The sequence below is a fragment of the Streptomyces sp. NPDC016459 genome (genome assembly GCF_040632845.1).
Classification (GTDB): domain Bacteria; phylum Actinomycetota; class Actinomycetes; order Streptomycetales; family Streptomycetaceae; genus Streptomyces.
This window is the reverse complement of record NZ_JBEYCR010000007.1, coordinates 227,194-336,558: the sequence shown is the minus strand read 5'-3', so window position 1 is coordinate 336,558 and position 109,365 is coordinate 227,194. Positions and strand designations below refer to the sequence as shown.

The 109,365-nt window shown below is 72.9% G+C and carries 104 protein-coding genes, 1 rRNA gene, 5 pseudogenes and 2 riboswitches (1 of these 112 only partly in view); of the genes and pseudogenes, 59 read left to right on the top strand and 51 right to left on the bottom strand.

Annotation, left to right across the window (positions count from 1 at the left end; genetic code table 11):
- From rrf to ABZ567_RS20105, 11 genes are all read left to right on the top strand, one after another.
- Window positions 1-92: ribosomal RNA gene (rrf, locus tag ABZ567_RS20155) — 5S ribosomal RNA — on the top strand; the annotation flags it as partial.
- Between the two features lie 147 nt (window positions 93-239).
- On the top strand, window positions 240-848 hold the full coding sequence (locus ABZ567_RS20150; RefSeq protein WP_360791677.1) for a CDP-alcohol phosphatidyltransferase family protein: 609 nt from the start codon (window positions 240-242) through the stop codon (window positions 846-848).
- A 116-nt stretch (window positions 849-964) separates the two neighbouring features.
- The gene (locus ABZ567_RS20145) at window positions 965-3,460 is read left to right on the top strand and encodes a mannose-1-phosphate guanyltransferase (protein ID WP_360791674.1); all 2,496 of its coding nucleotides are present in this window, start codon (window positions 965-967) and stop codon (window positions 3,458-3,460) included.
- A gap of 99 nt (window positions 3,461-3,559) precedes the next feature.
- A complete protein-coding gene (locus ABZ567_RS20140; protein WP_360791672.1) occupies window positions 3,560-4,489 on the top strand; it encodes a DUF881 domain-containing protein in 930 nt (309 codons plus the stop codon).
- Window positions 4,486-4,818, top strand: a complete 333-nt coding sequence (locus ABZ567_RS20135) for a small basic family protein (protein WP_015032176.1) — start codon at window positions 4,486-4,488, stop codon at window positions 4,816-4,818. The genes ABZ567_RS20140 and ABZ567_RS20135 overlap by 4 nt, the downstream gene beginning before the upstream one ends.
- A complete protein-coding gene (locus ABZ567_RS20130; protein WP_360791669.1) occupies window positions 4,815-5,780 on the top strand; it encodes a DUF881 domain-containing protein in 966 nt (321 codons plus the stop codon). The genes ABZ567_RS20135 and ABZ567_RS20130 overlap by 4 nt, the downstream gene beginning before the upstream one ends.
- Before the next feature lie 81 nt (window positions 5,781-5,861).
- Entirely contained in the window at window positions 5,862-6,803 is a 942-nt protein-coding gene (locus ABZ567_RS20125) for an FHA domain-containing protein (protein ID WP_360791724.1), read from the top strand.
- A gap of 31 nt (window positions 6,804-6,834) precedes the next feature.
- Window positions 6,835-7,578: a MerR family transcriptional regulator gene (locus tag ABZ567_RS20120; RefSeq protein WP_360791666.1), complete on the top strand. Its 744-nt coding sequence runs from the start codon at window positions 6,835-6,837 to the stop codon at window positions 7,576-7,578.
- A gap of 64 nt (window positions 7,579-7,642) precedes the next feature.
- On the top strand, window positions 7,643-8,116 hold the full coding sequence (locus tag ABZ567_RS20115; protein WP_017238433.1) for a bifunctional nuclease family protein: 474 nt from the start codon (window positions 7,643-7,645) through the stop codon (window positions 8,114-8,116).
- Window positions 8,117-8,308: 192 nt separating this feature from the next.
- On the top strand, window positions 8,309-8,965 hold the full coding sequence (locus ABZ567_RS20110) for a MerR family transcriptional regulator (protein ID WP_360791663.1): 657 nt from the start codon (window positions 8,309-8,311) through the stop codon (window positions 8,963-8,965).
- Between the two features lie 136 nt (window positions 8,966-9,101).
- Complete coding sequence (locus tag ABZ567_RS20105; protein ID WP_360791660.1) at window positions 9,102-10,463, top strand: DNA polymerase IV; 1,362 nt, start codon at window positions 9,102-9,104, stop codon at window positions 10,461-10,463.
- Between the two features lie 172 nt (window positions 10,464-10,635).
- Here the strand turns inward: ABZ567_RS20105 and ABZ567_RS20100 are convergent, their stop codons facing one another.
- Window positions 10,636-11,001, bottom strand: a complete 366-nt coding sequence (locus tag ABZ567_RS20100; RefSeq protein WP_360791657.1) for a PRC-barrel domain-containing protein — start codon at window positions 10,999-11,001, stop codon at window positions 10,636-10,638.
- Between the two features lie 113 nt (window positions 11,002-11,114).
- A riboswitch (glycine riboswitch) is annotated at window positions 11,115-11,214 on the top strand.
- A gap of 177 nt (window positions 11,215-11,391) precedes the next feature.
- Between ABZ567_RS20100 and gcvP the strand changes: the two genes are divergently transcribed.
- A complete protein-coding gene (gene gcvP / locus ABZ567_RS20095; RefSeq protein WP_360791654.1) occupies window positions 11,392-14,277 on the top strand; it encodes an aminomethyl-transferring glycine dehydrogenase in 2,886 nt (961 codons plus the stop codon).
- Window positions 14,278-14,410: 133 nt separating this feature from the next.
- Here the strand turns inward: gcvP and ABZ567_RS20090 are convergent, their stop codons facing one another.
- Both ABZ567_RS20090 and ABZ567_RS20085 read right to left on the bottom strand, forming a co-directional pair.
- Entirely contained in the window at window positions 14,411-14,617 is a 207-nt protein-coding gene (locus ABZ567_RS20090) for a DUF5999 family protein (RefSeq protein WP_360791651.1), read from the bottom strand.
- 331 nt (window positions 14,618-14,948) lie between these two features.
- Entirely contained in the window at window positions 14,949-15,539 is a 591-nt protein-coding gene (locus ABZ567_RS20085; protein WP_360791648.1) for a hypothetical protein, read from the bottom strand.
- A gap of 480 nt (window positions 15,540-16,019) precedes the next feature.
- On the opposite strand from ABZ567_RS20085, the gene ABZ567_RS20080 reads away from it, so the two are divergent.
- Both ABZ567_RS20080 and ABZ567_RS20075 read left to right on the top strand, forming a co-directional pair.
- Entirely contained in the window at window positions 16,020-17,519 is a 1,500-nt protein-coding gene (locus ABZ567_RS20080) for a glutamate--cysteine ligase (RefSeq protein WP_360791645.1), read from the top strand.
- Between the two features lie 99 nt (window positions 17,520-17,618).
- Entirely contained in the window at window positions 17,619-18,416 is a 798-nt protein-coding gene (locus ABZ567_RS20075) for a CPBP family intramembrane glutamic endopeptidase (protein ID WP_360791642.1), read from the top strand.
- Between the two features lie 80 nt (window positions 18,417-18,496).
- Here ABZ567_RS20075 and ABZ567_RS20070 read toward each other — a convergent pair whose 3' ends face one another.
- The gene (locus ABZ567_RS20070; RefSeq protein WP_360791640.1) at window positions 18,497-19,306 is read right to left on the bottom strand and encodes a PhzF family phenazine biosynthesis protein; all 810 of its coding nucleotides are present in this window, start codon (window positions 19,304-19,306) and stop codon (window positions 18,497-18,499) included.
- A 201-nt stretch (window positions 19,307-19,507) separates the two neighbouring features.
- Here ABZ567_RS20070 and ABZ567_RS20065 point away from each other — a divergent pair, with 201 nt between their 5' ends.
- Window positions 19,508-20,137 (top strand): PadR family transcriptional regulator, encoded by a 630-nt coding sequence (locus ABZ567_RS20065; protein WP_360791637.1) that lies wholly within the window; start codon window positions 19,508-19,510, stop codon window positions 20,135-20,137.
- Between the two features lie 160 nt (window positions 20,138-20,297).
- Here the strand turns inward: ABZ567_RS20065 and ABZ567_RS20060 are convergent.
- Both ABZ567_RS20060 and ABZ567_RS20055 read right to left on the bottom strand, forming a co-directional pair.
- Window positions 20,298-20,459, bottom strand: a pseudogene (locus tag ABZ567_RS20060) (SRPBCC family protein); the annotation flags it as partial.
- A 19-nt stretch (window positions 20,460-20,478) separates the two neighbouring features.
- Entirely contained in the window at window positions 20,479-20,703 is a 225-nt protein-coding gene (locus ABZ567_RS20055) for a hypothetical protein (protein WP_360791635.1), read from the bottom strand.
- Window positions 20,704-20,900: 197 nt separating this feature from the next.
- On the opposite strand from ABZ567_RS20055, the gene ABZ567_RS20050 reads away from it, so the two are divergent.
- From ABZ567_RS20050 to ABZ567_RS20040, 3 genes are all read left to right on the top strand, one after another.
- On the top strand, window positions 20,901-21,452 hold the full coding sequence (locus ABZ567_RS20050; protein ID WP_360791632.1) for a Clp protease N-terminal domain-containing protein: 552 nt from the start codon (window positions 20,901-20,903) through the stop codon (window positions 21,450-21,452).
- Window positions 21,453-21,547: 95 nt separating this feature from the next.
- Entirely contained in the window at window positions 21,548-22,651 is a 1,104-nt protein-coding gene (locus tag ABZ567_RS20045; protein WP_360791629.1) for a DMT family transporter, read from the top strand.
- Between the two features lie 175 nt (window positions 22,652-22,826).
- Window positions 22,827-23,801 carry an EamA family transporter gene (locus ABZ567_RS20040; protein ID WP_360791627.1) on the top strand — a complete coding sequence of 325 codons (975 nt, stop codon included), beginning with the start codon at window positions 22,827-22,829 and terminating at the stop codon, window positions 23,799-23,801.
- Between the two features lie 160 nt (window positions 23,802-23,961).
- Here ABZ567_RS20040 and ABZ567_RS20035 read toward each other — a convergent pair whose 3' ends face one another.
- Window positions 23,962-24,633: a pyridoxamine 5'-phosphate oxidase family protein gene (locus ABZ567_RS20035; RefSeq protein WP_360791624.1), complete on the bottom strand. Its 672-nt coding sequence runs from the start codon at window positions 24,631-24,633 to the stop codon at window positions 23,962-23,964.
- A gap of 35 nt (window positions 24,634-24,668) precedes the next feature.
- Between ABZ567_RS20035 and ABZ567_RS20030 the strand changes: the two genes are divergently transcribed.
- Window positions 24,669-26,003: an aminotransferase class I/II-fold pyridoxal phosphate-dependent enzyme gene (locus ABZ567_RS20030; protein ID WP_360791621.1), complete on the top strand. Its 1,335-nt coding sequence runs from the start codon at window positions 24,669-24,671 to the stop codon at window positions 26,001-26,003.
- Between the two features lie 117 nt (window positions 26,004-26,120).
- On the opposite strand, the gene ABZ567_RS20025 is transcribed toward ABZ567_RS20030, so the two are convergent.
- On the bottom strand, window positions 26,121-27,128 hold the full coding sequence (locus ABZ567_RS20025; RefSeq protein WP_360791618.1) for a DMT family transporter: 1,008 nt from the start codon (window positions 27,126-27,128) through the stop codon (window positions 26,121-26,123).
- A 73-nt stretch (window positions 27,129-27,201) separates the two neighbouring features.
- Between ABZ567_RS20025 and ABZ567_RS20020 the strand changes: the two genes are divergently transcribed.
- Window positions 27,202-28,104: a LysR family transcriptional regulator gene (locus ABZ567_RS20020; RefSeq protein WP_360791616.1), complete on the top strand. Its 903-nt coding sequence runs from the start codon at window positions 27,202-27,204 to the stop codon at window positions 28,102-28,104.
- Between the two features lie 159 nt (window positions 28,105-28,263).
- On the opposite strand, the gene ABZ567_RS20015 is transcribed toward ABZ567_RS20020, so the two are convergent.
- The gene (locus ABZ567_RS20015; protein ID WP_360791613.1) at window positions 28,264-28,734 is read right to left on the bottom strand and encodes a pyridoxamine 5'-phosphate oxidase family protein; all 471 of its coding nucleotides are present in this window, start codon (window positions 28,732-28,734) and stop codon (window positions 28,264-28,266) included.
- 144 nt (window positions 28,735-28,878) lie between these two features.
- Between ABZ567_RS20015 and ABZ567_RS20010 the strand changes: the two are divergent.
- Window positions 28,879-29,162 (top strand): annotated as a pseudogene (locus ABZ567_RS20010) (cysteine hydrolase); the annotation flags it as partial.
- 147 nt (window positions 29,163-29,309) lie between these two features.
- On the opposite strand, the gene ABZ567_RS20005 reads toward ABZ567_RS20010, so the two are convergent.
- From ABZ567_RS20005 to ABZ567_RS19995, 3 genes are all read right to left on the bottom strand, one after another.
- Window positions 29,310-29,726, bottom strand: a complete 417-nt coding sequence (locus ABZ567_RS20005) for a Rieske (2Fe-2S) protein (protein ID WP_360791610.1) — start codon at window positions 29,724-29,726, stop codon at window positions 29,310-29,312.
- Window positions 29,727-29,990: 264 nt separating this feature from the next.
- A complete protein-coding gene (locus ABZ567_RS20000; RefSeq protein ID WP_360791607.1) occupies window positions 29,991-32,180 on the bottom strand; it encodes an MMPL family transporter in 2,190 nt (729 codons plus the stop codon).
- 135 nt (window positions 32,181-32,315) lie between these two features.
- A complete protein-coding gene (locus tag ABZ567_RS19995; protein ID WP_360791605.1) occupies window positions 32,316-32,807 on the bottom strand; it encodes a MarR family winged helix-turn-helix transcriptional regulator in 492 nt (163 codons plus the stop codon).
- A 134-nt stretch (window positions 32,808-32,941) separates the two neighbouring features.
- Between ABZ567_RS19995 and ABZ567_RS19990 the strand changes: the two genes are divergently transcribed.
- From ABZ567_RS19990 to ABZ567_RS19970, 5 genes are all read left to right on the top strand, one after another.
- Window positions 32,942-34,645, top strand: a complete 1,704-nt coding sequence (locus ABZ567_RS19990; protein ID WP_360791603.1) for an SDR family oxidoreductase — start codon at window positions 32,942-32,944, stop codon at window positions 34,643-34,645.
- 102 nt (window positions 34,646-34,747) lie between these two features.
- A complete protein-coding gene (locus tag ABZ567_RS19985) occupies window positions 34,748-36,121 on the top strand; it encodes a deoxyribodipyrimidine photo-lyase (protein WP_360791601.1) in 1,374 nt (457 codons plus the stop codon).
- A gap of 118 nt (window positions 36,122-36,239) precedes the next feature.
- A complete protein-coding gene (locus ABZ567_RS19980; protein ID WP_360791598.1) occupies window positions 36,240-36,920 on the top strand; it encodes a sigma-70 family RNA polymerase sigma factor in 681 nt (226 codons plus the stop codon).
- Between the two features lie 280 nt (window positions 36,921-37,200).
- Window positions 37,201-37,857, top strand: coding sequence for an alpha/beta fold hydrolase (locus ABZ567_RS19975; RefSeq protein ID WP_360791595.1), 657 nt, complete (start codon window positions 37,201-37,203; stop codon window positions 37,855-37,857).
- A 114-nt stretch (window positions 37,858-37,971) separates the two neighbouring features.
- Window positions 37,972-38,736 (top strand): class E sortase, encoded by a 765-nt coding sequence (locus ABZ567_RS19970; RefSeq protein WP_360791592.1) that lies wholly within the window; start codon window positions 37,972-37,974, stop codon window positions 38,734-38,736.
- Window positions 38,737-38,791: 55 nt separating this feature from the next.
- Here the strand turns inward: ABZ567_RS19970 and ABZ567_RS19965 are convergent, their stop codons facing one another.
- Both ABZ567_RS19965 and ABZ567_RS19960 read right to left on the bottom strand, forming a co-directional pair.
- Window positions 38,792-39,958 carry a MerR family transcriptional regulator gene (locus ABZ567_RS19965; RefSeq protein WP_360791589.1) on the bottom strand — a complete coding sequence of 389 codons (1,167 nt, stop codon included), beginning with the start codon at window positions 39,956-39,958 and terminating at the stop codon, window positions 38,792-38,794.
- Window positions 39,959-40,034: 76 nt separating this feature from the next.
- Window positions 40,035-40,706, bottom strand: a complete 672-nt coding sequence (locus ABZ567_RS19960; protein ID WP_360791721.1) for an adenosylcobinamide amidohydrolase — start codon at window positions 40,704-40,706, stop codon at window positions 40,035-40,037.
- A gap of 349 nt (window positions 40,707-41,055) precedes the next feature.
- On the opposite strand from ABZ567_RS19960, the gene ABZ567_RS19955 reads away from it, so the two are divergent.
- The 3 genes from ABZ567_RS19955 to ABZ567_RS19945 all read left to right on the top strand — a co-directional run bounded on the left by ABZ567_RS19955 (window position 41,056) and on the right by ABZ567_RS19945 (window position 42,493).
- Window positions 41,056-41,670 carry a fasciclin domain-containing protein gene (locus tag ABZ567_RS19955; RefSeq protein ID WP_360791586.1) on the top strand — a complete coding sequence of 205 codons (615 nt, stop codon included), beginning with the start codon at window positions 41,056-41,058 and terminating at the stop codon, window positions 41,668-41,670.
- A 245-nt stretch (window positions 41,671-41,915) separates the two neighbouring features.
- Window positions 41,916-42,359 (top strand): STAS domain-containing protein, encoded by a 444-nt coding sequence (locus ABZ567_RS19950; protein ID WP_360791584.1) that lies wholly within the window; start codon window positions 41,916-41,918, stop codon window positions 42,357-42,359.
- Window positions 42,356-42,493: a hypothetical protein gene (locus tag ABZ567_RS19945; protein WP_360791581.1), complete on the top strand. Its 138-nt coding sequence runs from the start codon at window positions 42,356-42,358 to the stop codon at window positions 42,491-42,493. Before ABZ567_RS19950 ends, ABZ567_RS19945 begins: the two co-directional genes overlap by 4 nt.
- A 345-nt stretch (window positions 42,494-42,838) precedes the next feature.
- Here ABZ567_RS19945 and ABZ567_RS19940 read toward each other — a convergent pair whose 3' ends face one another.
- On the bottom strand, window positions 42,839-43,114 hold the full coding sequence (locus ABZ567_RS19940) for a hypothetical protein (protein ID WP_360791578.1): 276 nt from the start codon (window positions 43,112-43,114) through the stop codon (window positions 42,839-42,841).
- Window positions 43,115-43,173: 59 nt separating this feature from the next.
- On the bottom strand, window positions 43,174-45,048 hold the full coding sequence (locus ABZ567_RS19935; protein ID WP_360791575.1) for an ABC transporter ATP-binding protein: 1,875 nt from the start codon (window positions 45,046-45,048) through the stop codon (window positions 43,174-43,176).
- A gap of 488 nt (window positions 45,049-45,536) precedes the next feature.
- On the opposite strand from ABZ567_RS19935, the pseudogene ABZ567_RS19930 reads away from it, so the two are divergent.
- The 8 genes and pseudogenes from ABZ567_RS19930 to ABZ567_RS19895 all read left to right on the top strand — a co-directional run.
- Window positions 45,537-45,763: pseudogene (locus ABZ567_RS19930) on the top strand (site-specific integrase); the annotation flags it as partial.
- A 76-nt stretch (window positions 45,764-45,839) separates the two neighbouring features.
- Window positions 45,840-46,685, top strand: coding sequence for a HipA family kinase (locus ABZ567_RS19925; protein ID WP_360791572.1), 846 nt, complete (start codon window positions 45,840-45,842; stop codon window positions 46,683-46,685).
- Window positions 46,682-47,065 carry a DUF3037 domain-containing protein gene (locus ABZ567_RS19920; protein WP_360791569.1) on the top strand — a complete coding sequence of 128 codons (384 nt, stop codon included), beginning with the start codon at window positions 46,682-46,684 and terminating at the stop codon, window positions 47,063-47,065. Before ABZ567_RS19925 ends, ABZ567_RS19920 begins: the two co-directional genes overlap by 4 nt.
- Before the next feature lie 195 nt (window positions 47,066-47,260).
- Window positions 47,261-48,022 carry a 3-oxoacyl-ACP reductase FabG gene (gene fabG / locus ABZ567_RS19915; protein ID WP_360791566.1) on the top strand — a complete coding sequence of 254 codons (762 nt, stop codon included), beginning with the start codon at window positions 47,261-47,263 and terminating at the stop codon, window positions 48,020-48,022.
- Between the two features lie 29 nt (window positions 48,023-48,051).
- The gene (locus tag ABZ567_RS19910) at window positions 48,052-48,819 is read left to right on the top strand and encodes an SDR family oxidoreductase (protein WP_360791563.1); all 768 of its coding nucleotides are present in this window, start codon (window positions 48,052-48,054) and stop codon (window positions 48,817-48,819) included.
- 148 nt (window positions 48,820-48,967) lie between these two features.
- Window positions 48,968-50,545 (top strand): ABC transporter substrate-binding protein, encoded by a 1,578-nt coding sequence (locus ABZ567_RS19905; RefSeq protein ID WP_360791561.1) that lies wholly within the window; start codon window positions 48,968-48,970, stop codon window positions 50,543-50,545.
- Window positions 50,546-50,630: 85 nt separating this feature from the next.
- Window positions 50,631-51,314, top strand: a complete 684-nt coding sequence (ung, locus tag ABZ567_RS19900; protein ID WP_360791559.1) for a uracil-DNA glycosylase — start codon at window positions 50,631-50,633, stop codon at window positions 51,312-51,314.
- A gap of 68 nt (window positions 51,315-51,382) precedes the next feature.
- Entirely contained in the window at window positions 51,383-51,856 is a 474-nt protein-coding gene (locus tag ABZ567_RS19895) for a hypothetical protein (RefSeq protein WP_360791556.1), read from the top strand.
- Between the two features lie 65 nt (window positions 51,857-51,921).
- Here ABZ567_RS19895 and ABZ567_RS19890 read toward each other — a convergent pair whose 3' ends face one another.
- The 3 genes from ABZ567_RS19890 to ABZ567_RS19880 form a co-directional block, all read right to left on the bottom strand.
- Window positions 51,922-52,419 carry a hypothetical protein gene (locus ABZ567_RS19890; RefSeq protein WP_360791553.1) on the bottom strand — a complete coding sequence of 166 codons (498 nt, stop codon included), beginning with the start codon at window positions 52,417-52,419 and terminating at the stop codon, window positions 51,922-51,924.
- A 94-nt stretch (window positions 52,420-52,513) separates the two neighbouring features.
- Entirely contained in the window at window positions 52,514-53,041 is a 528-nt protein-coding gene (locus tag ABZ567_RS19885) for a DinB family protein (protein ID WP_360791550.1), read from the bottom strand.
- Between the two features lie 44 nt (window positions 53,042-53,085).
- Window positions 53,086-53,712 (bottom strand): TetR/AcrR family transcriptional regulator, encoded by a 627-nt coding sequence (locus ABZ567_RS19880; RefSeq protein ID WP_360791547.1) that lies wholly within the window; start codon window positions 53,710-53,712, stop codon window positions 53,086-53,088.
- A gap of 93 nt (window positions 53,713-53,805) precedes the next feature.
- Here ABZ567_RS19880 and ABZ567_RS19875 point away from each other — a divergent pair, with 93 nt between their 5' ends.
- Window positions 53,806-54,996 (top strand): FAD-dependent monooxygenase, encoded by a 1,191-nt coding sequence (locus tag ABZ567_RS19875; protein WP_360791546.1) that lies wholly within the window; start codon window positions 53,806-53,808, stop codon window positions 54,994-54,996.
- 53 nt (window positions 54,997-55,049) lie between these two features.
- On the top strand, window positions 55,050-55,955 hold the full coding sequence (locus ABZ567_RS19870; protein ID WP_360791544.1) for a Gfo/Idh/MocA family oxidoreductase: 906 nt from the start codon (window positions 55,050-55,052) through the stop codon (window positions 55,953-55,955).
- Here the strand turns inward: ABZ567_RS19870 and lnt are convergent.
- From lnt to ABZ567_RS19850, 4 genes are all read right to left on the bottom strand, one after another.
- Entirely contained in the window at window positions 55,900-57,573 is a 1,674-nt protein-coding gene (gene lnt, locus ABZ567_RS19865; RefSeq protein ID WP_360791541.1) for an apolipoprotein N-acyltransferase, read from the bottom strand. The two genes, ABZ567_RS19870 and lnt, sit on opposite strands and share 56 nt — an antisense overlap.
- A 108-nt stretch (window positions 57,574-57,681) precedes the next feature.
- Complete coding sequence (locus ABZ567_RS19860; protein ID WP_360791538.1) at window positions 57,682-58,128, bottom strand: nuclear transport factor 2 family protein; 447 nt, start codon at window positions 58,126-58,128, stop codon at window positions 57,682-57,684.
- Window positions 58,129-58,242: 114 nt separating this feature from the next.
- Window positions 58,243-59,115 (bottom strand): undecaprenyl-diphosphate phosphatase, encoded by an 873-nt coding sequence (locus ABZ567_RS19855; RefSeq protein ID WP_360791536.1) that lies wholly within the window; start codon window positions 59,113-59,115, stop codon window positions 58,243-58,245.
- A gap of 214 nt (window positions 59,116-59,329) precedes the next feature.
- Entirely contained in the window at window positions 59,330-60,103 is a 774-nt protein-coding gene (locus ABZ567_RS19850) for a TVP38/TMEM64 family protein (protein ID WP_360791533.1), read from the bottom strand.
- Between the two features lie 169 nt (window positions 60,104-60,272).
- Between ABZ567_RS19850 and ABZ567_RS19845 the strand changes: the two genes are divergently transcribed.
- Together ABZ567_RS19845 and ABZ567_RS19840 are read left to right on the top strand one after the other, a co-directional pair.
- Window positions 60,273-60,998: a DNA alkylation repair protein gene (locus ABZ567_RS19845; protein ID WP_360791530.1), complete on the top strand. Its 726-nt coding sequence runs from the start codon at window positions 60,273-60,275 to the stop codon at window positions 60,996-60,998.
- Between the two features lie 78 nt (window positions 60,999-61,076).
- Complete coding sequence (locus ABZ567_RS19840) at window positions 61,077-61,922, top strand: fused MFS/spermidine synthase (protein WP_360791528.1); 846 nt, start codon at window positions 61,077-61,079, stop codon at window positions 61,920-61,922.
- On the opposite strand, the gene ABZ567_RS19835 is transcribed toward ABZ567_RS19840, so the two are convergent.
- Together ABZ567_RS19835 and ABZ567_RS19830 are read right to left on the bottom strand one after the other, a co-directional pair.
- Window positions 61,884-63,266 (bottom strand): MFS transporter, encoded by a 1,383-nt coding sequence (locus ABZ567_RS19835; protein WP_360791526.1) that lies wholly within the window; start codon window positions 63,264-63,266, stop codon window positions 61,884-61,886. The genes ABZ567_RS19840 and ABZ567_RS19835 overlap by 39 nt on opposite strands.
- Before the next feature lie 183 nt (window positions 63,267-63,449).
- On the bottom strand, window positions 63,450-64,565 hold the full coding sequence (locus ABZ567_RS19830; RefSeq protein WP_360791524.1) for a hypothetical protein: 1,116 nt from the start codon (window positions 64,563-64,565) through the stop codon (window positions 63,450-63,452).
- Between the two features lie 106 nt (window positions 64,566-64,671).
- On the opposite strand from ABZ567_RS19830, the gene ABZ567_RS19825 reads away from it, so the two are divergent.
- Window positions 64,672-65,124, top strand: a complete 453-nt coding sequence (locus tag ABZ567_RS19825; protein ID WP_360791522.1) for a DUF4442 domain-containing protein — start codon at window positions 64,672-64,674, stop codon at window positions 65,122-65,124.
- A gap of 174 nt (window positions 65,125-65,298) precedes the next feature.
- Window positions 65,299-65,967 carry a DedA family protein gene (locus tag ABZ567_RS19820; protein ID WP_360791520.1) on the top strand — a complete coding sequence of 223 codons (669 nt, stop codon included), beginning with the start codon at window positions 65,299-65,301 and terminating at the stop codon, window positions 65,965-65,967.
- A gap of 159 nt (window positions 65,968-66,126) precedes the next feature.
- On the opposite strand, the gene ABZ567_RS19815 is transcribed toward ABZ567_RS19820, so the two are convergent.
- A complete protein-coding gene (locus tag ABZ567_RS19815; protein WP_360791517.1) occupies window positions 66,127-66,663 on the bottom strand; it encodes a gamma carbonic anhydrase family protein in 537 nt (178 codons plus the stop codon).
- 131 nt (window positions 66,664-66,794) lie between these two features.
- Between ABZ567_RS19815 and ABZ567_RS19810 the strand changes: the two genes are divergently transcribed.
- Window positions 66,795-67,562, top strand: a complete 768-nt coding sequence (locus ABZ567_RS19810) for an acyltransferase (protein ID WP_360791514.1) — start codon at window positions 66,795-66,797, stop codon at window positions 67,560-67,562.
- Between the two features lie 82 nt (window positions 67,563-67,644).
- Here the strand turns inward: ABZ567_RS19810 and ABZ567_RS19805 are convergent, their stop codons facing one another.
- Window positions 67,645-68,508, bottom strand: a complete 864-nt coding sequence (locus tag ABZ567_RS19805; protein ID WP_360791512.1) for a DMT family transporter — start codon at window positions 68,506-68,508, stop codon at window positions 67,645-67,647.
- Between the two features lie 106 nt (window positions 68,509-68,614).
- On the opposite strand from ABZ567_RS19805, the gene ABZ567_RS19800 reads away from it, so the two are divergent.
- Together ABZ567_RS19800 and ABZ567_RS19795 are read left to right on the top strand one after the other, a co-directional pair.
- Window positions 68,615-69,187, top strand: coding sequence for an XRE family transcriptional regulator (locus ABZ567_RS19800; protein ID WP_360791510.1), 573 nt, complete (start codon window positions 68,615-68,617; stop codon window positions 69,185-69,187).
- A 44-nt stretch (window positions 69,188-69,231) separates the two neighbouring features.
- Complete coding sequence (locus ABZ567_RS19795) at window positions 69,232-69,795, top strand: YbaK/EbsC family protein (RefSeq protein WP_360791507.1); 564 nt, start codon at window positions 69,232-69,234, stop codon at window positions 69,793-69,795.
- 72 nt (window positions 69,796-69,867) lie between these two features.
- Here ABZ567_RS19795 and ABZ567_RS19790 read toward each other — a convergent pair whose 3' ends face one another.
- The gene (locus tag ABZ567_RS19790; RefSeq protein ID WP_360791504.1) at window positions 69,868-70,314 is read right to left on the bottom strand and encodes a CoA-binding protein; all 447 of its coding nucleotides are present in this window, start codon (window positions 70,312-70,314) and stop codon (window positions 69,868-69,870) included.
- 231 nt (window positions 70,315-70,545) lie between these two features.
- Here ABZ567_RS19790 and ABZ567_RS19785 point away from each other — a divergent pair, with 231 nt between their 5' ends.
- The 4 genes from ABZ567_RS19785 to ABZ567_RS19770 all read left to right on the top strand — a co-directional run bounded on the left by ABZ567_RS19785 (window position 70,546) and on the right by ABZ567_RS19770 (window position 77,063).
- Window positions 70,546-71,868 carry a helix-turn-helix domain-containing protein gene (locus ABZ567_RS19785; RefSeq protein WP_360791501.1) on the top strand — a complete coding sequence of 441 codons (1,323 nt, stop codon included), beginning with the start codon at window positions 70,546-70,548 and terminating at the stop codon, window positions 71,866-71,868.
- A 9-nt stretch (window positions 71,869-71,877) separates the two neighbouring features.
- Window positions 71,878-72,504, top strand: a complete 627-nt coding sequence (locus ABZ567_RS19780) for a YigZ family protein (protein ID WP_360791498.1) — start codon at window positions 71,878-71,880, stop codon at window positions 72,502-72,504.
- Window positions 72,505-72,855: 351 nt separating this feature from the next.
- The gene (locus ABZ567_RS19775; protein ID WP_360791495.1) at window positions 72,856-74,025 is read left to right on the top strand and encodes an exonuclease SbcCD subunit D; all 1,170 of its coding nucleotides are present in this window, start codon (window positions 72,856-72,858) and stop codon (window positions 74,023-74,025) included.
- Window positions 74,022-77,063: an SMC family ATPase gene (locus ABZ567_RS19770; protein ID WP_360791492.1), complete on the top strand. Its 3,042-nt coding sequence runs from the start codon at window positions 74,022-74,024 to the stop codon at window positions 77,061-77,063. Before ABZ567_RS19775 ends, ABZ567_RS19770 begins: the two co-directional genes overlap by 4 nt.
- On the opposite strand, the gene ABZ567_RS19765 is transcribed toward ABZ567_RS19770, so the two are convergent.
- The 3 genes from ABZ567_RS19765 to ABZ567_RS19755 form a co-directional block, all read right to left on the bottom strand.
- Complete coding sequence (locus ABZ567_RS19765; protein WP_360791489.1) at window positions 77,053-77,502, bottom strand: Lrp/AsnC family transcriptional regulator; 450 nt, start codon at window positions 77,500-77,502, stop codon at window positions 77,053-77,055. The two genes, ABZ567_RS19770 and ABZ567_RS19765, sit on opposite strands and share 11 nt — an antisense overlap.
- A 114-nt stretch (window positions 77,503-77,616) precedes the next feature.
- Window positions 77,617-79,320 (bottom strand): DUF885 domain-containing protein, encoded by a 1,704-nt coding sequence (locus ABZ567_RS19760; RefSeq protein ID WP_360791486.1) that lies wholly within the window; start codon window positions 79,318-79,320, stop codon window positions 77,617-77,619.
- A gap of 49 nt (window positions 79,321-79,369) precedes the next feature.
- Entirely contained in the window at window positions 79,370-79,867 is a 498-nt protein-coding gene (locus tag ABZ567_RS19755) for an Lrp/AsnC family transcriptional regulator (protein WP_360791484.1), read from the bottom strand.
- Window positions 79,868-79,926: 59 nt separating this feature from the next.
- Between ABZ567_RS19755 and ABZ567_RS19750 the strand changes: the two genes are divergently transcribed.
- Window positions 79,927-81,180 (top strand): aminotransferase class I/II-fold pyridoxal phosphate-dependent enzyme, encoded by a 1,254-nt coding sequence (locus tag ABZ567_RS19750; RefSeq protein WP_360791480.1) that lies wholly within the window; start codon window positions 79,927-79,929, stop codon window positions 81,178-81,180.
- Here ABZ567_RS19750 and ABZ567_RS19745 read toward each other — a convergent pair.
- The 5 genes from ABZ567_RS19745 to ABZ567_RS19725 all read right to left on the bottom strand — a co-directional run bounded on the left by ABZ567_RS19745 (window position 81,065) and on the right by ABZ567_RS19725 (window position 89,669).
- Window positions 81,065-82,543 carry a GNAT family N-acetyltransferase gene (locus ABZ567_RS19745; RefSeq protein WP_360791477.1) on the bottom strand — a complete coding sequence of 493 codons (1,479 nt, stop codon included), beginning with the start codon at window positions 82,541-82,543 and terminating at the stop codon, window positions 81,065-81,067. The genes ABZ567_RS19750 and ABZ567_RS19745 overlap by 116 nt on opposite strands.
- A 76-nt stretch (window positions 82,544-82,619) precedes the next feature.
- Window positions 82,620-85,415 (bottom strand): DUF6493 family protein, encoded by a 2,796-nt coding sequence (locus ABZ567_RS19740; protein ID WP_360791474.1) that lies wholly within the window; start codon window positions 85,413-85,415, stop codon window positions 82,620-82,622.
- Window positions 85,412-86,905 carry an SWIM zinc finger family protein gene (locus ABZ567_RS19735; RefSeq protein ID WP_360791472.1) on the bottom strand — a complete coding sequence of 498 codons (1,494 nt, stop codon included), beginning with the start codon at window positions 86,903-86,905 and terminating at the stop codon, window positions 85,412-85,414. Before ABZ567_RS19735 ends, ABZ567_RS19740 begins: the two co-directional genes overlap by 4 nt.
- 105 nt (window positions 86,906-87,010) lie before the next feature.
- The gene (locus ABZ567_RS19730; protein ID WP_360791469.1) at window positions 87,011-88,603 is read right to left on the bottom strand and encodes an alkaline phosphatase D family protein; all 1,593 of its coding nucleotides are present in this window, start codon (window positions 88,601-88,603) and stop codon (window positions 87,011-87,013) included.
- Window positions 88,604-88,835: 232 nt separating this feature from the next.
- Entirely contained in the window at window positions 88,836-89,669 is an 834-nt protein-coding gene (locus tag ABZ567_RS19725) for an alpha/beta fold hydrolase (RefSeq protein WP_360791466.1), read from the bottom strand.
- Between the two features lie 134 nt (window positions 89,670-89,803).
- Between ABZ567_RS19725 and ABZ567_RS19720 the strand changes: the two genes are divergently transcribed.
- Together ABZ567_RS19720 and ABZ567_RS19715 are read left to right on the top strand one after the other, a co-directional pair.
- Window positions 89,804-90,697, top strand: a complete 894-nt coding sequence (locus ABZ567_RS19720) for an RNA polymerase sigma-70 factor (RefSeq protein ID WP_360791463.1) — start codon at window positions 89,804-89,806, stop codon at window positions 90,695-90,697.
- 246 nt (window positions 90,698-90,943) lie between these two features.
- Entirely contained in the window at window positions 90,944-91,684 is a 741-nt protein-coding gene (locus ABZ567_RS19715; RefSeq protein WP_360791460.1) for a GntR family transcriptional regulator, read from the top strand.
- Between the two features lie 153 nt (window positions 91,685-91,837).
- Here the strand turns inward: ABZ567_RS19715 and ABZ567_RS19710 are convergent, their stop codons facing one another.
- Entirely contained in the window at window positions 91,838-92,995 is a 1,158-nt protein-coding gene (locus ABZ567_RS19710) for an ROK family transcriptional regulator (RefSeq protein ID WP_360791458.1), read from the bottom strand.
- A gap of 152 nt (window positions 92,996-93,147) precedes the next feature.
- Here ABZ567_RS19710 and ABZ567_RS19705 point away from each other — a divergent pair, with 152 nt between their 5' ends.
- Window positions 93,148-93,585 (top strand): hypothetical protein, encoded by a 438-nt coding sequence (locus ABZ567_RS19705; protein ID WP_360791455.1) that lies wholly within the window; start codon window positions 93,148-93,150, stop codon window positions 93,583-93,585.
- 13 nt (window positions 93,586-93,598) lie between these two features.
- On the opposite strand, the gene mug is transcribed toward ABZ567_RS19705, so the two are convergent.
- The 11 genes from mug to bioB all read right to left on the bottom strand — a co-directional run bounded on the left by mug (window position 93,599) and on the right by bioB (window position 104,070).
- Window positions 93,599-94,147, bottom strand: coding sequence for a G/U mismatch-specific DNA glycosylase (gene mug / locus ABZ567_RS19700; protein ID WP_360791718.1), 549 nt, complete (start codon window positions 94,145-94,147; stop codon window positions 93,599-93,601).
- On the bottom strand, window positions 94,144-95,586 hold the full coding sequence (purB, locus tag ABZ567_RS19695) for an adenylosuccinate lyase (RefSeq protein ID WP_360791453.1): 1,443 nt from the start codon (window positions 95,584-95,586) through the stop codon (window positions 94,144-94,146). The genes mug and purB overlap by 4 nt, the downstream gene beginning before the upstream one ends.
- Before the next feature lie 108 nt (window positions 95,587-95,694).
- Window positions 95,695-96,477, bottom strand: a complete 783-nt coding sequence (locus tag ABZ567_RS19690; RefSeq protein WP_360791450.1) for an SGNH/GDSL hydrolase family protein — start codon at window positions 96,475-96,477, stop codon at window positions 95,695-95,697.
- Window positions 96,478-96,572: 95 nt separating this feature from the next.
- Window positions 96,573-97,592 carry a hemolysin family protein gene (locus ABZ567_RS19685; protein ID WP_360791447.1) on the bottom strand — a complete coding sequence of 340 codons (1,020 nt, stop codon included), beginning with the start codon at window positions 97,590-97,592 and terminating at the stop codon, window positions 96,573-96,575.
- Window positions 97,589-98,932, bottom strand: coding sequence for a hemolysin family protein (locus ABZ567_RS19680; protein WP_360791444.1), 1,344 nt, complete (start codon window positions 98,930-98,932; stop codon window positions 97,589-97,591). The genes ABZ567_RS19685 and ABZ567_RS19680 overlap by 4 nt, the downstream gene beginning before the upstream one ends.
- Window positions 98,933-99,149: 217 nt before the next feature.
- On the bottom strand, window positions 99,150-99,626 hold the full coding sequence (locus ABZ567_RS19675; protein WP_360791442.1) for a GNAT family N-acetyltransferase: 477 nt from the start codon (window positions 99,624-99,626) through the stop codon (window positions 99,150-99,152).
- Window positions 99,627-99,704: 78 nt separating this feature from the next.
- Window positions 99,705-100,376, bottom strand: coding sequence for a class I SAM-dependent methyltransferase (locus tag ABZ567_RS19670; protein ID WP_360791440.1), 672 nt, complete (start codon window positions 100,374-100,376; stop codon window positions 99,705-99,707).
- 10 nt (window positions 100,377-100,386) lie between these two features.
- Entirely contained in the window at window positions 100,387-100,731 is a 345-nt protein-coding gene (locus ABZ567_RS19665; protein ID WP_360791438.1) for a VOC family protein, read from the bottom strand.
- 17 nt (window positions 100,732-100,748) lie between these two features.
- Window positions 100,749-101,510: a dethiobiotin synthase gene (gene bioD / locus ABZ567_RS19660; protein ID WP_360791435.1), complete on the bottom strand. Its 762-nt coding sequence runs from the start codon at window positions 101,508-101,510 to the stop codon at window positions 100,749-100,751.
- A 20-nt stretch (window positions 101,511-101,530) separates the two neighbouring features.
- On the bottom strand, window positions 101,531-102,811 hold the full coding sequence (locus ABZ567_RS19655) for an adenosylmethionine--8-amino-7-oxononanoate transaminase (protein ID WP_360791715.1): 1,281 nt from the start codon (window positions 102,809-102,811) through the stop codon (window positions 101,531-101,533).
- Window positions 102,812-102,816: 5 nt separating this feature from the next.
- Complete coding sequence (gene bioB, locus ABZ567_RS19650; RefSeq protein ID WP_360791432.1) at window positions 102,817-104,070, bottom strand: biotin synthase BioB; 1,254 nt, start codon at window positions 104,068-104,070, stop codon at window positions 102,817-102,819.
- Between the two features lie 143 nt (window positions 104,071-104,213).
- Here bioB and ABZ567_RS19645 point away from each other — a divergent pair, with 143 nt between their 5' ends.
- The gene (locus ABZ567_RS19645; protein WP_360791430.1) at window positions 104,214-105,401 is read left to right on the top strand and encodes an 8-amino-7-oxononanoate synthase; all 1,188 of its coding nucleotides are present in this window, start codon (window positions 104,214-104,216) and stop codon (window positions 105,399-105,401) included.
- Between the two features lie 198 nt (window positions 105,402-105,599).
- Entirely contained in the window at window positions 105,600-106,055 is a 456-nt protein-coding gene (locus tag ABZ567_RS19640; protein WP_360791427.1) for an ATP-binding protein, read from the top strand.
- A gap of 90 nt (window positions 106,056-106,145) precedes the next feature.
- On the opposite strand, the gene ABZ567_RS19635 is transcribed toward ABZ567_RS19640, so the two are convergent.
- The 3 genes and pseudogenes from ABZ567_RS19635 to ABZ567_RS19625 all read right to left on the bottom strand — a co-directional run.
- Window positions 106,146-106,622 (bottom strand): C40 family peptidase, encoded by a 477-nt coding sequence (locus tag ABZ567_RS19635; RefSeq protein ID WP_360791424.1) that lies wholly within the window; start codon window positions 106,620-106,622, stop codon window positions 106,146-106,148.
- A gap of 3 nt (window positions 106,623-106,625) precedes the next feature.
- Window positions 106,626-106,832, bottom strand: a riboswitch (cyclic di-AMP (ydaO/yuaA leader).
- Between the two features lie 314 nt (window positions 106,833-107,146).
- Window positions 107,147-107,379 (bottom strand): annotated as a pseudogene (locus ABZ567_RS19630) (hypothetical protein); the annotation flags it as partial.
- Between the two features lie 23 nt (window positions 107,380-107,402).
- Window positions 107,403-107,817, bottom strand: a pseudogene (locus ABZ567_RS19625) (ATP-dependent Clp protease proteolytic subunit); the annotation flags it as partial.
- 363 nt (window positions 107,818-108,180) lie between these two features.
- On the opposite strand from ABZ567_RS19625, the gene ABZ567_RS19620 reads away from it, so the two are divergent.
- The 3 genes in view from ABZ567_RS19620 to ABZ567_RS19610 are tightly spaced (at most 11 nt apart) and all read left to right on the top strand, a layout consistent with a single transcriptional unit that may run on beyond the window.
- Window positions 108,181-108,483 carry an urease subunit gamma gene (locus ABZ567_RS19620; protein WP_360791421.1) on the top strand — a complete coding sequence of 101 codons (303 nt, stop codon included), beginning with the start codon at window positions 108,181-108,183 and terminating at the stop codon, window positions 108,481-108,483.
- 11 nt (window positions 108,484-108,494) lie between these two features.
- On the top strand, window positions 108,495-108,845 hold the full coding sequence (locus ABZ567_RS19615; RefSeq protein ID WP_360791418.1) for an urease subunit beta: 351 nt from the start codon (window positions 108,495-108,497) through the stop codon (window positions 108,843-108,845).
- Window positions 108,838-109,365, top strand: the start of a protein-coding gene (locus ABZ567_RS19610; RefSeq protein ID WP_360791415.1) for an urease subunit alpha. Its footprint extends 1,194 nt past the window's final position; the window shows 528 of its 1,722 coding nt (coding positions 1-528); the start codon lies at window positions 108,838-108,840; the stop codon falls past the right edge of the window. Before ABZ567_RS19615 ends, ABZ567_RS19610 begins: the two co-directional genes overlap by 8 nt.

Here is a 109,365-nt window from a genome sequence, read left to right as displayed (position 1 = left end):
CGCCCGGTTACATTCCGAACCCGGAAGCTAAGCCTTTCAGCGCCGATGGTACTGCAGGGGGGACCCTGTGGGAGAGTAGGACGCCGCCGAACAATTTTTAGCCTCAACCCCCGGACTCTGTCCGGGGGTTGAGGCATTTTTGCGTTCCGGCGACGGGAGAGCCCCTGTACGCCCGGCCTCGTGGCTGGGGGGTAAGGTCAGGGGGCATCGTCCGTACGTTCCCAGCAGGAGGCCCCCGGGTGGAGGTCCAGGAGACCCGTGTGCAGACCGACCGGGTCTTCACCATCCCCAACATTCTCAGCATGGCGCGTCTCCTCGGCGTGCCCCTGTTTCTGTGGCTGATTCTCCGGCCGGAGTTCGGCGGTCCCAAGAGTGACGGTTGGGCGCTCCTCGTGCTGATGCTCAGCGGCGTCAGTGACTATCTCGACGGCAAGCTGGCCCGGCGCTGGAACCAGATCAGCAAACTCGGCCGGCTGCTCGACCCCGCCGCCGACCGGCTGTACATCCTGTCCACTCTCGTGGGGCTCACCTGGCGGGAGATCCTGCCGTGGTGGCTGACCGCCGCTCTCCTGGCGCGCGAGGCCATGCTGCTGGTCATGGTGGGAATCCTCCGGCGACACGGCTACCCGCCGCCGCAGGTGAACTTCCTCGGCAAAGCTGCGACTTTCAACCTGATGTACGCGTTCCCCCTGCTGCTTCTCAGTGACGGAACGGGCTGGCTTTCGTCACTCGCTGAAGTTTTCGGATGGGCTTTCGCCGGATGGGGTACAACTCTGTATTGGTGGGCAGGGATCCTCTACGTGGTCCAGGTCCGTCGACTCGTGAAGACGGATACCGAGGCCGATTGAGCCCGTTCCCTCCGTGTCGAGCAGCGTCGCCGGCAACGACGAGGACGTCCGCGGTCTACTGAGCGGACAGGCGAAGTCGGCAGGACCGTCATCACTTGAAGGAGGACGTTTCCGACATGAAGGCCGTTGTGATGGCCGGTGGCGAGGGAACCCGTCTTCGCCCCATGACCTCTAGCATGCCCAAGCCTCTTCTGCCGGTGGTGAACCGGCCGATCATGGAGCACGTCCTACGACTGCTCAAGAGGCACGGTCTCAACGAGACCGTCGTCACCGTGCAATTCCTGGCCTCACTCGTCCGGAACTACTTCGGCGACGGCGAGGAGCTCGGGATGGAGCTCACGTATGCCAACGAGGAGAAGCCGCTCGGTACAGCGGGCAGTGTGAAGAATGCCGAGGAAGCGTTGAAGGACGACGCCTTCCTCGTCATTTCCGGGGACGCGCTCACCGACTTCGACCTCACCGATCTCATCGCCTTCCACAAGGAGAAGGGCGCCCTCGTCACGGTCTGCCTCACCCGGGTGCCGAACCCGCTGGAGTTCGGCATCACAATCGTGGACGAGGAAGGCAAGGTCGAGCGCTTCCTGGAGAAGCCCACCTGGGGACAGGTCTTCTCGGACACCGTCAACACGGGCATCTACGTGATGGAGCCCGAGGTCTTCGACTACGTCCAGGCGGACGTTCCTGTCGACTGGTCGGGTGATGTCTTCCCGCAGCTCATGAAGGAGGGCAAGCCCATCTACGGCTACATCGCCGAGGGCTACTGGGAAGACGTCGGCACCCACGAGAGCTATGTGAAGGCCCAGGCGGACGTCCTGGAGGGCAAGGTCCAGGTCGACGTCGACGGCTTCGAGATCTCGCCGGGGGTCTGGGTCGCCGAAGGCGCCGAGGTGCACCCCGACGCGGTGCTCCGCGGGCCGCTCTATATCGGTGACTACGCCAAGGTCGAAGCCGGCGCCGAGATCCGTGAGCACACGGTCGTCGGCTCGAACGTGGTCGTCAAGAGCGGCGCGTTCCTGCACAAGGCAGTCGTCCACGACAACGTCTACATCGGGCCGCAGAGCAATCTGCGCGGCTGTGTGATCGGGAAGAACACCGACATCATGCGGGCGGCCCGGATCGAGGACGGGGCCGTCATCGGGGACGAGTGCATGGTCGGTGAGGAATCGATCGTGCAGGGCAACGTGCGGGTCTACCCGTTCAAGACGATCGAGGCCGGCGCCTTCGTCAACACCTCGGTCATCTGGGAGTCCCGCGGGCAGGCCCACCTCTTCGGAGCCCGAGGGGTCTCCGGCATCCTCAACGTGGAGATCACGCCGGAGCTCGCCGTCCGTCTCGCGGGGGCGTACGCCACGACCCTGAAGAAGGGGGCGACCGTCACCACGGCGCGAGACCACTCCCGGGGCGCGCGAGCGCTGAAGCGGGCGGTGATCTCGGCACTGCAGGCGAGCGCCATCGACGTGCGCGACCTGGAGAACGTGCCGCTGCCGGTGGCGCGGCAGCAGACCGCGCGGGGAAGTGCCGGCGGAATCATGGTGCGGACCTCGCCGGGTGTGCCCGACTCCGTGGACATCATGTTCTTCGACGAACGTGGAGCGGACCTCTCCCAGGGCGGGCAGCGGAAGCTGGACCGGGTGTTCGCGCGCCAGGAGTACCGGCGGGCCTTCCCCGGGGAGATCGGCGACCTCTCCTTCCCGGCGAGCGTCTTCGACTCGTACACCGGCTCGCTGCTGCGGAACGTCGACACCTCCGGGATCGCGGAAGCCGGTCTGAAGGTCGTCGTGGACGCCTCCAACGGCAGTGCCGGGCTCGTGCTGCCCAGTCTGCTGGGGCGCCTCCAGGTCGACTCGCTGACCATCAACCCCGGCCTCGACGAGTCCCGGCCCACCGAGTCGGTGGAGAGTCGGCGGGCCGGGCTCGTACGACTCGGGGAGATCGTGGCCTCGGCGCGAGCGGCCTTCGGTGTGCGGTTCGACCCCGTCGGCGAACGGCTCTCGCTCGTGGACGAGCGGGGGCGGATCATCGAGGACGACCGGGCGCTCCTGGTCATGCTCGACCTGGTGGCGGCCGAGCGGCGCTCGGGGCGGGTCGCCCTGCCCGTGACCACCACCCGGATCGCCGAGCAGGTCGCCGCCTACCACGGTACGCAGGTGGAGTGGACGACCACCTCGCCCGACGACCTCACCCGGGTCGGGCGTGAGGAGTCGACGATCTTCGGTGGCGACGGGCGCGGCGGTTTCATCGTGCCCGAGTTCAGCAGCGTCTTCGACGGCGCTGCCGCCTTCGTCCGGCTGATCGGTCTCGTCGCGCGGACCCAGCTCACCCTGAGCCAGATCGACGCGCGGATCCCGCGGGCGCACGTCCTCAAGAAGGACATCGCGACCCCGTGGGCCGTCAAGGGCCTGGTGATGCGCCGGGTGGTGGAGGCGGCGGGGAATCGTTCCGTCGACACCACCGACGGCGTGCGGGTGGTCGAGGCCGACGGCCGGTGGGTGATGGTGCTGCCCGACCCCGCCGAGGCCGTCACCCATCTGTGGGCGGAAGGCCCGGACGACGCCTCCGCGCAGGCCCTGCTCGACGAATGGGCCGTGGTGGTCGACGGCGCCGGCAGCTGACGCAGCGGACCGGTCTGCGGGGAGGCGCCTCAGGGCGCCTCCCCGCAGGACGGAGGGGCCATTCGGTGGTAGGTCGTGCGACGTGCGACGATGTGCGGCATGTCGCAGCAGCCCCCCGTTCGGAGCACCGGATCACCGCCGCCGCGCCCGGACGCGTCCATGTCGCTGCTGAACAACGTGATCGACCACGCGCTCGACGACGGCTACGCCGAGGCGACCGCCCGGCGCGCGGCCGAGGGCGGGGGGCTGCCCCGTAGCCTGCGGGCCAAGATCGGCGTCGCCGCGGGCCTCCTGCTCGCCGCCGCCGTGGTGACCGTGGGCGCGGCCGAGGCGCGTATCTCCGCTCCGGTCGTGGCCAAGGAGCGGCAGGACCTGATCGCCCGTATCGACGCGGAGACGTCCACCGCCGACCAGCTGGAGCGGGACGTCGAGCGGATCCGTACCGAGGTCGGGGAGCGTCAGCGGCAGGCGCTGCAGCAGCACGGCGGCGACCAGGCCGAGCTCGTGGCGCTGCTCTCGGGCGCCACCGCGGTGCACGGCCCCGGGGTGAAGCTCGTCGTCGACGACGCCAAGGACACCGACTCCGGTGGCGGCGGGCCGCGGGAGAGCAGCGGTTTCTCCGACACGGGCCGGGTGCGCGACCGTGACATGCAGCGCGTGATCAACGGGCTGTGGGAGTCGGGCGCCGAAGCGGTCGCCGTCAACGGTCAGCGGTTGACCTCGCTGTCCGCGATCCGGGCCGCCGGCGACGCCATACTGGTCGACAACAAGCCGCTGGTGCCGCCATACACCGTCCTCGCGATCGGGGACGGGCAACGGCTGAGCACCGCGTTCCAGGACAGCGCCGACGGGCAGTATCTGCACGCGCTGGTGGAGAACTTCGGGATCAGGAGCGGTATCACGACCGAGGGCGACGTACGCCTGCCGGCCGCGCCGAGCCTGACCGTACGTACCGCAGAGCCGAGGGGGGCCGGGGCCGCGACGCCCTCCGGCCGGGCCACGGCCGACACAGGGAAGGGCACATCGTGATCGCCGTACTGGGCCTGATCGTCGGAGTCGTGGTGGGACTGCTGGTCCGCCCCGAAGTTCCGGCGGTGGTCGAGCCCTATCTTCCGATCGCCGTGGTCGCCGCCCTCGACGCGGTCTTCGGCGGGCTGCGGGCCATGCTCGACGGCATCTTCGTCGACAAGGTCTTCGTGGTCTCGTTCCTCTCCAACGTGGTCGTGGCCGCGCTGATCGTCTTCCTGGGCGACAAGCTGGGCGTCGGCGCCCAGCTGTCGACCGGCGTGGTCGTCGTGCTCGGCATCCGGATCTTCTCCAACGCGGCCGCCATCCGGCGCCACGTCTTCCGGGCGTGACGCCGATGAGCGAGAACCCCCAGAACCCGCAGGATCCGCAGAACCCACAGGATCCCCAGGACGCTCAGGACCCGGGAAACCGCGTCGGCACTCCGGGCCCGGTCAACGTACCGAAGGTCGACGGCGTCGGGATGCCGCCGGAGGTCGAGGCGCCCCGGGCCCCCGCCGATGCAGGTTCCGGCGGTCAGGACGCCCAGGCGCCCGTGGCTCCCGCCACTCCGGTCGCCCCGGCCGGCACCGACCCGAGCGGGCGTCGACGGCTGGCCTCCGCCCTGTGGCCGCTCCGGGTGACCCGGGCCCAACTCGTCGTCGCGCTGCTGCTCTTCGTCCTCGGTCTCGGCCTGGCCATCCAGGTCTCCTCGACCAGCGACAACAGCGCGCTGCGCGGGGCGCGCCAGGAGGACCTGGTGCGCATCCTCGACGAGCTCGACGACCGCACCCAGCGCCTGGAGGACGAGAAGGCCCGGCTCGAGAAGCAGCGCATGGAGCTGGAGTCCAGCTCCGACCAGGCCGAGGAGGCGCGCAAGCAGACGCAGGAGAAGGAACGGCAGCTCGGCATCCTGGCCGGCACCGTGGCCGCGGAGGGGCCGGGCATCACCCTGACCGTCGGCGATCCCACCGGGGCCGTCGAGTCGGACATGCTCCTCGACGCCATCCAGGAGCTGCGCGCCGCGGGCGCCGAGGCGATCCAGGTCAACGGCGTGCGGGTCGTCGCGGACAGTTATTTCACCGGGATCGGTGATGACATGCGAATCGATGGAACGAAGGTGGCCGCTCCGTACGTCTTCAAGGTCATCGGCAAGCCGGAGGATCTCGAGCCCGCGCTCAACATCCCCGGCGGTGTCGTGCAGACCCTGGAGAAGGAGCAGGCCACAGCCACGGTGGAGCGGTCGGCGAAGATCGTCGTCGACGCCTTGCGACCCGCGAAGCGGCCTGACTACGCTCAGTCGTCCTCCCCGTGAGAGGGGGGACGAGGGGGCCCCGCGACATGGGCAAGGCGTTGCGGGGGGTCGGCGCACCACAACGGTGGTGCGTGGTGGAAACTGTCCGGAGGATACGGACGTTGTGAAGGTGTCCGGGTCGGCAGGTGTGATGGATCTCGGTTCGTCCTGCCCCACGGGCGGGTCTGTTTCGGTCAAGGGGAATCGCCCGTGAAGTTGTTTGCGAAGTTGTTCGGCAAGAGCGCACGCGAGGACGGCGGCAACGCCAGGCACCGCGCGCCGCGCCACGCCCAGAGCGAGGAGCAGGGTGCCGAGCGCCCGCTCTTCCGTGACGAGGTCGGGGGCCAGGGCGGTGACATTCCGGGCACGCAGGGCGCGTCGTCCGTTGACCCCGCCGGTGCTGGCCGCATAGGTTTCGGAGAACCATCAACCTCAAGTGCGGGTGGAGGGTTCGCCCCCGATCCGTACGCGACACAGACCTCGGCGGGGCAGCCGCGGCAGGAGGATGCGTCCATGCCGGTGTGTACGAGGTGCGGTCACCGCAACGCGGCCGACAGCCGGTTCTGCTCCCACTGCGGTACGCCGCTGCGGGGCGGGGTCGCCGCCGAGCGTCCTTCGGAGACGACGTCCACGATCTCCATCTCGGGCCTCGAGGCCTACGAGTCGGAGGTCACCGGCCAGACCCAGCTGCCCTCCCTCTCGCCCGAGGCGCTGGCGGCCGTGGAGGCACTGCCGCTGGGCTCAGCGCTGCTCGTGGTGCGCCGCGGGCCGAACTCCGGCAGCCGGTTCCTGCTGGACGGGGAGCTGACGACGGCCGGCCGCCACCCCCAGAGCGACATCTTCCTGGACGACTTCACGGTCTCCCGGCGCCATGTCGAGTTCCGGCGGGGTCAGGACGGCAGCTTCACCGTGTCCGACGTCGGCAGTCTCAACGGCACGTACGTCAACCGTGAGCCGATCGACTCCGTCGTTCTGTCCAACGGCGACGAGGTGCAGATCGGCAAGTACCGGCTGGTCTTCCACTCGAGCCAGCGGGGCGTGTGACGCGCCTCGGAGAAGCCTTCAGGGAAGGTCCATGCTGCGAACACCGACGGGCGGCGCCGAATCCGGCGCCCCCACCGCGGGCGACCGGCTGGTGAGCATCGGCACGGTGCTGAGCCAGCTACGCGACGAATTTCCCGAAGTGACCATCTCCAAGATCCGGTTTCTGGAGGCCGAGGGGCTCGTGGAGCCCCGGCGTACGGCCTCCGGGTACCGGAAGTTCAGCCCGCAGGACGTGGAGCGGCTCGCTCAGATCCTGCGGATGCAGCGGGACCACTATCTTCCGCTGAAGGTCATCCGCGAGCACCTCGACGCCCTCGCCAGAGGGGAGCAGATCCCGCTCCCCGCCCCCGGGCGCCGGCGGGACCTGGCCGAGGGGGCCTGGGAGCAGGACGCGGAGACGCCCAGCCCCACCCGGCTCGGGCGGGCGGAGCTGCTGGCTGCCGCCGAGGTCTCCGAGGCCGAGCTCGTCGAGTGGGAGTTGTACGGTCTGATCACCCCGATGCAGGGCGGCGGATATCACGCCGAGACCGTCACCGTCGCGCGACTTGTCGCGAATCTGGGGAGATTCGGTCTGGAACCCCGGCACCTGAGGGCCGTGAAGGCGGCCGCGGACCGGGAGGCCGGACTGATCGAACAGGTCGTCGCGCCGCTGCGTCGGCACCGTAATCCGCAGACCAGAGCCCATGCGGAGACCACCGCACAGGACCTCGCCGCGCAGTCGGTACGGCTGCACGCGGCCCTCGTACAGACCGCTCTGGGGATCCGTCTGCAGTGAGCGGGGAGCGGCCCTGGCCGGGCCCGACTATCCAAACCGGTCGAGCACGTCCTAGGGTTGCTGTGTGAACGAGCTCGACGTTGTGGGTGTCCGGGTGGAAATGCCCTCCAACCAGCCGATCGTGCTCCTGCGTGAAGTGGGAGGCGATCGGTACCTCCCCATCTGGATCGGACCGGGTGAGGCGACCGCGATCGCCTTCGCCCAGCAGGGGATGGCCCCGCCGCGGCCTCTGACGCACGACCTGTTCAAGGACGTGCTGGAGGCCGTGGGACAGGAACTGACCGAGGTCCGCATCACGGATCTGCGGGACGGGGTCTTCTATGCCGAGCTGGTCTTCGCCAGCGGCGTGGAGGTGAGTGCGCGGCCGTCGGACGCGATAGCACTGGCCCTCCGTACCGGAACGCCGATCTTCGGCAGTGACGGTGTGCTGGACGATGCCGGCATCGCGATTCCGGACGAGCAGGAGGACGAGGTGGAGAAGTTCCGCGAGTTCCTCGACCAGATCTCACCGGAGGACTTCGGGACCAACAGCCAGTGACGCGGACCGACGTGGCCGAGGGCCGTTCGCGGGGTGCCGTGAGGGCATTCGAGTAGCCTTTCCCCGACGAGAGATACGGGAAACCACTCTCAGGGTGATTATCACTCGGCGTGCCGAGTGTGGCGATCGTTGACGCACCCCAGGTGACTGCCTACCTTCGAGTGGGCAGGTCAAGGACGGAGGGTCGGCGTGATGAGCAGCGCGGACGGTACGGCAGGGAGCTCGCTCGGACGCGCGTCCGGGGGGAGCGGTCCGTATCCGCTTCACGGCAGGGTCGGCGACTTCGGTACGGATGCCGGTGCGGGTGCGAAGGGGGCGGGCCTCGTTCCTGGAACCGGGCCCGGCGCGGCCGCTGAGACGGTCGGTTATCGCGGCCCGACGGCGTGCGCGGCAGCCGGGATCACCTACCGCCAATTGGACTACTGGGCGCGTACGGGGCTCGTGGAACCGAGCGTACGGCCCGCGTACGGGTCGGGGACACAGCGGCTCTACAGCTTCCGTGACGTCGTCGTCCTGAAGATCGTCAAGCGGTTCCTCGACACCGGGGTGGCCCTCCAGAACATCCGGGCCGCCGTCCAGCACCTGAGGGCGCGGGGCTTCCGGGACCTGGAGCGGATGACGCTCATGAGCGACGGGGCCACGGTGTACGAGTGCTCCTCGCCGGACGAGGTCGTCGACCTGCTCAAGGGCGGGCAGGGGGTCTTCGGGATCGCCGTGGGCGTGGTGTGGCGGGACGTCGAGTCGGCGCTCTCGCAGCTGCACGGGGAGCGCGTCGACACCGGCGAGACGCTCGTGGGGCACAACCCGGGGGACGAACTGGCCAGGCGGCGGAGGGACAGGGCGGTCTGAAGGGCGGTCCGAGGGGCCAGGCGGTCCGAAGGGGCGCCTTCGAGGCGGTTCCGCGCGGGCCGTGCGCCCTGGGCGGCTGTCGGTGGCGTGGGGTGGTGTGGCGGCGTTGTCAGTGGCGTGAGGCAGCATCGGTAGCGTGAGAGCCGCGCCGACGATCCTGCATCTCGACATGGATGCCTTCTTCGCCGCCGCCGAGCAGGCGGCGAAGCCCAGCCTGCGCGGAAAACCCGTGGTCGTCGGCGGTCTGGGGCCCCGGGGCGTCGTCGCCACCGCCTCGTACGAGGCGCGTCGGTTCGGCGTGCACTCGGCGATGCCCATGGGCCAGGCCCGGCGACTCGCTCCGAACGCCGCCTATCTCGTGCCGCGCTTCGCCTTCTACCGGTCGATCAGCGAGCAGGTCATGGAGCTGCTCGGACGGCTATCGCCGCTCGTGGAGCCGCTCAGCCTCGACGAGGCCTTCGTGGACCTGGAGGCCGGGGAGATCGCCGACGACAGCGCGAGCGCCCGCGCCGCCGGGGAGCGGCTGCGGGTCGACATCCTCGCGGCGACGGCGCTGACGGGGTCCGTGGGGCTCGCGGGGTCCAAGATGATCGCGAAGATCGCCTCGGAGGAGGCCAAGCCCGACGGGCTCGTCCTGATCGAGCCCGGGACCGAGCGCGAGCTCCTCGGGCCGCGTTCGGTCCGGATTCTTCCCGGTGTCGGTCCCGCGACCGGGGAGCACCTGCGGCGGGCCGGGATGACCACGGTGTCCGACCTCGCGGAGGCGGGGGAGGACGAGCTCGTACGGCTCCTCGGACGGGCGCACGGGGCCTCGCTGTACCGGATGGCCCGGGGACACGACGATCGGCCCGTGGTGGCCGAGAGGGACGCCAAGTCGGTGTCGGTCGAGGACACCTTCGACGTGGACCTGCACGACCGGGTGCGGATCCGGACGGAGGTGGAGCGGCTCGCGGAGCGGTGCGTGGGGCGGCTTCGGGCCTCGGGCCACTCCGGGCGGACCATCGTCCTCAAGGTGCGGCGGTACGACTTCTCGACCCTGACCCGGTCCGAGACGCTGCGGGGGCCGACGGACGACCCGGGCGTGGTGCGGGAGGCGGCGGGGCGGCTGCTCGAAGCGGTGGACACGACGGGGGGTGTGCGGTTGCTGGGCGTGGGCGTCAGTGGGCTCGCGGACTACACGCAGGAGGATCTGTTCGCCCAGGCCGAGGCGGAGGGCCTCACCGGCGGTGAGGCCCCCGCGGTGGACGCGGCCGAGGTCTCCGCCGTGTCCGAGCCCGAGCCCGAGGCCGAGGGGGCCGTGGAGCGGCGTTGGGCGCCGGGGCACGACGTGCGGCACGCCGTGTACGGGGCGGGGTGGGTGCAGGGGAGCGGGGTCGGACGGGTCACGGTGCGGTTCGAGGAGCCGTGGTCGGAGCCGGGACGGGTGCGGACCTTCGCGGTGGACGATCCGGAGCTCGTGCCGGGGGAGGCGTTGCCGCTGGTGCGAACCGAGGGGTGAGGGATGGTGGCCCGGCCTGGCGGGCGGGCCTGGGGTTCCCGCCGTACCACCCGCCCCTACCGCCCGTGCGAGTCGGAGGGGAGCTGCCGTGGGGCCCCGCTGTGGCTCGAGGGCGCGCGGGGGCGTGTCTCAGCGCCTCTGGGGCTCGGCAGGGGTGCCGGTGCCGGATCGGCTACTGGCCTGCCAGGCGGCCGAAGTCCGTGTCCGGGGTGTCCGTGGGGGATGGGGGGAGCGCCATGCCGTAGTGGCGGTAGAGCTGGAGTTCCTGTTCGGGGGAGAGGTGACGGCCCACGCCGAAGTCCGGGGCGTCCTTGATCAGGGCCCGCTCGTACGGGACATGGAGGCCGTCGTCGAGCAGGTCGCTCGGGTCCAGGGGGACGAACGCGTCCCGGCTGAACAGGCCGGTGCGGACGGCGGCCCACTCGGGGACGCCGGTCGCGTCGTCGAGGTACACCTCGTCCACGGTTCCTATCTTGTGTCCGTTGCGGTCGAACGCCTTGCGGCCGATCAGGCTGCGCGGATCGATATCGGTCTGCACGGTCCCTCCAACTGGTCGCAACTGCACGTACCCCCTACGAAAGTGCACATGTGGGATGTCGGCCACTTGAGCGAAAGGAGGCGGAACCTCGCTGGTAGGCTGGCTGTGGCTGTCGACCCTGTGCGGGAGAGTCCCCCGGAGAAATCTTCCGGAGGGCGCCGAAGGAGCAAATCCTCCCCGGAATCTCTCAGGCCCCTGTACCGCGCGGACGAGGTCACTCTGGAAAGCAGAGCGGTGTCCGACGGCATGCGCTCTCACCGACGGTGAAAGCCGGCGTGCCGCGAGGTGTGCCGGTGAAACTCTCAGGTTGAGATGACAGAGGGGGAGGCCGTCCGGGTACCCGCGCCGTGGTGCCCCTCGCAGGTCGTGACGACCAGGAGGCCTCCGCACATGACCGTCAACCGCATTTCGCTCTCCGAACTCGAACAGGGCATTCCGTTCGAGCAGCGGCACATCGGGCCCGACGTCGAGGCGCGCGCCAAGATGCTCGCCCAGGTCGGCTACGGCTCGCTCGACGAGCTCACGGCCGCCGCGGTGCCGGACGTCATCAAGAACACCGAGGCGCTGGCCCTGCCGGCCGCCCGCACGGAGGCCGAGGTGCTCGCCGAGCTGCGTACGCTCGCCGACCGCAACCAGGTCCTCGCGCCCATGATCGGCCTCGGCTACTACGGGACCTTCACGCCGCCGGTGATCCTGCGGAACGTGATGGAGAACCCCGCCTGGTACACCGCGTACACCCCGTACCAGCCGGAGATCTCCCAGGGCCGCCTGGAGGCCCTGCTGAACTTCCAGACCGTCGTGGCCGACCTGACGGGGCTGCCCACCTCCGGCGCCTCCCTGCTCGACGAGGGCACCGCCGCCGCCGAGGCCATGGCCCTGTCCCGGCGCGTCGGCAAGGTCAAGAACGGTGTCTTCCTCATCGACGCAGACGCCCTGCCGCAGACGATCGCCGTCATCGAGACCCGCGCCGAGCCGACCGGCGTCGAGGTCGTCGTCGCCGACCTGAGCGAGGGCATCCCCGCCGAGGTCGCCGAGCGCGGTGTCTTCGGCGTGCTGATCCAGTACCCCGGCGCGTCCGGTGCCGTCCGCGACATCAAGCCCCTGATCGACGCCGCCCACGAGCTCGGCGCCGTCGTCACCGTCGCCGCCGACCTGCTCGCGCTCACCCTGCTCACCTCGCCCGGCGAGCTCGGCGCGGACATCGCCGTGGGAACGACGCAGCGGTTCGGCGTGCCCATGGGCTTCGGCGGCCCCCACGCGGGCTACATGGCCGTCCAGGACAAGCACGCCCGTTCGCTGCCCGGCCGACTGGTGGGCGTGTCCGTCGACGCCGACGGCAACCGTGCGTACCGCTTGGCCCTGCAGACCCGCGAGCAGCACATCCGCCGCGAGAAGGCCACCAGCAACATCTGTACGGCCCAGGTGCTGCTCGCCGTCATGGCCGGCATGTACGCCGTGTACCACGGCCCCGAGGGCCTCAAGGGCATCGCGCGCCGCACCCACCGGTACGCCGCGATCCTCGCGGCCGGTCTGACGGCCGGTGGCGTGGAGCTCACCCAGGGCGCCTTCTTCGACACCCTCACCGCCCGTGTGCCCGGCAGGGCACACGAGGTCGTGGCCGCCGCCCGTGAGGCCGGCGTCAACCTGTACCGCGTCGACGCCGACCACGTGTCCATGTCGTGCGACGAGACCACCGGGCGGGCGCAGCTCGCCGCCGTGTGGGGCGCCTTCGGCGTCACCGCCGACGTCGAGACCCTGGACGCCGGCACGGAGGACGCGCTGCCCGCCGGTCTGCTGCGCTCCGACGCGTACCTGACCCACCCGGTCTTCCACGCGCACCGCTCCGAGACGTCGATGCTGCGCTACCTGCGCCGGCTCGCCGACCGCGACTACGCGCTCGACCGCGGCATGATCCCGCTCGGCTCCTGCACGATGAAGCTGAACGCGACGACCGAGATGGAGCCCGTCACCTGGCCCGAGTTCGGTCAGATGCACCCCTTCGCCCCGGTCGAGCAGGCGCAGGGCTACGTCACGCTCATCACCGAGCTGGAGGAGCGCCTCGCCGAGGTCACCGGCTACGACAAGGTGTCGATCCAGCCCAACGCCGGTTCGCAGGGCGAGCTGGCCGGTCTGCTCGCCGTCCGCGCCTACCACCGCGCCAACGGCGACCTCCAGCGCACGGTCTGCCTCATCCCGTCCTCCGCGCACGGCACCAACGCCGCCTCCGCGGTGATGGCCGGCATGAAGGTCGTCGTCGTCAAGACCGCCGACGACGGCGAGGTCGACGTCGCGGACCTGCGCGCCAAGATCGAGCAGTACCGCGACGAGCTGTCCGTGCTGATGATCACCTACCCGTCGACGCACGGCGTCTTCGAGGAGCACGTCGCCGACATCTGCGCCGAGGTGCACGACGCCGGCGGCCAGGTGTACGTCGACGGCGCCAACCTCAACGCGCTGGTCGGTCTGGCCAAGCCCGGCCACTTCGGCGGCGACGTGTCGCACCTGAACCTGCACAAGACGTTCTGCATCCCGCACGGGGGTGGCGGTCCCGGCGTCGGCCCGGTCGGCGTCCGCGCGCACCTCGCCCCGTACCTGCCGAACCACCCGCTCCAGCCCACCGCGGGCCCGGAGACCGGCGTCGGCCCGATCTCGGCCGCCCCCTGGGGCTCCGCCGGCATCCTGCCGATCTCGTGGTCGTACGTGCGCCTGATGGGCGGCGAAGGCCTCAAGCGGGCCACCCAGGTCGCCGTGCTCGCGGCGAACTACATCGCCAAGCGTCTCGAGCCGCACTTCCCGGTGCTCTACACCGGCCCCGCCGGTCTGGTCGCCCACGAGTGCATCGTGGACCTGCGCCCGCTGTCCAAGGCGACGGGCGTTACGGTCGACGACATCGCCAAGCGCCTCATCGACTACGGCTTCCACGCGCCCACGATGTCGTTCCCGGTGGCCGGCACGCTGATGATCGAGCCGACCGAGTCCGAGGACCTGAGCGAACTGGACCGTTTCTGCGACACGATGATCGCGATCCGGACCGAGATCGAGAAGGTCGCCTCGGGCGAGTGGCCCGCCGACGACAACCCGCTGCGCAACGCCCCGCACACCGCTGCCGCCCTGGGCGGAGAGTGGAACCACGCGTACGCGCGGGACGAGGCGGTCTTCCCGGCCGGGGTCTCGCCCGCCGACAAGTACTGGCCGCCGGTGCGCCGGATCGACGGTGCCTTCGGTGACCGGAACCTGGTCTGCTCGTGCCCGCCGCTCGACGAGTACAACCACTAGGCACACGGCATGACGTGAGGGCCGGTTCGGAGATTTCTCTCCGGGCCGGCCCTCGGCGTTCTCCTCGGTGTCGCTCGTACGGGTCGTCCGTACGGGGCCTCCGGATTGTTCGTACGGTGTCGGTGCCGCCGCTTCAGGCGGCGGTCGTCACCCGTCCCACCGTCAGCGGCCGGTGCGGGGCGATGATCTGCCCGTCCGGCAGCAGTTCACCGGTGTCCTCGAAGAGCAGGACGCCGTTGCACAGCAGGCTCCAGCCCTGCTCCGGGTGGTGTGCCGTCAGTCGGGCCGCCTCCCGGTCGGCGGAGTCGGCGGTGGGACAGGCAGGCTGGTGCTGGCACATGGGTGGGTTCTTTCGCTGCGTCGTGATGGATGTCCTGCGGCTCTTCGCGCTCATCGCCGCCCCCGTCGGTCGGTTCGGTTCCGGTCCCAGTCTTGCCCCCTGGACGGCCTTCCGCAGGTATTTCACGTCAGCTCGTCCTCTCCGGGGAAGACGCATCACCCGCAGGGGCGGTTCAGGTCAACGGCACCGTCTCTTCGGGTGGTTCTGGATGGCCCGAGCGGGCTAGTCCGTCCGGGCGGGGTGTTCGCCGGAGCGTTCGGGCGGGATGCTCGGACGGCAGTGCGCCCCGTGACCCGACCGGGTCACGGGGCGGCAGTGCGCGTGCGGTGGATCAGGCGGGCGCCGGCGAACCCATGAGGGGCGGCGGCGCGAGACGCGTACTGAGCACGGGCAGGAGGTCGGCGACCTGGTAGGCGCGGTGGGCCGCGATCCCCGGCGGCGCGGGCGCGAGCGGCACCATCAGATCGGCCGCGGCCGGGGCGGCGACGGCACCGTCCGCCTCCGGATCGGCGTGCAGCCACAGGGTCTGCATGTAGAGCTCCGGTACTGAGAGCAGCCGCGGCTGGTACGCGACGGGCAGGGCCTCGGCCTGGAGCAGCGCCCGCTCGGTGGCGGTGACGTACGGCCCTTCGAAGAAGTGCGAGAAGGACCAGCCGTCGGGGGTGAGCATGGTGTCCGCGGCGGCGATCGCCCGGCCCCCGCTCCTGATCAGGAAACGCCATCCGGCGAGCCGGATGCGGGGTGCCTGCCCCGGTGCTCCGGTCACGTCAAGGACGTGGACGGGCAGGGGGAGTTCGGGGCTCAGCGGTCCCTGCGCTGCCCGCAGGGCGGGAGTGCGTGCCTCGTGGACGGCGGTCGGGGAGCCGAGGGCCGCGAGGACACTGCGGAGGGCCGGCGCAGGGGCCGGGGAGGGTCGGAGCATGGTGGGTCGCCTCTCGCTCAGGAGACACGGTGACGCGTGGGCAGGTACGACGGCGCTGTCGACGGCGGGGCCGGAGGAGGCCATGAGGCCGTGGCCCGGGCGCCAACACTCTGCCTCGTCCGCGGAGTTTATACGACACGTGTTCACAGAGTGTTTCCGCTAGACGTCGCCGATATTCCTGGCAAGGCGTCATCAGGTCGTAAAACGCGGGCCGCGGAAGCGGAATCCGGGAGGGGTGCCGCTCTCACCTGCGTATTCCTCGCGGAGGGGGACGGCTGAATTTCGTCCCGGAGTTCCGAGAAGATAGGACATTGGTATATGTCGATCGTCCTGTGCCCTCGGGATGTGCCGTGGGAGTGCCGCATCCAGCCTATCGTCCGACAGCCTTCTTCCGCAGGCGTTGTGGATCAGCGGGTTGGGCATCATCGTCCGTGACACGCGGCCGTGATGGCGGCCGGCCACTCGGGGAGGGACGTTTCGATGGGGGAGAAGGTCGTGGCCGACGGGTTCGGCCCGTCCGACCGGCAGCAGTACCGGAGAAAGCTCCAGCAGTGTCTCGCGGGGCTGGCGAGGTTGTTGGCGGAGAAGCGGTTCGACCGTCCCCGCAATCTCATGGGCGTGGAGATCGAACTCAATCTCGCGGGCGCGGACGGACTGCCCCGCATGCTGAACGGGCCGGTTCTCGAAAAGATCGCGAGCCCCGATTTCCAGACGGAACTCGGAATGTTCAACCTCGAAGTGAACATCGCGCCCCACCAGCTCGGTGGCCGTGTTTTCGACCGGCTCGCGGAAGAGATCGGCACCGGCATCAAATATGCCGACCGCAAGGCCGCGGAACTCGACGCCGGTGTGGTCATGATCGGCATACTTCCCACGCTCACCCAGGACGACCTGGTCTTTGAGAACCTCTCGGTCGCCGACCGCTACACCCTGCTCAACAACCAGATCCTGGCCGCCCGCGGCGAGGACTTCACCCTCGACATCCACGGCGTCGAACGACTCCTCTGCACCTCGGAGTCGATCGTGCCCGAGGCGGCCTGCACCTCGATCCAGCTCCACCTCCAGGTGACGCCCGCCCGGTTCGCCGCCGTGTGGAACGCGTCGCAGGCGGTGGCGGGCGTCCAGATCGCCCTCGGCGCCAACGCGCCCTTCGTCTTCGGCCGCGAACTCTGGCGCGAGTCGCGTCCGCCGCTGTTCCAGCAGGCCACCGACACCCGCCCGCCCGAGCTGCAGTCACAGGGCGTCCGGCCGCGCACCTGGTTCGGGGAGCGGTGGGTGGACTCGGTGTACGACCTCTTCGAGGAGAACCTCCGCTACTTCCCCGCGCTGCTGCCCCTCGTCGACGACGAGGACCCGCTCCTCGTCCTCGACCGGGGCGGGGTGCCACGCCTCCAGGAACTCGTCCTCCACAACGGCACGGTCTACCGCTGGAACCGGCCCGTGTACGGCTGGGTCGACGGCGTCCCGCACCTGCGCGTCGAGAACCGGGTGCTGCCCGCCGGGCCGACCGTCACCGACGTCATCGCCAACGCGGCCTTCTACTACGGGCTCGTCCGCTCGCTCGCGGACGACCCCAAACCGGTGTGGAAGCGGTTGACCTTCGAGGACGCCGAGGCCAACTTCGACACCGCCTGCCGTCACGGCATCGAGGCGGAGCTGCGCTGGCCCCGGTCGGGGCGCACAGGCGGCATCGCGACCGTGCCGGCGGTACGGCTCGTCCTCGACGAGCTGCTGCCGCTCGCCGCGGCCGGACTCGACGCCTGGCACATCGAGCCCGTCGACCGGGACTTCTATCTCGGGGTGATCGAGCAGCGCTGTCTGCGGCGGGTGAACGGGGCCTCCTGGCAGGCCGACACCTTCCACCGGGCCCTGGCGTCGGGCCTCGACCGCGAGGCGGCGCTCGCGGCGACGACCCGCCGCTACCGGACCCTCATGCACGAGGGTGAACCGGTGCACACCTGGCCGGTGGGCATCGACTGAGCCCGGGGCGCGGGCGGCGCGGCGGCTGATCATGGCAAAGTGGTCGGGGCCGCCGGAACGGCGTCGGCCGTCCGCGAGCGGGAAGTGGAGACAGGCGTGGTGTCGGAGCAACGAGTCAGTGATGCCGCCCTGCCCCCCGAAGGCCTGCCCCGCCGGGTGCTGCGCTCCGAGACGCTCATCGTCCTCGCGCTCTCGCTCGGAGCGAGCGCGGTGTCGTCCTTCATCAGTTTCGTCGGCTCGCTGACCAAGTCGGGGGCGCTGAAGGAACAGGCGGCCACGCTCAACGGCTCGTACGCCCTGGGGCGGCCGTGGCTCGACCTGTCCTGGCAGCTGTTCGGCATCGCCACGGCCCTCGTGCCGGTCGTGCTCGTCGCCCATCTGCTGCTGCGCGAGGGTGCCGGGCTCCGGGCCGTCGGCTTCGACCGGACCCGGCCGTGGTTCGATCTGGGACGCGGGACGCTGGTCGCGGCGGGCATCGGGAGCGCGGGGCTCGCCTTCTACCTGGTGATGCGGGCGACCGGGTTCAACCTGACCGTCGTGCCCGAGTCGCTGCCCGAGGTGTGGTGGAAGTACCCGGTACTGATTCTCTCCGCCCTCCAGAACTCCGTCCTGGAGGAGGTCATCGTCGTCGGGTATCTGCTGCGCAGGCTCGGCCAGTTGGGGTGGACGCCGATGGCGGCCCTGGTGGCGAGTTCGGTGCTGCGGGGCTCGTACCACCTGTACCAGGGGATCGGCGGCTTCCTCGGCAACGTGGTGATGGGTGTGGTCTTCGTCCTGCTGTACCGGCGCTGGGGGCGGATCGGGCCCCTGGTCGTGGCGCACGCCCTGCTCGACATCGTGGCCTTCGTCGGGTACGGGCTGCTCGCGGGCAAGGTGGGGTGGCTGCCCACGGTGTGAGGTGCTTGGAGGACCGGGGCGTACGGGAGTTCCGTACGCCCCTTCGCATGTGCGGGTGCGGGCGGTTGGTGCCGGGCCGCTCAGGCGTGCAGGTCGCCCTCGATGACCGTGACCGCGTGGCCGTTCAGCAGGGTGCGCTCGCCGCGCAGGCGGGTGCGGACGATCCCGGTGCGGGCACCGCCCTGGAGGCCGACGAGGTCGTCGCGGCCGAACCGGACCGACCAGTAGGGGGCGAGGGCGGTGTGGGCGCTGCCGGTCACCGGGTCCTCGTCGACGCCGACGGCGGGGAAGAAGCCGCGGGAGACGAAGTCGTAACCACGGTCCGGCCGTTCGGCGGCGGCGGTCGCGATGACGCCCCGCGTGGAGAGGCTCTTCAGGGCGCCGAAGTCCGGCGCGAGCCCGCGCACGGTGGCCTCGTCGCGCAGCTCGACGACGAGGTCGCCGATGTGGCCGGCCGTGTCGTGGACGGCGAGGATCTCGGCGCCGAGCGCCTCCTCCAGGCCGTCGGGTACGGGGACGGGGGCGAGGGAGGAGGTCGGGAAGTCCATCGTGATCGTGCCGTCGGACTCGGGGGCGGCGCCGAGGACCCCGCACCGGGCCGCGAAACGGACGGGGCCGCTCACCGTCCCCGTGGCGCGCAGGACGTGGGCCGTGGCCAGCGTGGCGTGGCCGCACATGTCGACCTCGGTGGTGGGCGTGAACCAGCGCAGGGCCCAGTCGGCCTCCCCACCGGCGGGCAGCGGGTGGGCGAAGGCCGTCTCGGAGAGGTTGACCTCCGCGGCGACCCGCTGGAGCCAGGTGTCGTCCGGGAAGGAGTCGAGGAGCAGGACTCCGGCCGGGTTGCCGGAGAAGGGCTGGTCGGTGAAGGCGTCGACGATTCGGATCCGCATATGGCCGACCGTATCGAGGGCGGATCTCGGGGAGCCAAGGCCAATCGCGGAGAACTGGACCGGTCGGCGGCTTACGGGGTGGGGCCGCGGCCTGCGGGGACGGCCGGGACAGTCGGGATGCTTGCTCGGCGAATACATCCGATATATCGTTGAGACATCGCGACAGTTCAACGATGTCATCCCGATGAAAGGAGCGTTGCGATGCGTTCACATGGACACGAGTACGGAAACGGACACGGAGCCGGCCGTGGGGGCTGTGGCCCCGGGCCTCGCGGTGACTTCGAGGGACGGCGTGCGGCGTTCGGTCCCTTCGGGCCGGGCTCCAGTGGCGGACCCTTCGGCGGAGGGCCTTTCGGTGGTGGTCGCGGGCGCGGCGGCGGCGGCCGGGGGAGGGCGCGGCGCGGTGACGTGCGGGCCTCGATCCTGGCGCTCCTGAAGGACCGCCCGATGCACGGCTACGAGATGATCCGGGAGATCGGCGAGCGCAGCGACGGGGCGTGGAAGCCCAGTCCCGGCTCGGTCTACCCGACCCTCCAGATGCTGGAGGACGAGGGGCTGATCATCAGCGAGAGCGAGGGCGGCAAGAAGCTGTTCACGCTCACCGACACCGGGCGCGCCGAGGCCGAGGACGGCCCCGAGGCTCCCTGGGAGGAAGTCGGGCGCGGGGTCGACTGGGAGGCGCTGAACGAGGTCCGGCAGGCCGGTTTCGGTCTGATGGAGGCGTTCGGGCAGGTCTGGAAGACCGGCACTCCCGAGCAGCGGCAGAAGGCGGTCGGCGTGATCAACGAGGCCCGGAAGAAGCTGTACCTGATCCTGGCCGACGAGCACTGACGTGACGGGTGCCGAGTCGACGAGTGCCTTGGCGGCGAGTGCCGGCCGGTGCTCGTGAGAGCCGGATCCGACGAAGGGCCCCGCGGCACGCGCCGCGGGGCCCTTCGTCGGATCCGCGTCGGGTGACCAGGCCCGAGAGCCTGCGCAGGGACTCGGTCAGGACGCCCATCGGGCCCTTGCCCTCGGTGGCGAACGCGCGCTCGGTGTCCAGCTCGTCGACCGTCCAGAGCGGCTCGGCGGGGAAGCCCGTCAGCTTCATGTTCTCGATGAAGGTGGCGCCGGACTCCAGGGCGGCCGGGCCGCCGTCCGGGCAGTCGGTGTGGGCGGGTGGTCGTGAGCCTTCACCACTGATGCACAGCCAGTTCTGCCGTGGTCGGGCCCGCGCCGTCGCCGATCCACCAGATCTCGGCCGCGTCGAAGCTGTCGGAGGCGCGTGGTGCCCCGTCCTCCTCGTGACAGTGGAACGCCGCCCAGAACAGATCGGCGGGCAGCGCCACCCGGGGTGCGTACACCCGGTAGACGTACTGCCGCCCGTCGCGCGCGAGCAGAGCCACCATCCAGAACACGACAGGAAGACGTGCGGGGAAGGGTCCGTGGTTGCATCCCGGGTGCGGAGCAAGGCGGTGCGCGCCCGGCGGGGAGCAATCCGCGCGATCTCATCCGTAAGGAGGAGGAACCGCGCGCGCGTGCCCCACTCCGGTGGGACGCGGACATGCTTCTCCCCGGCGATGCCCCGGCCGCCCGGAGCTGATGAGGTGAGAGGGTGCAATGTCCCGTCCCGCTGCCCCAGCCGCTCCGGCAGCCCGTCGCCCCTCGCGCGGAGCTCGCGCCCCTGCTGACGCCGTCCCTCATGACGGTCGTCGCGGGCGCCCGGCGCAGAGCCCTCCGGGACGGGGACCGGCAGGTCGACACGGCGCACCTCCTGCACTCCCTTCTGGAGTCCGACCCCGAGGCCGGTGCGGCGTTCGAGGGCGGCGGTCCCCAGCTCGCACGCGTCCTCGGCTATCTCGTCCAGCGGTCCATCGGCTACGGCCTGCGCTGGCAGCGCTCGACGGAGGACTCCGGCGCCGGGCGCAAGCTGCCCGCCGTACCCGGGACCGAGCCGCCGGATCCCCGGGCCTCCGGTTGGTCGCCGGCGGCCGCCGCCGCTCTGGAGGGGGCCTTCCGGCGGGCGGCGGAGCGGGGCGACGCGCAGGCGCGCGGCGTGGACCTCCTGGCCGCCGTCGCCGCCGACCCCGGGAGCCGGGCCGTCGAGGTGCTGCGCCGGGCGGGGGTCGATCCGGACGCGCTGGCCGCTCGTGTCGGAGGGTGCTGAGCAGCCGCACCGCCCGCGCGCCGGTGTGAGCGTGGGCCGTCTCAACAGGTGCGACGGGGGTTACGCGCCTGACGGCGCCCTGTCATCATGGCCCGATGCACGCGTCTCAGGGGAGAAGCGCCGGCCTGGGACTCGCCCTGGCCTCGGCCTTCGCATTCGGTGGTTCAGGGGTGGCGGCCAAGCCGCTCATCGAGGCGGGGCTCGACCCGCTGCACGTGGTGTGGCTCCGGGTCGCCGGCGCCGCGCTGGTCATGCTGCCGGTGGCCTGGCGCCACCGCGACCTCCTGCGCCGCAGACCCGCGCTCCTCCTGGGCTTCGGCCTGCTCGCCGTCGCCGGGGTCCAGGCCTTCTACTTCGCCTCGATCTCCCGCATCCCCGTCGGCGTCGCCCTCCTCGTCGAGTACCTCGCCCCGGCGCTCGTCCTCGGCTGGGTCCGCTTCGTCCAGCGGCGGCCCGTCACCCGCGCCGCCGCCCTCGGCGTCGTCCTCGCCGTCAGCGGTCTCGCCTGCGTCGTCCAGGTCTGGTCCGGGCTCACCTTCGACCTCTTGGGTCTGCTCCTGGCGCTCGCCGCGGCCTGCTGCCAGGTCGGCTACTTCGTCCTCTCCGACCAGGGCGCCGACGAGGACGGACAGGCCGACCCGCTCGGTGTCATCGCCTACGGGCTGCTCATCGGCGCGCTCGTCCTCACCGTGGTGGCCCGCCCGTGGGGCATGGACTGGGCGCTTCTGGGCGGCAGCGCCGACATGGACGGCAGTGCCGTGCCCGCGTGGCTGCTGCTCGGCTGGATCGTGCTGATCGCCACCGTGCTCGCGTACGTCACCGGTGTCATCTCGGTGCGCCGGCTCTCCCCGCAGGTGGCGGGTGTCGTGGCCTGTCTGGAGGCCGTCGTCGCCACGGTCCTCGCCTGGGTGCTGCTCGGCGAGCACCTCGACGCGCCGCAGCTCATCGGCGGCGCCGTGGTCCTGGTCGGTGCCTTCATCGCCCAGTCCTCGACGCCCAAGGCGGCCGCCCCCGGACCTGTGACGGGCTCGGCGGCGGAGGGCGGAGCGGCGGAGGCCGGGACCGGGGCGGCCGGGACCGGGGACACCGGAGCGGCGGAAGCCGGGACCGGGGAGACCGGGACCCGGGAGGCCGGAGCGGCGGAGGCCGAAACCGGAGGCCGTGATACGGAGTTGTCCGCCGGGCGGACGGCCCCGTAAGGTGCCGATCATGCATTCGACCGTCCTTCCGCCTCCCGCCCTCTAGGCGCGCGGCGACTCTCCTCGACGAAGACCGGACTCGGCCGGGCGGCTCCTCGCCCCCGAGCGGTTCGTCGCTGCCCGCGCGCGGAGCCCAGCGACCACCTTTCCCTCCTGTCTTCCACGGAGAAGTCACGTGTCGAACTCCTCGGAATCCGCCCTGTCCGTCGGGCGGAGCCTGCTCTATCTCATCGTCGCCGGAGTCGCGTGGGGCACGGCCGGTGCCGCCGCCTCGCTGATCTTCCGCATCAGCGACATGGGCCCGCTTGCCCTCTCCTTCTGGCGCTGCGTCGGCGGCCTCGTCCTGCTGCTCGGCGCGCTTGCCCTGCGGCCCCGGCGCGAGACCTCCCGGACGGCCGGGGAGCCGCGCGGCCGGCGGACGGCCCGCATCCTCGGTACGGGCATCGGCCTCACCGTCTTCCAGAGCGCCTACTTCGCCGCCGTCCAGTCCACCGGCCTCACCGTCGCCACCGTCGTCACCCTGGGCGCCGGGCCCGTGCTCATCGCGGTCGGCGCCCGGCTCACCATGGGCGAACGCCTCGGCCGTGGCGGCATCGCCGCCGTCACCGGCGCGCTCGCCGGGCTCGTCGTCCTCGTCCTGGGCGGCGGGGCCGCGGAGGTGCGGCCGTTCGGTGTCGTCCTCGCGGTCGTCTCGGCGGCCGGATACGCGGCGATCACCCTGCTCACCCGCTGGCTCGGCAGGGACGGCGGCCACACGGACGCCCTGGCCACCACCACCTGGGCGTTCGCGATCGGTGCGGTCGGGCTGCTGCCCGCCGCGCTCGCGGAGGGGCTCGTACCGCACACCGACGCGCCCGTGAGCGTCCTTCTGCTCCTCGTGTACGTGGCGGCCGTGCCGACCGCGCTCGCGTACGCGCTGTACTTCGCGGGCGCGGCCGTCGTCCGGGCCGCCACCGTCTCCGTGATCATGCTCCTGGAGCCGGTGAGCGCGGCCGTGATCGCCGTCTCGCTGCTCGGCGAGCGGCTCACCGCCGCGATCCTGTGCGGCACGCTGCTGCTGCTCGCCGCCGTCACGGGACTCGCCTACGCCGAGGCGCGGACGGCGGCGGCGGAACGCAGGCGGGGCGCGGGCCGGCCGGTGGTCGTGTAGGCGGATTGGGGGGGGGCGGATAGCGCGGGTGGGGCGGGCTGGTCGGGCGGCCGGCCCCCCGTCCGCCCGGGGCGGGCTGGTCGGGCGGTCTCCCCCGTCCGCCCGGTCCTCCGTCTGCGGTTTGCCGCCTACCTCTGGCGCCTGCCGTCTCCCGTACGTCTCAGAGCGCGGCCAGGTAGTCCGGCAGGCCGACGGCGGGGTCGAGATCGTCGGCCGGGACCGGCGGGCCGTATCCGCCGCGCACCGGGACGACGCCGGACCAGTGGGGGAGGGCGAGGTCCTCGGGGTCGTCGTTGGGGCCGCCGGTGCGTACCTTCGCCGAGACCTCGTCCAGGTCGAGCCGGATAACCGCCGTGGCGGCGAGCTCCTTGGCGTTCGCGGGGCGCGAGTCCGCGGAGCGGCCCGGGACGACGTGGTCGACGAGCGCGTCGAGCGCCGTACGGAGTTCCTCGGGGTCGGTGACCTGGTGCGCGGTGCCGTGGACCACGACCGAGCGGTAGTTGAGGGAGTGGTGGAAGGCGGATCGGGCGAGCACGAGGCCGTCGACGTGGGTCACGGTCAGACAGACGGGCAGGCCGGGGGCGGCCACTCCGTCGCCGGTGGCGCGCAGCGGCCGCGAGCCGGTGGATCCGTGCACGTAGAGGCGGTCCCCGACGCGGGCGAAGAGCGTCGGGAGAACGACCGGCGCGCCGTCGCGGACGAAGCCGAGATGGCAGACGTACGCCTCGTCGAGTATCGAGTGGACCAGCGCCTTGTCGTACGAGGCGCGCTCGCGGGAACGCGTGGGCACGGTCCGGTCGGTCGGCGTGTACGTATCGGCGGGGGTGCTCATTGCCTACTCCATTGCACTAGTGCATACTTGTGTTTGTGCTAGGAGAATATCGGATCGAAGGTCGTCGCGCCTCGGACATCGCCGCCAGTGTGGAGGCAGGGGTCGGTGCCGGGGCCTTGCAGCCAGGTCAACATCTGCCGCCCATGCGGGAGTTGGCCGTCACGCTCGGTGTGAACCCGAACACCGTCGCCGCCGCCTACCGCACCCTTCGGGAGCGTGGGGTCATCGAGACCGACGGGCGTCGAGGCAGTCGGGTGCGGCCGCGCCCCGCCACGACCGCGCGCGGCTCGATCCGGGTCGAGGCGCCCGAGGGTGTCCGCGACGTGAGCGACGGCAGCCCCGACCCCGCTCTGCTGCCCCCTCTCGGTGAGGCCTTCGCCGAGGTCGCCCGGCGGTACGCCGTGCGGCCCGGCATGTACGGAGAGGCCCCCGTCGACGAGGAGTTCGGGCGGCTCGCACGCGCCGCCTTCGACGCGGACGGGGTGCCGGACGGGCCTGTGGGCGTCGCCTCGGGCTCCCTCGACGCCATCGAGCGCGTGCTCGCCGTCCACCTCAGGCCCGGGGACGCCGTCGCCGTCGAGGACCCGGGCTGGGGCAGCCTCCTCGACTTGGTGCCCGCGCTCGGGCTGCGCCCCGTGCCGATGGCCGTAGACGACGAAGGCCCCCTGCCGCACGAGGTCGAGCGGGCGATCCGGCGCGACGGGGCGCGGGCGGTGATCGTGACCGACCGGGCACAGAACCCCACCGGGGCGTGCGTCACGGAGGAGCGGGCGCGGGAACTGCGGCGGGTGCTCGCCGGGCACCCGGGTGTCCTGCTCGTCGAGGACGACCACGGGCACGGCATCGTCGCGCAGCCGCTCCACCCGCTCGCCGGGGGCGACGGCCCCTGGGTGCTGGTCCGTTCCGTCGCCAAGGCCTACGGGCCCGACCTGCGGATCGCCGCCTTCACCGGCGACGCCCAGACCGTCGACCGGGTCCTGGGGCGGCAGCGCCTCGGCCCCGGCTGGGTCAGCCGCCTGCTTCAGGGGACGGTCGCGTACCTCTGGGCCACGGAGGCGGTGGATCCCACGGTCGTCGCACGCTCCTACGGGAAGCGGCGCGACGGGCTCGTGCGGGCACTGGCGCGACGGGGGGTGGAGGCGCACGGGCGCGGCGGCATGAACGTGTGGGTCCCGGTCGCCGACGAGACGGGGGCGGTGGCGCGGCTGCTCGCGGCGGGGTGGGCGGTGGCACCGGGGGCGCGGTTCCGGATGGAGGCGGGGGCGGCTGTGCGGGTGACGGTGTCGGGGCTTGCGGTGGGGGAGCTGGAGGGTTTGGCGGATGTGGTGGCGGGGGCGGTGGGGGTGCGGGTGGCACGGGCGTATGGGTGAGGGCGGGGTGGCACGGCGTATGGGTGAGGGCGGGGTGGCACGGGCGTATGGGTGAGCGTGGGGGTGGGTGAGGGCGGGGGTGCCCCCCGGGTACGGCCGGCCCGTAGGGCTTTCGGGTCAGGGGCGGGTCGCTGGTTGGCGGGTGTCGAGGGGGGTCGTGGTCGGCGGGGGTGTGGGGCGGCGGTGGGAGGTGCGGGTCTGGGTGAGGGCCGCGCCCGCCAGGACGACGAGGGCGCCGACCGGGGTGTTCCAGGTGAGTTGCTCGTTCAGGACGGCCACACCCGCCGCCGTCGCGATGACCGGGATGAAGTACGTGACCATCGCGGCCGTCGTCGGGCCGACCTCCGCGACCACGTTGTACTGGAGCAGCATCGCGTACCCCGTGCCCAGCGCGCCGAGTGCGATCACGGCGAGCAGCGGGACGAGTTCCACCGACTCCGGCATCGAGGTGAACAGTGGTGTCACGACCGCCAGTTGCAGCGTCGCGAGGCCTACCTGGGAACCGGCGAGGGAGAGGTTCGACGCGCCGGTGCCGGTGAGCGTCCTGCGGACGTAGATCCAGCCGACCGCGTAGCTGAAGGACGCGAGGAGGGCCAGCGAGGTGCCCGTCACGTCGAGGCCGGAGAAGCCCTGCCAGGCGCCGAGGACCGTGAGCACTCCCACGAAGCCGATGCCCAGGCCTGCGGCGCGGACCCGGGTCGGGCGGTCCTCGGAGAGTGCGACGAGGGAGAGCAGCATGCCCCACAGCGGAGTCGTCGCGTTGCAGATGCCGGCCAGGGTCGACGGGATCGTCAGCTCCGCGTACGCGAAGAGGGAGAACGGCAGCGCGTTGAGGAGGAAGGCCGCCACCGTCAGATGACCCCAGACGCGTGCGCCGCGCGGCAACCGGTCGCGCTTCACCACCAGGGCCACCGCGAGCACCGCCGTACCGAACAGGAGCCGCCCGAAGGTGACCTGGAACGGTGCGAAGCCCTCCGTGCCGACCTTGATGAGCAGGAAGCTGAAGCCCCAGATCAAGGCCAGTACGCCGAAGCGGACGCGCCAGTCGAGCAGGCGTGAGCTGGGAGGTGAGCTGAGGGGTGAGCTGAGGGCGGGGGGCGCGGAGGTCGGGGCTGCGGGGCTCATGCACTCAGGGTGAGGGCCGCGATCTCGTAGGACAAGCGAGATTTGCTCGACCCCTTCCCTTAGGATTGCTTACATGTTGAACCTGGAGCGCCTCCGTACCCTCGACGCCGTCGCCCGGCACGGTTCGGTCAGCGGCGCGGCCGACGGGCTGCACGTCACCACGTCCGCCGTCTCCCAGCAGCTCTCCAAGCTGGAGCGGGAGGTGGGTCAGCGGCTGCTCGCCAAGAACGGCCGGGGCGTGCGGCTGACCGACGCCGGGCTGCTGCTCGCCGAGCACGCGGCCCGGATCCTCTCCCAGGTCCAGCTGGCCCAGGCCGACATCGAGGCCCAGCGCGGGCAGGTGGTGGGCGAGGTGCGGGCCGCCGCCTTCCCCACGGCGGCCCGGGGGCTCTTCCCGGCCGCGCTCGGGGCCCTGCGCGACGGGCACCCCGAACTTCGTGTGCGGACGACGGAGCTGGAGCCCGAGCAGGGCGTGCGCGCGGTCCTGCGCGGCGACGCGGACCTGGCGCTCGTCCTTGAGTGGAGCAACAAGCGCGCGCCGGTGCCCGGCGGGCTCGAGCGGGCCCACCTCCTCGACGACACGGCCGATGTGGCCCTGCCCGCCGGACACCGGCTGGCCGGGCGGGAGGCGGTGGACCTGGTGGACTTCGCCGACGAGGAGTGGGTGTCCTGGCCGGAGGGCGAGTTCTGCCACGACTGGCTGATGTTCACCCTGCGCTCGCAGGGCATCGAGCCGCGCATCGGACACCTCGCGGGGGAGCACCACACGCAGCTGGCGCTCGTCGCGGCCGGGCTCGGGGTGTGCGTGACGCCCCGGCTCGGCCGCCCGGTGCCGGACGGGGTCGTGTTCGTGCCCGTACGCCAGCCGGTACGGCGCCACATCTACGCCACCTGGCGCGCCGACGCGGGCCGTCGGCCCTCCGTGCGCGCGGTCGTCGCGGCGCTGCGGTCGGCGGCCGAGCCGTTGGCGAGCTGAGGCCGGGTCCGGGCGTACCTCGACGGTCGGTGGCGGGAGGCGGCCGCGCCGTCGGCCGGCCGCGGTCCGTACCGCGCGTGCCCCGTCGTGCGGGCGGTCGCCGCGCCGTCGGCGAGCCGAGGTCCGTACCCGTGCGTCCCTCGGTCGGGCCGGCGGCCGTCAGGGCGACGCGGTGAGTTTGCGGAAGTCCCAGGAGGCGACGGCGTCCGGGGTCAGACGCATCCAGGCGTGCCGGCCGTCGTGCGGCATCGTGTCCAGGCCGAAGTTCTTGGCGGCGAACAGCTGCTCGGGCACGACGAGTTCGGGGCACGGCTCACCGGTACGCGGGGCCTCGCCGACGAAGGTGACCGTGCCCGACAGTTCGGCGCCGCGCAGTTCGCCGTACTCCTCGCCGTCGTCCACCACGACGGCGACCCTCGGGTCGGAGCGCAGCTCGGCCCAGCGGCGGCTGCGCGTCAGCGAGTACAGCCACAACGACGAGCCGTCCCAGGCGAACCAAAGCGCGCTCACATGCGGGCGGCCGTCGGCGGAGACGGTCGCGACCCGGCAGGTGCGCTGCTCGGCGAGGAAGGAGTCGAGCTCGGCCGGGGTCATCATGATCCGGCGTCCACGGCGCTGTGTGGCGGGCATCGTCCGCACCCTTCTGGATTGCTGATGAGACGTCAGGAAGCATGGGACTCCCGCCGCGCCGGTGCAAGGGGGTGAGACCGTGGGGAAGGTCCAGTGGCAGGTTCACGGTCGGGCGCAGGACCGAAGGAACGGCTCGGGGAGCGGATCCGGCCGGACGGCGGGGCCGTGGTGCTCACCGTCGAGTGCCGGCGGGGAGTCGTGGGCCCGGACAGTGCACAACCGAACTCACCGCCGTCGCCCGCGCGTCGGGTGCCCTGCGGAACGTCGCCCGGCTCGTGGCCGCCGCGCACGAGACGGACGTCCAGGTGATCCACGCCGTCGCCGAGCGGCGCCCCGACGGGCGGGGCGCCAACAGCAACGCCCGGCTGTTCCGGGCCGCCGCCGGGCTGCCCGTCCAGCAGTACAGCGGCAGTACGGCGGTACGCATCCCCCACCGATCCACGTCACGGACGGTGAGCCGGGAGTGCCGGGCCCGCCGGGGCGACCGGGCCGACCGGGCCCGCCGGGCCGACCGGGCCTTGCGAGCCGCGCCGTTCCGTCGGGCCGACCGGTCCTGCCGGGGAGGCCCGGGGCCGTCAGCCGAAGCTGATCTCGTCGCCCACCACCTGGATCGGCTCCGGCGGCAGCGGCGCGGGCGCCGGGCCGGACTTCACACTGCCGTCCGACATGTCGAAATGACTCTGGTGGCACGGGCAGACGATGACCCCGTCCTTGACGCTGGTCACCGCGCAGCCCGCGTGGGTGCACTTGGAGGAGAAGGCCTTGAACTCGCCGGCCTTCGGCTGGGTGATCACCAGCCCCTTGCCGGCGATGATCTTTCCGCCGCCCACCGGGATGTCCCCGGTCCGGGCGAGGGTGGCGCCCCCGGTGCCTTCCGCGGCCTCCGAAGGTGTGTTCTTGTCGTCCGTGCCGCCCCCACAGGCGGCCAGCGCCGCCGCCAGGCCCGCGCTGCCCGCCGCCGCGACCACCGTCCGTCGTGCCACTCCGCTCATGTGCTCTCCTTCTTCTCCCGGTGCTCTTCCCCGGTGCACTCGTGTGTCGACATCCGAAGGTACGGCTGTGAGCTGTGTCCCGTTCACAGGATGGGACTTCGAGCGCGTCACGATTCCGTCCGGACGGTGACTCAAGCCTTCGGCATGGCCGGCGTGACGACCGGTGTCGAGGTCGGGCGGGGCGAGCCGCCCTCGGGCTCCATAGTGATGCCGGGACCTCCGTCCGCGCGCCTTGGGTCCTCCTGCGTGTCCCGGGATGCGCGCCTACTTCGGAGCGGCGGCGCCGACGGATTGGTCCGTACGACCCCGATCCTGGGGGAGCCGGCTCAGGGCACCGGGCCACCACGCCGCCGGCCCGAGGTCCCGGACGAGCGCCGGAACGAGGAGCGAGCGGACCACCAGGGTGTCCAGGAGGACGCCGAAGGCCACGATGAACGCGATCTGGACGAGGAAGGCCAGCGGGATCACACCGAGCGCCGCGAAGGTCGCGGCGAGGACCACGCCCGCCGAGGTGATCACGCCGCCGGTGGCGGTCAGACCGATGCGGACGCCCTCGCGCACCCCGTGGCGCAGCGACTCCTCACGGACCCGGGACATCAGGAAGATGTTGTAGTCGACACCGAGCGCGACGAGGAAGACGAAGCCGTAGAGCGGGACGGAGGAGTCCGTTCCGGTGAAGCCGAAGACGTGCTCGAACACGAGGGCCGAGACGCCGAGCGTGGCGGCGAAGTTGAGGGCCACGGTGGCGACGAGGAGCAGCGGCAGCACCAGCGAGCGCAGCAGCGCCACCAGGATCACCAGGATGATCGCCAGGACCACCGGCACGATGAGCGTTCGGTCCCGGGCGGCCGTGCGCTGGGTGTCGTACTGCTGGGCGGTGGAGCCGCCGACCAGGGCATTCGCCTCCGGCACGGCGTGGACGGCGGTACGGAGCCGGGCGAGCGTCTCCCGTGCCGCGTCGCTGTCGGCGGCGTCCGTGAGGGTGGCGTCGACACGGACCCTGCCGTCGACCACGAGGGGCGCGCCGGGCGCGGGGCGGCCCGAGGCGTCCACCGCGAAGGCCGAGTCGACGCCCTCGACGGCCTCGGCGGCGGCGACGACCTTCGCGGCCGCCCCCGCGTCGGTGATGATCACCGCGGGGTTGCCGGCGCCACCGGGGAAGTGGCGGCCGAGGGTCTCCTGCGCGGCGACGGAGGGCGCGTCGTTGACGAAGATCTCGTCGAAGGGCACGCCCCGGGAGTTCAGGGCGGGAGCGAACGCGGCGCAGGCCAGGAGGCCGGCCAGGGTGACCGCCCAGACCTTGCGGGGGGTGCGGTCGACGAGGGCGGCGATCCGCTGCCAGACGGCGTGGCCACCGGTGCCGGCGTCGGTCCCGGCGTCGGTCCCGGTCCCGGCGTCGGCGTCCTTACCGGCGCGCCGGGGGGCCGTCTTCGGGCGGGCCGGCCAGTACGCGGCGCGGCCCGTGAGGACCAGGGCCGCCGGCAGGAAGGTGAGGGCGCTGAGGACCGCGCAGACGATGCCGATCGCGCCGACGGGGCCGAGCGCCCGGTTGTTGGACAGGTCGCTCACGAACAGGGCGAGCAGACCCAGGGCGACGGTCGCGGCACTGGCGACGATCGGTTCGAAGGAGCGGCGCAGGGCCCGGTTCATCGCCGCGAAGCGGTCCGCGCCGGGCACCGTGAGCTCCTCGCGGTAGCGGGCGGCCAGGAGCAGCGCGTAGTCGGTGGCGGCGCCGATCACCAGGATGGACAGGATGCCCTGCACCTGGCCGTCGACCCTCAGGACGCCGGCGTCGGCGAGCACGTACACGATGGCGCAGGCGAGACCGAGGGCGAAGACCGCACCCAGGATGATCATCAGGGGGAGCAGGACGCTGCGGTAGACGACCAGCAGGATCAGCAGCACCGCGATGAGGGCGACGCCGAGCAGCAGGCCGTCGATCCCGGAGAAGGCGCCGGAGAGATCGGCCTGGGTGGCGGCCGGACCCGCGATGAGGACGGTCGTCCCGGGGACCGAGGCCGCCGCCTTCCGGATCGTGTCGAGCGTGGTCGGCAGAGCGTCCCCGAGGTCCGGCTTCAGGGCGACGACGGAGCGCAGCGCCTCGCCGTCCTCGGACGGCAGAGCGGGGGAGGGCGGGCCCGCGATGCCCTCACCGCCGGTGAGTGAGGCGAGCGCCCGGGTCGCGGTGGCGGTCGCATCGGCGGCGAGCGGCCCGCCGTCCCGTGCGGTCCACACCACGATCGCGGGCACGCTCTCGGACCGGCGGAAGGCCTTCTGCTCCTCGATGACGCGGGTGGACTCGGCGCTGCGCGGCAGGAAGGCCGCCTGGTCGTTGGTGGCGACCTCGCCGAGGCGCCCGGCGAACGGGCCGAGCCCGCCGCCCACGGCGAGCCAGGCGATGAGGAGCGTCAGGGGGAGCAGGAGGCGGGTCCTGCGGAGGGCGCTGGGCGGCATCGGGGGCTCCGTACTGTATCTCGATCATTAACTATCTCAATGATTGAGAGAGTTTCTATCATGCGTGTGTCTCGACTCTCGACGACCCCTTCGGTCACAGCCCGCAGGACGGATGCGCGTCGGGCGGACGACACCTCAACGGCGCGGTACGTGCAGCGCCCCGAGCTCCTCGTTGAGCGTGTTCAGGAAGCGCAGCGCCACCGAGAGCTCGGCCGGGTCGAACTGCTCCCGCGCCCGCTCCGCCGCCTCCGCGAGCGGCAGGAAGTACCGCCTGGCCGCCGCCCTCGCCCCGTCCTCGTACCGCACATGGACGACACGGCGGTCAGCGCTCTCCCGGGTCCTGCGGATGTGCCCCGCCTTCTCGAGCCGGTCGAGGCACGCCGTGACCGCGCCCGACGTGAGCCCGAGGTGCTCGCGCAGCCGCCCCGGCGTCAGCGGTTCGGGGCTGTCCAGGACGACGGCCAGCGCCTGCACGTCCGTGGGATGCAACCCCTGCGCCTGCGCGAACCCGTGCACCAAACGGTTGATCTCGCCCTGGGTCCGCCGCAGCGCGACGGCGAAGCTCTGCAGGTCACCCGTGGGGCCTGCGGGGGCGGAGGGAGCGTCTCGGTCTTCGTTGCGGGCCACGCGTTCAGCCTATAGACATCGCTCCCACGCATCCGCCCGAGCCGCGGACGGGGAAGGATCACCAGGGGCGCCGCTTTCCCTGGCGTCGTGACGCCCCCGGACGCAGACGCCCCGGACGGAACGGAATACACACCATGGCGACGCACCCCCGGGCCGCGTCCGGCCGCACGCTCTGCCTCGTGACCGGCGCGGGCGGCTACATCGGCGGCCGGCTCGTCCCCGAACTGCTCGACGCCGGATACGGCGTCCGCTGCCTCGCGCGCACCCCGGCCAACCTCCGCGACCACCCCTGGGCGGACCGGGTCGAGGTGGTACGGGGAGACGTCACCGACGCCGCCGGGCTGCGGGACGCGTTCCGCGACGTCGAGGTCGCCTACTACCTGGTGCACTCCATGGGATCCGGGGCCGGCTTCGAGGAGACCGACCGGCGCGCCGCCCGCACCTTCGCCGAGGAGGCCCGCGCCGCCGGGGTCCGGCGCATCGTCTACCTGGGCGGACTCACCCCGGCGGACGTACCCGAACAGGCCCTCTCCACGCACCTGCGTTCCCGGGCCGAGGTCGGCCGGATCCTGCTCGACTCCGGCGTGCCCACGACCGTCCTGCGGGCCGCCGTCGTCATCGGCTCCGGCTCCGCCTCCTTCGAGATGCTCCGCTACCTCACCGAACGACTCCCCGTGATGGTGACGCCGAGCTGGGTCGGCACCCGCGTCCAGCCCATCGCCGTCCGCGACGTCCTGCGGTACCTCGTCGGCAGCGCCCGCATGCCCGAGGACGTCAACCGCAGCTTCGACATCGGCGGCCCGGACATCCTCACGTACCACGACATGATGATCCGCTACGCGAAGGTCGCCGGACTGCGCCGACGGCTCATCCTGCCCGTCCCGATGCTCACCCCGCGCCTGTCCAGCCACTGGATCGGACTCGTCACGCCCGTCCCCGCGTCCCTCGCCCGCCCGCTCGCCGAGTCGCTGCGGTACGAGGTGGTGTGCGCCGAGCACGACATCGCCGACCACGTGCCGGACCCGCCCGGCACCCCCGTCTCCTTCGACGACGCCCTCGCGCTCGCCCTCCAGCGGGTACAGGAGGCCCGGGTCACCACCCGGTGGAGTTCCGCCTCGCTCGCCGGAGCCCCCAGCGACCCCCTGCCCACCGACCCCGACTGGGCCGGCGGCAGCCTCTACACCGACGAACGGGAACGGACCGTCGACGCCGGGCAGCAGGCCCTGTGGCGGGTCATCGAGGGCATCGGCGGCGAGAACGGCTGGTACTCCTTCCCGCTGGCCTGGGCCGTGCGCGGCTGGTTCGACCGGCTCGTCGGCGGCGTTGGGCTGCGCCGGGGCCGCCGTGACGCCGAGCGGCTGCGGGTCGGCGACGCGCTCGACTTCTGGCGGGTCGAGGAGATCGAGCCGGGGACCCTGCTGCGGCTCCGCGCCGAGATGCGGCTTCCCGGGCTCGCCTGGCTGGAGATGCGCGTCGAGCGTGACGAGGAGGGGCGCACCCGGTACCGCCAGCGTGCCCTCTTCCACCCGCGCGGGCTCGCGGGCCAGGCGTACTGGTGGAGCGTGTCGCCGTTCCACGCGGTCGTGTTCGGCGGCATGGCGAGGAACATCGCACGGACGGCGGAGAAGGGCGGGGCGGTGGCGCCGGGAGGACGGGGCGCGCGGGTCGGGGTCTCTGGGGCACGGCCTCCGGGGGACGGGTCTTCCGGGGGGCGGGCCGCGGGGGAAAGGCCCTCCGGGGGACGGGGCCCCGAGGACGGGCCCCGTGCCGAGGAGTCGCCCGGGGACGGGCCCACCGGGGGACGGTCTCCCGGAGCCGACCCGCCGCCGCATCCGTGAGTCGGCGGTACGGGAAAGGGGGGCGGCACATCCACCCAGCAGCCCGCCGGGCGTACGGCCTCACCGCCCGACCGGCGACCGACCCCCTCCGGGAGGGGCCCCATGACCGTCTCCGTCGTCCTCTTCACCTCCGACCTCCGTGTCAACGACCATCCGCCGCTCCGCGCGGCCGTGGACGCGGCCCACGAGGTCGTCCCGCTGTTCGTCCGTGACCCCGCCGTCGACCGGGCCGGTTTCGCGGCGCCCAACCGGCTCGCCTTCCTCGCCGACTGCCTCGCGGACCTCGACGCGGGCCTCGGCGAGCGGGGCGGCCGGCTCGTCGTGCGCGCGGGCGACACCGTGGCCGAGGTGTGCGGTGCGGTGCGGCAGGCCGACGCCGACGAGGTCCACATGGCGGCCTCCCACTCCGCCTTCGCCCGCACCAGGGAGGCGCGGCTGCGGCGGGCCCTGGAGTCCGACGGGCGCCGGCTCTACGTCCATGACGCCGTGACCACGGTCGTGCCGCCCGGCGACGTCACTCCCCAGGGCTCCGACCACTTCGCCGTGTTCACGCCGTACCTCAGGCGCTGGGTCTCCACACCGCTCCGCACACCCCTCGCGGCCCCCCGGAAGGTGGTGGTGCCTCCGGGGTTGCGTTCCGAGCCCCTGCCGGAACGCGCCTCCGTGGCCGGCGTCTCCGAAGGCCTCGCCACGGGCGGGGAGACCGAGGGGCGCCGAAGGCTCGGGGCCTGGCTGTCCCGGCACGCCGACACCTACGAGCAGATCCACGACGACCTCGCGGGCGACGCGACCTCCCGGCTCTCCCCGTACCTCCACTTCGGCGCGGTTTCGGCGACCGAGGCCGTGCACCGGGCGCGGGCCCGGGGCGGCGCCGGCGCCGAGGCGTTCGTACGGCAGCTGTGCTGGCGGGACTTCCACCAGCAGGTGCTCGCCGCGCGACCTGAGGCCGCCGCCGAGGACTACCGGCCCCGGCACGACCAGTGGCGGCGGGGCGACGACGCCGAGGCGGACCTGACGGCCTGGCGGGAGGGCCGGACCGGCTATCCCGTCGTCGACGCGGCCATGCGGCAGCTCGCGCACGAGGGCTGGATGCACAACCGGGGCCGACTGCTCGCCGCCTCCTTCCTCACCAAGACGCTCTACGTCGACTGGCGCGAGGGGGCCCGCCACTTCCTCGCCCTCCTCGTGGACGGAGACATCGCGAACAACCAGCTGAATTGGCAGTGGGTGGCGGGTACGGGCACGGACTCACGACCGCAGCGGGTCCTGAACCCCGTACTCCAGGGCAAGCGGTACGACCCCCAGGGCGCCTACGTCCGGCGCTGGGTGCCGGAACTGGCGACCCTGACGGGTCCCCTGATCCACGAGCCCTGGCGGCTGAAGGGCTCGGACCGGGCCGCGTACGACTACCCCGATCCGATCGTCGACCTCGCCGACGGCCTGAACCGCTTCCGGCGCGCCAGGGGCCGGGACTGAGGGCATCCCCGCACGACGGTCGATACGACGCACAAACGATGCGAGTTGAGCCGCCTCCCCCTGTGGCCGGACGCTGAGGGAGCCGGGAGCACGGAGCCCCGGGAGGAGGAGGACCGCCATGACCGCGACCATGACAGCGACCGCGACCCCGGTCGCGCCCCCCACAACGACCGTGACCTCGATCCCGAACCTGACCGCGACCGCGGCTGTGACCTCGGATCCGGCGGCTGCCGGCCCCGCCGTCGGCGCCGTCCGGCCCGACGGGCTCTCGAACGAGGAGATCGGCCGGGGGCTCGTCCGGGGCGACGAGCGCTGTCTCGTCCTCGCCCACCGGCGCTGGGCCCGGCTCGTCCACACCCTCGCGGCCCGTGCGCTCGGCGACCCGCGCGAGGCCGAGGACGTCACCCAGCAGGTGTTCCTCGCCGCCTGGCGCGGCAGGGCCGGGTACCACCCGGAGCGCGGCCCCGTGCCCGCCTGGCTCGTCGGCATCACCCGGCGGAAGATCGCGGACGCCCTCACCGCCAGGACCCGGCGACTGGACCTCGTCGCCGCCGCGGGCGCGGCCCTCACGCCGTCCCCTGACACGCGGGAGGGGCCCGAACACGTCCTCGACCGGCTCGTGGTCACCCGCGAACTGGCGCGCCTGCCCCGGGTCCAGCGTGACGTACTGACCCTCGCGTTCTTCGCGGACCTGACACAGGTGCAGATCGCCGACCGCACCGGGATGCCCCTCGGAACCGTCAAGAGCCACGCGCGCCGGGGACTTCAGCGGATGCGCCGCAGCCTGGACGCGGCGTAGAGCCGCGAGGGCTGCGGAGCCCCACCGGACGCCCCGGCGCCGCGTCCCCTGCTTCCCCGTCCGGACGGGGTCGGTACGCCACCGCCCGCGCGACCTGGCAGACTGCGCCCCTCACGGTCGTCTCCCCCCTCGTCATGAGCGCCCCGCTCATCCGGGGAAGCGGCAAACGACTCCTGGAGGCCCCCATGGCGAACCGGCCCGGATACGCGGCCCACTCGGCCCGCACGAGCGGGCTGTTCCCCCGGCCACCGCAGCGGCGCGGGAACGGGACGGCCACCCGATGACCTGCCGTACCCGGCGCCGAGCCGACCCGAGCACGCCGAACACCCTCATGGTCCGCAGCGCGCCGGCCGCGCCCACCGCGGCCGTGCTGCTGCTCCACGGCGGCCGCGCCGACGGGCCCGAGCCGCCGCCCGCCCTCAACCTCCCTGCGCTGCGGATGCGCCCGTTCGCGTCGGCGGTGACCCGCGCGGTACGGGGCCGGGACGTACTGATCGGTGAGGTGCGCTACCGCCATCGCGGCTGGAACGGCCCGCGCGCCGACGCCGCCAAGGACGCGGAGACCGCCCTTGCGGCCCTCAGGGAGCTGGCCGGGGCCGTGCCGGTCGTCCTCATCGGCCACTCCATGGGCGGCCGCGCGGCCCTGCGCGCCGCGGGCGACCCCGCCGTCCGCGGGGTCGTCGCCCTGGCACCGTGGTGCCCCGCCGGCGAACCGGTGGACCACCTCGGCGGCCGACGCCTCTACCTCCTCCACGACGAGACCGACCGCGTCACCTCGGCCCGTGAGTCCTGGGACTTCGTCCGACGGGCCCGGGCGGCGGGCGCCGACGCCGTCGGCATCCCCATGCCTACCGGGGGCCACGCCATGCTCCGCTGCGCGGACCTCTGGCACCGCCGCGCGGCAGAACTCACCGCGGCCCTGCTCTCCCACGGCTGAGGCGGGACCGTCGGTTCCGGCCGGCGTCCCCGCAATGGGCCGCGAGCCCGTCCCGTCTCCGTGCGTCGTGCCGTTGTGGGTGACGCAGCGCAGGGAGTGGGTCATCCTGGGGGTATGGGTGCCGAGCGTGTCGGGGACGTGACGAAGGGCCTGTCCGGAGTCCGGGGCTCCCGGTGGGCCCCGGCCGGTCGCCTCGCCGGGGTCGTCGCGATCGTCGCCGCGCTGGTCGGCTGCACGGGTGACGGTCGGACGCCCACGGGAACACTCGGCTCGACGTCGGGCATCCCCTCGGTCACGTCGTCCGCCCCGACCGCCGATGCGCTCCCCGCAGCCCCCGCACCCACGTCCTCCGCTCCCACACCGCGAGGGCCCGTCGACGCCGAGGTGTCCATACCGTCGATCGGTGTCGAGGACCTGGACATCGTGGCGTACGAGGGCACGACCGACGACCCGGCGGGCACCCGCATCCAGGATCGCGGTGTGGCCGCCAGTCCCCACGGCGAGCGCGGTGGCGTGGGACCGGGTGAGGTCGGCAACTATCTGGTGACCGCCCACCGGTTGTCGGCCGGCGGCCCCCTGCGCGAGCTGCCGTCGGTCGAGGTGGGGGACCGGGTGCACGTCACCGCTGAGGGCACCGTCTACACGTACGAGATCGTCGAGACCCGCACCACGTCCTTCCGCTCGGCCCGCTCGCTCGCCGAGCAGCGCGCCGCGGTGCCGGGTGAGCCCGGTGAGAAGCCCACCCGGGCCATGATCACGCTCTCCACCTGTGCGACGCCGGAGGACGACGCCGCGGGCAACTTCTGGCGGGACGCCCAAGGCAACCCCGAGCACCGCATCGACAAGATCGGCGTCCTGACCTCGACCCGGCCGGTATAGCGGATCCCTCGTCGTGACGGAGTGGGCCCGGGCCCGTCCGCGTGGGCACGCCCGGTCACCCGGTCGCCGCCGCCTGCCGTTCCGCGTAGAGCCGGGACAGGCTGTCGAGAGCCTCCCGCAGACCGCCGGGACGCAGCATGCCCGCCTGGACGGTGCGCCCGGCCCAGCCCGGTCCGGCCAGCATCACCAGGGGGTGGGTCCGCGCGCCCTTGACGCCGAAGGAGCTCGCTGCGACGTGCTGGGCCAGGGCGTGGTTCGCGGTCGAGCGGGCCTGCGACCAGAGCACGACCGCGGCCGGACCCGTGCGCCGTACAGCAGCGTCGAGCGCCTCGGCGGGGACGGCCGCGCCGAACATGCGGCTGGGCAGACCGCGTTCGGCAAGCCCGGCCGCCAGCGCCTCCAGCGGCAGGGTGTGCTGCTCGGCCGGGACACAGGCGAGGATGACCGGGGTCATGGAGACGGGGCCGGGGGCCGCGATCTGCCGGAGCGCGGTCGACACGTGCCATGACAGCAGGTGCTCCACCTCCACGTAACGGTCCCCGGACGACTCCCACTTGCGTCCCACCGCGTGCAGGGTCGGGGCCATCACCTCCTCCCAGGCGGTGACGAGGCCGTGGTCCGCCACCACGTCACGGAGCAGGGTGTCGAGAGTGGGCCCGTCGAGCCGTACGGCGGCGCGGGCCAGACCGCGGCACTCCAGACGCACATCGCCGAGGGGAAGCCCGTTCCCCGACCCCGGCTGGCGGGCGGCGGCGCGAGGGGGCGCAGATGTCTCCGGCCCGGTCGGGCTGGTCGGTCCGTTCGGTCGGCTCGGTGCGTTCGGCCCGTTGGATCGGCTCGGGTCGCTTGGGTCGGTGGGGTGGTTCGATATGTTCGGTGGGCTCGGTGCGTTCGGCCCGTTCGGCCCGTTCGGCCCGTTCGGACGGGACCCGCCGGGGTACGTGGCCTGCGACCGGGTCCGCGTCTCGGTGCGGGCGCCGGGGTACGTGCGCGAGGACCGGGCGGCCCGCGCCGCTTCGGCCGGAGGGACGCCCGAGGCCGTCAGTCGGCACATCTCCTCCAGCATGGCGATGTCTCCCGGGGCCCACCGCCGGTGGCGTCCGCCCACGCGAGCGGCGGGACCGATGCCGTATCGCTGGTCCCATGAGCGAAGCGTGGTCGGTGACACCCCGAGGCGCCGGGCGACCGCCCCGGTGGTGATCCCGTGCTCCGTGTCGGACATGTCTCCAGCGTACGACGCACAACCGATGCGAGTTCCAGGGGGCGGGTACGCGCGTACGTCCCAGGCTTCGGGCGGGTCAGGTGACCGGTGTGCCGGAACGTTCGGCGGCGAGCAGTCCCCCGCAGGCCTCCCTCGTCGCCCGGTGCACCGCGCGGGCGAGTCGAGCGCCCCACAGGGAGCGCGGACCGGCGAACGGTTCGGCTTCGTTTCCGGCCCGCGAAAGCGCGGCCACGCAGACGGCGTCCGTGGGCGTGCCGGAGGCGTCGGCGCCGAGCTCGACGAGGGCCTGGGTCTTCGCCTCGGTCGCGGTGGCCACCGCGTTCACGAGCGCGGCGTCCGTGAGGGCCACGGGCAGCGACACGATGATGTTGATCGTCCCCGGGCGGGGGGCGGCGACGCTGCCGCGTCCCGGCGCGGCGGCCCAGCCCCGCACCCCGATCCCGGCGGTGACGACGGCCTGGGCGCCGCCGTCCACGGCGTGACGCCGGTCCGTGACGGACGCCGCCGTCATCAGACCCACGCCGGGGCCCGCGAGTCCCGCCTCCGAGGCCAGATCGCGCAGATGGGCCACGGGGTCCCGCCGGTCGTATCCGGGCGGGACCTGGGCGTTGAGCACCCACTCCCGTGCGCCGATTCCTCCGCCGAGCACGGCGCTCGACACCATGCGCACCCCCGGCCCGGGAGCCCACACCAGGAGCGGCCACTCCCGGCCCCCTTCCACATGCGTGCGGAGAGTGGCGTGCACCAGAGAATCGCTGGTGGGAAGGGTTCGCGGAAGCACCCCACACCCTAACGCGCGGCCTTCGGTACCCCGAATCGCACGCGGATCACGTTCACATCGCCCTCGGATCCGGTCGAACCCGCTGGAATCTCACTCGGACGAGTGAAAGACCCATCCGAAAGGCCGTGAGCTCCGAAACACCCACGACAACAGGGCCACGGCGGGGACTTACCCGCCGGAGGTCCGGACGAGTCACCGCACTCCCGGCCGGGGGTGGTCGTGCCGTTACTCGTAGCCGTGCGCTCGTGCGCGCGCACTCGATCCAAGGGGTTTCCTCCTCACGAACGCTCTTCGCCTCCGCCGCGCCGCCGTCGCCGTGGCAGCCGCGGCAGCGCTGCCCTTCTCCCTGGCGGCCTGCTCGGACTCCGGCTCGGACACCAAGGCCGAGGCCGGTTCCGAGGCCTCGACGCCCGCGGCCCAGGAGAACGCGCCCTCGACGGGGACGGACATGGCCGCCGACGGTCCGTTCGGGCCGGCCTGCGCCTCGGTGCCGAAGGACGGCGCCGGCTCCTTCGACGGCATGGCGAAGGACCCCGTCGCCACGGCCGCCTCGAACAACCCTGCGCTGTCCACGCTGGTGGCCGCCGTCAAGCAGGCCGGCCTGGTGGACACCCTCAACAACGCGCAGAACATCACGGTGTTCGCCCCCACCAACGACGCCTTCGCCAAGATCCCGAAGGCCGACCTGGACAAGGTCCTCGCCGACAAGGCCACGCTGACGAAGATCCTCACCTACCACGTGGTGGGCCAGAAGCTGACGCCGAAGCAGCTGGAGAGCGGCTCCTTCGAGACGCTGCAGAAGGGCATGCTCACCACGGCGGGTTCGGGCGAGGCGTACACCGTCAACGACTCCTCGAAGGTCGTCTGCGGCAACGTCCCCACGGCCAACGCCACCGTGTACATCGTCGACACCGTCCTGATGCCCAAGTAGGGGCGAGCCGGGGACCCGGGAGCCGGAGCGGGCACTCAAGGGGAGGCGGGGCCCGTCGTCACGTGACACCACGTGACGACGGGCCCCGCCGCGCCTGTGCCGGACGACGCCCCGGGGTCCTGCGGCGCTCCCCGACGGACGCGCCATGGCTCGTACGAGTGACTTGTTTCCCCCGCACGTGCGCATCGGCGGTCCAGCGGGGTGAGGTCGCGTGCCGTACGCGGCCCCGGTCCCGTTGCCCCGGTGTGAGTACCGCAAGCAACCTTCCGATACTGACCGCCCCTTCCACCCCCTCCGCCCCGTCGGGCGCCGGACCGCTGGCGCAGGGTGCGGACTCCCCACCCTGCGCCATAAGCGTCCGTTCCTGCACCACTTCCGACGCGAACACCCTGCGGGTCGAACTCCACGGTGAGGTCGACCACCACAGCGCGGGGCCGTTGCGGGTGATGCTGGCCGTCGCACCCGTCCACGGCTACCACCGTCTGGTCCTCGACACCTCGCGTGTCACCTTCGCGGACTCCGCTCTCCTGCGGATCCTCACGGACTGGACGGACCGGGGCCGGAAACTGCGGCTGACGGGCGTCACCCCGGCGATGGAACGGCTGCGCGCAGCCGCCTGGGGCGCCTCCCCACCCACCACGCGCCGACGCGCCCGCCTCGGAAAGGAGTACGCCGGGGAGGGAGCGTGACCTTCACGCTGCTCGTCCTCGTGCCGCTGCTGCTGGCGGTGGCCCTGCTGCCCCGCGAGCGCCCCGAACGCCCCCGGCACCGCCGGATCCGGCACCTCGGGGCGGGGGCGACGTGGGGACGAGCCGACGGATGACACCCACCCTCCCGTGAACGCCGGGGCCGTGCCGTCCAGGCCCGAAGTGGACCTGTCGGGCACGGCCCTGGCGGCCGCCCGGACCGGCCGGGTGCCCGGATCGGCCGGGTGCCCGTAATGACTGCCCGGACCGGCCGGGTGCCCGGATCGGCCTGCTCGGTGATTGCCCGGGTGCGGCACCGCTGGCTTGTTACGGCATCCCTGGCGCTGCTCTCGTGGCTGCTGGGACCGGGCAGGTGCCACGGCCGCCGTCCCGCTTCCGGGGGAGTCGTACGGTCACCCTTACGAAGGTGACGCCGCCGCGCCAAAATCGTTGGCCGGTCATGCTGCTGTCCCGTCACGTCATCACCGGCCCCGCGGCTGGTTGTCTCCATGGATGTGGCCGACGGGCACGGGGCCGACGCGGCGAAGCCGGGCCGCGTGCTCGCGGATGAGCTGCTGCTCGTCCACCGTGAGGAGGGCACCGGCGCGAACCAGGTACTTCTCCGCCCCGTCGGCAGCGGCCACCGGGGACGTCTCGGCCTGCTCCCGGTCGGCGCGGTCGAGTTCGCCGGCCTCGTGGAGACGAGCGGTCAGCACACCGGCCTGCTGGTGCACCGCCCGCCACTCGCGTGCGGGCACGGCTTCTCCTGGACGGTGCTCGTCCTGCCGCGGGGCAGGACGAGCGGTGACGGGGTCGATCAGCGGTCCTGGGACAGTTCCAGCAGCTCGGCGAAGGTTCCGCCGCCATGGGCGAGGTCGTCGTACCGGCCTTGTTCGGTGATCCGGCCGTGCTCCATCACGATGATGTGATCGGCGATCTTGGTGTTCTCCAGGCGGTGCGTCACCACGATCGTGATGCGGTCGGAGGAGACGGCCTTGATCTGCTCGAAGATCTGGTGTTCGCCGCGCGGATCCATCTGCGAGGTGGGCTCGTCGAGGATCAGCAGTTCTGGCCGGCGGTACAGCCCCCTGGAGCATGCGGTGCGCTGCCACTCGCCGCCGGAGAGTTCGGTCCCGCCGAAGATGTCCCGGGCGAGGAGGGTGTCGAGACCCGCGGGGAGGTCTTCGACGGCGTCGCGCAGACCGACCGCGTCGATGGCCTCCCACACCGGGGCGTCGTCGTGGGTGCGGGGCTGGCCGAGGGTGACGTTCTCGCGGACGCGCAGCGGCCACTGCGCGAAGATCTGCGGCACCAGACCGGTGTGCGCCCACACGGTGGCGGGGACCACCCCCGCGAGGTCGGTGCCGTTCCACGTGACCGTGCCTTTGTCCGGCAGGTAGATCCCGGTCAGCAGACGGGTGAGGGTGCTCTTCCCAGATCCGTTCGCACCCACGATTGCGAGGATCTGGCCGCGCCGCAGGGTCAGGGAGACGCCGTTGACGGCGGGTTTGTCCTTGCCCGGGTACTGGTAGACGACCTCGTCCAGGCGGATCTCGTCGACCGGTGCGGTGAGTCGGTGGGGACCACGCTTGGGGGCGCGGGCGGCGGCGTCGTCGAGGAAGCTCTGCATGTCGCCCAGATACAGGCTTGTGTGGAAGACGGCGGCGCCGTTGACGACGACCTGGGAGAGGGCGGCGAGCGTGGTCTGCACGGCGATGACCGCCGTGGCAGCGACCGCGAGGTCGATCCGGCCGGACACGGCCAGCCACGCCAGAGCGCCCCACGTCGCCATCAGGAAGACGCCGCCGGCCAGCGCGGACAGCAGGGCGATCCGCAGGGTCCGTGGCGCGGCGGCCAGGGTGCGCCGGTCGCACCGGTCGGACAGGGCCCGGTACCAGTAGATGAGGTAGTCGGTCATCGAGTTCGCGCGGACCTCGTCGCTGTACTTCGACTCGGTCGCCCACCAGCGCATCATGCCGCGCACGTTGCGGTCGGCGATGTTGCCGTAGTGAATCTCGTAGTCGACCCGCGCGCTCAGGACAGCCCCGACACCGGCCGGGAGTACAGCGAGCAGGAGCAGCGGCAGCATCAGCGGGTTCAACACCGTCAGAACACCCCCGGCGGTGACCATACGGATGACCGCGGACACGAGGCGCTGCGCGTCCGTCACCATCACGGTGGTGCGCACCACCCCCATCTCGGCCGCCTCGCGTCGGTCCGAGAACCCGTCCTCCGCATACGCCACCGCCTCCACCCGGCACACCGCCTCGACCAGCGCCGAGTCCGTCTCCGTCGTCAGCCGCGGCGTGATCCGCCGCTCCGCGTACGAGGCAGCCGCCCCCGCCGTACGAGCCAGCGCGGCGGCGAGCGCCACCACCAGCAGCGCCGGCAGTGCGCCACGCAGCCGGTCCCCGGCGGCGCCGCCGCCGAGGACGGGCTCCATGGCGCGGGCCGTGGCGGTCAACAGCACGGCGGCCGAGCCGCCCGTGACCAGTTGGCAGCCGACGAGCAGATGCACGGCCCGCCGGTCGATCCGCCACGACAGCCGCGCGATCCGGCCCAGGACGGCGGGGATCTGCGCGCACATGCGCCGGAAGGAGACCTCGGCGAGCGGGTTGATGGCGTACTGCCCGCCATAGGTGATCTCCGCGGGCGGGGGAGGCGGCGGTGGGGTTTTCTGCTGCTCGTTCATGGGCGTCGAGGTCAACGGCGGGTCCTCCTGGACGGTCGATGAGGCGTCGTCGTGAAGCTCAACGACCAGGCCGAGATATCGAACTGGTGTTTTTCGGCCTCGGCTGGACCCGGAGATTCAGCGCGTGTCGGAGTATGGGCAGTGCATCGATCCGCTTCCGGCAACGGGGGTGCGGGGTAGTGCGGTTGGCCGAAACGCCGACGGCAGCGCCTTCGGTGCGCGGGTGGGCGCGTTGGAGCACAACGACCTGCGGCCGACTTGTAGAGCGCGCCCCCGCCCCTGTGCGCCTTCGCTGGAGCCGATTCGTGGTGATCACCGATACCGGCATCTCGGACGCTCTCGATGTGAGCGCCGAGCAGATCCTCGGCACCTACGGTCACAACGACGGCTGACGCCGGCCGCACCGGCGCGGCCGACGGGATGTTCGGGCGTCCACGCCGATCCGCGCGACTCGTACGGCGGAGGAGGAAGTTTTCCCCGCTGCTCACCACGCGCTTCGGCACACCTGCGCCTCGATCGGGTGGGAAGCCGGAGAGGCCGTCGTGACCTGGTCCGATGGCTCGTGCACTCCTCACCGGTGATCACCCTCGGTTACTATGCTCACTTCATGCCGGAAGCCGGCAGCAAGGGGCGCGGCACCATCGACGGTCCGCTGGGGGAACGGGGAGACCGGCTCGCCGGCCGAAGCTCCCCGGACTCTCCCCGGCGCCGTTGACCGGTGATTCCTGCCTCTACGCTCCGGAGAAATCGTCCGTGGAGGGTAAGGCTGAAGAGATGGGTGGCCTGGGAAAGTGTTGGAAGAGGTAGTAGCGACCCGCTATGTCACGCCCTTGCGTGAGGGCGGCTCGCTCCCCGGGATCGTCGAGGCCGACGATCTCGGCACGTACGTCATGAAGTTCACCGGTGCCGGGCAGGGCCGTAAGACGCTGGTCGCCGAGGTCGTCTGCGGGCAGCTCGCCCGCAGGCTCGGGCTGCGGGTGCCGGAGCTCGTCACCATCCAGCTCGACCCGGTCATCGGGCTCTCCGAACCCGACCAGGAGGTGCAGGAGCTGCTGAAGGCGAGCGGCGGGCTCAACCTGGGGATGGACTTCCTGCCCGGATCGCTGGGCTTCGACCCGCTGGCGTACGAGGTGGACCCCGTGGAGGCCGGAAAGGTCGTCTGGTTCGACGCCGTCATCAACAACGTCGACCGGTCCTGGCGCAACCCGAACATGCTCGTCTGGCACGGCGACCTGTGGCTCATCGACCACGGCGCCACCATGATCTGGCACCACAACTGGCCGGGCGCGCAGGCCTCCGCCGCCAAGCCGTACGACGCGTCAGACCACGCACTCGCCCCCTTCTCGCCGGACGTCGCCGCCGCGGCCGCCGAACTCGCGCCGCTCGTCACCCGCGAGCTGCTCGACGCGGTCGCCGCCGACGTACCCGACGAGTGGCTCGTCGACGAGCCCGGTTTCGGCAGCACGGACGAGGTGCGCGCCGCCTATGTCGAGGCGCTGCTGCCCCGCGCCGCCACCATCCACGAGCGGATCACGCTCGGACCCCGCAGCGCGAGCCGGCCCCAGCAGCCGCCCGGCTGGCTCGCCGACCGCCTCGCGCCCCGGCCGCACTCCACCGAGAAGGACAGCACCCCGTGACCGACCGCGATGTCTTCGAGTACGCACTGCTGCGCGTGGTGCCGCGGGTCGAGCGCGGTGAGTACGTCAACGCGGGAGTGGTCGTCTACTGCCGCGCCCGGTCCTTCGTCGCCGCCCGTACGCACCTGGACGAGGCGAAGCTCTCGGCGCTCGACCCGGCGGCCGACGTGGCCGGTGTCCGGGCGGCGCTGCGTGCGGTCGAGGGGGTCTGCCTGGGGGGTGACGCCGCGGGGCAGGCGGCGCGGGACGACGCGGGTCGCCGCTTCCGCTGGCTGATCGCGCCGCGTTCCACGGTGGTCCAGCCGGGTCCGGTGCACACGGGCCTCACCGCCGACCCGGAGGCCGAGGTCGAGCGGCTGCTCGACCTGCTCGTGCGCTGAGCACGCGTGCCCGCTTCCCGGGGGCCGGGGGGCCGGGGTGAGCCGGTGCACCCGGTGGGCCGTTGACACCGGGTGCCAGGGCTTCTAGCGTCTCGTCTGCGGACGATACTAAGCGGTCGCTCATGTGCGGGACGCAGGAGCGGGTGACCGGTTCGGCCGCGACCAGGGACGATCCAAGGGCGAGGAGAACCAAGCATGTCCACCACCGAGCAGCGCGTAGCCGTCGTCACGGGTGCCGCACGGGGAATCGGCGCTGCCACCGCGCTCCGCCTCGCGGCCGAGGGCCGCGCCGTCGCCGTACTCGACCTCGACGAGGCGGCCTGCAAGGACACCGTCGAGAAGATCACCGCCGCGGGCGGCACCGCCCTCGCGGTCGGCTGCGACGTCTCCGACAGCGCCCAGGTGGAGGCCGCCGTCGCGCGGGTCGCCGCCGAGCTCGGCGCGCCCACGATCCTCGTCAACAACGCGGGTGTCCTCCGCGACAACCTGCTCTTCAAGATGTCCGAGGCGGACTGGGACCTCGTCATGAACGTGCACCTCAAGGGTGCCTTCCTGATGGCGAAGGCCTGCCAGAAGCACATGGTGGACGCCGGCTTCGGCCGTATCGTCTCGCTCTCCTCCTCCTCGGCGCTCGGCAACCGCGGCCAGGCCAACTACGCGGCCGTCAAGGCCGGTCTCCAGGGCTTCACCAAGACCCTCGCCAAGGAGCTCGGCAAGTTCGGCATCACCGCCAACGCCGTCGCCCCGGGATTCATCGTGACCGAGATGACCGCGCAGACCGCCGAGCGTGTCGGCATGGGCTTCGAGGAGTTCCAGGCGGCCGCCGCCTCCGTGATCCCGGTGCAGCGGGTCGGCCACCCCGAGGACGTCGCCCACGCGATCGCCTTCTTCACCGGCGACGACGCGGGCTTCATCTCCGGCCAGGTCATGTACGTGGCCGGCGGCCCGCTCAACTGACGACCGGCAGCGAGAGGAGCAAGGCACACATGACCGCACAGGCACGGCCGGAGCTGTCCGGCAAGGTCGCCCTCGTCACCGGCGCGAGCCGGGGCATCGGTTACGGCATCGCCGAGGCACTCGTCGCCCGCGGCGACCGGGTCGTCATCACCGGGCGCGGTGAGGAGGCCCTCAAGGAGGCCGTCGAGCGGCTCGGCGCCGACCGGGCGATCGGCGTCCCGGGCAAGGCCCATGACGAGGCCCACCAGGCCGCCGCCGTCGAGGCCGCGATGGACGGCTTCGGCCGAGTGGACTTCCTGATCAACAACGCGGGTACGAATCCGGTCTTCGGGCCGATCGCCGACCTCGACCTCGGGGTGGCCCGCAAGGTCTTCGAGACCAACGTGGTGTCCGCGCTCGGCTTCGCCCAGCGGACCTGGCACGCCTGGCAGAAGGACCACGGCGGAGCGATCGTGAACATCGCCTCGGTCGCCGGAGTCTCGGCCTCGCCCTTTATCGGCGCGTACGGCATGAGCAAGGCCGCGATGGTCAATCTCACCCTGCAATTGGCGCATGAATTCGCCCCGCTCGTGCGGGTCAATTCCATTGCCCCGGCCGTCGTGAAGACGAAATTCGCGCAGGCTCTGTACGAGGGCCGTGAGGCGGAGGCCGCCGCCGCCTATCCGCTCGGCCGGCTCGGCGAGCCCGAGGACATCGGCGGCGCCGCCGCCTTCCTGACCTCCTCGCAGTCGGAGTGGATCACCGGTCAGACGCTCGTCGTCGACGGCGGGATTTTCCTGAACGCCGGAGTAGCGTGACCGATAATCGGACACTTTCTGGTTTTGGTGTCCGGATTGCGCCCGGTTGAGTAATGAATGCCTCAAGTGCCCCGTCAGACTCGAACGTTGACCTGGCGGGGTGCTGCGGTATCGTCGGCCGACCCCTGGCTGAACGAGGAGCGTGCACGTGTTCAACCGGACCAGTCTGCAGGCCGCTGCAGCCCTTGTGTCCATATCCCTGGTGTCCGGATGCAGTGTCTTCTCGGACAGTGACTCCGCCGGGGATCAGAGGCTCGTCATCGGTACGACGAGTTCTCCCACCACGCTTGATCCGGCCGCCGCCTGGGACAATTCCTGGGAGCTTTTCCGGAATGTCTTCCAGACCCTGGTGAGTTTCCCGACGGGAAGTACCGTCCCGGCCTCGGACGCCGCCGACTGCAAGTTCTCGGACACCGCCAGCAGGGTCTTCGAGTGCAAGCTCGTCGAGGGCCTCACGTTCTCGAACGGGCACAAGCTGGACGCCAAGGCCGTGCAGTACTCGATCGAGCGCATCCGCACGATCAACCACAAGGGCGGCCCCAACGGGATGCTCGGCTCGCTCGACAAGATCGAGACCGTCGGCGACAGGACCGTCGTCTTCCGGCTCAACAAGTCGGACGCCACCTTCCCGTTCGTCCTCGCCACGCCGGCCATGTCCCTCGTGGACCCGGCCGACTACCCGGCCGACCAGCTCCGCACGGACGGCAAGGTCACCGGATCGGGGCCGTACGTCCTCGACTCGTACGCCGAGCGCGAGTCCGCGGAACTCACCAAGAACCCCACGTACAAGGGTTTCGCCGACCGTAAGAACGGCGGCGTGACCATCCGGTACTTCGAGCAGTCCGACGCGATGGTCGCCGCGCTGAAGAAGAAGGAGATCGACGCCACCTACCGAGGCCTCACCGCCGAGGAGGTCGTCGCACTCCAGGAGGACAAGCCCGAGAACAAGGGCCTTCAGCTCGTCGAGTCGACCGGCGCCGACATCCGCTACCTCGTCTTCAACACCCAGGACGCCTCGGTCGCCAAGCCCGCCGTCCGCAAGGCCATCGCCCAGCTCGTCGACCGCGACGAACTGGTCAACAAGGTCTACCAGGGCACCGCCGAGCCCCTGTACTCGATGGTTCCCAAGGGCATCGCGGCTCACACCACCAAGTTCTACGACCGCTTCGGCTCGCCGAGCGCCGCGAAGGCCAAGAAGCTCCTCCGCGACGCGGACATCACCGAACCCGTCGAGCTGACCTTCTGGTACACGACCGACCGCTACGGCTCCTCCACGGCCGCCGAGTTCAAGGAACTCAAGCGTCAGCTCGAGGAGTCCGGCCTTTTCAAGGTCACCGTGCAGGGCAAGCCCTGGAAGGAGTTCCAGGCGGGCTACCAGAAGGGCGACTATCCGGTCTTCGGGCGCGGCTGGTTCCCCGACTTCCCGGACCCGGACAACTTCGTCGCCCCCTTCATCGGCGCGGAGAACGTCCTCGGCACGCCCTACGTGAGCAACCGGATCACCGGCGAGCTGCTCCCGAAGTCCCGCCGCGAGAGCGACCGCGGGGCCGTCGCGGACGAGTTCGTCGAGGCCCAGGAGATCATGGTCCAGGACGTCCGGCTGCTGCCGCTGTGGCAGGGCAAGCTGTACATCGCGGCCCGTGAGGACATCGGCGGCGGCGAGGTCGCCCTCGACCCGCAGACGGTCATGCAGCTCTGGCAGCTGCACCGCCGGGCCAGCTGGTAGGAGACGGCCTGCGGGGGCCACTGTCAGTGGCCCCCGATAGGTTCGGGGACGGAGAAACAGGAACGTCCACCGGAGGTTGTTGACCGTGACCGACACCAGCATGCTGCCCGAGTCCTGGCGGGACGTTCTCGGTGAGGAGCTGCGCAAGCCGTACTTCGCGCAGCTCACCGAGTTCGTCGAGCAGGAGCGCGCCCGGGGGCCGGTCTTCCCTCCGAAGGACGAGGTCTTCGCCGCCCTCGACGCCACGCCCTACGACAAGGTGAAGGTGCTGATCCTCGGTCAGGACCCCTACCACGGTGAGGGGCAGGGGCACGGCCTCTGCTTCTCGGTCCGGCCCGGGGTGAAGACCCCGCCTTCCTTGCGCAACATCTACAAGGAGATGCAGGCCGAGCTCGGTCACCCCGTCCCGGACAACGGCTATCTGATGCCGTGGGCCGAGCAGGGCGTCCTCCTGCTCAACGCCGTGCTGACGGTCCGCTCCGGCGAGGCGAACTCGCACAAGGGCAAGGGCTGGGAGAAGTTCACGGACGCGGTCATCACCGCCGTCGCCTCGCGGCCCGACCCCGCCGTCTTCGTCCTCTGGGGCAACTACGCGCAGAAGAAGCTGCCGCTCATCGACGAGGAGCGGCACGTGGTCGTGAAGGGCGCCCATCCCTCGCCCCTCTCGGCGAAGAAGTTCTTCGGATCGCAGCCCTTCACCCAGATCGACGCGGCCGTCGCGGCCCAGGGACACGAGCCGATCGACTGGCGCATCCCAGACCTCGGCTGAGCCTCGCCCGGATCGGCGCCCGGGGCGGCTAGCGTCGACCCTCCCAGTGGGTGAGCGGTGGAGGCGCGGTGACCGAGCAGCAGCAGGTGTCGGACGACGGGGTCATGACGAGGATCGGGCAGGCGATGATGCTGCTCCACGGCGGCGACCGCGAGGAGGCCCGCAACCGCTTCGGTCTCCTGTGGCAGCAGATCGGCCCCGACGGTGACCCCCTGCACCGCTGCACCCTCGCGCACTACATGGCGGACGCCCAGGACGACGTCGACACCGAGCTGGCCTGGGACCTCCGGGCCCTGAGCGCGGCCGAGGGCTTCGCGGAGGAGCGGCTCGCCGCCCACGGATCGGCCGTCGCGCTCCGGGCGCTGTACCCCTCGCTCCACCTCAACCTCGCCGCCGACTATGTGAAGCTCCAGCAGTTCGACGCCGCCCGCGTCCATCTGGACCGGGCCCGCACGGCTTCGGACCACCTGGACGACGACGGCTACGGGAACGGGGTGCGGGCCGCCATCGAGCGCCTGGAGCGGCGACTCCGCGCGGAGTGAGGAGAAGCGAGGAGTGAGGAGAGCGGGGAGTGAGGAGAGCGGGGAGTGAGGAGAGCGGGGACCGCTCAGCGGCCGTACGTGCCGTGGCAGATCCTCGACGGATCGCTGCCGGGCGCCCAGCCTCCGTACCGCTCGCCCAGTGCGCAGACGTCCGCCCGTGACACCGGTGCCTCCTTCGGCAGTCCGGTCAGTTCCGGCAGTTCGGGGAGCGCCGGCCGGGCCGGGACGCGCGGGCGTTCGTGTTCGCGATCACGCCCGCGCGGTACGGCCTCGGGGCGGCGCACCTCGGCTCGGGCCGGGGGCGCCGCCGCGCGCCGGCGTACGTCCGACGTGGGCGCCGCGCGGGGCGCGGCGGACGGCGGGGGAGCGGGCAGCGCCGCTTCGAGGGCCTCCCGGGCCGGGCCCTCGACGATCTGCGGGGCCACGTCCTGGGGTGGGCGTACGGTCTCCGCTGCGGGTGCGGGAGCGGGCGCCGTCGGCGGGGCGTCCACCGAGACGCAGCCCGCGAGGGCGGCCACGGCCGCCCCGGCCAGGATCTTCGCTGTGGTTCGGGTTCCATGCACCCGCGCAACTCTGCTGGTCCCGCGGTGATCTCCGCGTCCCTACCGCTGGGGAATGCCCCGCACGGGTGCCGCCGCGGGACCGGACTTGACCCGCTCAGTCCCCGGTCGTGCCGTCGATCCGCTCCCTGATGAGGTCCGCGTGGCCGTTGTGGCGGGCGTACTCCTCGATCATGTGGAGGTAGATCCAGCGGAGGTTGAAGGTCCGCCCGGTGCGGTGCTCGCCGTCGCCCAGGTCGTCGAGGCCGCGCGGCGCGGCCAGGGTGCGGGCGTGGGCGATCTCGGCCTGCCAGGTGGCGTAGGCCTCCTCGTAGGTGTCCTCGTCCGTGGTGTGGATGTCCCGGTCGCGGTCCTCGTCGGTCGAGTAGATCCACGGGGCCTTCTCGCCGGCCAGGACGCGGCGGAACCAGCCGCGCTCGACCTCGGCCATGTGGCGGACGAGGCCCAGCAGGTTGAGGTCGGAGGGAGCGGCGGAGGGGGTGCGCAGCTGGGCGTCGTCGAGCCCCTCGCACTTCTGCGCGAGGGTGACGCGGTGGAAGTCGAGCCACTGCTCCAGTGCCTCGCGCTCGCCCGAGGTGGTGGACGGGTCGACGCGGGGCACGGATTCGGTGCGTTCGGTGGTCATGCGCGGCATCGTCCCCCATCGGCACCGGTCGTGCCACCGCTTTCTCACCCCCCGGCGGGCGGGCTGCCGAGCATGCCCCGCAGCAACTCGTCGATGCCGGTACGCAGTTCCGCGAGGCCGGGCGCGGCGGAGTGGAAGGAGCCGACGGCGCAGGAGAACATCAGCCCTTCGGACCAGGCGATGAGGGAGAGCGCGTGCCGCTCCGGCTCCGTCGAGCCGGCGGCCGCCGTCATCGCGGCCAACGGGCCGTGGAACACGGCTCCCGCGGTGTCGAAGAAGGCGCGGAGCTCGGGGCGGCGGGTGGCTTCGAGGGCCAGTTCGTAGCGGGAGACGAGCAGGGCGCGGTGGTCGGTGAGATAGCGGTGCAGGGCGTGCGCGAGGACGTCCGCGAGGACCCCGATGCCGACGGGGGCGTCACTCCCCCCGTCGCCGCCCGGCAGCGCGTCGGGGGTCAGGACTCGTTCCTCCAGCTGCACCTGACGTCGTACGGCCGTCTCCAGGAGGGCCTGCCGGGTGCGCGCGTGATTGGACGTCGAACCCTGCGGCAAGCCCGCCCGTTCGTCCACGGCGCGATGCGTCAGGCCGCGCATGCCGCGCTCGACGAGGAGGTCGAGGGCGGCGTCCCCGATCCGCTCGGCACGGGAGAGGGCGGAATCGCCGGAGGTGCTCATGCGGGACAACCTACTACCCGGCCGACTACATCTGTAGTACGTTCAGGGAGCCGGATGTACTACACCTGTAGTCTCCCGATCCGAGGAGCCCCCATGGAACAGCACCGCGCCGTCGTCGTCGGAGCAGGCATCGGCGGGCTCACCGCCGCCGTCGCCCTTCACCGCGACGGCTGGCAGGTCACCGTCCTGGAGCGCGCCGCCGACCTCGCCCCCGTCGGCGCCGGCATCGGCCTCGCCCCCAACGCCCAGCGCGCCCTGGACGTCATCGGCCTCGGCGACCAGGTACGCGACCTCGCCGCCTGGCAGGGCGACGGCGGCATACGCGTCCCCGACGGCCGCTGGCTCGCCCGTACGAACGCCGAAGCCGCCGCCGCGCGCTTCGGCGGGCCGCTGGTCCTCCTCCACCGCGCCACCCTCGTCGACATCCTCACCTCCGCCCTCCCCGAGGGAACCGTCCGCACGGCGGCCGCGGCATCCCTCGTCGACCCCGGCGACGACCACCGCCCCGCCCGCATCGCCACCCCCCAGGGCGAGACCGAGGCCGAACTCGTCGTCGGCGCCGACGGCATCCGCTCCGCGCTGCGGCACGCGCTCTTCCCCCAGCACCCCGGCACCCGGTACACCGGCTGCACCACCTGGCGGGTCGTCGTCCCCGCCCCCGCCCGGCCCTTCGCCCCGCACGAGACCTGGGGAGCCGGACGACTCTGGGGCACCCAGCCCCTCAAGGACGGCCGGATCTACGCGTACGCCATGGCCACCGCCCCCGCCGGCGGCCGCGCCCCCGACGACGAGAAGGCCGAACTCCTGCGCCTCTTCGGCGACTGGCACCACCCGGTCCCCGAGATCCTCGCCGCCGTCGACCCCGCCCAGGTCCTGCGCCACGACGTCCACCACCTGCCCGACCCGCTGCCGGCCTTCCACCGCGGCCGGGTCGCCCTCCTGGGCGACGCGGCCCACGCGATGATGCCGAGCCTCGGCCAGGGCGGGAACCAGGCCATCGAGGACGCCGTCGTCCTCGCCCACCACGCCCGCTCCGCACCCCGCTTCGCCCCCGGCAGCGCGCTCGCCGCCTACACCGCCGACCGTCTGCCGCGCACCACCGCCATCGTCCGCAAGGCCGCCCGGACCGGAGCGGTCACGATGCTCTCGGCCCGTCCCGCCGTGGCCCTGCGCTCCACGCTCGTCGGCGCCGTCGCCCGCTTCGGGCCCCGACTCGCCCTGCGCGGCTTCGACGGCATCGCCGACTGGCACCCGCCGGTGGCCCACACCCCCCGCGTAAGCTGACCAGCGCGAACGGCCCACGAGAGCGGGCCGCCGGACACGACAAGGGAGACCCCGTGAAGGTTGGCTGCATCGGACTCGGCGACATCGCGCAGAAGGCGTACCTCCCCGTCCTCGCCACCCTCCCCGGGGTCGAACTCCACCTCCAGACCCGCACCGCCGCCACCCTCGACCGGGTCGCCGACACCCTCCACCTGCCGGCCGCCCAGCGCCACCGCGACCTCGACTCGCTGCTCGCCGCCGGACTCGACGCGGCCTTCGTCCACGCGCCGACCGCCGTCCACGCCGAGATCGTCGGCCGCCTCCTCGAAGCGGGCGTCCCCACGTACGTCGACAAGCCCCTCGCCTACGAGTACGCGGAGTCCGAGCGGCTCGTGGAACTCGCCGAGAAGCGGTCGGTCTCCCTCACCGTCGGCTTCAACCGGCGCCTCGCGCCCTCCTACGCCCAGTGCGTCGAGCACCCGCGCGAGCTGATCCTGCTGCAGAAGAACCGGGTCGGCCTGCCCGAGGACCCCCGCACGCTCGTCCTCGACGACTTCATCCACGTCGTCGACACCCTGCGGTTCCTGCTCCCGGGCGAGGTCGACCACGTGGACGTACGGGCCCGGGTCCGCGACGGGCTCATGCACCACGTCGTGCTCCAGCTCTCCGGCGACGGATTCACCGCCATCGGCATGATGAACCGGATGAACGGCTCCACCGAGGAGATCCTGGAGGTCTCGGGCCAGGACACCAAGCGCCGGGTCCTCAACCTGGCCGACGTCGTCGACCACAAGGGCCAGCCGACCCTGCGGCGGCGCGGCGACTGGGTGCCGGTGGCCCGCCAGCGCGGCATCGAGCAGGCCGTCCTCGTCTTCCTCGACGCCGTACGCGACGGGCGGGTCCTCAGCGCGCGGGACGCCCTGCTCACCCACGACCTGTGCGAGCGCGTCGTACGCGAGGCCCTGGCCCAGGCCTCCTGAAGGCCCCCGCGCCCTCGGCGGCGCACACCGCCCCCACCACGACGAGCGCACCGTACAACGGCCAGTCGCCCCACCGGACATAGCCCGTCGTCGTCGCCGCGAGCGGCAACTCGCGGACGGCGACGGCGCTCGCGTCCGTACCGAGGACAGGACCGACCCGGCGCCCGTCCGGACCGTACGCGGTGAGGGTCGCGTGGACGACCGGCCGGCCCGTCTCCGCCGCCCGCAACGCGGCCAGGGAGGCGTGCTGGGCCGGCGCCCAGCTCTCCTGGAAGGTGCTGGTCGCCGACTGGACGACCAGGAGCCCGGCACCGTCCCTCACGAGACGCCGGCCCATGTCGGGGAAGGCGGACTCGAAACAGATCAGCGGCCCGACCCGCAGGCCCCGGCCCCCGTCGGAGCCGGACGCGGGCAGCGTCATCACGACCGGCGCCGTACCCCGCCGCCGGTCCTCCTGGGCCGCCTTGCCGACCGAGGTCACCCAGCCCAGGACCTCACGTGCCGGGACGTACTCGCCGAAGGGAACGAGCCGCATCTTGTCGTAGCGCTCTCCCGTGAGCCCCGTGGGCACGACCAGGACGGCGCTCTTGAAGATGCCAGGCCGGTCGGCGCGGCGGGCGTCCACGTTCACGAGGAGCGGGGCGTCGACCGCCCGCGCCAGGGCGGTCAGCCGGGCGGCGAGTTCGGGACGCCCCGCCGGATCGACGCCCACGCCGCTCTCGCCCCAGACGACCAGGTCGAGCCGCTGCCCCGCGAGCGAACGGGTCAGCTCCTCGGCCCGGGCCAGCCGCCGCTCGGGTCCGTCAGGACCGCCGTACACCCCCGGCTGTACGAGGGCCACCCGCACCGTCCCGCGCTCGCCCGGCGCACCGACGCCCCAGGCGGCGGTGCCCGCGACCAGCGCACAGGCCGTGAGCCCCGCGACCCCGACGGCACGCGGCCCCGGCGCCGCGAGGAGCAGGACCACGGCGGTGTTGACCGCCACCACGAGCAGGCTTACCAGCCAGACCCCGCCGACCGAGGCGAGCCGCAGCGCCGTCGGCACCTCCCACTGGCTCGCCCCCAGCAGTCCCCACGGGCCGCCGAGACCCTCCCAGGAACGGACCAGCTCGATCAGCAGCCAGCCGGACGGCACCGCCAGCAGGGCCGCGGCGGCCCGTGACGGCGACGGCGAACCGCCGAGCAGCGACAGTACGAGCCGGCCCCAGGGCAGCCACAACAGACCCAGCAAGGCGGCGAGCGGCAGCAGGAAGAGGTGCAGGCTGGGCAGCAGCCAGTGGTGGACGGCGAGCACGAAACCGACACCGCCCAGCCAGCCGTCGAGCCCGGCACGGCGCGCCCCCGGAGCCGTACGGATCAGGAGCAGCCACGGGACGAGCGAGAGATACGCCCACCACCACAGGCCGGGGGCGGGGAAGGCGAGCGCGGGCAGCGCACCACAGCCGACGGCGCACAGGGAACGGGCGACCCCGCGCCGCCCCCGCGCTGGGTCGTGGCCCGAGCCACCACCGTGCGGCCGGGCCGGGCCCCGGCGCGGCCCGGAACCCTGACCCCCGGTCCGGGTCCGGCCGGGATCCCGTTCCCGCGCCCGCTCCCGGCTTCCGAACGGAATCCGCATGGCATGCCTCCCGCCCTCGCCTTCAGTGTCGGGCGTGACGGAGCGGGGCGCGGCCCCACGGGACCCAGGAGTTCGGCCTGGTCCGAAGGACACATGGCGCGGGCAGGCTCACGGGTGCCGGCGCCAGCGTTCGTCGACGACGACGGAGCGCAGCCGCCAGCCCACGGCGGTCCGCAGGGCCGTGAACGCGTAGCGCCCCCCGCAGACGAAGTCCTCGCCGGAGGCGAACCGCATGGGGTTGACGTAGTCGGCGCGGACGTCGGCCGCGTCACCCTCTTCCGGATACCCGGGCGGCTCACGGAAGCTGACCCGCCGGTTCACGATGAGGTGCTGGCGTACGGGAAAGAGCGTCATCGTCTCGGCGAGCCAGCCGGCCACCTCGGCGGCCGGCCCCTCGATCCCGCCCGACCCCCGGTAGTCGGCCCGACCGTCGGGGACGAACAGCTCCCGGTACGCGCTCCAGTCGGCGTCGTCCACGGCTGCCGCGTACCCGGTGACCAGGTCGTCGACGGCGATTCGGTCCATCACGGTCGCGAGGTCCACGCGCTGCGTCATCGGCTCAGTGTCGGGCAGCGGACGCCCGGGGCCAAGAGGCGTGCGGGGTCCGCGCGGTTGTGGCGGGGGAGCGGGACGGAACCGGGGCGCCGCGGCACCCGGGCCGAAGGTCGCTCAGTCCGCGGACTCGCCCGCGTGGGGGCTCAGGACGTCCGTGCCGACCAGGAAGAAGAGCAGGATGCCGAGGAGGATGCGGTAGATCACGAAGGGCATGAAGCTCTTGGTGGTGATGAACTTCATGAACCACGCGATCACCGCGTACCCGACGACGAAGGCGATGATCGTGGCGAAGATCGTCGGGCCCCAGGAGACATGGCCTTCGCCCGCGTCCTTCAGCTCGAAGACGCCGGAGGCGAGGACCGCCGGGATCGCGAGGAGGAAGGAGTAGCGGGCGGCCGCCTCGCGGGTGTAGCCCATGAGCAGGCCGCCGGAGATCGTCGCGCCCGAGCGCGAGACGCCCGGGATGAGGGCCATCGCCTGGCAGAGGCCGAAGATCAGGCCGTCCTTCACGCCGAGTTCCTTGAGCGTCTTGCGCTCGCGGACCACCCGGTGGCGCCCGCCGGCCTCGTCGCGCGCGGCCAGCCGGTCCGCGATGCCGAGGACGACGCCCATGACGATCAGCGTGGTGGCGATCAGCCGCAGGTCGCGGAAGGGGCCCTCGATCTGGTCCTTGAACGTGACGCCGAGGACACCGATCGGGATCGAGCCCACGATCACCAGCCAGCCCATCTGGGCGTCGTGGTCCGAGCGCATCGCCTTGTTCGTGAGGGAGCGGGACCAGGCCGAGACGATCCGGGCGATGTCCTTGCGGAAGTAGATGAGGACCGCTGTCTCCGTGCCGATCTGGGTGATCGCGGTGAAGGCCGCGCCCGGGTCGTGCCAGCCGGCGAACGCCGCGGTGAGCCGGAGGTGCGCGCTGGAGGAGATGGGAAGGAACTCCGTCAGCCCCTGGACGAGTCCGAGGATGAACGATTCGAACCAACTCATGGGGCTAGGGCCGTCCCGTTATGTACGTGTGCGGTCAGAAGGTCGTGCGCAGCGTACCGTCCCGAGGTGAATCGCCCGTGCTCAGGCCTCCTGAGGGTCCGTCGGACCCGCCCCGCCGTCCGACGGCCCGGTGTCCGGAGGTGCGCGCCGAGGATCTCGCCGTCGCCAGGGCGCCGCCCCGAGGGACCTCCTGTCGAGGCGCTCTCCTCGATCGTCAGCGGGCGATGCCCACCGGCTCCGGCTCCGGCGCGCCGTCCGGCGCCGGGGAGGGAACCGGGTTTCGTGCGGGGGCCCGCAGGGCGTGGCGCTTGCGCCAGGCCACCACCGCCGCGGCCAGACCCGACAGGACGATGAAGCCGGCGGAGAAGAGGAAGGCCGGCGAGCCCGGCTCACCGGCCTGGGCGCCCGCCACCACGTACGCCGCCGTGTTCGGCACCGAACCGATCGCCGTCGCGAGGAGGAACGGCACGTACCCCATCCGGGAGACCGCGGCGCAGTAGTTGGCCGCCGCGAACGGCACCCCGGGGAACAGTCGGATCGCCAGCATCGAACGGAACCCGTGCCGGCTCAGCTGCCCGTCCGCCGCCGTCAGCCAGCGGCCCCGCAGCAGCGGCCGCAGCGCGTCCTGCCCGAGGAGCCGCCCGAGGGTGAACGCGATCCCGGCGCCCAGGACCGTCCCCGCGATCGCCGCCGTCAGACCCGCGGCGGAACCGAACAGCGCGCCCGCCGCCAGATTGAGCACCGGCCGCGGTACGAAGGCCGCCGTGCACACCCCGTACGCGAGGCCGAAGAGCAGCAGCGCCCCGGCGCCGCTCGTCCGTGGCGGCCAGCCCGATGAGAGGAGCCGCTGCGGCTCGTACAGCACCACGAGGGCCGCCGCCGTGAGCAGCAGCAGGGCGAGCAGGGAGAGCCGCGCGCGGGGCGAGAGCAGGGCCCGGGAGCAACGGACGGCGAGGGAGCCCGGCGGCCGGGGCACGGGAGCGAGCATCCGGGGAGACTAACGGACGCGTCCGTATGATCGCCGTAATGTGCGTCATGTCCGTCCGGACGGGAGCTTGACGACCCGTGCGTCTTGCCTGTCCGGCCCGGGGGCTTGGCGTCCCGTGCGTCTTGCCCGTCCGGGCCGGGATCTGGACGCCCCCAGGGCAGGGAGACCCATGACCGACATCGCGCCGCCGGACGACGGCCTCGCCGACGGGCCCCGCAGCGCCCTCGCCGACACCGTGCTCGATCGGCTGACCAGCGTCTACCCACCCGCCGGAAACCCTTTCCGGGCGCAGGAGATGGTCGCGTACATGAAGGGCGTCGCCCCCTTCCTGGGCGTGCGCACCCCCGAGCGCCGGGCCCTGTCCCGTACCGTCCTCGACGGCACCCCGACCCCCGACGAGGCCGACTGCACCGCCGTCGCCCTGCGCTGCTTCGCGCTGCCCGAGCGCGAGTACCACTACTTCGCCGTCGACTACCTCCGCCGCCACGTGAAGCGCTGCTCCTCCGGCTTCCTCCCCGTGGCCCGCCGGCTCGTCACCACCGTCCCGTGGTGGGACACCGTCGACCACCTCGCCGCCCACGTCGTCGGCGGCCTCGTCGCGGCCGACCCGGCCCTCGGTGACCGCATGGACGAGTGGATCGAGGACGAGGACCCGTGGGTGGCGCGCACCGCGCTCCTCCACCAGCTCCGCTTCAAGGGGGCCACGGACGCCGACCGGCTCTTCGCCCACTGTCTGCGCCGGGCGCCCGACACCGACTTCTTCCTCCGCAAGGCCATCGGCTGGGCCCTGCGCGAGTACGCCAAGACCGCCCCCGACGAGGTCCGCGCCTTCGTCACCGCGCACACCGCCCGTCTCTCCCCGCTCTCCACCCGCGAGGCCCTCAAGCACCTCTGAGCCCCCAAGCACCTCTGAGCCGCCGGCCCCGTCAGGCCGGCCGACTCGCCCTGTCGCCGCCCCCGGCACAATGACCCCGTGAACGAGCAGATCCCCGTCATCCGCGAGGTCGACCAGGGCACCGCGCGCCTCATGCCCGATGTGGACCGGGAGCGGGCCTGGCTCCTGACGGTCGACGGCGCGCCCCAGTCGTACGTCGACCTCGACGACCCGGCGTACCTGGAATTCGAGTACGCGCGCCGGCTCGCCCATGTCGTCGACGGCGCCGCCGACGACGGGACCCCGCTCGACGTCCTGCACCTGGGCGGCGGGGCGCTCTCCCTGCCCCGGTACGTCGCCGCCACCCGCCCCGGCTCGCGCCAGGACGTCGTGGAGGCGGACCGGGGACTGCTCGCGCTCGTCGCGGAACACCTGCCGCTGCCCCCGGGCTCCGGGATCACCGTGCACGCCGCCGACGCCAGACGGTGGCTGGAGACGGCCCCCGCCGCCTCGGCCGACCTGGTCGTCGGAGACGTCTTCGGCGGCTCGCGGGTGCCCGCTCACCTCACGTCCGTCGAGTACGCGCGCGAGGTCCGGCGCGTCCTGCGAGCCGACGGGATCTACGCCGCCAACCTGGCCGACGGGGCTCCCTTCGCCTTCCTCCGCTCCCAGCTCGCCACCTTCGCCGCCGTCTTCCCCGAGCTCGCCCTGGTCGCCGAACCGGCCGTACTGCGGGGCCGCCGCTTCGGGAACGCGGTCCTGGTCGCCTCCGGTCGGGAGATCGACATCGCACACCTCGCGCGCCGGGCCGCGGCCGACGTCTTCCCCGCGCGCGTGGAGCACGGGAAGGCGCTCGGGCGGCTCACGGGAGCCGCGGAACCGGTCCTCGACGCGGGAGCCGTACCCTCACCCGTTCCGCCGGACGGTGCCTTCGGGATCGGCTGAGGCGGAACCGGAACCGGAAGCGGAGGCAGGCGCAGGCACATGGGCCGGGCCCGGCACGGGCGCTGGGACAGGAGCCGGGCCCGGGATCTCCTTCGTGTGCGGACGCCGGGTCAGATTCCGTACGTCCGGCACCACCAGGACCAGGGCCGTGACGAGCACCATGAGCGCCGCCGCGCCCCACAGTGCCTCGCTCCGGCCGAACGCGCTCTCCGCCGGGCCCGCCAGCGCCGTCGTCAGCGGCAGCAGGGCCGTCGAGCCGAACCAGTCGTAGGCCGAGACCCGGGACAGCTTCTCCTCCGGGATCTCCTGGTGCAGGGCCGTCATCCACGAGACGCCGAAGACCTCGATGGCCACGCCGCTCACGAACATGGCGGTCGCGAGCCCCACCGCGTCGAGCGGGACGGCGAGCGCCGCCGACGGCAGGGCGATGGGGAACACGCACAGCGTCCCGACGAACAGCATCCGCCGCGGCCTCCACCGCGCCATCAGGACGGCGCCCGCGAGCGTCCCCACGCCGTACGCGGCGAGCGCGAGGCCCCAGGGCCGCGCGCCGCCCAGGTCGGCGCGGGCGACCAGCGGCCCGTACACCGACTCGACGGCCCCGATCAGCCCCACCACCACGGAGAACTGGGCGACGATCGACCAGAGCCAGGGCCGGCCGACGAACTCGTGCCAGCCCTCCCGGAGATCGGCGAAGAGACCGCCGCCGGGAGCGCGCTCGGGGATGCCGCTCACGTCGAGGAAGGCGCGCAGCCCGGCCGCGACGGCGAAGGCGACCGCGTCGATCAGCAGCACCCAGCCGGGTCCGACGAAGGCGACGAGGGCGCCGCCGAGCGCGGCGCCGCCGATGGTCGCGCTGTGCATGGCCATCCGGTAGACGGCGAAGGCACGGCTCGCCTGTTCGCCGCTGACGCTGGACAGCAGCATGCCCTCCGCCGCCGGGTTGAAGAACGCCTGGCCCGTGCCGCAGAGCGCGGTGAGCACCATCATCTGCCAGATGCGTGCCTCGCCGGCGAGGACGAGGGCGGCGAAGACGGCCTGCGAGACGCAGTTGAGGGCGTTGGCGGCGACCATCACCCGGTGCCGGGGCACCCGGTCGGCGACGGCGCCGCCGATCAGCAGGAAGAGGACGAGCGGCAGGAAGCGCGCCATCGCCACGAGCCCCACGTCGCCCGCGTCGCCCTCGGCTTCGAAGACCGCCCACGTGGTGGCGATCAGAGCGCCGTGCGTGCCGAGGTTGGTCACGATCGTGGCGGCGGTGAGGAGGACGTAGTTGCGGCCGGCCCACTCGGGGCGGCGGGAACCGAGCGGGGTGCGGCGGGTGGCGGCGGCGGGACTGGTCACCCCGGGACTATCCCCGCTGACCTGCCCCGATGCCAAGCCGTTATCGGTGGACCTGACCCGCTGCCCGAGCCACGACCCGGCTGCCGGGCCCCGCCGGCATCCACGCCGCTCCCTGACTGCCCGGCCCAGGACGCCGTCCGGTTCGGCGGACCGGTCCCTCGGCCGGTCCGCCGAACCGGCGGGTCAGGACTCCGGTGCCAGGCGGACCGTCGAGAGGATCTGCCGGATGGTGGTGTCCGGCAGCTCGCCCGCGACCCCGTCGACCGCGTAGAGCACCCAGGTCGTGAAGTCGCCCGCGGCGTTCTTGAAGGTGAAGGCGATCGACTTGCCGTCCGTCTCGCACTTGTTGCGCTTCTTGACGCCCGGGGCCGTTGCGGTCGCCATGCTGCCGGTGAGCCCGGAGGCCGTCTTGTAGGGAACGGCCTTGGTGATCTTGATGGTGTTCTTGGGCATGTGCTGCGCGTAGCCGCCCCACACCCACGATCCGGCCTCGCCGTACGCCGCGTCCGCGGTGTTCTTGGCGCCTTGGCCGCCCTTGGTGCCCGCGGTGCTCAGGCCCCAGGTCTCGGGGGTGCCGTTCTTGTCGACGTCGTACGTGCACCACTCGCTCTTGAGGCGCGTCGGCGACGTCATCGTCATCAGGGGGCTGCCGTCGTTCTTCTTCTCGTCCTCGAACGCGGTGATCATCCCCGACTTCATCACCTCCCACTCCGGCGGTACGTCGAAGAGGGTGTTGTACTTCGGGTTGTAGACGACCTTCCAGCCGGGGATCGTCGGCTGATGGGCGGCGCCGTCGCGCGGGTTGGCGATCGACGGGGTGCCGCTCGGGTCCGTCGACGGGCTCGCCGGCGCGGAGGGCGGAGCGGACGGGTTCGTGCCGTCGGCGGTCGGCTGCTTCCCGTCGTCCTTGCCGAGCACCAGGAAGCCGGTGACACCGGCCGCGACGACCACGGCGACGGCGGCGACGATCGCCACCAGCGTCGTCTGCTTCCTCTTCCCGCCGGCGGGACCACCGGGCACACCCGGGCCGGGCACCGCGTACTGCTGCGGCACGGTCGGCTGCTGGTACGGGTTCGGCTGGCCGTAACCGGGCTGCTGTCCGTACCCCTGCTGCGGGTACCCCGGCTGCGCCGGCGGCTGTTGCGGGTAGCCGGGCTGTGTCGGCGGCTGCTGGTACCCGGGCTGGGCCGGCGGCTGCTGATACGGGTTCGGCTGCTGGTACCCCGACTGCTGGTAGGGGTTCTGATTCTGGTCCTGCGGGTTCTGCTCGCCCCCGGGCGGCTGCTGTCCTGGCCACATGGCCAGTAACCATAGAGGTGCCCGGGTCCGGCGACCATGCCCGCCCCGGCACCGGGGGACCGCGAGGGGATGGCCAAGAGTGCTACCCGTGGGTAACATCACGGTCATGAGCGCAGACCAGATGTCCGTCGGCGAGATGCTCGCCGCCACGGTGCCCATGGCCGGAACCCTGAACCTGGAGTTCCTGGAGACCACCGCCGAGCGCGCCGTCGTGCGCCTGCCGGACCAGGCCGCCTACCACAACCACCTCGGCGGTCCGCACGCCGGAGCGATGTTCACGCTCGCCGAGTCCGCCAGCGGCGCCATCGTGCTCGCCGCGTTCGGCGACCAGCTGGGCCGCGCGGTGCCCCTCGCCGTCAGGGCCGAGATCGGCTACAAGAAGCTCGCCATGGGCGTCGTCACCGCCACCGCCACCCTGGGCCGCCCGCCCGCCGAGATCGTCGCCGAGCTCGACGCCGGTGAGCGGCCGGAGTTCCCGGTGCGGATCGACATCACCCGTGAGGACGGCGCCGTGACCGGCGAGATGACCGTCGTCTGGACCCTGCGCCCGAACGCCTGACCCCGGACACCGCGCGCCGCCCCCGTACCCCCATGGGTGCGGGGGCGGCCGCGCTCCGGGCGGCCCGCCGCGACCGGGTAGGCTGCCCCGGCGTGCCCGCCGCGGCGCGCGCCTGCGCCGGACTCCCGACCACGGGCCGGTGCGGCAGGGCAGTCGAAACGGGAGGAAGCCGCGTTGCACGTCCAGGAGTGGCTGGAGACGATCCCCGCGGTCGCCGTCTACGTCCTTGTCGGAGTGGTGATCGGGCTCGAGAGCCTGGGCATCCCGCTGCCGGGCGAGATCGTGCTGGTGAGCTCGGCGCTGCTCGCCTCGCAGCACGGCGACATCAACCCGTGGGTGCTCGGCGCCTGCGCCATCGCCGGAGCGATCATCGGCGACTCGATCGGCTACGCCATCGGTCGCAAGGGCGGGCGGCCGTTGCTCGCCTGGCTGGGCGGCAAGTTCCCCAAGCACTTCAGCGAGGCGAACATCGGCCTCGCCGAGCGCTCCTTCCAGAAGTGGGGCATGTGGGCGGTCTTCTTCGGCCGCTTCGTCGCCCTGCTCCGCATCTTCGCCGGGCCGCTCGCGGGCGTGCTCCACATGCCGTACTGGAAGTTCCTGATCGCCAACGTCTTCGGCGGCATCCTCTGGGCGGGCGGCACGACGGCCGTCATCTACTCGGTCGGGATCGTCGCCGAGGCGTGGCTGAAGCGCTTCTCGTGGCTCGGCCTCGTCCTCGCCGTACTGATCGGCGTCGCCTCGATGCTGATCATCAAGAACCGCGCGAAGAAGGCGGCGGCGGAGCACGCGGAGCGTGCGGAGGCCGTCGAGGCCGCGCCGGAACCGGTCGGGGTCGCGGACTGACGTCCCCCGGGGCGTAGGGGAGTTCACGCGCGTACGTGAAGGAGGGCGGCATCCGTCGAGGGTGCCGCCCTCCTTCGTGTCCACGGGCCGGACGTCTTCCGTCCCCTCTCGGATCGGTTCAGTCCTGCTCGGACCTGCTCGGTCCTGTTTCAGGCCCGCTCAGTTCTCGGAGGCCTCGAAGGCCTCGGCGTGGCTCCTGGCGAGGTGGAGGTACATCTCGGCGTTGAGCCGGATGCCCGCCTTCTCCTCGTCGGTCAGCGGACGACGCACCTTCGCCGGGACGCCGGCGACGAGCGACCCCGGCGGGACCTCCATCCCCTGCGGGACGAGCGCCTGCGCGGCGACGAGCGAGCCGGCGCCGATCCGCGCCCCGTTGAGGACGGTCGCCCCCATGCCGACGAGGACGTCGTCCTCGATGACGCAGCCGTGCACGGTCGCGTTGTGCCCGACGGTCACACGGGCGCCGATCGAGACGGGGAAGCCGGGGTCGACGTGGACGGTGGTGCCGTCCTGGACGTTGGCGCCCTCGCCGATCTCGATGGGACCGCAGTCCGCCCGCAGCACCGTGTGGTACCAGATGCTGGCGCGGGGGCCGAGCGTCACCTCGCCGAGGATCACGGAAGTGGGGGCGGTGAAGGCGGTCGGGTCGATGAGCGGCTCCTTGCCGCCCACACCCCTGATCAACGCCTCTGTCATGGTTCGCTCCTGATCGTCAGCCGTCGTGCCACGCCCGGGGATGCCCCCGGCCGCACCCTATGCCGTGCTCATGACGGACATCACAGCGCACCGCACCGATCAGGCACGACGGCGCCGACTACGGTGTCCGGGTGCCCAGGAACAGAAACACGTTCTCCTCTCTCGCCGCCTGGCGGCGCCGGGTCCTCGCGCGTGCCGTGCAGGGTGGCTGGCGCTGGGTGCAGGAGGCCGGTTCCGTCACCGCCGAACACCCCGGGAAACTGCGCTTCCGCAGACTCGGCGCCGGCACCCGGCTCGCCTTCCCGCAGGGCACGGTCTTCGGCGAGCGGTGGATCGAGATCGGCGAGTGCTGCATCGTCGCCGAACAGGTCACGTTGACGGCCGGCATGCTGCCGGGCCTCGACCTCGGCACGGACACGGTCCTGACCCTCGGTGACGGGGTCGTCCTCGGCCGGGGCAGCCATGTCATCGCCGACGCGAAGGTGACCATAGGCTCCGACACCTACTGCGGCCCGTACGTCTACATCACCTCGACCAACCACAGTTACGACGACCCGGACGAGCCCGTCGGCCGCCAGTGGCCGCGCTCGGCGCCGGTCACCATCGGCCCCGGCTGCTGGCTCGGCACGGGCGCGGTGATCCTTCCCGGCGCCCGGCTCGGCCGGAACGTGGTCGTCGCGGCGGGCGCGGTGGTGCGCGGTGAGGTGCCCGACCACTCGGTCGTGGCGGGCGCCCCGGCCCGGGTCGTCCGCGGCTGGGACCCGGAGAAGGGCTGGCAACCGCCGCTGCGCACTCCGGCCCCCGTCCCGATCCCGGAACATGTCACCGCCGCGCAGCTGGAGGCGCTCGCGGCCTGGGAGGCCGGGCGTACGGGCAGCTCCGAGACCGTCTCCCCGTGAGCGGCCGGGGACTTCCCGGGAAGCAGAGCCGGGAGGGACTCTCCGGAGGGGCGCCGGCCGGGCGGGACTTTCCGGACGGGTGCTAGCCGGTCGCGAGCAGGACCGTGCCCACCAGGGCGAGGCCCGCGCCGGCCGCCTGGACCGCTCGGAGCCGTTCCTTGAGGACGCCACGGGCCGCGAGGGCGGTCACCACCGGGTAGAGACTGGCGAGGACGGCGGCGACGGTGACGGGGCCCTGCTGGGCGGCGATCGCGTACGTACCGTTGGCGGCGACGTCGGCGAGGCCGACGAAGGCGAGGGCCGGGAGGGCCGCCCGGATCACCTGCGGGCCCCCTTCCGGGAGGGCCCGGCCGCCGCGCTTCACCGAGGCGTACAGGGCTCCGCCGCCCACCAGGACGTTGGTGACGCGCTGGACGAACAGGGCGAGGAAGAGGCCGGTGACCGTCGTGGAGGCCTCCGCGATGAGCGCCATCACCGACCCGAAGCCGAAGGCCGCGACCACGGTCAGCAGGACCGCCCGGCGCTGGACCGGCGCCCCGCGCAGCTCGGGGCCGCCGGCCAGGACCACGCCGAGGACCGCCACCCCGATCCCGGCGAACTGGAGCAGCCCCGGGCGGTCGCCGACGAGGAGGCCGACCGAGACGGGGACGACGACGCCGAGGGAGCCGAGCGGGGAGACCACGCCCATGGGGCCGAGCGCCAGCGCCTTGTAGAAGGCGAGCATGGCCGCCGGGCCGACGACGCCCGCCCCCACGGCGTACCAGAGCTGCGGCCCCGCCTCCGTCCAGGCGCCGGTCGCGAGGACGACGGCGCCGAGGACGAGGACCGCGAGGAGCTGGGAGACCACGACGACCGTGAGGGCCGGGATCCGGCGGGTGAGGAGCCCGCCGCCGAAGTCGGCGAGGCCCCACAGCAGGCTGGTGGCCAGGGCGAACAAGGCGGTCATGGGTCCTCGCAAGTCTCGGGACGGCAGTACAGTGCAGTGAACAATCGGGTGCACCCCACCGTAGTTCAGTGTATTGAACTCTGTCATCCATAATATTGGACGGAATGTGTCGGACCTCGATCAGCTCACGCAGTCGCTCGCCCGGAACCTGAAGCGCTGGCGCAAGGAGCGGAGTCTCACCCTCGACGCCCTCGCCGCACGGGCCGGCGTCAGCCGCGGCATGATCATCCAGATCGAACAGGCGCGGACCAACCCCAGCGTCGGCACCACCGTCAAGCTGGCCGACGCCCTCGGCGTCTCCATCACCACCCTGCTCGACTACGAGCAGGGCCCCCAGGTCCGGCTCGTCCCGCCCGACCAGGCCGTCCGCATGTGGTCCACCTCCACCGGCAGCCACACCACGCTCCTCGTCGGGTCCGAGGCCCGCGGCCCCCTGGAGCTCTGGTCCTGGACCCTCATGCCCGGCGACGGCAGTGCCTCCGACCCGCACCCGGAGGGCACGGTCGAACTGCTCCACGTCACCGCCGGCGTCCTCACCCTGGTCGTCGACGGCGAGGAGCACACCCTGCCGGCCGGCACCTCCGCCGTCTTCGAGGCCTCCACGACGCACGCCTACCGCAACGACGGGGCCGAACCCGCCGAGATGACCATGGCCGTCTCCATCCCGCCCGTACGCTGAGACGGGCGACCGCGACCCGCGCGCCGGTTGTTAGCGTGCGACGCATGCGCGCACCCATCGGAGACTTCGACGACGCCACGCCCGCCCCCGACGGCCTCGACCTCCTGACCGGGCCCGTCGCCGCCGCCGTCCGGGCCTGGACCGGGCCCGTACCGGCGGATCAACTGCTGTACGTGGACACCGATCCGGCCATCGCCGACACCGCCGTCTTCGTGGAGCACCACGGGCCCGCGCTGCTCGACCGGTCCGCCAACTGCGTGATCGTCGCGGGCAGACGCGGGGAGGCGACGACGCTGGCCGCGTGCGTCGTGAAGTCGGCGGACCGGGTCGACGTCAACGGGGTCGTACGCAGGCATCTCGGCGCCCGCAAGGCCTCGTTCGCGCCGATGGACACCGCGACCGGCGAGACGGGCATGGAGTACGGCGGCATCACCCCCGTCGGCCTCCCCGCCGCCTGGCCCCTCCTCGTGGACGCCGCCGTGGTGGACACCGAGTGGGTCCTGGTCGGCAGCGGCCGCCGCCGCGGCAAGCTCATCCTGCCGGGCAAGGCCTTCGCCCAACTCCCGGGCGCCGTCGTCCTGGAAGGCCTCGGCGTCCCCATCGGCTGAGGCGGAGCCCGGTGGGGTGTGCCCCGGGATCGGATCGGCCTCGGCCGAGCGAGACACCGGGGCCGGAGCCGATCAGCCGAGACCGAGACGCGGGATCTCGATCGCGGGGCAGCGGTCCATGACCATGTCGAGCCCCGCCGCACGGGTACGGGCGAACGCGGCCTCGTCGATCACGTCCAACTGGAACCAGACCGCGCCGGCGCCGATCGCGACGGCCTCGTCGGCGATCGCGCCGGCCTGCTCGCTGTTGACGAACACGTCGACGACGTCGACCGGGAAGGGGATGTCGGCGAGCGAGGCGTACCCCTGCTCGCCGTGGACCGTCTCCGCCTTCGGGTGGACCGGGACGATCCGCTTCCCGAAGCGCTGCAGGACGGCCGCCACCCCGTAGGCCGCCCGCCCCTGGTTCGAGGAGAGCCCCACCACCGCCCAGGTGTCGCCTGCGGTCGTGAGGATCCGCCGCGCGGTCTCCGACGCGGAGTACTCGGTGGGTTCGGTGGTCGTGGTGTCGACGCTCATCGTCACTGCTGCCCTTCCTCGGTGCGGCCCGTCCACCCGGTCAACGAGCCGCCCCCCGCCGTGATTCCCCCCTGCGGCGATCAGCCCTCGCGAGACGGCACGGGGTCCGCCACGGCACCGGCCGGACGCGCTGGGCAATCGCCCATCACGCGGCGCGCCCGGCTGGGCCGCGGCCCCGTCGACCCGCACGAGCCGTGGCATCCGCCAAATCCCGGCGCTACGGTGCCAGCCATGACGCACAGCTCGCCGGGCGGTTCCGGCGGAACCCCCACGCCCCCGAGCGGCTCCGCCGCGCTCCGCCGTTCCCTGGCCACCGCGATGCTCGCCGACATCGACCGGCTCACCGACCGCGCCGTCGACGACATCCGCGCCCACTCCGGCACGCACGCCTCCGGCACCCCCGTCACCCGCGAGGACCTCCGGGCGATCTGCCGCGACAACCTGCTGCGCGCCCTGGAGGACTTCGGCGGCCTCACCGCGACCGGCGGCGACTTCGAAGGGGCGGCGCGCGAGACCGGCCGCCGCCGCGCCGAACAGGGAGTGCCGCTCGACACCGTGCTCCAGGCCCACCGGCGCGGCGGCCGCGTGCTCTGGCAGGTCATGGCCGAACACCTCCGGGGCCGGACCGGGCGGGACGCCGACAGCCGGGACGTCGAGCTCGACCTGGCGAGCGGGGTCTGGGAGACCATCGACCGGTACTCGGTCGCGATGGCCGACGCGTACCGGATCGCCCAACTGGAGCTCCAGCGCCGCCAGGACACCCGGCGCGTCGCCCTCTTCGAGGCGCTGCTCGACGGCCGCGCCGACGATCCCGCCGTCGCCTCCGCCGCCGCGGCCGCGCTCGGTGTCCCCGCGGTCGACCGGTACGTCGTCGTGGTCGCCGCCCAGGACCCGGCCGCGCCGCCGCATCCCTCACCCGTCCTGGAGGCCCAGGGCCTGTGGTCGTTCTGGCGGCCCCGCTCCGGCCGTTACGCCGGCGTCGTCCGGCTGCCCCGCCGCGACGCGCCCACCGCGAGGCCCGCGGGGGCCGGCCCGGGAACCGACCCCGCCACGCGCGCGCTCCTCGCCGCCCTGAGCGAACGGACCGGGGCCACCGCGGGGGTCTCCCCGGAGTTCGAGCGCCTCTCCCAGGCGGGCCGCGCCCTGCGACTCGCCGAACAGACCCTCCGTACCCTCCCGGCGGGCAGCGGCGAGATCGCCGCCTTCGACGACCGGCTCACCCAGGTGCTGCTCAGCGGCCGCGTCGACATCGCCGAGCGGATCGTCACCGTCCACCTCGGTCCCGTGCTCGCCACGGGCGGCGAACGGGCCGCGCTCCTCTCCACCCTCCGGGCCTGGCTCGACCACGGCTGCTCGGCGTCCAGAGCCGCGGACCAGCTCTACTGCCACCGCAACACCGTGCTCAACCGCATCGGCCGCATCGCCGAGCTCACCGGCCGCTCCAGCGAGTCCGGCGAGGCCCGCCTCGGCTGGGCCCTGGCCCTGCGCGCCCTGCCCTACGTCGGCCCGGCGACCGCTCCCGGACCGGCCGACGCCCCCGCCGGCGGAACGTAGGCTGGCCGGATGCAGGAGCAGTACCGCACGGTGGCCCGCGAGGGTGTGCACGAGACCGAGATCAACCGCTCGCGCTTCCTCTGCGCGCTCGCGCCCGTCGCCGACGAGCGGGAGGCGCAGGAGTTCGTCGCGCGCATCCGCAGGGAGCACCCGACGGCCGGCCACCACTGCTTCGCGTACGTCCTCGGAGCCGACGCCTCCGTCCAGAAGGCGAGCGACGACGGCGAGCCGGGCGGCACGGCGGGCGTCCCCATGCTCCAGATGCTCCTGCGCCGCGACATGCGGTACGTCGTCGCCGTCGTCACCCGCTACTACGGCGGCGTGAAGCTCGGCGCGGGCGGCCTCATCCGCGCGTACGGCGGCTCGGTCGGGGAGGCGCTCGACGCGGTGGGCACGGTGACCCGGCAGCGTTTCCGGCTCGCCACCGTCACCGTCGACCACCAGCGCGCGGGCAGGCTGGAGAACGACCTGAGGGCGACCGGGCGGGCCGTCCGCGACGTGCGGTACGCCGACGCCGTCACCATCGAGATCGGCCTCCCCGACAGCGACGTCCCCGCCTTCCGCGCCTGGCTCGCCGACGCCACGGCGGGCACGGCCTCGTTCGAACCGGGCGGCGAGGCGTACGGCGACGTGTGAGGCGCACCGCGCGGGTCGGCCATGCGTGCGCGTGCGGTCGGTGTGTGTGGCGCACCGCGCTGGTCGGCCACGCGTGCGCGTGCCGTCGGTTTGTGTGGCGCACCGCGCGGGTCGGCCACGCGTGCGCGTGCGGCGCGTGACACCGGACACGTGACCCACGGGCACCGGCCGCCGCGTGGTCGGCGCCGCCCGACCCCTCGGGCCCTGCCCGCACGGCCCTTCGCCGCGCGCGGGCTCCTGACCGGTGCGCGGGAGCGGGCCCGACCACACCCCCCGGCGGGATAGCGTGGAGGCCGCACACGACGGGGACGAGCGGCGAGGAGCGGCGCACATGCGGGGTGGGACGGCATCGTGAGGCTCCTGCACACCTCGGACTGGCACCTCGGCCGGTCCTTCCACCGTGTCGGGCTCCTCGGCGCCCAGGCCGCCTTCCTCGACCACCTCGTCGCCACCGTCCACGAGCACCGCGTCGACGCCGTCCTCGTCGCCGGCGACGTCTACGACCGCGCGGTGCCCCCGCTGCCCGCCGTCGAGCTCTTCGACACCGCGCTGCACCGCCTCGCAGAGGCCGGCGTACCCACCGTCATGATCTCCGGCAACCACGACTCGGCCCGCCGCCTCGGCGTCGGCGCCGGCCTCATCGCGCGCGCCGGCATCCACCTCCGTACCGACCCCGCCGGCGTCGGCACGCCCGTCGTCCTCACCGACGACCACGGCGAGGTCGCCCTCTACGGCCTGCCCTACCTCGAACCGGCACTCGTCAGAGACCGCCTCGGCGCCGAGAAGGCCGGTCACGAGGCCGTGCTCGCCGCCGCCATGGACCGGGTCCGCGCCGACCTCGCCGCCCGGCCCGCAGGCACCCGCTCCGTCGTCCTCGCCCACGCCTTCGTCGCCGGCGGCGCGCCCAGCGACAGCGAGCGGGACATCACCGTCGGCGGGGTCGCCGCCGTACCCGCCGGGGTCTTCGACGGCGTCGACTACGTCGCTCTCGGCCATCTTCACGGCAGTCAGACCCTCACCCCGCGCGTGCGCTACTCCGGCTCCCCGCTCGCGTACTCCTTCTCCGAGGCCGACCACCGCAAGACGATGTGGCTGATCGATCTCGGCGCGGACGGTGCCGTGCTGACCGCCGAGCGGATCGACTGCCCCGTCCCGCGCCCCCTCGCCCGGCTCAGGGGCCGGCTCGACGACCTTCTCGACGACCCCGCGCTCACGCCCCACGAGCAGTCCTGGGTCGAGGCCACGCTCACCGACCCCGTGCGCCCCGCCGAACCGATGGCACGCCTCACGGGGCGCTTCCCGCACACCCTGAACCTGGTCTTCGACCCCGACCGGACCGGCGACGACCCCGCCGCCTCCTACGCCCAGCGGCTCCGGGACCGCACCGACCAGCAGATCGCGGAGGACTTCGTGGCGCATGTACGCGGCGGCGCGACCCTCGACGGCGCCGAGCGGACGGTCCTGTACGGGGCCTTCGACGACGTACGGATCGACACGGCCGAGCGCGAGGTGGGCCGGTGAGGCTGCACCGCCTGGAGATCACCGCGTTCGGCCCCTTCGGCGGCACCCAGACCGTCGACTTCGACGCCCTGTCCTCCGCCGGGCTCTTCCTCCTCCACGGCCCGACCGGCGCCGGCAAGACCTCCGTCCTGGACGCCGTCTGCTTCGCCCTGTACGGGAGCGTGCCCGGCGTCCGCCAGAATCCCGGCACCTCCCTGCGCAGCGACCACGCCCCGGTCGGCACGTCCACCGAGGTGGTCCTCGAACTGACCGTGGGGGAGCGGCGTCTCGAGATCACCCGGCGCCCCGCCCAGCAGCGCCCCAAGAAGCGCGGCGACGGCTTCACCACCGAGAAGGCGCAGACCTGGCTGCGCGAGTACGACCCCGCCGCCGGTACCTGGGCCGGCCTCAGCCGCTCCCACCAGGAGATAGGGGAGGAGATCACCCAGCTCGTCGGCATGAGCCGCGAGCAGTTCTGCCAGGTCGTCCTCCTCCCGCAGGGCGACTTCGCCCGCTTCCTGCGGGCCGACGCCGAGGCCCGCGGCAGGCTCCTCGGGCGCCTCTTCGACACCCGGCGCTTCGCCGCCGTCGAGGAGCGCCTCGCCGATCTGCGGCGCGCCGCGCACCGGCAGGTCGAGGACGGGGACGAGCGGCTCCTGGCCCTCGCCCAGCGGATGGGCCAGGCCGCCGGCGGCCTCGGCGTCGCCCGTACGTCCGTCGAGGGACGGCCGGGCGACCCCGGACTCCCGGACGCGGTCCTCACCTGGGCCGCCGTCGCCCGCACCGAGGCCCGCGAGGCCCTCGACATCGCGCGCGTACGGCTCGACGCGGCCGAGGCCCGGCAGCGCGCCGCGCGCGCCGCCCTCGACGCGGAGAACGACCTCGCCGTCCGGCAGGCCCGGCACGCCGACGCGCTCCTCCGGCACGAGCGGCTCACCGCCCGCGCCCCCGAACGCGACCGCCTCCAGGCCGCCCTTGACCGCAGCCTCAAGGCGGACCGGGTGGCACCCGCGCTCGGACTGCGCGAGGACGCCGAGCGCGAGCACGCCACCGCCCGGACCGCGTGGGAACGCGCCCGCGCCCTGCTGCCCGCGGACCTCGCCGACGCCGGGGCCGACCACCTCTCCGCGCTCGAACGCCGGCTCCGCGAGGAGCTCGGCGGTCTGGAGGCCGCCCGCCGCGCCGAGCGCCGCGCCGCCACGGTCGCCGAGGAGCGCGCCGTCCTCGCCCGCGAGGCGCGCGCCGACGACGACGTCCTGCGGGACGCCGCCGACTGGCTCGCCGGCTGGGAACCGCGCCGCGCCGCACTCACCGAACGCGTCGAGGCCGCGCGGGACGCCGCAGCCCGTGCCGAACACCTCGCGGGCCGCCTGGAACCCGCCCGCCGCCGGCTCGCCGCGGCCCGCCGCCGTGACGGCCTCGCCGAGGACGCCAGGACCGCCGAGACGCGCCTCGCGGACGCCCGCGAGCGCCGGAACACCGCCCACGAGAGCTGGCTCGACGTCAAGTCCCGCCGCCTTGAGGGCATCGCCGCCGAACTCGCGGTCACCCTCAGCGACGGCGACCCCTGTCAGGTCTGCGGCTCCACCGCGCACCCGGCCCCCGCCCGCACCACCGCCGACCACGTGGACCGCGCCACCGAGGAAGCCGCCTACGCGGCCTACACCCGTGCCGAGGAGACCCGCACGGCGGTCGAACGCGAGCTGGCCGTCGTCCGCGAGTCCTGGTCCACCGCCCGCACCGAGGTCCTGGCAGGTGCCACGCCCTCCGACGCGGCCGACCCGTCCGTCCGTGAACTCGCCTGTGAGGTGGAGGAGTTGACGCTCCTGCACGCCGAGGCCCACGCGCTCGCCGGGCAGAGCCACAGCGCGCGGGAGGCCCTCGCGAGGGCGGAGCGGGAGTACGAGGAGCGGGTCGCCGTCCAGCGGGAGGCCGAGCGGCGCGCCGCCGCCCGGACCTCGCGGCGGGAGGCCCTGGAGCGGGAGCAGACCGCACTCGACGAGGAACTCGCCCTTGGACGAGGCACCTTCGGCACCGTGGCCGAGCACGCCACCCGTCTGGAGCGGCGGATCGCCCTCCTGGTCGACGCCGCCGGAGCCGTACGCTCCGCCGAACTCGCCGCCCAGCGGCTCAAGGAGGCCGACGACCGGCTCGCCGACGCCGCCTACCGCGCGGGCTTCACCACCCCGGCCGAGGCGGCCGCCGCACTCCTCCGCGAGAGCGAGCGCAGGGACCACCAGCACCGCGTGGATGCCTGGCAGGCCGAGGCCGCCGCGGTCGCCGACCGGCTCGCCGAGCCCGGTACCGTCGCCGCCGCGGCCCTCCCGCCCGCCGACCCCGTCGCCGCCGCGGCCGCCCACACGGCGGCCGAACGCGCGCTCCGCGCGGCCGCGTCCGTCCTGGCCGCCGCCCGCGAACGCGTGACCGACCTCGTCGGCCTGTCCCGGCAGGCCGTGACCGAGGTGCGCCGACTCGGGCCGCTCCGCGAGGAGTACGACCGCGTGGCCCGACTCGCCGCCCTCACCGCCGGCACCTCCGCCGAGAACGAGCGCCGGATGCGCCTGGAGTCGTACGTCCTCGCCGCCCGCCTCGAACAAGTCGCCGCCGCCGCGACCGCCCGCCTCCAGCGGATGTCCTCCGGCCGCTACACCCTGGTCCACTCCGACGCGCGCTCCGGCGGCAAGCGGGCCGGACTCGGGCTGCACGTCGTCGACGCCTGGACCGGCAACGAGCGCGACACCGCCACGCTCTCCGGCGGCGAGACCTTCTTCGCCTCGCTCGCCCTCGCCCTCGGCCTCGCCGACGTCGTCACGGACGAGGCCGGCGGCGTACGGCTGGACACCCTCTTCATCGACGAGGGCTTCGGCAGCCTCGACGAGCAGACCCTCGACGAGGTGCTCGACGTGCTCGACTCGCTGCGCGAGCGGGACCGCAGCGTCGGCATCGTCAGCCACGTCGGCGATCTGCGCCGACGGATCCCGGCCCAGCTGGAGGTCGTCAAGGCGCGGCGGGGTTCCGCGGTGCGGCTGCGCACCGGTGGCGACGCGCTCAGCGGCTGAGCGAACGCCGGGGAAGCGGCGAGGAGTAGACGATGCTGGTCGTCACCGCGCCGAGAGTGGCGATCTTCCCGGTGATCTCCTCCAGGTGCCTCATCGAGCGGGCGGCGACCTTGAGGACGAAGCAGTCGTCGCCGGTGACGTGGTGCGCCTCCAGGATCTGCGGCGTGGTGCCGAGCAGGTCGTGGAACGGCTTGTAGTTGCCGTGCGGGTAGCGCAGCCGTACGAAGGCGAGGATGGGAAGGCCGAGCCGGTCCTGGTCGACGATCGCCGTGTACCCCGCGATCACCCCCGCCTCTTCCAGGCGCCGCACCCGCTCGGTCACCGCGGACGGCGACATCGACACCGTACGGGCGAGGTCGGCGAAGCTGGCGCGGCCTTCGGCCTGGAGGGCTTCGAGAATGCGCCAGTCCGTGGCGTCGGGGGTGTAGTCGGTGGTCATGGACGAGGAATAGCAGGGGATTCCCCGGCCGATCAAGCGATCAGCCGGGGAATCTCATGGCCGAGGTGCTCGGAGACGGCGTGCTCAGGGGCGGCGTCCTCGGAGGCGACCCACTCAGAGGCGCGAGAGTTCCTCGACCAGGTCGTCGAGGCCCAGCGGCCCCTGCGAGAGTGCCGCCATGTGCCAGGCCTTCGCGTCGAACGCGTCGCCGTGCGCCGCGCGCGCGTTGGCGCGGCCGAGCAGCCAGGCGCGCTCGCCCAGCTTGTAGCCGATGGCCTGGCCGGGCATCGACAGATAGCGGGTCATCTCGCTCTCCACGAACGACGGCGGACGGCTGCTGTGCCGCTGGAAGAAGTCCTGCGCCAGCTCGGGGGTCCACCGCTCGCCCGGATGGAACGGCGAGTCCGCCGGGATCTCCAGGCCCAGGTGCATGCCGATGTCCACGATGACCCGACACGCGCGCATCATCTGACCGTCGAGGTAGCCGAGCCGCCGCTCCGCGTCGGGCAGGAAACCGAGCTCGTCCATCAGGCGCTCCGCGTACAGCGCCCAGCCCTCCATGTTGGCGCTGACCTTGCCGATGGTCGCCTGGTAGCGGGAGAGCCGGTCGGCGACGTGCACCCACTGCGCCATCTGCAGGTGATGGCCGGGGACGCCCTCGTGGTACCAGGTCGACACCAGGTCGTACACCGGGAAGCGGGTGGTGCCGTCCACCGGCAGCCAGGTGCGGCCGGGGCGTGAGAAGTCCTCGGACGGGCCCGTGTAGTACGGCGCCGCGGCGCCGCCCGGCGGGGCGATGCGGGACTCCACGCGGCGGACCCGGTCGGCCAGTTCGAAGTGGGTGCCGTCGAGGGCCTCGATGGCCTCGTCCATCAGCCGCTGGAGCCAGAGCCGGACCTCCTCCACCCCCTCGATGTGCGTACCGTGCTCGTCGAGGTGGGCCAGCGCCTCCCAGGGGTCGGCGCCCGGCAGGATCCGCTCGGCCTCGGTCCGCATCTCGTCGAGCAGCCGGTGGTACTCGGTCCAGCCGTACGCGTAGGCCTGGTCGAGGTCCAGGTCGGTGCCGTTGAAGTAGCGGGTCCACCGCTGGTACCGCTCGCGGCCCACCGTGTCCGGGGCGTCCGCGACGGCCGGGGCGTAGACGTCCCGCATCCAGTCCCGCAGTGCGGTGACGGCGTCGGTGGCGCTCCGGCCCGCGCGCGCGAGTTCGGCGCGCAGCTCCTCGGGCAGGGTGTCGGGCCGCGCGGCGGCGAACTGCTCGAACCAGCCCGGCCTTCCGCTCTCCGCGCCGGACCACTCGGTGAGCTGGTCGACGAAGGTGGCGGTGGGCCGCGGTCCGCCGAACAGCTTGCGCTCGAGACCGAGCTCCAGTGAGGACCGGTACCCCGCGAGCGCCGCCGGGACGGCGCGCAGCCGGGACGCCACCGCCGTCCAGTCCTCCTCGGTCTCCGTGGCCATCACGGTGAAGGCGATACGGACACTGTGCGCGGGCGAGCGCATGTTGCTGACCGCGCAGAGACCCTCCTCGGCCTCGTGCACGGCGAGTTCCGCCGTCAGGCGCTCCCGGAGCAACCGGGCGCACCGCCGCTCGGCCTCGCTTTCCGCGCCCGGCGCGCGCTCGGCCTCGTCGAGCCGGGCGAGCGTCCGGCGGGCGAGGTCGGCCACGGCCCGCTGGCCGGCGGGCGAGAAGTCGGGCAGCAGTCCGGCGCTCTCCTTGACTCCCAGGTACGTACCGGTGATCGGGTCGAGGGCGATGAGTGCGTCGACGTGGTCGTCGGCGACCTGGCGGGGCAGCGTGCTGCTGGAAGTCTCTGGCATGGGGGCCATCCTGGACTCTCCGGCGGGCCCCCGTCACCCTCGTCCGGCCTCAGTCGGCTGACAAGGAAGGGCCCGCGGAGGGCGGCAGGAGGGGGCCGCACTCCCACTCCTGGAAGATCAACCGGGTCTCGACGCGGGCCACCTCGCGGCGCGAGGTGAACTCGTCGAGGACGAGTCGTTGCAGGTCGGCGGGGTCCGCCACGGCCACGTGCACCAGGTAGTCGTCGGGTCCCGTCAGATGGAACAGCGCGCGGGACTCCGGCAGGGCCCGGATCCGGTCGACGAACGGACCGATCAGTTCCCGCCGGTGCGGGCGGACCTGGACGAGAAGGAGTGCTTCAAGCCCCCGGCCGAGTTTGGCCGGATCCAGTCGTAGCTGGTGTCCGAGGATCACGCCTGTGCGGCGGAGCCGCGCCACCCGGTCCAGGCAGGTGGAGGGCGCCACCCCGACCTCGGCGGCGAGTTCCCGGTAGGTGGTCCGGGCGTCGTTCTGCAGGAGGCGAAGAATGTGCAGATCGACCGCGTCCAGTACGACAGAATCGGCCATCGGTCGAACGTAGCACGGCCTTTTCCCCCTACTTCCCGGTATCCGTTCACAGTGCGGCCATGGACGCCATGGACTACGGCCCCTCGGCCACCCCGAGGGCCCTCGCCACCGAAGCCGTGCACGCCGGCCGCGAAGACCTCGCCTCGCTCGGTCTGCACGCCCCGCCGCTCGACCTGTCCACCACCTACCCCTCGTACGACGCCCGTGCGGAGGCCGCGCGGATCGACGAGTTCGCCACCACCGGCGCCCGGCTCGACGGGCCGCCCGTCTACGCCCGGCTCGACAACCCCACCGTCGCCCGCTTCGAGGAGGCCCTCGCCCGTCTGGAGGGGACCGAGTCCGCCGTCGCCTTCGCCAGCGGCATGGCGGCCCTCACCGCCGTGCTCCTCGCCCGGGCGAGCCAGGGCCTGCGGCACGTCGTGGCGGTCCGCCCGCTGTACGGCTGCAGCGACCACCTCCTCGACGCCGGACTGCTCGGCACCGAGGTGACCTGGACCGATCCCGCGGGCATAGCCGAGGCGATCCGGCCCGACACCGGCCTGGTCATGGTGGAGTCGCCCGCCAACCCGACGCTCGCCGAGGCGGACATCCGCGCCCTCGCCCACTCCTGCGGCTCCGTGCCGCTCCTCGTCGACAACACCTTCGCCACGCCGGTGCTCCAGCGCCCCGTCGAACAGGGCGCCCGCGTCGTGCTGCACAGCGCCACCAAGTACCTGGGCGGGCACGGCGACGTCATGGGCGGAGTCATCGCCTGCGACGAGGAGTTCGCCCGTACCCTCCGCCAGGTGCGCTTCGCCACCGGCGGCGTGCTGCACCCGCTCGCCGGCTATCTGCTGCTGCGCGGCCTCTCCACCCTGCCGGTACGGGTACGGGCGGCGTCCACCACGGCCGCGGAGCTCGTACGCCGACTGGCCACCGACCCCCGGATCGCCCGGGTCCACTACCCGCGGATCGGCGGCGCGATGATCGCCTTCGAGGTGTACGGCGACCCGCACGACGTCATCGCCGGCGTCCGGCTCATCACCCCCGCCGTCAGCCTCGGCAGCGTCGACACCCTCATCCAGCACCCGGCCTCCATCAGCCACCGGATCGTGGCCGAGGGCGACCGGCGCTCGGCGGGCGTCAGCGACCGGCTGCTGCGGATGTCGGTCGGTCTCGAGGACGTCGAGGACCTGTGGCGGGATCTGACCGAGGCGCTCAGCGCCCCGGCCGCCGCACTCCCTCGTGCCGCTGCTCCTGCTGCTGGTCCCGTGTCTGTTCCTGCGGCTTCGGGCGGTCGGCCGGTCGCGGTGCCGAGGCCAGCCGGGCAGTGATCACCAGCGTGCCCTCCTCGATCTGGTAGTCGAGGGGCAGGCTCAGTGCCCGCATCGCGGCCACCATCGCCGTGTTGGACGACTGGGTCACGGCGTACACGCTCGCGCAGCCGGCCTCCTCCGCCATCGCGACGAGCCGGCCGAGCAGCTCCGAGCCGATGCCGCGGCGCTGCCAGTCGTCCTCCACCATCAGCGCGACCTCCGTCTCGTCGCCGTCCCAGAGCAGATGCCCGAGGGCGACGAGACGGCCGGAGGTCGTCTGCACGGCGAGGGTGCGCCCGAAGCGAGGGCTGAGCAGGTGGTCGAGGTAGCGGTCGGCGTCGCCGACCGGACCGTGGTAGCGCAGGCCGAGCGTGCGGGCCGAGCAGCGGTCGTGCATGGCACGCGCGGCGGGCAGATCGCGCTGGTCGGCACGGCGGACGGTGATCTCGTTGCCCTCGGGCAGGGTCAGGACGTCATGGCTGCGCGGGACGCGCGGGCCGAGCCGGGCGTCGAGCTCGACGAGGGCGCGGGCACGGGCGAACTCGGTCGGGGTGAAGGGGAGATAGGGCCTCTCCACGATGAGGGTGCCGCCGTCGGGGTCGCGCAGCCGCATCACGGTCTCCTCCAGGACGCCTTCGACCGGGGCGGGTTCACCGGTGGGGCGGCCCGTGAGCGAGACGGCGGGCACGGAGTGCAGGGTGCAGCGGCCGAGGAGCTGGCGCAGCGCGAGCGGCAGCTCGGCGGCGTCGAGCGCGGTACGGGTGGCGAGGCCGAGGACCCGGGTGGGGGTGTCCACCAGGTCGTGGGCGTCGGCCCGCTCGGTCCAGGTGTCACGGCCGCCGGCCGCCGCGGTCTCCCTGGCGAGGGCGTGGGCGGAGAGGTCGGCGGGGGCGCGCAGCAGGAACTCGTCGACCGTGCCGTCGGCGAGCGGATGCGTCTGGAGGGTGAGGATGTCCACGCCCATGCGGGCGAGGACCGTGCACAGGGCTGCGAGGCTGCCCGGGGTGTCCGCGACGGTGGTGCGCATCCGCCACAGCGCGGTCTCGACCGGCACGCCGGGCTCCTCCGCCCGCTTCCCTGTCTCCACCAGGGGGGCCGCCCCGGCCGGGCGGGTCATGCTGGAGTGCCCGCCGGTGGGGTCGGCGGGCGGCGCATGGCTCGCATGACTGTGCCTCCGCGCCCACCAGGTGTGGAAGGCGGCGGTGGCGACCAGCGCGATCGCGGAGAAGACCAGCAGGTAGTGGCCGTCGGGCCCCTTGACGATGGTCTTGGCGATCGTGTCGGCCACCACCACGGCGGTGAACAGGGCGGCGAGTTCGATCAGGTCGTGCCGCCAGTGGTGGGGGCGGCGGGCGCTCTTCGAAGACGTCACATCGGTCATGACCTCACTGTGACCCAGTGGTGTTGCGTGATCACGAACGTTTTGTGACTGACGGGTTAAGCGCCCGTCTGGCAGCTTAAAGGCTGATTGAGGCCGTTTCTGTCGGGATCTGATCGGCCCCCTGGCGGAGTGCGTTCCGCAGGCGCCTGGCCTGCACCACCAGTTGCGAGGAACCACGACCCGAGGCCAGCGTGTCGAGCCCGGCCACCTCCCCCCGGGCCCCGCACCGCTCCACGGAGTCCGCCGCGACCGCCAGCACCTCGCCGAGCCCGCGCACCGGTACCCGAGCGGAGAGCAGACCCGGCAGCATCGCCGCCAGGACCGCCCACACCGTCCCGTACGCCCCGGTGACCGCCGCCGTCCGGGCCGCGTCCGCCAGCCGGTTCGGCTTCACCGAGCCCTCCGCGACCAGCCACCCCAGCTCCTCGCCGAGCCGCCGGGCGTCCAGCTCGCCCCGCGAGGCCAGGACGAGCACGGCGTCCACCGCGCGCAGCCGGTCGTCCGCGTCCACGCAGCCGAGACCGAACGCCACGGCCAGATGGACCGCCCGGCCGACCGGGACCCCGGCCTCGGCCAGCGCGGTCAGGGGTTCGGTCAGGCCGCGTGTGTCTCCGTCGACGCAGCCCGCGAGGGTAGGCAGAAGACAGGCCGCGAGGACGTCCCGATCGGCCGGAAGCACCGGGGACCAGTGCGCGCGACTGTTCTCCCAGTGGTAGCAGCGGCGCGGGGTCGCCTCCAGAGTGCCGCCCAGCCAATGGAAGGGGGGCGGGAACTCCTCGCGTACGGCGGGGCGGTCGGCGAAGTCGACCACGATCCGGTCGATCAGCCACCACCTCGGCGAGGACCGGTCCTCGCCGCGCGGGAGAAACCGCACCGACGCCGCAACGGGCGCCTCCTCCCGTAGCCAGGCGGCGAGCCGCCGGCCGCCCGTGGTGCCGAGCGCCGCCGCCTCCTCGGCCGCCCGCCACACCGACGGATCGGCCCGAAGGACCCGGAGCAGAGCCTGCGCGAAGTCGGCCGGAGCGGGCTCCACGTCCGCGTCCCGGTACGCCCGCAGCCGCTCCACCAGGACCAGCGGATCGATGGCGCCGCTGTGCCAGGTCGGCGTGGCCAGGAGGAACGGCAGCGCGTCCGTGCCGATCAGGTCGGCGACCTCCCACAGGCGCGCGTCGAGGACCCCGGACAGCACCTGGTGGAGACAGCAGGCCGGGCCGCGCCCGTTCGCCCGGCCGAGACCGACCCGCGTCCGGTTCAGCAGACCGAGCAGCCCCGCGAGCACCACCTCGACCCCGAAGGTGTGGTGCGTGAAGTAGTGCGTCTCGTGCCACTCCGTCCGGGGGAACGTCTGCCGAACCGCCTCCACCACGGCCGCCCGGTCCCGGTGTGCGAGCCGCACCAACCCGTCGAGCGCCCGCTCGAACGCCACGGGATCCTCGACGAGCCCCTTCGTCACCAGCTCTTCCACCAGCGCTTCGACCGTCGTCGCCGGGGGCGCGACAAGGAGGCGCTCGGGCACCGGCGGCAGGATCTCCTCGTACGGAGCCCCGGCCTCCTCCTCCAGGTCCGTCCCGAACAGCGCGACGGCGGCCGGCCGGTGCGTCGGGCTCAGCAGTCCGGCCGCCTCGGCCAGCTCACGCCGCACCTCAGGTCCCACCGACGGCAGATGACGGCCCACCAGCTTGAGGGCCCGCTCCTGGACGCTGGTGTCCTCGTTCCCGAAGGCCTCCGTCACGGCGGGCAACAGCTCGCCCGCCGCGCCGGGCTCCCGCGCCAGCACCTTGCCCACCAGCGTCAACTGCGCCCGGACCAGCTTCTTCTCGGTCCGGAAGAGGACGCCGGCCGTCATCTCGGCCAGCGCCCCGACCGGCAGCGCCCCCGCGGCGGCGAGCTCCCCCAGGACGTGCTGGGCGTACCCGGCGACGAGCGACGGCGCGTCGGCCGCGATCCCGATCCAGTCCGGGATCCGCTCCCGCAGCTCGGCGGCGGCGGGTTCGAGCAGCCGCACCATCTCCAGCGGGAAACGCAGGTTCCGGACGGGGCCGCCGCGCAGCAGCCGGGACACGCACAGGTCCAGGAGGTGGCCCCGGTCGAGGACGCCTTCCGCGACGAGCGTGAGCAGCGCCGTGGGCCAGTGCTTCGGCGAGCCGGGACGGACCGTCCGGGTGAACCGCTCAGGGGTCTCGGCCATCGCGAGCGCGTGGGCCACGAGGACGGGCGTCTGCGGGTCCTCCCGGAGCCGCTCCACCAGCCGGTCGTCGGTGATGTGCCAGATCCACCCGAGGACGTAGCCGTCCGTCGGGGGGACCGCGTGACCGGAGCGGACCACGAGCCCGTGGAGCAGCGGGTAGCTGTTCTCCGCGACGACCTGCCTCTTGGCCAGGCGCCCGGCCAGATCCGCCGCCCACGCCGGGTCCCGCTCGCCCAGCGCGGCGAGGGCGAGGGTGCCGTCCGTCCGCCACGTCATCAGATCGCGCGCACCGAGCCAGCTCGCGGCCGCGGCGGCACCCGTCAGACAGCCGGCGCCCGCCACGTACAGCGCGCTGCGGATGCGGTTCGCCAGGTACGCAGGCGTACCCCACTTCCCGGCGCTCACTTCGGCGCGCAGCACCTTCAGCTGCGCGAGGGCGGCCTTGCGGTCGGCGTCGTCCAACGGTCCCAGAAGAGCCGGCACCTCGGCGGCCAGGCCCGCGCGCACCCCCGCGAGCAGCTTCTCGACCCCGGAGCCGGCCTCCGTGACGCTGCCCCGACCTGCCTCCGTGCCGACCCCCTCGCCGTCACCCGTCACGATCCCCACGCCCCGCCCCGTCCCGTTGTCCACGCCGTCCCCCCTGGTGTCCTCCGCGTCCTGCCGCCCCGGCCGGGGCCCTGTCATCGCACCGCTCCGGCGTTCGTCGCGCCCGTCCCGACGCCTGCCCCCGCCGTCTCCTGGCCTGCCCCCGTGCCGCTTCCGCCCGCCCCCGCCCCCGCGCCTGTCCCCGTGCCTGCGCCGGCGCCCGTCCCCGCGTCCTCCAGCGCCCCCCGCCTGACCATCCGCACCGCGAGCGCGTGCTTGCACGGTCCCCGCCGGCCCCGGTAGTCCGCCCACCACTGGCAGGTGCAGCTCAGTACGCCGTCCGACCCCCGTACCCGGTAGTGCCGTTCACCCGAGGCCACCGTCGCCAGGTCCCCTTCGAGCGTCACCGCACCCTCGGTGACCAGCCGACGGGCGCTCACCAGGCGCGGGTTGTGCCGCTCGGCCCGGTCCGGGTCGTACGGCAGCTCCCGGTGGAAGTAGGCCGCGTCCGCCACGTCGTACCCCACCCGGCCGGCCGTGCCCAGCCGGGTCAGCGCCGCCCGCACCCGGTCGACCGTGAGCCCGGCCTGCGCCCCGAGGTCGGCCAGGTCGATCCTGGGCTCCCAGGCCAACAGGACCGCGACCAGCTCCGCGTCCTGCGCGGCCTCCTCCGTCGCCAGCGCCTCCAGGACCCCGCCCTCGCCGGAGAAGCCCCGCGCGGGGTCGGGGGACAGCGTCAGCGTCAGCCGCATGCCGGGGAGGACCACCTCCCAGGCGCTCGCCGTCGCCGGCGAGCCGTCCGGCACCGGGCCGTACACCCGCAGGCCCGTCGCGTGCCGCAGCACCCGCTCCAGGGCGATCAGCCGGTCGAGCCCCGGCAGGCACACGGCGCCGGCACCCGGCCGGGTCGTCGGACGCAGGGCCCGGCCGGACTGCGTGATCCACAGCGGACCGCGCCCCCGCGACTGGTTCCGGGGCAGGGACCTGAGGAACCGGACGGCCTCAGCCCCGCTCAACTCCGCCCGCAGGTCGAACCGCGCCGAGGCGACCTGCGCCTCCGCGAAGCCCCGCAGCCAGCGGTCCGGCAGCGGGACCTTCTTCTCCACGACCGCCCCCGCGAGCGTGGTCACCGCCATCTCCTCCGGGCCCACCCGCAGGTGCAGCGGATCGTCCCCCGTCATCCGCGACAGCGCCTCCCGGAGCGGATCGTTGACGTCGACGTTGGTGGTGCCGTGCCCCGTCTCCGTACCCCCGAGCCCTTCGTCGAGCACGTCCAGGCGCGCGTACACCCCGCCGCAGCCGGAGAAGGACTCGAACCGCAGCCGGTCCCCGTTCCCCGTCACCACCGGGTCCAGCGCCCCGGGCCGTATCCGCTGGTGGTAGCGGGCCGCGGCCACGTCGGCGACCGCGAGCAGCCCTCGGGCCGCGACCTGCGGAGAGGCCAGGAAGCCGGAGAAGAAGCGGGGATGGGCCTCGGCGCCCCGGGGCGTGAGGCCCTCCGCCGTCTGCAGACCGAGCAGCCGGCCGGAGGCCGTGGACTCCAGCGCGGACGGGCGGACGTAGGCGAGTGCCTGAACGGATCGCGTCATGGATACGACGGTAGGACCCGCCACTGACAACCACCCGGACCGAAGGCTCCTCGCCACCTCTGACCGGTCGTTACCGTCTTGGCGCTGCCCGTCTCCGGCCCGCCGTCACTGACCGACGCGCCCCGGCCGCAGCACCTTGCTGAACAGCACCGCTCCGCCCTCGGCCCGCAGACGCACCGTCAGCTCCCCGCTGTGGCCGTCGATGTCGACCTCCCCGAAGTGCTGCGGGCTCTCCATCGGCGACAGATTGGCCCGCTCCGGCGCCCGGACGAACACCCGCTCCGGGCCGAAGGTCGCGTCGAGGGCGTTGGCCGGGAAACCGCCCGCCGCCAGCGGCCCCGACACGAACTCCCAGAACGGCGCGAAGTCCTGGAAGGCCGCCCGCTCGGGCGCGTAGTGCTGCGCCGAGGTGTGGTGCACGTCCGCCGTCAGCCACAGCGTCCCGGTGATCCGCCGGTGCTTGACGAACCGCAGCAGGTCCGCGATCTGCAGTTCACGGCCCAGCGGCGCGCCCGGGTCGCCCTGCGCGACCGCCTCGAAGTCCGCCGCGCCGTCCGGTACGACCAGGCCGAGGGGCATGTCCGCCGCGAGGACCTTCCACACCGCGTTCGACGCGGCCAGCTCCCGCTTGAGCCAGGCCAGCTGTGCGGCGCCGAGGATGCCCGTGGTGTCGTCGGCCTGTCGGCCGGGGGAGTTGGCGTTCCGGTGGGAGCGCATGTCGAGCACGAACACGTCGAGGAGCGGTCCGTACCGCACGACGCGGTGCATCCGGCGCTCGAGACCCTCCCCGCGCGCGTGGAGCGTGGAGACCGGCGTGTACTCGCCGAAGGCGCGCAGGGCCCGGGCGGCCAGGACGTCCACGTCCTTCTCCGTGTAGCGCGCGTCGTCCAGGATCTGGCCCGGGTACCAGTTGTTGCGCACCTCGTGGTCGTCCCACTGCACCACCGACGGCACCTGCGCGTTGAACGCCCGGACGTTGTGGTCGAGCAGGTTGTAGCGGAAGTTGCCCCGGTACTCGTCGAGCGTCTCCGCGACCTTGGACTTCTCCGGCGTCGTCACGTTCCGCCAGATCCGGCCGTCGGGCAGCGTCACGCTCGGCCGGATCACCCCGTCCGCGTAGATCGAGTCGCCGCTGCACAGGAAGAAGTCCGGGTCGAGACGGCGCATCTCCTCGTACGCGCGGAAGCCGCCGATGTCCGGGTTGATGCCCCAGCCCTGCCCGGCGACGTCGCCCGACCACAGGAAGCGCACCCCGTCCCGGCGCCGGTCGGGGGCCGTGCGGAAGGTGCCGGTCAGGGGCTCGCCCGTCCGGCGCGGATCGTCCGGGTCGGCGAGGGTGACCCGGTAGTGGATCTGCTCACCCGCCGGCAGACCGCGCAGCGCGGTGGTGCCGGTGAAGTCCGTGCCCGGGCCGATCAGCGGCCCCCGGTGGCGGCGCACCCGTCGGAACGACTCGCTGGCGGAGGTCTCGACGAGCATCCGCGCCGGGCGGTCCGACCGCACCCACACCAGACCGGAGGACGTCGTGACGTCGCCGGTCTGCACCCCCCACTCGGCGCGGGGGCGGCCCGACAGCGCGAACGCCGGGGCGGCGAGACCGGTGCCGCCGAGGGTGAGCGCCGCCGAGGCGGCCAGCGAGCCGCGCAGCACGCTGCGGCGGGCGGGGGAGGGGGAAGGTCCGGGTACGGACTGGGACATGGAGGGTCCTCCGAGGCGGTGTCCGGGCGGGGGCGGTGCGTCGCCCTATGCCTAACGGCCGGGGACGGCGCCCACACGAACCCCGCGTGAACAGATCATCGGGCACCCGCACCGGATCCCGCGCGCACGCCGCACCCCACGGCCCCCTGAGCCCACCGTGCCGGACCTACGCCGCGTCCTCGCCGACGCCGCCGTCGGCACCGGCCCGTCCACCCGTACGCCCCGGCGGCCCTCAGTCCCGGCTGCCGTCCAGGACGACGCGCGCGACGAGAGCCGGGTCGTCGCTCATGGGCACATGGCCACAGCCGGGCAGCCGGACGAGTCGCGCGCGGGGCAGGGTGTGCTTGGCGCGGACGCCCTGGCGGGGAAGGAGCAGCCGGTCGCGGGTGCCCCAGGCGACGGTGACGGGGACCTCGGGCACGTCGTCGCGGAAGCGCACGGATCCGCCGGCCGCCAGGGTCTGCCGGAAGCCGTTGGCGCCCCGCAGCGCGAGCGTCTCGGCGTAGACCGCCTCGGGCGAACGGCGTCCGGGGCGCGCGTAGATGCTGCTCGTGAGGGCGGTGCGCCCGGCGGGTGTGCGGGAGAGGCGTTCGATCACCGGCACGGGCATGGACCGGGCCGCGCCCCGCATCGCGCGGAGCGTCACGAAGGCGTACCGTCGCTCGCCCTCCGACCAGAAACCGGCGGGGGAGAGCGCGGTGACGGAGCGCACCCGCTTCTCCCGGCCGAGCTCCAGGGCGAGCAGCCCGCCGAGCGAGTTCCCCGCCACGTGCGGGCGTTCGACGCCGAGGACCGCGCAGAACGCGTCGAGCACGCGGCAGACGGTGGACAGGTCGTACGGGGAGCCGTCGGGCAGTGCGTCGGAGGTGCCGAAGCCCGGCAGGTCGACGGCGATCACGTCCCGTTCGGCGGCCAGGATGTCCAGGACGGGTTCCCACGCCTGCCAGTGGTGTCCGATCCCGTGCAGGAGCAGCAGCGGTTCACCCGCACCCCGGCGTTCGTAGGTGAGGGACGCCGAGCGGGGACCCGCGGGGGTCGCGATCGGGAACGTGATCCGTGCGGGCATGCGGACTCCCAGTCCTGGAGCTTGTCAGACGTCCTGTCAGTAAGAATTACCGATCAGTAGCCCGGAGTTCAAGACCCCGTCCGGAACTGGACAGAGGGAGGAAGGTGGGCTGGGATGGAGCGGTGCCCTTCGACATGCAGACCGACACCCTGACCGAACTCTTCGAGGAGCACCGCCCGATGCTCCTCGGCGTCGCCTACCGGATGCTCGGCCGCGCCGCCGACGCCGAGGACGTCGTCCAGGAGGCCTGGCTGCGCTGGACGGCCGAGGACCGGGCAGCCGTCCGTGAGCCCCGGGCCTTCCTCGTCCGCATCACGACGAGGCTCGCCATCGACCGGCTCCGACAGGCGCAGGCGCGCCGTGAGGCCTACGTCGGCCCGTGGCTCCCCGAGCCCGTCGTCACCGACTTCGTCCCGTCCGCCCCCGACACCGCCGAGCGCGTTCTCCTCGCCGACTCCGTCTCGCTCGCCGTCCTCGTCGTCCTGGAGTCCCTCTCCCCGCTGGAGCGGGCCGTCTTCGTGCTGCGGGAGGCCTTCGGCTTCCCGTACGGGGAGATCGCCACCGCCCTCGACCGCTCCGAGGCGGCCGTGCGGCAGCTCGCCGGGCGCGCACGGCGCCACGTCGACGAGAAGAAACCGCGCTACGACGTCGATCCGACCGAGCGTCGGGACCTGACCGAACGTTTCCTCGCCGCGGCGTCGGGCGGCGATCTCGGGGGACTCCTCGCCCTGCTCGCCCCGGACGTGCGCCTCGTCGGCGACAGCGGCGGCAAGGCCAGGGCACCCCGGCGGATCATCGAGGGCTCCGACAAGGTCGGGCGCTTCCTCGCCGCCACGTCCCGGCGGGCCGACGAGATGTACGAGCTGCGGTTCATCGAGAGCAACGGCGCTCCCGCCGTCCTCGTCCTCGCCGAGGGGCGGCCCGACACCCTGGTGCAGATCGAGGCGCGCGACGGGCGCGTCCAGTGCGTCTACATCGTCCGCAACCCCGACAAGCTCCAGGGCTTCGCCGTCCCCGACGGGCGCTGACCCCCGCGCGGTACACGGCCCCGCCTTCCTCTCCGGGAGGCGGGGCCGTGTGCTGCGCCGGGCTCACGGGGGCGCGAACGTCCTGTGAACGATCTAGGTCAGAGGGTCACATACGGGGGCGTTCGACGGAGGATTGGTCTTGACCAAGGGGGTGGCTCGCCTTATGGTCGCAGAGTTAGTGCAGGAACCTTTAATAAACAAGGGCGCGGAAACGCCGCGGGACACGGCGAAATGCGGAGGATCAGGGTGGGGACCACGCAGCTGGCATCGGTACCGGAGCCGAAGTATCAGCACCTCAAGACAGTGATCGGCGAAGCGCTCGACTCGGACTTCGCGGTCGGGGAGATCCTTCCCAACGAGCGCGAGCTGGCGGCACGCTTCGGCGTCGCCCGTGCCACGCTCCGCCAGGCCCTGGAGCAGCTGGAACTCGAAGGCCGGCTGCAGCGCCGCCGCGGCGTCGGCACCACGGTCGCACCGCCGCGTGTCGGCGTCGACGTCTCCACCACCCAGCACACCTGGCCGGGCGCCGGTGACGAGGCCTGGCAGTCCCTGGACTCCGCCTCCGACGTGGCCCCCGCGGCCGTCGCGCGCGTCCTGGAGACGAGCGCCGAGGACCGGGTGCACATCGTCCGCCGACTCCGCGTCAGCCAGGGCCAGCCCGTCGCCGCCGAGTTGCTGTACGTGCCCGCGGGATCCGTCCCCGGCCTCAGCGCCATCGACGCGCCCGCCGGCCCGGCGCGCGCCCGCGCGGTGCTGCGGGAACTCCAGCACCTCGCCCTCGACGGCCAGGACCGCTCCGTGGAGCTCGGTTCCGCCCGTGCCGACGACGCCAAGGAGCTCGACCGGCTGCCGGGCGCGCCCGTCCTCGTCGTGACGACCCGCTACCTGTCCGCGGGACGTACCGCAGCCGTCTCCGTGGCCACCTACCGCGCCGACACCTGCCGTCTGACCTTCGGCGACTCCGGCGACCTGGTCATGGCCTCGTAAGTCCCGCGCCCAAGCGCTCGCCGCCCCAAGCACCCTGCGGCCCGGCGCGCCCACGTCGAAAGCGCCCACGCCTGAAACGCCGCCCGGCCCAGCGCACCCCGGCCGGAGCGCCCCCGCCCCTCGGCCACCGGCCCGTCGCAGGACAGACAGTGTCTAGCGGCGGGCCGTCACCGTGCCGTCGACCGCGAACAACTGTTCCTCGACGTGGTCGAGGGCAAGCCGCAGCGCACCCGTGCCCACCGCCGCCTCGCCGAGCAGGGACAGCACCACCCGCGGCGGCCGCAGACAGAACCGGGCCAGTTCGTCCCGGAGCGGCTGCAGCACCCCGTCCAGGCCGGCCGCCCAGCCGCCGACGACCACCAGCTCGGGGTCGATCGCGAGCACCAGCGCCGCCACGTCGTGCACGAGCCGTTGGATGAACCGTTCCACCGCCGCCTCCGCGCGCGCGTCGCCCTCGCGGGCCAGCGCGAAGACCTTCGCGACCGCCTGCTCGTCCAGCGGGTGCAGCGGCTCGTCCGTGGTCGAGAGCAGGTGCTCGGGGGTGACGCCACGGCCGAGGAGGTGCAGGGCGCCGATCTCCCCGGCCGCGCCGCCGAAGCCGCGGTGAAGCCGCCCGCCGATCAGCGAGCCGGCCCCCGGGCTCAGTCCGGCCAGGACGAAGACGATGTCGTCGGAGTCGGTCGCGGCACCCTTCCAGTGCTCGGCGACGGCCGCCGCGTTCGCGTCGTTCTCCACGATCACCGGGCAGCGGAAGGAGCGCCGCAGTCGCTCGCCGAGCGCGAGGCCGGTCCAGCCGGGCAGGGCCGTACCCAGGCGGACGGTTCCGTCGGCCTCCACGATGCCGGGGGTGCCGACGCCGACGGCCCGCAGATTGGACCGGGCGACCCCGGCCCTGCGCAGCACGTCCGCGACGACCGTACGGACCCGGTCGAGGCGCTCGTCCTCTGGCGCCGTCTCCGACACCTCGCGCGATCCGGCGCCGATGATCCGCCCGTCCAGACCGGAGAGCAGGGCGGCCACCCGGTGCGGGCCGATCTCGATGCCGAGCAGATGACCGGCCTCCGCGCGGAAGCGGAACCTCCGCGCCGGACGTCCCTGCCGCCGGGCCTCGCCCTCCTCGGGGGCCGACTCGACGACGAGACCGCCTTCCATGAGCCCTTCGACGACGCCTTCGACCGTGGGTCGCGAGAGGCCCGTGATCCGGGTCAGATCGGTCAGCGTGGGCGCGTCGGCGCCACGCAGCGCATGGAGTACCACCGCGGAGTTGATCCGCCGCAGCAGAGACGGATCCCCGCCGGTCAGCCGCCCCACAGTGTGTCCTTCCAGCTCGTGCACCTCTTCGGGCGGATGGTACTCAATGGGCCCGGTCGCGGCGAGTGCCGCCCCGGCCGAGGGGCCGCCGCGGCTCGCGCCCTCCTCCTGACGGAACGCCAACTGTCAGTGGGGGCCGCTTTACTGGATCCATGACCACGGCACAGCACCTGGCGACGATCGACTTACTCCGCTACCGCGCCTTCCCGGCGGGACCGGAGCGCTCCGGCCCCGTCGGCAGCGGTCCGGGCTTCCACGTCGGGGAGCTCGCGACGAGCGAGGAGTTCTGGGAGGACGACGGCACCCGCCGCGAGCTCGTCGAGGAGCAGTTCGAGGCGGAGCGGGACGGGCTCACCGCCCTGCTCACCGCCCGCTGGGGCCCGCCGGACGAGCTGAGCCTGTGGTCCGTCCTCGAGCGGAGCATGGAGGGCGAGGAGATACCGGAGCCGTGGTCCACCCTCAGCTGCCACACCCCGCGGGTGACGCTGTGGCGGGCCGAGGGGCGGTGGATAGGCGTCGGCGTCTCCCAGTGGGACAAGGAGCTGCCGTTCCAGCTCCTCGCCGTGATCACCGACGTCGATCTCCCCTGAACACCGGGCAGCCCTACGGGAGGTCGGCCGCCTCCCGGAGACGGGCGTACTCCTCGGCCATCGTCGCCGCCGTCCAGTGGGCGTTCAGGCCACTCGGATTGGGCAGCGCCCAGACCCGGGTGGAGCCGATCACCCGCTCCTGCGGCCCGATCGCGGCCTTCGGCTCGCCGAAGGCCGTCCGGTACGCGGTGACGCCGACGACCGCGAGCCAGCGCGGCGCGAGCCGCTCCACCTTCTCGACGAGCAGCCGCCCGCCCTCGCGGTACTCCTCGCGGCTCAGCTCGTCGGCCCGCGCGCTCGCCCGCGCCACCACGTTCGTGATTCCGAGGCCGTACGACAGGAGTTCCTCCTGCTCGTCCGGCCGCAGCTGCCTCGGGGTGAAGCCGGACAGATGGAGCACCGGCCAGAACCGGTTGCCCGGTCGGGCGAAGTGGTGGCCCGTCGCCGCGGACACGAGACCCGGGTTGATCCCGCAGAACAGCACGGAGAGGCCGTCCGCGACCACGTCGGGAACGACGCGGTCGCGGACGGCCTCCAGCTGCTCCGGGGTGAACCGGGTCAGAGGATCGCCCCCGGCGTGTAGGCGGCGGCCTCCGGGTGCTGCTTGAGGATCTCCTCGATGCGGGAGACCACGGAGGCGACCTGGTCGGCGGCGGCGCCCGTGAAGGACAGCTTGTCCGCCATCAGCTCGTCGAGCTGCGCCCGATCCAGCGGGATGCGCTCGTCGGCGGCCAGCTTGTCGAGCAGCTCGTTGCGCTCGGCGCCCCGCTCGCGCATGGCGAGGGCGGAGGCGACGGCGTTCTCCTTGATCGCCTCGTGCGCGACCTCACGGCCGACCCCGGCGCGCACGGCGCCCATGAGGACCTTGGTGGTCGCGAGGAAGGGCAGGTAGCGGTCGAGCTCACGGGCGACGACGGCCGGGAAGGCGCCGAACTCGTCGAGCACGGTGAGGAAGGTCTCCAGGAGACCGTCGAGCGCGAAGAACGCGTCGGGCAGCGCGACCCGGCGGACCACGGAGCAGGACACGTCGCCCTCGTTCCACTGGTCGCCCGCCAGCTCACCGGTCATCGACGCGTAGCCGCGCAGGATGACCATCAGGCCGTTGACACGCTCGCAGGAGCGGGTGTTCATCTTGTGCGGCATCGCGGATGAGCCGACCTGGCCGGGCTTGAAGCCCTCGGTGACCAGCTCGTGGCCCGCCATCAGACGGATCGTCTTGGCGATCGACGACGGGGCCGCCGCCAGCTGCACGAGCGAGGTGACCACGTCGTAGTCGAGCGAGCGCGGGTAGACCTGGCCGACCGAGGTGAAGGCGTGCGCGAAGCCGAGGTGACCGGCGATCCGCTGCTCCAGGTCGGCCAGCTTGCCGGCGTCCCCGCCGAGCAGGTCCAGCATGTCCTGCGCGGTGCCGACCGGGCCCTTGATGCCGCGCAGCGGGTAGCGGGCGATCAGCTCCTCCAGGCGGCCGTAGGCCACGAGCAGCTCGTCCGCCGCGGTCGCGAACCGCTTGCCGAGGGTCGTCGCCTGGGCGGCCACATTGTGCGAGCGGCCCGCCATGACCAGCTCCGCGTACTCGGCGGAGAGCTTGCCGAGCCGGCCGAGGACGGCGACCGTACGGTCCCGCATCAGTTCGAGGGAGAGCCGGATCTGCAGCTGCTCGACGTTCTCGGTGAGGTCGCGCGAGGTCATGCCCTTGTGGACGTGCTCGTGGCCGGCGAGGGCGTTGAACTCCTCGATGCGGGCCTTCACGTCATGGCGGGTGACCTTCTCACGCTCGGCGATGGAACCGAGGTCGACCTGGTCGAGCACGCGTTCGTAGTCGGAGAGCGCCGCCTCGGGGACCTCGATCCCGAGGTCCTTCTGCGCACGCAGCACGGCGAGCCACAGCCGGCGCTCCAGCTTCACCTTCTGCTCGGGGGACCAGAGGACGGCGAGCTCCGCGGAGGCGTAGCGGCCGGCCAGAACGTTGGGGATGCGGGGCTTCGCAGTCACAGCAGTCACGTGGAGAGAGTCTACTGGCGGTTTCTGCAGGCCAGCGCCACGCTTCCGACTGGAGCTTGCTACGAGATCCAGCTCACGCGGAACGGGAACGGCCGGGCCCCGTCGGGCTCATGGACCCGCCGACGGCTCGTACGGGAGCAGTTCGGAGCGCTTGGGGGCGCGGCCGTCGCCCGAGGAGCGGCCGGTCAGCCGGCGCCCGATCCACGGGCCGAGGTGCTCCCGGGCGAAGCGGGCGTCCGCGGCCCGGCGGCTCGCCCAGCCGGCCGGGGAGGACGGGCCCAGTGGCGCCCGCCAGTCCTCCTCGGGCGCCAGCCCGAGTGCCTGCCACACGGCCTCGGCGACCCGGCGGTGCCCGTCGGTGGTGAGGTGGAGCCGGTCCACGTCCCAGAGCCGGGGGTCCCCGAGCGAGGGGGCCGCGTACAGGTCGACGACGAGGGCGCCGTGCCGGGCGGCCAGTTCGTCGATGTGGGTGAAGAGCTCCTCCATGCGGGGGCGGAAGCGCTCCATGACCGGGCCGTTGCGGCCGGGGCTGCGCATCAGGACCAGCCGGCCGCAGGAGGGGGCGAGCTGCTCGACGGCCTCGGTGAGCAGGCCGCGGACCCGGCCCATGTCGACCTTGGGCCGGAGGGTGTCGTTGAGCCCGCCGACGAGGGTGACGACGTCCGCCTTCATGGCGGCGGCCGCCTCGACCTGCTCGTCGACGATCTGGCGGATGAGCTTGCCGCGGACGGCGAGATTGGCGTACCGGAAGCCGGGGGCGCGGGCGGTGAGACGGTCCGCGAGGATGTCGGCCCAGCCCCGGTAGGAGCCGTCGGGCCTCAGGTCCGACATGCCCTCGGTGAAACTGTCGCCCAGGGCGACGAGACTGTTGTATGTGGCATTGATCTGCATGGCGGCTCGATCATACCGTGCGGTATGCGGGGGATGCCCGACTCACGGGAGGGCCCCGGGACACACCCGGGGCCCTCCCTGCGTCGTACGAGCCGTCACGAGGCCGCCGGGCGGCCCACCAGCTCCCGCAGCACGTCCTCCATCGCCACGAGCCCGGCGGGCCTGCCGTCCTCGTCGAGCACCGCCGCCAGGTGCGTCCGGCTGCGCCGCATCGCGGTCAGGACGTCGTCCAGCGGCGTGGCCGCCCGGACCCGGGCGATCGGCCGCAGCGCGGAGACCGGGAACGGCAGATCGCGCGGGAAGACGTCAAGGGCGTCCTTGACGTGCAGATAGCCGAGGATCCGGCGCTCCGCGTCCGCGACCGGGAAACGCGAGAAGCCCGACAGCGCCGACAGCGCCTCCAGCTCCTCGGGGGTGGTCCCGACCTGCGCGTACACCACCTTGTCCGGCGGCATCACGACGTCCCGCACGGGACGCCGGCCCAGCTCCAGGGCGTCGTGCAGCCGCTCGGCCGCCCGGTCGTCCAGGAGCCCCGCGTCGCCCGCGTCGGTGACCATCCGCGCCAGCTCGTCGTCCGAGAACGTCGCCGAGACCTCGTCCTTGACCTCCACCCGCAGCAGCTTGAGCAGTGCGTTGGCGAAGGCGTTGATGGCGAAGATCACCGGGCGCAGCGCCCGCGCGAGCGCCACCAGGGGCGGGCCGAGCAGCAGCGCGGTCCGCGTCGGCTCGGCGAGCGCGATGTTCTTCGGCACCATCTCGCCGAGGAGCATGTGCAGATACGTGGCCACGCTCAGCGCGATCACGAACGAGATCGGGTGGACCAGACCGTGCGGCACACCGACCGCGTCGAAGACCGGTTCGAGCAGGTGCGCGATGGCGGGCTCGGCGACGATGCCGAGCACCAGGGTGCACAGCGTGATGCCCAGCTGCGCCGCCGCGAGCAGCGCGGAGACGTGCTCCAGGCCCCAGATGACGCTGCGCGCCCGCCGGTCCCCGGACTCCGAGAGCGGTTCGATCTGGCTGCGGCGGACCGAGATCAGGGCGAACTCGGCGCCGACGAAGAAGGCGTTGACGATCAGGGTCAGCAGACCGATCAACAGTTGGATCGCGATCATCGGCCGACCTCCCCGGTCCTGTCGTCGGTGGTGTCCGTCACGGGCGCGTGCAGCATGACGCGCGCGGCCCGGCGACCGGAGGCGTCCACGACGTCGAGCCGCCAGCCGCCCAGATCCACACTGTCGCCGACGGCCGGGATGCGGCCCAGCTCCGACGCCACGACGCCCGCGAGCGTCTCGTACGGGCCGTCCGGCACCCGGAGGCCGATCGCCCCCACCTGGTCCGTACGGGCGGCCCCGTCGGCGGACCACAGCTCGCGCCCGTCCGCGTCCTCACCGGCCCGTGCCAGGTCGGGCGTCTCGTGCGGGTCGTGCTCGTCGCGGACCTCGCCGACGACCTCCTCGACGATGTCCTCCAGGGTGGCGACCCCGGCCGTACCGCCGTACTCGTCGATGACGACCGCCATCGTCTGCTTCCCGGACAGCCGGTCCAGCAGCCGGTCCACGGTGAGCGTCTCGGGGACGAGGAGGGGTTCGCGGAGCATCTCGCCGATCCGGCGGCGGTGCCGCTCGTCGGCCGGTATGGCCAGCACGTCCTTGATGTGGGCGATGCCGACGACCGAGTCGAGACTGCCCCGGTAGACGGGGAAGCGGGACAGGCCGGTCGCGCGCGTGGCGTTGGCGACGTCCTCGGCGGTGGCCTGCACGTCGAGGGCGGTGACCTGCACGCGGGGCGTCATCACGTTCTCGGCGGTCAGCTCACTCAGGTTGAGGGTGCGGACGAACAGCTCGGCCGTGTCCGCCTCCAGGGCGCCCTCCTTGGCGGAGTGCCGGGCGAGCGCCACGAGTTCCTGCGGGGAGCGCGCGGACGCCAGCTCCTCGGTGGGCTCCATGCCCAGGCGGCGCAGGATCCGGTTCGCGGTGTTGTTGAGGTGACCGATCAGCGGCTTGAACGCGGCGGTGAAGACCCGCTGCGGGGTCGCCACCACCTTGGCGACGGCGAGCGGTGAGGAGATCGCCCAGTTCTTGGGGACCAGCTCGCCGACCACCATCAGGACGACGGTCGACAGGGCGGTGCCCAGGACGAGGGCGACGGAGGAGGCGACCGTGGGGGAGAGGCCGACGGCCTCGGCCGGACCCCGGATCAGCTTGGCGACCGAGGGCTCGGCGAGCATGCCGACGACCAGGTTGGTGACGGTGATGCCCAGCTGGGCGCCGGAGAGCTGGAACGTCAGCGACCTGACGGCCTTGAGCGCACCGGCCGCCCCGCGCTCGCCGCGGCTCGCGGCGGCTTCGAGTTCGCCGCGCTCGACCGTGGTCAGCGAGAACTCGGCTGCGACGAAGGCGCCGCACGCGACGGAGAGGAGGAGCGCCAGGAGGAGGAGCAGCACTTCGGTCATCGGTTCACCTCCGTCCCATGATCGGCCAGGGCGGGAAGGATCGCTCGATGTCGGTCGTCGAAGCGGGTGCTGTCGGAACCAGTGCTACTGGGAGGCTCGCCCATGGGCGGACGCTCACACCTTTCGGTCGTCGGGATGAACAACCATGGTAAAGGACGGGCAAAGCGCGAGGTCGGTCACCCCGAACGCCTGTCACCGGTCCTCCGTCCCACGTCGCTCATCCCCGAGCGTTCCCCTCGACCGCGTTCTCACTCCGGCTCCCCGCCGTCACGTTCATGAGCGGTTTCACCCATCGGCGCCAGCGCTCCTCGCGCTCGTACCCGGCGGCCTTCCACAGGCCTCGCCCGGTCTCGTTCGCCTCCAGGACCATGGCGTCCGCACGCCGCCCGCCGAGCGCGACGAAACGTTTCTCGGCGGCACGCAGGAGCGCGGTGGAGATGCCACGCCTGCGGTACGAGGGCAGCACCGCGAGCCGGTACAGAGAGGCGCGCCAGCCGTCCCAGCCCGCGATCACGGAGCCCACGATCACCCCGTCGGCCACGGCGAGGATGAGCGCCTCGGGGTCACGCTCGACGAGCCGGGTCACCCCGTGCACGTCGTCCGAGATGGACGTCCCCTCGGCGGACTCGCCCCAGAAGGCCAGCACGGCCTCGGCGTCGGCACGGGTGGCGGCGCGTATCCGAAGATCGGTCATGGCCCGATCCCACCACGCGTGTCCGGGCCGGTGCCACGGAGTGCCGGGCGGTGGACGGACGGCGGGGCGGCGGAGCGGCTACCGGCGGGCCACTCCGAGGACGCACGGGGACGCCGGCAGTCGCGGCCCCCTGCCCGGGAGGTCGAACGAGCGGTACGGCCCCAGGGCGAACCCGGCCGCCTCGACGGCCGCGAGCGGCGCGCGGGAGGTGTGGCAGCCGCCGAAGAGCAACGGCCACACCGTCCGGTCGAGTCCCCGCTGCACGCGCGCGAGGCCGGGCGTGTCCGCCACGCCGTGCTCGAAGAACCGGAGCTCACCGCCGGGACGCAGGACCCGGTGCAGCTCCGCGAGGGCCTGCGGCACGCTCCGTACCGTGCACAGGACGAGCGAGGCCACCGCCGCGTCGAAGGAGGCGTCCTCCAGCGGCAGCGCCTCCGCCGTGTCCGGCAGCACGGTCACCGGCACGGAGGCCCGCCGCGCGCCCTCCTGGGCGAGCCTGCGCAGCCGCGCCTCGGGCTCGACGGCCACCACCTCCGAGACCCCGGCCGGATAGTGCGCGAAGTTCAGCCCGTTCCCCGCGCCGATCTCCAGGACCCGGCCGGACAGCCCCGCGAGCAGCTCCGCCCGCAGGTCGCCGATGCCGCCCTTGATGTCGGCGGACACGCTGAAGCGGGCGTAGAACCGGGCGAACAGCGGATGGTGGACGCGGTCCGACGGGGATGCGGTCCGAAGGGGGCGCGGCGGTCTCACGGGAATCACCTCAGCCGGTCACGAAGCAGAACTCGTTGCCCTCCGGGTCCCGCATCACCTGGAAGGCGCCCTGCTCGTCCGTCACCAGGCCGCCGAGCCGGGCAGCGCCCAGGGACAGCGCCTCCTCTGCGGCCCGCTCGGGCTCCTCCGCCTCCAGGTCGAGATGGACCCGGTTCTTCACCGACTTGCCCTCCGGCACCCGCTGGAACGCGAGCCGCACGAACCCCGGCGGGTCCACGTACGACCAGTCGCCGCTCCGGTCGACCGGATCACCGCCGAGGAGCCCCGCCCAGAAGCGGACGAGGACGGCCGGATCGGCACAGTCGAACACGATCTCCTGCACAGAAACACGCATGACTCCAGCCTACGGAGTCACACCCCCCGCGGCTGCCCCTCGAACGGCGCGGGACCCCCGAAGGCGGCGGCGAACCGCTCCGCGAACTCCTCCGCGTCCCAGGTGCCGCCCAGGGCGGGACCGAGCCAGCCGCCCGCGGCCGCCCGGAACTCCGCGGGATCGAGCGACCCCGACCCCTCCGGCACGGCGCCGAGGAGCGGCGCGCCCGCCGCCTCCGGCAGGTCCGCCAGATTGCACCGCGCCGCCAGGTCCGGCGCTGCCGGCCAGCTGCCCACCACGACACCGAGCTGCTCGATCCCGCGCGCCCGCAGCGCCTCGGCGGTCAGAGCCGTCGAGTTGAGCGTCCCCAGGCCGGCCGGGGCGACCACCAGGACCGGTGCGCCTAGCAGCGCCGCCGCGTCCGCGAGCGTGCCGCCCTCCGCGTCGAAGCGCACGAGCAACCCGCCCGCCCCCTCCACGAGGACCAGGTCGTGCTCGGCCGCCAGGTTCCGGGCGGCCTCGGCGACCTCCCCGGGCCCGACGGGCGCGAGTCCGGCCCGCCGGGCCGCCGTGCCCGGAGCGAGCGGCTCGGGGAAACGGCCCAGCTCGGCGCAGCCCACGGCGCCCGAGAGCCGGACGACCTCCTCCGCGTCGCCGCGCTCCTCCGCCCCGACGCCCGTCTGCGCGGGCTTCAGGACGGCGACCGACCGCCCCGCGGCGGTGGCCACGGCGGCGACCGCCGCGGTCACGACCGTCTTGCCGATCTCCGTACCCGTACCGCTGACGACGACGATTCCCACCGCTGCTCCTCTTCTTGCGTTCAGCCCGCTGCCGCCGCCGCGCGAACGGCGGCGCAGATCCGGGCCAGGTCCTCGTCGCCCGTCACGTACGGCGGCATCGTGTAGATCAGGTCCCGGAACGGGCGCAGCCACACGCCCTCCCGGACCGCCGCGCGCGTCGCCGCCGCCATGTCGACGGGGTGGTCGAGCTGGACGACGCCGATCGCCCCCAGCACCCGCACCTCGCGGACCCCGGGGAGATCGGCCGCCGGGGCGAGCCCCTCCCGCAGTCCGGTCTCGATCCGCTTGACCTCGACCTGCCAGTCCTGCGCGAGGAGCAGGTCGATCGAGGCCAGGGCCACCGCCGACGCCAGCGGGTTGCCCATGAACGTCGGCCCGTGCGCCAGGACCGGCACCTCGCCCCGCGAGATCCCGTCGGCGACCCGGCTCGTGCAGAGCGTCGCCGCCATCGACAGATAGCCGCCGGTCAGCGCCTTGCCCAGGCACATCACATCGGGGGAGACGCCCGCCTGGTCGGCGGCGAACAGCGTGCCCGTCCGCCCGAAGCCGGTGGCGATCTCGTCGAGGACGAGCAGCACGTCGTGCGCGTCGCACACCTCCCGGAGCACCCGCAGATACGCCGGGTCGTGGAAGCGCATGCCGCCCGCGCCCTGCACCACCGGCTCCACGACCACCGCGGCCAGTTCGTGCGCGTGCCTCCCGATCTCGGTCCGAAGCAGTTCGGCGTACGACTCCTCGTACGCCGCCGGGGGGGCGTCCACGAACACCTGCCGCTGGAGCACCCCCGTCCACAGCTCGTGCATCCCGCCCTCGGGGTCGCACACGGACATCGGCTGCCAGGTGTCCCCGTGGTAACCGCCGCGCCAGGTGAGCAGCCGCTGCTTCTCCGGGCGGCCGAGGGAGCGCCAGTACTGCAGGCACATCTTGACCGCGACCTCGACGGACACGGAGCCCGAGTCGCTGAGGAAGACGTGCCGCAGCGGCTCGGGGGTGATCTCGACGAGCCGGGCGGCGAGCCGCACGGCCGGCTCGTGGGTGAGCCCGCCGAACATGACGTGGCTCATCCGCTCGAGCTGGCCGCGCACCGCCTCGTTGAGCACGGGGTGGTTGTAGCCGTGGACCGCCGACCACCAGGACGACATGCCGTCGACCAACTCGGCCTGTCCCTCGGCGGGTTCGGCGAGCCTCAGGCGCACCCCGGACGCGGACTCCACGACCAGCGGGTCCGTACGTCCCGGCATGGGGCCGTACGGATGCCAGACGTGCGCCCGGTCGAGGGCGAGGAGTTCGTCGTTGCGCACGGACGTCACGCGTTCGGCGCGAGGTCCGTGCCGGCGCCCCGGCGCCGCACCGCGACCAGGTCGGTACGGGCGCCGTTCGCGGCGGCCTCCGTCTGCTCCTCGGCCGGTGCGGGCACCGTGTGACCGCCGCAGGGACCGCAGCCGCCGGAGTGCGAGCCGCAGCTTCCGCCCTCCTCCGCCTTCTCCGCGGACGAACCGCAGCCCGCCGACGAGCCGCAGCCGCCGCCCGCCGCACCGGCGGCCGCGAGCGCGTCGGCGCGGTGCTGCGGCAGCGTCGTCGTGCCCGCGCCCTCCACCTCGAAGCCCGCGTCCGCGATCATGTCCAGGTCGGCCTGACCGGCCTGGCCCTCGCTCGTCAGGTAGTCGCCGAGGAAGATCGAGTTCGCAATGTTCAGCGCCAGCGGCTGCATCGAGCGCAGGTGCACCTCACGCCCGCCCGCGATCCGGACCTCGACGTCGGGGCAGACGAACCGCACCATCGCGAGGATCCGCAGACAGCGCTGCGGGGTGAGGTTCCACTCCTTGGCGAGCGGGGTGCCCTCGAAGGGGATGAGGAAGTTGACCGGCACCGAGTCCGAGTCCAGCTCCCGCAGCGCGTACACGACGTCGACGAGGTCCTCGTCGGTCTCGCCCATGCCCGCGATCAGACCGGAACAGGCCGAGAGACCCGCGGCGTGCGCCTTCCGCACGGTGTCCACGCGGTCCGCGTAGGTGTGGGTCTTGGTGATCTGCCCGTACGTCCCCTCGGACGTGTTCAGGTTGTGGTTGTACGCGTCGGCGCCGGCGTCCCGCAGCCGCTCCGCCTGCCCGTCCGAGAGCAGACCGAGACAGGCGCAGACCTCGACGCCCTCGTTCTGCTCCTTGATGGCCTCGATGGTCCGGCCGACGCGCTCCACGTCCCGGTCCGTCGGACCGCGCCCGCTCGCCACCAGACAGACCCGCTTGGCCCCGCCCGCGACGCCCGCCGCGGCGGCCTGGGACGCCTCGTCCGGCTTCAGCCAGGTGTACTTGAGGATCCCCGCCTCAGAACCGAGTCGCTGGGAGCAGTACGAGCAGTCCTCCGGGCACAGCCCGGACTTCAGGTTCACCAGGTAGTTGAGCTTCACCCGGCGCCCGAACCACTGGCGGCGCACCTTCCCGGCCGCCGCCACCACATCGAGCAGTTCGTCGTCGGAGGTCGCCAGAACGGCGAGCGCTTCTTCACGGGTCGGCAGCTCGCGCCGCAGCCCCTTCTCCACCAGCGTGTTCAGCAGGTCCATAACCGCTGATCCTGGCCTACCGCCCGCCCCCGGGCCAAGGAGGATCCGAACAAACGCCTCCGTTCGAGGTGTGTGGATGGCCACATCCCGACCCCGGCACCCTGCGGTTAGGGTCTGTGCGCTGCCTACAAAAGGATCGCCGCATGCCACAGGCCGACGCCGCACGGGCCGAGGGCCCGCGCCGCACCGCGTTCGACTGGACCGACGCCGAGGCGCGCCGCCGGACGGAGGCCGGTCTCGTCCGGACGCTGCGGCCCCGGGCGGCGGAGCCGGACCTGCTCGACCTGGCGAGCAACGACTACCTCGGCCTCACCCGCCGCACGGAGGTCACCGAGGCGGCGGCCGAGGCCGCCCGGCGTTGGGGCGCGGGCTCCACCGGCTCACGGCTCGTCACCGGCACCACCCGCCTCCACACCCGTCTCGAGCGCGAACTCGCCGAGTTCTGCGGCTTCGAGGCGGCCCTCGTCCTCTCCTCCGGCTACACCGCCAACCTCGCCGCGCTGACGGCGCTCGGCGGCCGGGACTCCCTGATCGTCTCGGACGCCTCCAACCACGCCTCGATCGTCGACGGCTGCCGACTCGCACGCGCGGAGACGGCCGTCGTCCCGCACACCGACCCCGAAGCCGTACGCAAGACCCTCGACGCGCACCCGGGGCGGCGCGCCCTGGTCGTCAGCGACTCCGTGTTCTCCGTCGACGGCGACAAGGCCCCGCTGCCGGAGCTCGCCGCCGCCTGCCGCGCCCACGGCGCCGGGCTCGTCGTGGACGACGCCCACGGCCTCGGCGTCCTCGGCGAGGGGGGCAGGGGCGCCCTCCACGAGGCCGGGCTCGCGGGCGACGAGGACGTCGTGGCCACGCTGACCCTGTCCAAGTCCCTCGGCAGCCAGGGCGGCGCCGTCCTCGGCCCCGCCCGGGTGATCGAGCACCTGGTGAACGTGGCCCGCACCTTCATCTTCGACACCGGACTCGCCCCGGCCGCCGTGGGCGGCGCACTGGCGAGCCTGCGGCTGCTCGGGGCCGAGCCGGGCCTCGCCGGGCGGTCCCGCACCGTCGCCACCACGTTGCACGGCCTGCTCACCGGGGCGGGCCTCACGGCGGCCCGGCCCGACGCGGCCGTGGTGTCGGTGCGCGCCCCCTCCCCGGAGACGGCGCTGCGCTGGGCGGCGGACTGTCGTGAGCAGGGTCTCGGGGTGGGCTGCTTCCGGCCCCCTTCCGTGCCCGACGGCATCTCGCGACTGCGCCTCACGGCCCGCGCGGATCTGACGGACGCGCAGATCGAGCGCGCGGTCGAGACGATCCTGAGGACCGCACCCGTGGCCGCGCGGGAGTGATCGGGGGGTGACACCGGGCCGGGACCGCGGCCCGGCGGCGGGGGCCAAGGGCGTGTCCGGTCACCAGAGTTCACCGCTTCGGGCGACAGATGGGGACATATCTTGGTGGAACGCCGCCCGGCGCGGCACGATCGGTGGCAATCTGACGCGAAGCGCGATCCGGGGCAGCCGCCCCGGCGGGAAAGGGACAGCGTCGCCATGGCAGACCACCAGGAAGCATCCGTCACGCTGCCGAGCGACCCCGCCTCGGTCCCCACAGCCCGGCGGTACGTCGCGGACGTCCTCACCGACTGGGGACTGGACGGCGCCGCGGACATCGCGGACTCGATCCGTCTGATCGTCTCCGAGCTGGCCACCAACGCCGTCCTGCACACCCTCGGCCAGTCACCCACCTTCACGGTGGAGGTCCGGCTGGAGCGCGAGGAACGGCTCCACATCGGGATCACCGACAGCCACCCCCGCCGGCCCCGTCGCCTCCCGGCGGCGGTCCAGCAGGACAACGGCCGGGGCATGGTCATCGTCCGTGTCCTGGCGGCACAGGCGGGCGGCCGTCTCTCGGTCACACCGACCGAGGACGGCGGGAAGACGGTCTGGATCACGATCCCGTGGACCGCGGCCCCCCTGGCGAGTCACCAGGGCCTGATCCACACGTGATGCCCCAGGGCGTCCAGGGCCGGTCCGCCGGAGCAGAGGGTGCGGCGGCGCCACCGCACCCCCCCAGGACGGACCGTCAACCCCGTCGCGTCACCGGACGCGGCCGTAGTAGACCTTCGACGACCAGATCTTGTCGAGCTTCACCCAGGAGCCGGTCTTGGGCGAGTGCCAGATCCTGCCGCTGCCGGCGTAGATGCCCACGTGGTACACCCTCCCGCCGGAGTGGAAGAAGACCAGGTCCCCCTTCTGCCTGGTGGAGGCGGAGACGTGCCGAGTCTTGTTGTACTGCTGCTGCGCGGTACGTGGCAGCGACTTGCCCGCCTTCTTGTACGCGTAGAGCGTCAGACCGGAGCAGTCGAACCTTGAGGGCCCGGCGCTCCCGTACCGGTAGGGAGCCCCCTTCTTGGCGGCGGCGATGCTCAGTGCCTTGTTCGCGTGCGTGGTGGCTGCCTGGGCCTCCGACGCCGCTCCGGGTGCGAGCAGCGTGCCGCCGACGGCGGCGAGGGTGAGAGCCGAGACGGCTCCGGCCCGGGACAGCAGGGACGGGACGTGCATCTGCGCAGTCATGCGCAACCCTTCGTCAGCCGCCTGTGAAGGATGACCTGTCGGGTTCGGGCAGGCGAAGATGCCCGGCCGCTGGCGCGGCTTCACCCCAAGGGACGGCCCCGCTGTCGGAACAGCGCGTACGCCCCGCAAAAATCGGGTCCTCCACTCCTGCCGATCCAATCCTGTCGACCAGACGTCCGGGACAGCGGCAGGACTCGGCGTCCGCCCGGACCGCCCCGCCGCGGCGGCGGGGGCTTGTCGTCGACAGGGATCTTGACCCATATCCGGGGTGAAATCCGAGCTGAAACAGCGATATGTGAGGCTACTCACGACTGATCCGTTCGGGTGGACAGGACGCTTTCGTGATCTCCGTAGGTGCGGCCAACGAGCCCCGCACCAGGGGTGGAACGCCCCGTTCCGCCAAATGTGTACACCTGCCCCGCAACTCGCCCGGGTTATTTATCGACTCGTCGACTACGCCGAACGAGGGGGTGTTTCTGCGCCACATGTGGGCCGTACGGACCTGGACACGACACGACGGAATGTCAACTTTCCCGTGGCTCCCTGCCGGTGACCCGACCTGTTCTGCGCTCCCCGTCCAGCACCCGCAGCACACGCGCCAAATTGTCCGCGTGGACCTCACTCTCGCCCCGCGCGTGCATGAGCGTCAGGGCCTCGCGCAGTGCCTCGGCCCGGCCCACCAGGGCCTGTGCCGCCCGTGATGCCCCATAGGTGTGCGTACCTCGGGACGGATGGAACTCCCGAGCAGGTCGACGACTCGGCGAACGCCCCGGCCACCAGGGCGCGGAGGCGGAGCAGTTCGCGCGCGTGGAGGCCGAGGTCGCTCGGCTGCCCCCGCAGGGGCTCGACGAGGGCGGGCTGGCGGAGCGTGTTCCGGGCGCCGGGGAGCATCAGCCGCTTGCCCGGGGTGCCGGCGGCGAGCAGGAGTGCGGCGGTGGAAACCGCCTGACCCGGACAGGTGGTCTCCACGTCGCAGTGGAGCGAGCGCATCGTGTCGTGGATCGCGGTCGTCGCGGTGATCGAGCCGGCCCGGGGAGCGCAGGTAGAGCGAGACGTCCTGTCGCGGTGCCGCGTGGTCCAGATACAGGATCCGGGCGATGACGTCGCCGGCCGAGGTCTCGTCGATCGGTGTGGCGAGGAAGACGATCCGGGACGCGAGGAGCCTGGAGTAGGGGTCGAGGGTGTCTGCGCCGCTGACCTGGAGGGACTCGAATCGGCCGAGGGCCCGCCGGCGAGCAGGTGGTCAGCTCGGTCTTCACCTTCCACCGGCTCGACTCCGCTTCCGGCGAACAGGACCGCTTCGGTCTCGCCGCACGCCACCGCGAGCCCGGCGCCTCGTAGAGGCGGGCGCGGATCCACGGCAGACGGGCCGGCGCCGGCCCCGGCCGACCGGACGATCATGGAAACGCAAAGCCGCAGTTAACGAGCCGGAAAAACTTCCGCCCTAACGTGCATGTCTGACCGCGTGCCGCGTCTCGGCAGCTCGACAGTGTGGTGACGGTCGATAGGGTCCGCAGCTGTCCGGGTGTGTCCCGGTCGACGACTGTGAGGTGGAAGAGTGCAACTGAGCCCGCACGAACAGGAACGCCTGCTCATCCATGTGGCGGCGGACGTGGCCGAGAAGCGCCGGGCCAGGGGAGTGCGGCTCAATCACCCCGAGGCCGTCGCGCTCCTCACCTCCCACATCCTCGAAGGCGCCCGCGACGGCCGTACCGTCGCCGAGCTGATGGCCTCCGGGCGCACCGTCCTCACCCGCGAGGACGTCATGGACGGCATCCCCGAGATGATCCACGACGTCCAGGTCGAGGCCACCTTCCCCGACGGCACGAAGCTCGTCACCGTCCACGACCCCATCGTCTGAGCGGGCCGCCGATGATCCCCGGAGAGATCCTGTACGCGGACGGCCCCGTCACCCTCAACGAGGGGCGACCCGTCACCCGCCTGACCGTGCTCAACGCCGCCGACCGGCCCGTCCAGGTCGGCTCCCACTACCACTTCGCCGAGGTCAACCCCGGTCTGGAGTTCGACCGGTCCGCCGCGCACGGACGACGACTCCACATCGCCGCCGGCACCGCCGTCCGCTTCGAACCCGGCATCCCGGTCGAGGTCGAACTCGTCCCCCTGGCAGGCCGCCGGATCGTGCCCGGCCTGCGCGGCGAGACGGCAGGCCCCCTCGACACCACCGACCTCACCGCACAGCACCAGGACGGCGACCATGCCTGACCTCCACCGCGCCGTGTACGCCGACCTGTTCGGCCCCACCACCGGCGACCGCGTCCGGCTCGCCGACACCGACCTCCTCGTCGAGATCGAGGAGGACCGCAGCGGCGGCCCCGGCCGCGCCGGCGACGAGGCCGTCTTCGGCGGCGGCAAGGTCATCCGCGAGTCCATGGGCCAGGCCCGCACCACCCGCGCCGAGGGCGCCCCCGACACCGTGATCACCGGCGCCGTCGTCATCGACCACTGGGGCGTCGTCAAGGCCGACATCGGCATCAGGGACGGCCGTATCACCGCCCTCGGCAAGGCCGGCAACCCCGACACCATGGACGGCGTCCACCCCGACCTCGTGATCGGCCCCGAGACCGAGATCATCGTCGGCAACGGCAGGATCGTCACCGCGGGCGCCGTCGACGCCCACGTCCACTTCATCTCGCCCACCGTCGTCGAGCAGGCCCTCGCCACCGGCGTCACCACCCTGGTCGGCGGCGGCACCGGACCGGCCGAGGGCACCAAGGCGACCACG

Excerpts from the sequence above, each read along its gene's own strand:
- ABZ567_RS20145 (WP_360791674.1), top strand. The coding sequence starts at position 965 with ATGAAGGCCGTTGTGATGGCCGGTGGCGAGGGAACCCGTCTTCGCCCC.
- ABZ567_RS20140 (WP_360791672.1), top strand. The coding sequence starts at position 3,560 with ATGTCGCAGCAGCCCCCCGTTCGGAGCACCGGATCACCGCCGCCGCGC.
- ABZ567_RS20120 (WP_360791666.1), top strand. The coding sequence starts at position 6,835 with ATGCTGCGAACACCGACGGGCGGCGCCGAATCCGGCGCCCCCACCGCG.
- ABZ567_RS20110 (WP_360791663.1), top strand. The coding sequence starts at position 8,309 with ATGAGCAGCGCGGACGGTACGGCAGGGAGCTCGCTCGGACGCGCGTCC.
- gcvP (WP_360791654.1), top strand. The coding sequence starts at position 11,392 with ATGACCGTCAACCGCATTTCGCTCTCCGAACTCGAACAGGGCATTCCG.
- ABZ567_RS20090 (WP_360791651.1), bottom strand. The coding sequence starts at position 14,617 with ATGTGCCAGCACCAGCCTGCCTGTCCCACCGCCGACTCCGCCGACCGG.
- ABZ567_RS20085 (WP_360791648.1), bottom strand. The coding sequence starts at position 15,539 with ATGCTCCGACCCTCCCCGGCCCCTGCGCCGGCCCTCCGCAGTGTCCTC.
- ABZ567_RS20080 (WP_360791645.1), top strand. The coding sequence starts at position 16,020 with ATGGGGGAGAAGGTCGTGGCCGACGGGTTCGGCCCGTCCGACCGGCAG.
- ABZ567_RS20070 (WP_360791640.1), bottom strand. The coding sequence starts at position 19,306 with ATGCGGATCCGAATCGTCGACGCCTTCACCGACCAGCCCTTCTCCGGC.
- ABZ567_RS20065 (WP_360791637.1), top strand. The coding sequence starts at position 19,508 with ATGCGTTCACATGGACACGAGTACGGAAACGGACACGGAGCCGGCCGT.
- ABZ567_RS20045 (WP_360791629.1), top strand. The coding sequence starts at position 21,548 with ATGCACGCGTCTCAGGGGAGAAGCGCCGGCCTGGGACTCGCCCTGGCC.
- ABZ567_RS20035 (WP_360791624.1), bottom strand. The coding sequence starts at position 24,633 with ATGAGCACCCCCGCCGATACGTACACGCCGACCGACCGGACCGTGCCC.
- ABZ567_RS20025 (WP_360791618.1), bottom strand. The coding sequence starts at position 27,128 with ATGAGCCCCGCAGCCCCGACCTCCGCGCCCCCCGCCCTCAGCTCACCC.
- ABZ567_RS20020 (WP_360791616.1), top strand. The coding sequence starts at position 27,202 with ATGTTGAACCTGGAGCGCCTCCGTACCCTCGACGCCGTCGCCCGGCAC.
- ABZ567_RS20015 (WP_360791613.1), bottom strand. The coding sequence starts at position 28,734 with ATGCCCGCCACACAGCGCCGTGGACGCCGGATCATGATGACCCCGGCC.
- ABZ567_RS20005 (WP_360791610.1), bottom strand. The coding sequence starts at position 29,726 with ATGAGCGGAGTGGCACGACGGACGGTGGTCGCGGCGGCGGGCAGCGCG.
- ABZ567_RS20000 (WP_360791607.1), bottom strand. The coding sequence starts at position 32,180 with ATGCCGCCCAGCGCCCTCCGCAGGACCCGCCTCCTGCTCCCCCTGACG.
- ABZ567_RS19990 (WP_360791603.1), top strand. The coding sequence starts at position 32,942 with ATGGCGACGCACCCCCGGGCCGCGTCCGGCCGCACGCTCTGCCTCGTG.
- ABZ567_RS19985 (WP_360791601.1), top strand. The coding sequence starts at position 34,748 with ATGACCGTCTCCGTCGTCCTCTTCACCTCCGACCTCCGTGTCAACGAC.
- ABZ567_RS19980 (WP_360791598.1), top strand. The coding sequence starts at position 36,240 with ATGACCGCGACCATGACAGCGACCGCGACCCCGGTCGCGCCCCCCACA.
- ABZ567_RS19975 (WP_360791595.1), top strand. The coding sequence starts at position 37,201 with ATGACCTGCCGTACCCGGCGCCGAGCCGACCCGAGCACGCCGAACACC.
- ABZ567_RS19970 (WP_360791592.1), top strand. The coding sequence starts at position 37,972 with ATGGGTGCCGAGCGTGTCGGGGACGTGACGAAGGGCCTGTCCGGAGTC.
- ABZ567_RS19965 (WP_360791589.1), bottom strand. The coding sequence starts at position 39,958 with ATGTCCGACACGGAGCACGGGATCACCACCGGGGCGGTCGCCCGGCGC.
- ABZ567_RS19935 (WP_360791575.1), bottom strand. The coding sequence starts at position 45,048 with ATGAACGAGCAGCAGAAAACCCCACCGCCGCCTCCCCCGCCCGCGGAG.
- fabG (WP_360791566.1), top strand. The coding sequence starts at position 47,261 with ATGTCCACCACCGAGCAGCGCGTAGCCGTCGTCACGGGTGCCGCACGG.
- ABZ567_RS19910 (WP_360791563.1), top strand. The coding sequence starts at position 48,052 with ATGACCGCACAGGCACGGCCGGAGCTGTCCGGCAAGGTCGCCCTCGTC.
- ABZ567_RS19885 (WP_360791550.1), bottom strand. The coding sequence starts at position 53,041 with ATGACCACCGAACGCACCGAATCCGTGCCCCGCGTCGACCCGTCCACC.
- ABZ567_RS19880 (WP_360791547.1), bottom strand. The coding sequence starts at position 53,712 with ATGAGCACCTCCGGCGATTCCGCCCTCTCCCGTGCCGAGCGGATCGGG.
- ABZ567_RS19875 (WP_360791546.1), top strand. The coding sequence starts at position 53,806 with ATGGAACAGCACCGCGCCGTCGTCGTCGGAGCAGGCATCGGCGGGCTC.
- lnt (WP_360791541.1), bottom strand. The coding sequence starts at position 57,573 with ATGCGGATTCCGTTCGGAAGCCGGGAGCGGGCGCGGGAACGGGATCCC.
- ABZ567_RS19860 (WP_360791538.1), bottom strand. The coding sequence starts at position 58,128 with ATGACGCAGCGCGTGGACCTCGCGACCGTGATGGACCGAATCGCCGTC.
- ABZ567_RS19855 (WP_360791536.1), bottom strand. The coding sequence starts at position 59,115 with ATGAGTTGGTTCGAATCGTTCATCCTCGGACTCGTCCAGGGGCTGACG.
- ABZ567_RS19850 (WP_360791533.1), bottom strand. The coding sequence starts at position 60,103 with ATGCTCGCTCCCGTGCCCCGGCCGCCGGGCTCCCTCGCCGTCCGTTGC.
- ABZ567_RS19845 (WP_360791530.1), top strand. The coding sequence starts at position 60,273 with ATGACCGACATCGCGCCGCCGGACGACGGCCTCGCCGACGGGCCCCGC.
- ABZ567_RS19830 (WP_360791524.1), bottom strand. The coding sequence starts at position 64,565 with ATGTGGCCAGGACAGCAGCCGCCCGGGGGCGAGCAGAACCCGCAGGAC.
- ABZ567_RS19825 (WP_360791522.1), top strand. The coding sequence starts at position 64,672 with ATGAGCGCAGACCAGATGTCCGTCGGCGAGATGCTCGCCGCCACGGTG.
- ABZ567_RS19815 (WP_360791517.1), bottom strand. The coding sequence starts at position 66,663 with ATGACAGAGGCGTTGATCAGGGGTGTGGGCGGCAAGGAGCCGCTCATC.
- ABZ567_RS19805 (WP_360791512.1), bottom strand. The coding sequence starts at position 68,508 with ATGACCGCCTTGTTCGCCCTGGCCACCAGCCTGCTGTGGGGCCTCGCC.
- ABZ567_RS19795 (WP_360791507.1), top strand. The coding sequence starts at position 69,232 with ATGCGCGCACCCATCGGAGACTTCGACGACGCCACGCCCGCCCCCGAC.
- ABZ567_RS19790 (WP_360791504.1), bottom strand. The coding sequence starts at position 70,314 with ATGAGCGTCGACACCACGACCACCGAACCCACCGAGTACTCCGCGTCG.
- ABZ567_RS19785 (WP_360791501.1), top strand. The coding sequence starts at position 70,546 with ATGACGCACAGCTCGCCGGGCGGTTCCGGCGGAACCCCCACGCCCCCG.
- ABZ567_RS19780 (WP_360791498.1), top strand. The coding sequence starts at position 71,878 with ATGCAGGAGCAGTACCGCACGGTGGCCCGCGAGGGTGTGCACGAGACC.
- ABZ567_RS19765 (WP_360791489.1), bottom strand. The coding sequence starts at position 77,502 with ATGACCACCGACTACACCCCCGACGCCACGGACTGGCGCATTCTCGAA.
- ABZ567_RS19760 (WP_360791486.1), bottom strand. The coding sequence starts at position 79,320 with ATGCCAGAGACTTCCAGCAGCACGCTGCCCCGCCAGGTCGCCGACGAC.
- ABZ567_RS19755 (WP_360791484.1), bottom strand. The coding sequence starts at position 79,867 with ATGGCCGATTCTGTCGTACTGGACGCGGTCGATCTGCACATTCTTCGC.
- ABZ567_RS19750 (WP_360791480.1), top strand. The coding sequence starts at position 79,927 with ATGGACGCCATGGACTACGGCCCCTCGGCCACCCCGAGGGCCCTCGCC.
- ABZ567_RS19745 (WP_360791477.1), bottom strand. The coding sequence starts at position 82,543 with ATGACCGATGTGACGTCTTCGAAGAGCGCCCGCCGCCCCCACCACTGG.
- ABZ567_RS19740 (WP_360791474.1), bottom strand. The coding sequence starts at position 85,415 with ATGACAGGGCCCCGGCCGGGGCGGCAGGACGCGGAGGACACCAGGGGG.
- ABZ567_RS19735 (WP_360791472.1), bottom strand. The coding sequence starts at position 86,905 with ATGACGCGATCCGTTCAGGCACTCGCCTACGTCCGCCCGTCCGCGCTG.
- ABZ567_RS19730 (WP_360791469.1), bottom strand. The coding sequence starts at position 88,603 with ATGTCCCAGTCCGTACCCGGACCTTCCCCCTCCCCCGCCCGCCGCAGC.
- ABZ567_RS19725 (WP_360791466.1), bottom strand. The coding sequence starts at position 89,669 with ATGCCCGCACGGATCACGTTCCCGATCGCGACCCCCGCGGGTCCCCGC.
- ABZ567_RS19720 (WP_360791463.1), top strand. The coding sequence starts at position 89,804 with ATGCAGACCGACACCCTGACCGAACTCTTCGAGGAGCACCGCCCGATG.
- ABZ567_RS19705 (WP_360791455.1), top strand. The coding sequence starts at position 93,148 with ATGACCACGGCACAGCACCTGGCGACGATCGACTTACTCCGCTACCGC.
- ABZ567_RS19690 (WP_360791450.1), bottom strand. The coding sequence starts at position 96,477 with ATGCAGATCAATGCCACATACAACAGTCTCGTCGCCCTGGGCGACAGT.
- ABZ567_RS19685 (WP_360791447.1), bottom strand. The coding sequence starts at position 97,592 with ATGATCGCGATCCAACTGTTGATCGGTCTGCTGACCCTGATCGTCAAC.
- ABZ567_RS19680 (WP_360791444.1), bottom strand. The coding sequence starts at position 98,932 with ATGACCGAAGTGCTGCTCCTCCTCCTGGCGCTCCTCCTCTCCGTCGCG.
- ABZ567_RS19675 (WP_360791442.1), bottom strand. The coding sequence starts at position 99,626 with ATGACCGATCTTCGGATACGCGCCGCCACCCGTGCCGACGCCGAGGCC.
- ABZ567_RS19665 (WP_360791438.1), bottom strand. The coding sequence starts at position 100,731 with ATGCGTGTTTCTGTGCAGGAGATCGTGTTCGACTGTGCCGATCCGGCC.
- bioB (WP_360791432.1), bottom strand. The coding sequence starts at position 104,070 with ATGGACCTGCTGAACACGCTGGTGGAGAAGGGGCTGCGGCGCGAGCTG.
- ABZ567_RS19645 (WP_360791430.1), top strand. The coding sequence starts at position 104,214 with ATGCCACAGGCCGACGCCGCACGGGCCGAGGGCCCGCGCCGCACCGCG.
- ABZ567_RS19640 (WP_360791427.1), top strand. The coding sequence starts at position 105,600 with ATGGCAGACCACCAGGAAGCATCCGTCACGCTGCCGAGCGACCCCGCC.
- ABZ567_RS19635 (WP_360791424.1), bottom strand. The coding sequence starts at position 106,622 with ATGACTGCGCAGATGCACGTCCCGTCCCTGCTGTCCCGGGCCGGAGCC.
- ABZ567_RS19615 (WP_360791418.1), top strand. The coding sequence starts at position 108,495 with ATGATCCCCGGAGAGATCCTGTACGCGGACGGCCCCGTCACCCTCAAC.